Raw genomic sequence first — 112,077 nt, forward strand, 5'->3', positions numbered from 1 at the left:
TCGCATCCTGGTCAAATTTTCTTGGCATATTCCAGATTTCCCATCTACTCAAACGGAACAAAACCTGGGACACTTCAGAAAAAGGCAGCATCCACGGTAGCCAACTAGACAAATTCTTTCCTGACTTTATGCCTGGGGCAGGACTCGAACAAGATGCACCTACCCTACAAGGCAGTGGAATCGCTGGAGGCAATGATTATACCGATCAGGTGATGATGGCTACGCATGACCGATGTGGGGTTCCTGTTGTGCTACGACGGGGATGGTATGAACCTGATGCCAAAACACGTCCATATGGCCCTTGGGGTTACGACAAGATTCGGCACAAACATGGAATTTGGAACCTTTACTCGATTAGGCAATACATTCAAGGTCTGTGCGAAGCCAGGATGGAAAACGCGGACCGCATTTATGAAGCTCCTATTTATGAAGCTGTCCGCACTAATGATGGAAAAAAGGTTGGATCTGGAAGATCATTTGAACTTCGGGGAATAGTAGAAACTACTATTCACATTGAAGGTGCGCAAGAGACCCGTGGGTTGAAGACACTTTTCCCGCTGCGTGGTTCCAATGGTGGTAGTGACGTAGCTCCTCGGTGGTTTAACTTGGAACACAATATCGACTAAAAGACGAAGGGGCTAGTCTGTCTGACTAGTTGTGAGTGGCTAGGGGTAGATAAATATCTGCCCCTTCGCTTTTCATTTTTTTTAGTTCCGTAAAATGCTTCGGATCGTAGTCTCTCTCGCCACCAATCCATTCAATCTTATCGTCGGAACCGTAATCTAAATACGGGGCAACAGCATTTCCTGCCAACTGATCTCCCCACCCCGTAACAGCGGTTCTCCCCTCTGATGAGTAGCTTTCACCCGATTCAAGAGTGTGTCGTGGAATCAGCGCAAATTCCATGCCAACATATGCAAGTCCTTGCGCGGATTTAACTGAAAATACGCAATATGCGTACTTGGACGTTTTCCAGGTAGCTCGTACTTCGACATCATCGGGAGACACACAATTTTCTGAGGGAAAATACCTCTTTAGTAAATGGCGTATCTCCTGGTAAAAAATTTCTGAACTCCACGTTTCCGCCATAATTCACACTCCGTATTTCACTAGGCTGCATAACTTTAGTTAAATTGCATGAGTCTTCACTATGGCTAAAACGGTACACCCTATTGTTACGCGTGTCCGTGGCGGAATGTTGCCTGTAAAATAGGGCCGTTCCTAGCATTGTTTTACACGTGTCTAGTGGGGTCTAGGACTCATGTTTACAGAAAGTGGTGAGTGCGGTGTTATCGTCTGACGGTTTCCATATTGAAAGTCATATTGACGAAGTGCCCGCGTTGGCGCGCGTGAAAGATCTGCATGGTGGGTTGTCGTCGGGGCAGCAGGCGTTGGGCAGGATTGTGCAATCCTTGCTTGCTGACGCTGATGGTCTCGACGGGGCACAGTTGTCTGACTTGGCGCGGGTGGTTGAGTCGTATCGTGATGCGGTCATCGCCCAGGAGAATGCTGCCTTTACACCCTCGCGGGGCGAAGACTAATGGCCAATGGTTCTGATTCGCGTGGGCAGCGGGTGGGCTATATCCGTGTTTCCACGGTGGAGCAGAATAATCAGCGTCAGAAAGAACTACTCAATGCTTCCGGCAGGATTGACCGGTTCTTTGAAGATAAGATTTCCGGCCGCACTAAGACTGCCCGCCCTGGGCTAGTGGAGTGTATGGCGTATGTGCGCGACGGTGACGAACTCGTCGTCTCGTCGATTGACCGCCTCGCCCGATCGCTGACCGATCTGCGCGGCATTGTTGATGAACTCATCGGCAAGGGCGTGACTGTTACTTTCCTGCATGAGAATCTCGCGTTTGCGAAAGACACCACGGACCCGCGCGCAGATTTAATGCTCGGAATTCTAGGTTCTTTTGAGGAGTTTGAGCGGGCCATTATCCGCGAGCGCCAGGCGGAGGGGATTGCGTTGGCCAAAAAGGCCGGCAAGTACAAAGGCCGCAAACCCGCTCTTAGTCCGCAGCAGGTGGCGGAGATTAAGCAGCGTACATTGGCGGGGGAGTCGAAAGCAGCCTTGGCGCGGGAATTCGGAGTCACCCGGCCTACGGTGTATCGGGCGCTGAAAACGCCTAAAGCAGCGTGGGATAAGAGTAAATAGCGTGGCCTGAACTAGGGGAGGATTGTCTTTTAACGACTCTGCGTTATCTACCACACGCGGTAAACGCACGCCAAAGTGTAAGTGACATTTATACCTGTCGTGTAGTCAGAGCGCTTGAACCATCCCTGATGGGGCACGGTATTTTGCTACAATTCCCACTGTAAACGTTTTATAGGAAAAATTTGTTTCTTAGATTGGCGTTTGGGGAATAACTTCACTTTATCCCCGCGCCTACTAGGATTTTTGAGCGGGAAAGGTAGAAACTTGTGAAACTGTCGTGGGCTCTGTGGTGGACGGTTACCCTCATTGAGGTATTGAGCTTTATAGCGCTTTCCGCCTTCCTGTTGGTGCGATCAGAGGATGCAGCGGGAGTTCAGCAAACCATTGAGCTGAGGTTGTTAAATGTCGCTATCCCAATATTTACCTACCTCATCCCCTTTGTCCTTCAGGTCGTGTGGTTCATTTTGAACAAGCGTGCAGAGAAGAAAGTTACACACCGCCCTTAATGTTTGCGCCTTAAACTGGGAAAGTAAGCTCCGCTTTTCGGAAAATCTGCACCCTATCGCGCCTGCCATATGGCACGGCATATGCTTTAGCATATGTCCGGAGTTATGTATTACTACCAGAGTTTTCGTACTTCTAGTTAGAGTGTTGGCCAGAAAACTCGATGGACTTGAGGGCAGCTACAAGTAGCCCTTTGCACGTATCCCTACATGGACGGGTTTTGCAAAAGGAGGAGAGGAATTACTCCACTAGGCCTAGGCGGCGTGCCTACGCACTATGCGGTTGGGCCTACAGAGCATGTGCGATGTTTATGCAAAGTAGACGATAATTATCGTTCCTACACTGCCTTGGCTACCAAGGCCGTTGCCCGCAATGGATTATCAATTCACCGCAGATTAAATAGCAAATGTACAAAACGATGCCTCAATCGTGGGCCACGGAGCTCGCTGGGAAAGACATTTCCGGGAAAGATATGTCCAACTATGACCTGACGGATATCAATCTCGAAGGAAGCATATGCAAAGGATGCTCGTTTCGCGGCTCCATGGTGGCATGGGCTAACTTGAAATCGGCAGATTTCACCGACGCAGATTTTACGAACGCAATTCTTAGCGAGTCAGACCTTCGTGGAGCGACATTAACGCGCGCGAATTTTACGAACGCATATCTGGTACCTGTTACCGCCAGTCCAAGGCAATTCTCTGAATGTACAGGTTTGGATGCAAGTAATGCGATACTTTATAGCCCCTGATTGCGCCTACACGAATTCCGTTCAAGACCTACGGTGTATCGGGCGTTGAAAAACGCATAGCTACCGCGATGGGGCGAGTGAATATATGCCCCACAGCGCTTGCCATATGTTTAACCATATGGTTAAACATATGGCACAACATACGCTAAAGCATATGCTTTAGCGTATGTTCGCCGGAACGTGGTTTTACCTGTTTATTCTTTCAGATAGACCGGCGGCAAACATGAGGGTGTTGTTGCAAAGTTGGGGCAGTAGGAAGAGTGACGTGAAATAGTCACAGCCATGGGTATCTTCTCCGGTTGTCATTTCCCCCGTGACATCATTCTATGGGCAGTGCGGTGGTACTGCCGCTACGGGGTGAGTTACCGCGATTTGGAGGAAATGATGACTTCAGCGGGGCGTGCCGGTCGATCACACCACGATCTACCGCTGGGTCCAGAAATACGCCCCTGAGCTGGACAAGCAAACACGGTGGTACCGGCAGGTACCTGACTGGCAAGCTAGTTCCTAGCGGGTGGATGAGACCTATATCCGGGTCGGCGGCAGGTGGTGCTACCTCTATATGGCGATTACCGCCGGTGGCCAGACCCTGGACTTTTACCTCTCTCCGAAGCGAAACGTGGCTGCAGCGAAGCGTTTCCTGGCCAATGCCGTCAGATCCAATGCGTCAGCCGGGTATCCCAGAGTGATCAACGCCGAGAAAGCACCCTGCCTTGCCAGGGCAATCGCCGAGTTGAAGTCAGAGGGAATCTGCCCGCCAACAGTGGAACACCGGTAGGTGAAATACCTCAACAACATCCTGGAAGGCGACCATGGTCGGCTGAAGCGGATCTTCGGGCCGAAAGGCGCGTTTAAGAACCGGACATCTGCATATCGGATGTTGAAAGGGATGGAGGCGATGCACTCATTGCGGAAAGGGCAAGGCGCGATGTTTGCCTACGGGCAACCGAACCCGGACGCGGTGATCGTCAACCGGGTCTTCGAGACGGCCTAACAACGCCCACACGCAGCGGCCGTCAGGGAATGAGAAACTGAGTCTTCGCTGCTCTCCGCCCAACTTTGCAACAACACCATTTCATATCCGCAGCTCGGGAGACACTTTCTGAAAAGCCATGCTGAGCTGCCATCGTGAACATCACACCATCGAAATCCGGAGTTGGAAACATTTTCCACTCCGGTTCTTTTTATGTCTTAGTCGCTATTCTTTTCCTTCGTCCGCAGCATATCCATGCTCATCACGGCGCCGATGATGGCAGCGTGCTGTTGCTCGTTGAGGCCTGGGGTGATGGCTAGGCAGTAGGTATTTTTACCCATGAAGTAGTTGCCTACGCCGGTCCACTCGTTGGTGACGTTGGCAAGCCGGCGGCCCCGGGAGGTAATGGAGAGGTTCCAATCCCAGAAATCGCCGCGAATTTCGACGTCAGGAAACCCCTTCATGGTTAGCTCTAATTTTGTTTTGAGCATGGAGAAACGCTTGGTAATGACGGCCATGGGCGCTTCGATTCCCGGCAAGTGCACCTCATAGGTATCCCGCAGAAAATTCGGCGGATCCGAAATCGTCATGACCGTCTGTAGGGGGTTTCCTTCAGCATCCGTGAGTGCGACCTCCAAGCTGCGAGAGGATTTAAACACCATATCTTTAAGACTGGTGGATTGCAGGATCGTGCCCACAGGGGTGTTGTCGATATCGGTGATCATGAACTGATCATTGAGGAAGGACTTGGTCTGGGTAATTACGAGCTCATCCAGTGTGAATAAATTTTGCGTCATGCCAGCCACTGTAGGGCAGCTGGTGGAATTATTCCTCCTCCCTAGGGGTGGTTTTCTGCTGGCGCATGAGTTCTTGGGCCTCTTCATATGCTCGGGCGCGGTGAGCGGTCATGGTTTGCGCAAAGGTCTGTACCCAATTCTTGTTCTTAGGTGCTAGTGGTCCGGAGGGCTCCGTGGCGGTCCAGGTTCCATCCTCGAAAAGCCAGATGATGTCGCGCGTATGTGGGTCCATGACGTAGAAAGCACGACCATCGGTCTTCACATTGTGATGGTGCTGGCAGAGGCAGGCTAAGTTAGCCGGAGTAGTCGGACCGCCATCCGCATGATTGATGCGGTGATCCTTCTGGCAGGCGGTGGCCGGGCGATTGCAGCCGGGATAACGGCAGGTGCCGTCAAATCCTTCTAAGTACGCAGCCATGGCCGCCGGGGTGACGTAGCCCTTGACCTCCTGGTTAGGATCCAACTCTCGGATTTTGGTGTAGGGCAGCGCATTCGAGCGCGCCGGGTCGAGCCAGCCCACGGATTCAATAAAGGCCGGGGAATTGGGTACGTCGGTGGCTTTATAGGCGTTGAGGATGATTTCGGGGGCTTGGGTGCGGCCGGTGAGGAGCGCAACGGCGGCGTCGGCAAGCGAGCAATTTAGCTCTAGCGCGGTCTGCCGGATGCACTTATCGACGCTCGCGATAACCGCCGGGTCCGCACTCAAAGTCACCGCCGAGGTGTTATCGCCCCAGTTTTCCATGGTGTAGCGCGGCTGGGTAGGGCCCTGGGTGACGGCCAATGTGTCATCGGCGAGGTTGATGAGCTCGTTGAGTTTGCGCTTGATCTGTGCCTGCGTACGCATGGTCTGGTTCGGCCGGGTAGGGGTGAGGTAGGCGGTGAGCTGCTCATCGATGCGGGCGACTACCTCTGGAGTCGGGTTGCCCAAACGGTTGAGGGACTTGTTGATGGCAATAATCCGGTCGAGGTCTAAGTGATAGAGGCGGTGCTGTAAGGCCTGCAGCTCAGGCAGCTCCTCCAAGCGGTGCAGTGCCATGAGGATATGGCCAATCCGGCCTTCATTGACGCCGGTGGTGCGGTAGAGGGATTGGGTGACTAATTCGAAATCAGAATCGAGCTCTGGGACTTGGTTCACCCAGAACTCGTATTCCGTCTTTCGCATCTCAAAGGCTAAGCGTGTGGTGGGGTCGGTGGTGTTGGTCGTGGAAAAGTAGGGTTCTTCCATGGGGAATCGTACCTAAATTGTCGTGTGAACCTGTGTACGATTCACACCTTATAACACCCCTCGGACACGAGCCTTTGTCTTCGTATTTTTGCAGCTCAAGAGCTATATTCTAGATCCTTAGTGGGGAGAGTAATTTCGCTTCTTTGTGCCGCATATTTCCTATCTTGCTTGCGTATGAAACGCAGGCCCCAGATAATCAGTGTCCACGTAATGAGAGCGGTAAGGAAAAAGGTCACCGGCCAATCACCCGTAATGATCAGCGAGGCATTGAACAGGGTATGCAGGGCGATAGCGGCCAGCCAGAATCCGGCCACCTGCCAGTATCCGTGGCGTGCCCCCGCGTAGAGCTTGCCGATGCCCCACGCCGCAACCCCCGTATACAGTGCATGGCTAAAGGCACCAGTGAGGATTCGCCCGGTACCGGTAATAATGGCGCCCCAGAGATCGCCATCCAGGTTAGTGATGGTCGCGCTCAGGAGGAATGGAATATTTTCCATGGCGTCAAACCCAAGGCCTACCGCCATTCCGATCGCGGCGGCTTGGTAAGGGTGCCGCACGTTCCCAAAGGCTGCAATAATAATGACAACGCCGAGGAGCTTGATGGTTTCTTCCGGAAGCGGCGAGTATAAGGCTGCGTCGAGGTGGGTGATCCACAGCTTGTCCGAGATCCCCACCATTTGGTTGTTGAGGCTAAACACCACCGGCTGGGCGAGCGCACCCCATAGGATGCCCTGCCACATCGGCCGCGGCTTAAACCACCACAATCCCAGTCCAAGCGTCAGGCCAGCGCAGATGAGCGCACCGATGAGCCCAACCTCGGTAAACCGGCGATCGGCCAAGAAGAAGCCGGCGACTACAAGGCCGAAAGCGATAGATAGCCAGTACAGATTCTTCATGCCTTTTCTACCTCCTGGGCAAGTTCTGCAGCGCGCGGTCCGCGCAGGGAGAGGAACGTGGTGGGGCCATCGCCCTCGATGCTGATGGCTACGAGGTCGCCATCGCTAAGTGTGCGCTTATCCCCGTCGCGGTCGATGTCTCCTTCCGGCATGGCCGTACCTTCACCCATTGCCCGGAGGTACCGGCGGGTGGCTTGGTCTTTGTCCTGTACGCCGACTTCTTTAGCGCGGATCTGGGTGCCGTCACAGTCCCAGCGTGGTTCACTGCTGGTGGAGCCATCTTCTTCCGTGCAGGATAATCCGGGGATGCGCGCCTGGCCGGCCTGCACCTCAGAGGTGGGGTTGTCGTATATATCTGGCAGGAGTGCATTGGTGCCGTAGATGGCACCAAATATCACGCCCGCCGCGAGGATGAGTGGTGTGCTTTTCATGTACTCAACGCTAGGTATGTCCTGCTCAGCGCGGTATCCTCCGCGGGGAGGATTAAGCCGGACATAGGGAGGATTTCTCTCCCATAAGTTCTGTCAAGTCCTGTGATAGGTTGGGTGCGTGTTTGAGGAATTAGAGGAAGAAGCGGAAACGAAAGACGAGCCCAGCCGCGTCTGGTGGCAATGGTGGGCACCCATCGCCATGGTCACCGTTTTCATCGTTGTTCCGCCCGCTGTCTACCACCTTGTCTCCGGCCTTATCCTGCTCATCCTCATGGCCGTGCTGACGGTGATCATTGCTCTTGTCGACGGCGCCACTTTCCGCGCCTCCTGGACCATCTTCAGTGTGGCAGGGCTGGCCTATTTTGCCGCCATGTCCCTGTATTTCAATGAGGGAACGTGGATTTACCTCCCAGTGTTTGTTTTCCTGGCATGGGCCGCGAGCAGGCTGGGCGCCGTGGTGGGCTCTAAGAAAGGGAAGAGCTAATGGAGACCTGGCGCCTAGAGCACCCCGAGGTGGGCACCATCGAGGTGCAGCGTGGGTACGATGCCGAATTCGCTGGGCTAGGTGAGTGGCCGAAGAAGGCGAAGGACTATACCCCGGTTCCAGGCGATGCCACCCTGCAGGAACGCCTCCGGCTCTGGCGGAAGAACCCCAGCCCGCGCCTGCAGATTGTGGTCAACGGCCAGGTACGCAGCCGCCACGATCGGCCGCGTGCGGGCCGCTATTCGCTTAAGAAGAAGATCGAAAAAGACCTCACCCTGCTCGAGAACTCTGCCCCGCGAACCAAGCCTTACCTAGATATCCAAGCCTCCCCCTTTGGCGAGCTCTTAGACGTCTACTACCGCAATGGTGAGGAGGCAGTTGCCCTCGATCCACCGGCCGACTCACTAGGAGAAAAGCGCCGCACGGCCATGGAGGAAAGCTCCTTTAAGCGGGTGTTGTATCCGCTCCTGGGCGGCTTGGGAAAGTCCGGCTGGGCCATAGGCGTGATCGTGCTTGGCCCGATAATCAGCCGCATCTTGTCTCGGTTATTGCCGGATTGGGAGCTGCCGGATATCGACCTGCCGGATATCGCGCTCCCAGTGCCGGAGTTGCCGCAGATTGAGCTGCCCGTGCCGAATATTGACTTCAATATTGACATCGATCCGCCCGATTGGCTCGTATTCTTGATGGATTACAGCAAGGTGTGGGTGCCGATCATCATTGCCATTGTGGTGGGTATTCAGGCAGTGCGCAATGCCAAGAAGTCTGAAGAAAAGAAGCAGCAGTGGCAGCAGGGTGGCGCGTATGCTGACGGCCATGAAGATTCACGGCGCGATTGATGCGGAAGGCCGGTGCGGGCATTGGCATTCCCCGCTGGACGTGGTGGCAAATAAGTGCGCCACCTGCGGGGAGTATTTTGCTTGCGCGCTGTGCCACGCCGAACTCACTGACCATGAGTTTGGGCCCATGCTTGCCGACGCCCCCTCAGTCCTCTGCGGCGCCTGCCGCACCGAGATGAACTACCACGCTTATTCCGCCGCGCCTGCGTGTCCCCACTGCGGGCATAAATTTAATCCCGGCTGCAGCGCGCATGCCGGGATCTATTTTCAGCTAGACCGCTAGAAAGAAGACAGCTGCTGTAGCTGCTGGATTTGCGGAATCTGCGGCAGCTGGAACTGGGATATAGCGTTCTGGGCAATCTTGGCCGCGTCCGGGATGCGGAAGGTCTGGCCCAAGAACGGGACGTCGACAGTCGGCTGGCCAGGGATGGTGCCCAGCTCGATGACCTTGGTGTTCTTGGCTGCCGCTGGGGACGGAGCCGGAGCCGGCTTTGGTGCGGGAGCATTGCCGCGCTGGCCGCCAGTGTTGACCGGCTTGCCCTGGCCAGTAGTGCCGTTTAGGCCGCAGCGGGCAATAGCCTCGTCCATGCGGCCGATGGCGTCGCGAACCTCGTTGCCGCGTGGGTGCACGGTGGCAACGGCGAGGGCCTGGGACTTCTTCTGGTTGTAGTCAGCGGAGTTGGTCCAGTATTGCTTCGCCTGGGAGCAGGAAATCTGGCCGGCAGGCATCTTGGCTAGGAGGTTGTCAACGGCGTCGGCATGGGCAGCGGCAGGGGCGGCGAGGGTTACGGTCAGGGCGGTAGCTGCAGATAGCAGCGCGGACTTACGTGCAAAGCTCATGCCAGACATCTTGCCACACTTGTTAAGCCTGTGACAGGCCTAGGAAGCGATTGACCAGGCTGCGGTAAGCGCGCACAGTGAGCTCGAGGTCCTCCAAGTAGAGGTGCTCGTCGTGGCTGTGCAGCTGCGAATTGGCGCTAGCCATATCGCGGCCCTCGGCGTGCATGGCAAAGCCATAGGCGTTGCCACCCTTGCGCCGAGCAAAGCGCAGATCCGAGCCGCCGGTGGCGTGAACTGGGACGACGTCTTTATCGGGGAAGAATTCCTTGGAGGTGGCCTCAATGGCGCGCCACAGCTCGGTATCGGTGGAAGATTGCGTGGCATCTTCAGTAATGAGGTGTTCGATTTCTACCTCATCGGCCATGTCTCCAAGCGCGCTGCGCAGGAAGTCATCCAGATCCTCCTGGGTCTGGCCGGGGAAGGGGCGCACGTCCATTTCCAGGTAGGCATGTGAAGGCAGCACGTTGATGGCGCCGCCGGCGCGCAGGACGGTCTCGGCGATGGTGGTATGGCTAAAGGCATGCGCGTAGGCGTCGAGGTTGCCGAACTTGGAGTAGTCACCGGTGCCGTCGATAAGCTCCTGCTCGGTCTGGGGGTCAAACTTGAAGGTGCGCACAAAGCCCTCCCAGATTTCATTGGAGGCCGTGGGCGGTTCGGCGGCGGCGATGCGGCGGGCCACCTCACCGATCTTTACGATGGCAAAGTCCTTGCCATAAGGGGTAGAGCCATGGCCGGCATCGCCGTGCACATGCAGGCGGCGCTGGCCGGCGCCCTTTTCGCCCACGTTGAAGCCCACCGCGCCGGGCAGGTGGCTACCGCCAGTTTCAGATAAGCAGTTCTTCCAGGAAAAGGCATCGGGGTGGTTTTCGGACATAAAGCGCACGCCGAGACCGCCGCGGGCCTCTTCATCGGCCATGCCGACGAAGGCAAGGGTGCCGCCCGTATTGCCGGTGCGGGCGACCTCGCGCGTGACGGCGGCCATGGTGGCGGTAATAAATAGCATGTCTACGGAACCGCGGCCGTAGAGCTTGCCGTCCTCGATGAGCGCCTCGAAGGGAGGCTTGGTCCATTTAGGTTCGTCGACGGGGACGACGTCTGTATGCCCCATGAGGGTGAGCGGTTCTTTGTCCGGATCGCCGGGGACGGTCACGACGATGGAAACGCGGCCTGGGTGGGACTCGAAGCGCTCAATCTGCACGTCTTCGCCCGCGAAGAATTTTTCTAAACTATCCGCATTGCGTACCTCGTGACCGGAGTCCGGCGTGAGGTCGTTTACGCAGGCATTGCGGATAAGTTCTTGGAGGAGGGAGAGGGTGTCATCATAAAGCGTCATGCTATCGAGCCTAACGCTGGGAAAAATTTTATGTGATTTTAACCAAAGCTGAACGCTGTTCAAGTATGGTTCACACTATGAGCATTATTGACATCGCCCGCGAAAAAGCACTGGAGCAAGGCAAAGGCCTCAACCAGGAAGAACTGCTGCAAGTACTACAGGTTCCGGATTCCCAATTGGAGGAAATCGCCGATATCGCCCACCAGACCCGCCTGAAGTGGTGTGGTCCAGACGTATCGGTGGAAGGCATTATCTCCATTAAAACTGGCGGCTGCCCAGAAGATTGCCACTTCTGTTCTCAGTCCGGCCTCTTCGAGTCCCCAGTGCGCGCCGTGCGCCTCAACATCCCGGAGTTGGTGGAGGCAGCGCAGAAGACCGCCAAGACCGGTGCTACTGAGTTCTGCATCGTCGCTGCGGTGAAGTCCCCGGATGATCGCTTGCTGGACCAGGTAGGCGAGGCGATTGCAGCGATTAATGACGCCGTCGATATCGAGATTTCCTGCTCCCTGGGCACCCTGACCCGCGAGCAGGCGCAGCGCCTAAAGGACATGGGCGCGCAGCGTTATAACCACAACCTGGAGACATCCCGTTCCTTCTTCCCCAATGTGGTCACCACCCACACTTGGGAGGAGCGCAAGCAGACCCTCGACTATGTGCGCGAGGTAGGCATGGAGGTTTGCTGCGGCGGCATCATCGGCATGGGCGAGTCTTTGGAACAGCGCGCCGAGTTCGCCGCGCAGCTGGCAGAAATTGATCCCTGCGAGGTGCCGATGAACTTCCTGGATCCGCGCCCGGGCACCCCATTTGCGGATCGCCCGCTGGTTCCACTGGGTGAGGGCCTGCGCGCCGTGGCGGCATTCCGCTTGGCTATGCCGTCTACCACTTTGCGCTTTGCTGGCGGCCGCGAGCTTTCGCTTGGCGACGACGGCACGGAGCGCGGCCTGCTCGGCGGCATCAACGCCATCATTGCCGGCAACTACCTGACCACCCTGGGCCAGCAGATTGAAAAGGATGTGGACATGTTGAACCGCATCGATCTGCCGATTAAGGCCCTGTAGTGGCTGGTTTATCCGAGCCGACTTCCGAATTGGCTGCTGCCGTCCTGGCTGGGGACGAGCCGATTTTCCATCCGAATACCGGTAAGCCGATCGAGGAGGTCTTTACGCTGCACCCCGCTGCCGCCGCGGGCCTCGATGTGCCGCGCTACTGCCAAATCTGTGGTCGCCGCATGGTGGCCCAGGTGCGCCCCGATGGCTGGCACACCAAGTGCTCGCGCCACGGGGAGTTGGATTCGGAGTGGCTATACGTAGAGCACTTGCCCGAAAGCTAGCATCGGGAGCATGGATCCAGCCGTCTCCCTTGCGCACCAGTCCGCGCTGCGCTCGATCGCCCGAGTGGTAGAGGAATCGGCGCCGCATACGGAGCCAGGGAGGGCTTTAGGGGACGTCGTCAAGCAGCTGCGCGAGGGCCCAGTGATGGTGCTAACGGGGGCTGGGGTGTCGACGGAGTCGGGCGTGCCGGATTATCGAGGGCCGCGCGGCTCGCTGAGTAGGCACCGGCCGATGACCTATCAGGAATTTCGCCACGACCCGGCCGCGAGCCATAGGTATTGGGCCCGCAGCTTTGTGGGGTGGCGGGTCATGGATTCTGCGGCGCCGAATCGCACGCACTACGCGCTCGTGGAACTGGAGCGCGCCGGGCTGATTAATGGCGTGGTTACCCAAAACGTTGATGGACTGCATAAACAGGCAGGGACCGCGAACTTGGTGACGCTGCATGGCGATATGGAAACCGTCGTGTGCCTGATGTGCGGATATCGGGAGGCGCGGACGCATTTCGATGCGCGTTTGGCCGCAGCAAATCCGGGGTACTTGGAGCGCCTAGTGGTGGAGGCAGACCAAGTGAATCCGGATGGTGACGTGACCCTGGATGAATCCGACGTGGCGGCGTTTCGCATGGCCGGATGCGAGCGGTGTGGATCGGAATTATTGAAACCAGACGTCGTCTACTTTGGCGAGCCCGTGCCGGCTGAGCGCCGCGATGCCGCCTTTGCCATGCTGGGACAGGCGCGCTCGCTGCTGGTTGCTGGATCCTCTCTTGGGGTGATGAGTGGGTATCGCTTTGTGCTGGAGGCAAAGAAGCAGGGCAAGCGCGTGGCCGTCATCAATGGCGGGCCCGGCCGGGGTGATCAGAAGGTGGATACGCTGTGGCGTACACAGGTGGGCCCAGCCTTTGACGCGGTTCTTGATGAGCTGGAGCTCTAACTAGCGGGGGATAGTCTCTACTAATTCCAAGATGGTGCGCACGATGGCGTGGACGCGCTTATCCATGGGCATATCCTCGTGCATGACCACTGCTCGGCGGTCGAAGTCTTGGACATAAATATTTCGCACGGTGCCCTCTGCGACGCCGCGGGGGTCGAGGAAGCAGGTTTCGGGTGGGACCACGACGGCATCAGACCGCGTGGCAATGCAGGTATAGCTCACCCCTGCTTCCAAGTCGCCATCGCGATTGGCCTCGCGTAACGCTTCGCTGCCGACAATTTGGTCCATTCCCGCCGGCCCAAACCAACCATCGATGACGGAGCGCATAACCGCCTCTTGGCGCGGGGTGCGAATGAGGCGGCTGACGATGCCTCCGTAAGTAGTTCCGTGGTTTGGCGCGCTGATGCACATCAGGTGGAGGACATGCTCGGCGCCGCCAATCATGCGCATCCAATAGCGGGCGAGGAGCCCGCCCTGCGAGTGGCCGATGAGGATGACCTTGTTCGCGCCGGTGACCATGCGCACGGTGCGGATATAGGCATCGAGTTGCTCGGCGGATTCTGCAAGGGGTTGGGTGGCGCGGCGGCCGTAGTCAGGGGCGAAGACCGCCCAGCCGTCTTGGCGCAGCTCATTGCCGAGGATTTGCCATACGCCCTTGGTATCGCAGGTGCCGTGGATGAGGATGACCGGCCAGGGGCGCTGTGCGGTAGGACGTGCGCCCCAGTCGTCTTCGAAGATCCCACGTGGCTTCATGCGTGCACCTAGCGGGAGGGTAGCGGCCGCATCGGCGTCGAGGGCGGTATCGCCGGGGCTGGTCTTTATCTTCTGCGCTTTGATGAGGTCCGCAATCTCGGCCGCGACCTCCTCGCGCAGTGCCGTGGCTTCGGCAGGGGAGGCGACACCGCGACGCGGGGAATCGGTCAATTCCTTCTCATTGGCACGCCAGAATTTGCGGAGTTGTTCGGAAATAGTGGATTTCAACTCAGCCATGGTTCCGGATTGTACTCGTTATTGCAGGTTAACTGTGTTTTTGTCAGGAGTTAAGAAATTTATGGGCAAACCCTTGACCATCCTACGAAAGGTTTATAAACTTAGGCTTGCCTAATCACGGGCGGTGCTTGCAGGAGGGTGGCTCCATTCCCTCCTTGGGTACCGAGAGATTAGTCATGGGGAGAAGGCCCGCCGATGCGCAGTCGGTGGGCCTTCGTTGTGGATAAAGGGCGGTTCCCGGCCTGAAGAAAAGGTGGCGCACAAGGGGTGTAAAGGAAATATAAAAATTGCGAGCGGGAGGCGTAAAGATAGCGCAAAGATTGCCTAGGGCAGCGGGGGTGTGGTCCTAACGTTTGTGCGTAGCAGGTGCTGCCTTGGTACCGGCACCTGGCAGGCATACCTGTCAGGCACAGGAAAGTTTCACTCGCACAAGGGGGTTTCCCACATGTTAGACATCGTGGCAATCCTGATAGCCATCCTGACGGTTGGCTGTCCCTCCGTCCTCAACGAGCTTCTGGACGGTGATGCATAACCATGAACACCATTACAGCGGTCATTGGCCTCGTCATTGTTGTGGCGTTGGTGACCTACCTCATCATTTCCTTAGTTGATCCGGAGCGTTTCGCATGATCGCCGGCGTTGGGGCGGTGTTACCGCAGTTCCTCGCCCTCGTCGTCTTGCTCGCGGCGGCATATGTTCCTTTGGGCAACTGGATCGCACGCAGCTACACCTCTGACAAGGACTGGGCGATAGAGCGTGCGGTGTATAAGGTCCTGCGCGTTGACCCAAACCGCGGGCATAACAGCAAGAATTACAGCCGTGCATTGCTTGGTTTCAGCTTGGCATCCGTACTCGTTCTTTACGCGGTGCAGCGCCTACAAACCGTTTTGCCTAGCTTTGGCAATTCCCGCTCCGCAGCGGTGGAACCGTGGATGGCGTTCAATACGGCGGCGTCATTCGTGTCCAATACCAACTGGCAGTCCTATTCGGGCGAAGAAACCCTGAGCAATGGTGCGCAGATGCTTGGCCTGACCGTCCAGAACTTTGCCTCCGCGGCTGTCGGCATGTGTGTGGCGGTTGCGCTCATTCGCGGTATCGGTCACTTGGGATATGGTCGTGACAAGCTGGGCTCTGAGAGCGGACAGCACCTCATCGGAAATTTCTGGGTTGACCTCACCCGCGGTTTGGTGCGCATTCTTTTGCCGCTTTCTCTATTGATTTCCTTCGTCCTCATCTTGGGCGGAACCATGCAAACCTTCGGGTCCAACCTGGTGAGCTCCGCGGGCGTGGATATTCCGCGCGCTCCGGTAGCTAGCCAGGGGGCAATTAAATTGCTGGGAACCAATGGTGGTGGCATCTTCGGCGCCAACTCGGCGCACCCTTTTGAGAACCCCACTGGTTTTACCAACCTCGTGGAAATCTTTTCTTTGCTGGTTATCTCTTTCTGCTTTATCCGTGCCTATGGGGTAATGCTGAAATCGCAGAAGCATGCCTGGACCCTGCTTGGCGTCATCGGCGGCATTTGGACCGTTATGGTTGCCTTGGTGGTATGGGCGCAGCACACTACCACCGGTGCGGCAGCCCAGGCTGCGGGCGGCAACTTGGAGGGCATCGAACAGCGCCTAGGTATTGACGCTTCCGCACTCTTTGCGGTGTCTACTACGGGCACTTCTACCGGTGCGGTCGATTCGATGCACGATAGCTATTCACCATTGGGTGGCGGCTTGTTGATCCTCAATATGCTCCTGGGCGAAATTGCACCAGGCGGCGTGGGCACTGGCCTCTACGGTCTGCTGATGGTGGCAATCCTCGCCGTATTTATCGGCGGCCTGCTCGTTGGGCGCACACCGGAGTTTATGGGCAATAAGGTCGGCCGCAAGGAAATCTCCGCGGTGAGCCTGTACATCCTCACCATGCCGGTCCTCGTCCTAGTAGGCGTGGGGGCATCGGTGGCTCAGCGCAAGCTGGTAGAGCTTTCCGCGACCAACTACGGCGCGCCGGGAACCCCGGATAACGCGCACGGTCTCTCCGAGGTACTTTATGCCTTTACCTCGGCGTCAAATAATAACGGCTCGGCCTTCGCGGGCCTGACGGTAACCGAGCCCTGGTGGCAAGTCACCCTCGGTATCGCCATGCTGCTGGGCCGCTTCCTCCCCATCGTCTTCACCCTGTATTTGGCGGGCAGCCTAGCCGGTCAACGCCGGCAGGCCACTACCGCCGGCAGCTTGCCGACGTCCGGCGTGACCTTCGCGCTGCTTACCATCGGCGTCATTGTGTTGGTCGCCGCCCTTACCTTCTTCCCCGTTCTTACCTTGGGTCCCATTTCGGAGGCACTCTCATGACAACACCAACTATGACCACTGAGCAACCCACTCCCCAGCGCTCTGCCACCAAAAACAGTGGGTTGGCTGCGGCAGCGTTTAAATCGTTGCCGCACAAGATGTCCCCGCTCGCCCAAGCCCGTAACCCCGTCATGTTCGTGGTGTGGGTAGGCGCCGCGCTGACTACCCTGTGGTCCATCTTTAGCCCCAGCGTTTATGGCTGGGTGGTGACCGTATGGTTATGGTTTACCATTGCGTTCGCCGCGTTCGCTGAGGCATATGCCGAAGGCCGCGGTAAAGCCCAAGCGGATAGCTTGCGCGCCGTGCGCGATGACGCCACCGCGAACCTAGTTACCGATGGCGGCATCGAGGTCATTGCCGCTTCTGAGCTCACCAAGGGCGCTATCGTGCGCGTGGAGGCCGGAGAGACTATCCCGGGCGACGGCGACGTCATTGAAGGCGCGGCAACCGTCGATGAATCTGCCATTACCGGCGAGTCTGCTCCCGTGGTTCGCGAGGCCGGTGGCGATCGCTGTGCTGTGACCGGCGGTACCGTGGTCTTGTCTGATTCCATCCTGGTACAGATCACCTCGGAGCCGGGATCTACCTTCGTCGATACGATGATTGCCTTGGTGGAGGGAGCGGAGCGCCGCAAGACCCCGAATGAAATCGCGCTGAGCATCCTCCTGTCTACCCTGACTATCCTCTTCCTCATTGCGGTTACCGCACTGGCCCCAATGGGGTTGTTTACCGGCGCGGAGCTCTCCCCGCTCTCGCTGGTGGCCCTGTTGGTCTGCCTCATCCCAACCACCATCGCTGCCCTGCTATCCGCAGTGGGAATCGCGGGAATGAACCGCCTCGTGCACCACAATGTTCTGGCTACGTCCGGACGCGCGGTGGAGGCGGCGGGAGACGTAGCGACCCTACTCATGGATAAAACCGGCACCATCACCTATGGCAACCGGCAGGCTACCGGGCTTATCGTTGCGCGCGGTGTCGATGAGCAGGAAGCTGCGGAGATAGCCCGCGTTGCTTCGGTTGCCGATGAGACCCCGGAGGGTCGCTCCATCGTGTCGTGGTTGACCGAAAACTATCACCTTTCTACCGAAGCAGGAGAGGAAGAAAAGACCGCCGAGGTCATTCCATTTAGCGCTTCTACCCGCATGTCTGGGCTTGACCTGAGAGACCGAAAGCTGCGTAAGGGTGCCGGCGACGCCGTGCGCCGGTGGGTAACTGAAGCAGGTGGCGACTGGCCACAAGAAATTGAAGACTCCGTGACCCAGATTGCTGAAGGCGGTGGAACCCCGCTGCCCGTTGCTGTGGAAGAATCCGACGGCACCCGCAGGGTTATTGCGGTGGTACAGCTCAGTGACGTCGTCAAGCCGGGCATGGCGGAGCGCTTCGCCGAACTGCGCCAGATGGGCATCAAAACCATCATGGTGACCGGCGATAACCCATTGACGGCAGCGGCCATTGCGAAAGAGGCAGGCGTCGATGATTACATCGCGGAGGCCACCCCAGAAGACAAGCTGGCCAGGATCCGCGAGGAACAGGCGCACGGCCGCATGGTCGCTATGACCGGTGACGGTACTAATGATGCACCAGCGCTGGCGCAGGCGGACGTGGGCGTGGCCATGAACACGGGCACCTCTGCAGCGAAGGAAGCCGCCAATATGGTGGACTTGGATTCTGATCCGACCAAGCTTATCGATGTCGTGCGCATTGGCAAGCAGTTGCTCATCACCCGTGGGGCGCTTACCACCTTCTCTTTGGCCAATGACTTAGCGAAGTACTTCGCCATCTTGCCGGCCCTGTTTTCTACCCAGCTTCCGCACCTCGAGCGCCTCAACGTGATGCACCTGCACTCGCCGCAATCCGCCATTGTGTCTGCAGTGGTATTCAATGCGCTCATCATCGTTGCTCTTATCCCATTGGCGCTCAAGGGCGTGGCCTATAAGCCGGCCTCCGCCTCGTCCCTGCTACGCCGTAACCTGGGCATTTGGGGACTGGGCGGCGTGATCACCCCATTCCTAGGCATCTGGCTCATTGACCAGGTAGTCAACCTGCTTCCAGGTATGTAGAAAAAGAAGGACCAAAAATGCGTGTCTATTTTCGTAACCTCGCCGCTGGATTCGTAGCCGTACTATTGTGCGTTATCGCACTGGGAATGATTTATCCCGCTGCCGTGTGGGGAATCTCCCGCATCAAGCCGGACTCCGCCGAGGGCAACCTCATTTACCAAGGTGATTGCCTAGCTGGCTCGACCCAGCTGCAAGATGGTCAGACCGAAGGCCCGTACTTTTTCCCCCGTTCCGAAGGCATGAGCAATTACGGCGCTAGTAGCTCCGAGCTAGAAAAAGCCGTGCAGGAGCGGCGCGGGGACATCGCCAAGCGTGAAGGCGCCGCTCCAGAAGATGTTCCCACCGATGCGGTAACCGGTTCCGGCTCTGGTGTCGACTCTGGCATTAGCCCTGCGTACGCTGAACTACAGGCTCCACGTGTCGCACGAGAGCAGGGGATGAGCACCGAAGAGGTGCGAAGCCTCATCGAGGACAACACGGAGCATGCCAGCCTCGGGTTCCTGGGCGAAGACGCAGTTAACGTCACTACTCTCAACCGAGCACTGCCCCTTCCACCGTCCTGCTCATAAGATGAGTGCCATATGAACGACAAGAAAGTTCCGGCGCGCACCAAGCGTGGCGCTTTGAAGATCTACCTCGGCGCGGCGCCTGGGTCTGGTAAGACCTGTGCAATGCTCAACGAGGCGCACGGCCTTGTGCTGGCCGGCCGCGATGTGGTCATTGGCATCGTGGAAGATCATGGGCGCGAATTCACTCGGGCGCTGTGTGATGGCCTTGAGACCATCCCGCGGCGCCACGCTGCCGGGCTATCCACCGGAGAACTCGATACTGCAGCCATCATCTCGCGCCAGCCGGAAACCGTTCTGGTCGATGAATTTGCCCATTCCAATCCGCGCGGTGAGGAACACGCTAAGCGCTGGGAGGACGTAGAGGAACTCCTAGCCGCAGGAATCGATGTGATTTCTACCCTGAACATCCAGCACCTCGAAAGCCTCAATGACGTAATAAAGCAGATCACCGGTATTTCCCCGCAGGAGACGGTGCCAGACGAGGTGGTGCGTGCGGCGAATGAGATCGAGTTGGTGGATGTATCCCCGCAGCTCTTGCGCACCCGCTTGAGTGATGGCCAAATCTATAAAGAAGCACGCATTGCCCCAGCGTTGAATAATTATTTTCGGGTGGGCAATCTGACTGCACTGCGGGAGCTTGCCCTGTTGTGGTTGGCGGACCAGGTTGATGAGGCTCTCGCGTCCTACCGTTCTGAACAAGACATTACTGATACCTGGGAAGCGCGGGAACGGGTGGTTGTGGCCATTCAGAACGTCGCGCATGCAGAACTGCTCATTCGCCGCGGGCGCCGCATCGCGTCCAAATCCTCAGCCGAGCTACATGTGGTCCACGTAATTTTTGGGGATTCCTTTTCTTCCGGTGAATCTTCTGTTGCAGGTTCCGCTCAACAACTGGCCAAATTACAATCCTTGGCTCAGGACGTGGGTGCCCGTTTGCATCAGGTCACCGGTGACTCGGTGCCAGAAGCGCTGCTTAATTTTGCCCGCAGCGTCAACGCCACCCAGCTGGTCCTGGGGGTTTCACCACGGCGTCGCTTAGGCCTGCACTGGCGCGGCACCGTTGCTGAGGCCGTGTTGCGGGATTCAGGCAAGATCGATTGTCACATTGTTAATCTTCCGTCCGATAAACCCTCGCCTCTTTCACCACTGCTGCGACCATTGCATTCCCTTCCGCGCCGGGCGGTGTCTTGGGTGGGCGCGGCTGTCGCTTTCATCGCCTTGACCGCACTGTTGCAAGGCATCGACGGCTCGGCATTGGGAACAGGCACGTGTTCTGCTTTTTACTTTGCGCTGATCCTCCTCGTGAGCATGCTCGCTGGCCTGTGGCCGGCGGTAATTATTGCGTTTGCCTCGGGCTTGGCGGTCAATTGGTTCTTTACCGAGCCCCTGTACACGTTCGATATTGCTGAGCCGGCTAACGCTGTCATCCTCGTGGTCATGGTAGCCATTGCCCTGGCCGTGGGCCTACAAGTGCGGCGCACCAAAATAGAGCACCATAATGCGGCCATTGCCACGCGCGATGCTGAGCTCTTGACGGTCTTTTCCCGCGCAGCCCTCAACCGCCGTGCGGACGTATCTCCCATCGACGCAGTGCTTCGCAAGGTAGGAGAGACCTTCGGCTGCCATAAGGCCGTGCTTCTTGACGCCTCCGGGGACATACTCTCTACCTGGCACGCTTCGGCGGCCTCGCCCCGGCAAAGTAGACACCTGCATATCCCCGCAAAGACTCATAAACGTGAGGTAGAAACGTTGGTCTCCAGCGAGGACACTACGGTCCAGATTGTGATGGAAGGCCCAGCGTTATCCGCCCGCGACCGTGCTTTGGTGGCGGTTGTGGCAGGCTATTTAGCCGGCATAGTGCGCCGCGACAAGCTTTCGGCTGAAGCCGCACGTGCCGATGCCATTGCTGCCGCTGATGAATTGCGTCGTGCGCTGCTATCGAGCGTGAGCCACGATCTGCGCACGCCCCTAGCAACGGCCAAGCTGGCTGTGTCCTCTTTGCGGAATTCCGAAATCGAATTCACCCCAGAGGATCAAGAAGTACTACTGGCGGAAACCGCGGCTAGCATCGATCAACTCACGCTGCTCGTGACCAACCTATTGGATCACTCGCGTTTGAGTGCAGGAGCGGTAACTGCACGCCGGGATACTGTGGAGTTATACGAGGTAGCCAATCGGGCTATTGCTTCCTGTGCCTTTGGACATAGCAAGGACCAACTTGGTCGCATTCATATTGGTTCTGGACTCCGTGGCCGCACCTGTTGCGCGGATAGCGTTTTGCTGGAACGCGTGCTGGCGAACCTATTCGATAACGCTTTGCGCTATGCGCCGAGCGGACCAGTCAACGTTGATGCGCAGGTTACAGATGAGCGCGTGGAGCTGAGTGTGAGCGATGAAGGGCCGGGAATTTCACCAGAAAAGCAGCAGGAGCTTTTCCAAGCTTTTCAACGCTTGGGCGATACCAGCAATGACAACGGGGTGGGTTTAGGCCTCTCCGTCGTACGCGGATTTGTGGAGGCTATGGACGGTACTATCACCGTAGAGGCCACTCCAGGAGCGACCTTTATCCTGAGTTTCCCGCTGCGGGAGGAGAAAAGCCATTACTGATAAGAAGGCCACGATTGTCATCGTGGATGATGATCCGCGTTTGCTTACCACCTTGAGCATTAACTTCAAGGCGCGTGGATATGAGGTGTATTCAGCCAGCACCGGGGCGGAGGGTCTGCAGGTGGTCTCCCAGCATCAGCCCGATGTGGTGATTTTGGATATGGGTCTGCCGGATATGGATGGGCGGGAGGTCCTCGATGGGATTCGAGGGTGGTCAGCAATTCCCGTTCTGATTCTTACGGCCCGGTCCGATCCCCTATTTAGTGCCTCGGCCCTAGATCGCGGTGCTGATGATTATGTGACCAAACCCTTTTCTATGGAAGAGCTCTTGGCCCGCGTGCGCGTGGCTTTGCGGCATGGCAGCCCGCAGCAGCCATCTGCCCAGCGGGAAGCCACGATGGTGCGGGCGGGCGATGTGCTGATCGACGTCCCTCGACACTCCATCACCAAGGCAGGAAAGCCCCTTCACCTGACCCCTACTGAGTGGGGCGTGCTTACGACGCTGCTGCGTGCCCACGGCGGTTTGGTGCGCAAAGAAGACCTCCTCGCAGAGATTTGGGGCCCGGGATTCGAAGGGCAAAGCCACTACCTGCGCATCTATACCTCGCAGCTGCGCCGCAAACTGGAAACCGATCCCTCTGATCCCCAATATCTCCTTACTGAACCCGGGTTGGGATACCGCTTTGTTACCTCCCCAGAAGTCTAGGAGTAGCTGACGCCATTTTCTGCAGGGAACTACTCTTGCAGTGGCAATTCTGTGCAGTGGAGGGGTGCGAGTTGGTATCCATAACGCTTATGCGTCGAGGGCTTCGGTGTGCCCTGCGCATTTAACCAACTGCAAGCGCGTAAGAACTAAACATTTCAACTGGTCACCAGCGATTGTTCGTTCTCTAAATCATTTCTGGTGCTGCAGATTAGTTGCTTTTCCCTGAAGGGGTGACGGTGTCTGTCATGCTTTCCTGACCAAAGAACCTTCGAGCATATTTTTGGGTAGAAGGGTCTATTAAATCAAGCTACGTTGTACGCACCGTTAGAAGAAGGAATAGGGCTCTCTACTTTCATAAACTTGGCTCGATTTATTGTGCCAACGTTGAAGGTTATGAATTAGAGACGTCTGGGGTTGAAAGCTTGGTATCTAAAAATAGAGCTCCTCAAGACTCCGGTGTTCATTTATCGCTGTCTGGGTGGGGCTTTATCTGCGCACCTGCATTCGTGCAAGAAATCTTGCACGAATCTCTCGGGTAGCTTACTGTGGTCGATCGTTCAGGAATTCTTGCACGATTGGAGTTGTAATGAGCCCACGAAAGTATGAGCATCCGGCCACCGAGGACCTTGAATTCGTCCGTGTTCTGGCTGCGGTAAGTGATCCCTTCCGGTTAGAGATGGTTAGGCGCCTGGCAGACGGTCAGGAGCACGATAGTTTGACGCTCGCTGATGACCTGCCTCGATCTACCCTGACCTACCACACTCGGCAGCTGCGTGAAGCCGGTGTGACGTGGACAAGAAGCCAGGGACGAACTTGTGTTATCTCTTTGCGCAGAGGCGATCTAGACGAACGGTTCCCTGGTTTGCTCGATATGGTGATTTCGAATGCTTAAACAGCTGTGGCCGTTAGTTTTGGGCAGTGTAGCGCTCGGATTGGACGCATATGTTATCGCTGGGCTGCTATCACAGATTGCAAACGACTTGGGTACAAGTGGCAGTGTGATCGGCTTGGGCGTTACCGCCTTTACCGGCGCGTACGCAATATCTGGTCCGCTGTTCTCGGGTAGGGCAGGCAAAGATCCGCGGAGTGGTCTGCTTGGAGCTGTTGCTGTGTTTTCTTTGGCGAATGTCGTGACTGCAGTTTCGCCTACAGTGAGCGTTTTTCTCGTGTCGCGCTTAATCGCAGGTGCAGCAGCGGGAATTTATTCGCCGCTGTCCTCAGCCGTAGCGGGGATGTCTGTCCCAGCAAAGTATCGCGGGCGCGCACTGTCAATGGTGCTGGCTGGCTTAGCGGTGGGAACTGTCGTGGGCGTACCGGTGGGATTGGGGGTAGCTAAACAGCTAGGCTGGAGGGCTACCATCGGTTTGGTCTCGGCCATTGGAATAGTGGCGTTAGCGGGTCTAGCGTTGCGCAAAGCGAGTGTGGTACCAGCTGTGCCCTCCTCCTCGTTGGGGCAGCGACTCCGAGTCATCGGCCGAGTGGATAACTTCCTGACGACCTTAGTTACTTTCTTTGTGGGAGTGGGTTCGCTGGGCTTGTACACCTATATTCCTGTAGTGCTTGATCGTGTGCAGGTAGACACCATTGCTGGCATGTGGGTCTGGGGTATCGGCGGGGCAGTGGGTGCTTTTGGGATTGGGAGGGTGCTTGACAAGGTTAATAGTTCACGCAAACTAACGGTCACTATCATTGCATTACTCGCGACTGATTTCGCTCTACTGCTGCTCTTCCCTTCGAGCCACGTGGTGGCAGTGGTGTGTCTTTTTGCTTGGGGGCTTTTGGGGTGGTCGTCTATGGCGCCGCAGCAGCATTCGATGCTCAGTGCAAACCCTGATGAAGGGGCGACTGCTGTTGCTGCTAATGCATCTGCGAACTACCTTGGCTCGGCAGTCGGCTCCGCAGTGGGTGGATTACTGTTGCCCTCCTCCACGGGAATCCTGTTAGGAGCATTAGGTGCAGTCCTAGTAGGAATCGTCTGCAGTATTGGGGCCGGTGCCTCTTCTCGCTCTCATACTGGGGAAAATGTGAATTAGGAATACCTCGGATTGATGGGACGATGCCCGAATTGACATAGTCGAGCTCTTCGTCGCATTCCCTTTGAGACCTTTGCTTTGACACTCTTAGCAGCTAAAAGGACTGATCCTAGGTCTTCGATTTTCTCGCAGTAAATCATGTCAGTAGTGGTATCACTGAAGCTACCGCGGAAAAGAATAATGAAATGCGCGGACCGCTGCCGCGCTGCGAAGTCCCCGCTACACTCGCGCTTATGACCGATCTGCAGCATGTCCACTCCGTTGATGAGGCGGTAAACCGCCTGATCAAGATTTACGAGAATTCCTGCGAGCTTGCGCGCAAGACTTTGGAATCAGGAAACCTTGATGACTATCGCTATGTGGTTTATCCCAAGGTCACGGTGGATATCCGCAAATGGCAGCCGATCGATCGTTCCGAGCCCTTCGGCTACGTTAACGAGGCCGGCAAGTACTCGGCGGTAATCTCCAAGCCGCACATCATTCGGGACTACCTGCACGAGCAGCTGACTCGCCTGGCGGGGAATTATCCGTGCGATATCTTTGTTGGCCAATCCGACCAGCGCATTCCACCGGAGTACATCAAGGACACAAGGAAAGCCCCGCAGGAACGCGGGCCTATTCCGCGTCCGACGCTGGATGAGGTCAATGATGCAATCATTGATGGCGAATGGGATGCCTTCCACGGTGCGGAAAAGCCGCTTTTTCATTTTGGCGCCCAGCGCTTTGATATCGCGTGTGCACGCATTGAGCACTATACCGGCATCGAGGTCGATACGGTGCAAAAATACATTTTGTTTACTAACTACGCGATGCACACCACCGAGTTTGTGAAATTCGGTTTGCGCGAGTTGACCAGGGAAGACTCGCGTTATACCGCCTTGGTGCTGCCCAATGGAGAGACCATCCACCCCAACGATGCGGTGGACCTCGATGTGGATGGTCTGACCTTGACCTCTCGCTTCCAAATGCCGCGCTTTGATCTGATTACTGCCGGTGGTGATGGCATCACAATGATCAATATCGGCGTAGGCCCCTCGAATGCCAAAACCATTACGGATTGCTTGGCGGTGCTGCGGCCGGAGGCCTGGATCATGATCGGCCACTGCGCTGGCATGGATGGGCGCATGCGCATCGGGGATTTGATTTTGGGCAATGCCTACCAGCGCAATGACCACATCTTGGACCAAAAGGTTGCGGCGACCTCTCCCATCCCGGCGATTCCGGAGGTACAGCGCATGCTCGAGTCTGCGGTGAAGGCGGTGTACGGCGACGATAATTCGCTCATGCGAACAGGCACGGTGCTCTCCACCGATGATCGCAATTGGGAGTGGCGCACTAACCGGGATTTGTGGGAGTGGCTGCGTACCTCCACCGCGGTGGCTGTCGATATGGAATCGTGCACGCTCGCGGCCAATGGCTATCGCTACCGCGTTCCCTACGGCACACTCCTTTCGGTCTCTGACCTGCCATTGCATGCGGTGCCGAAGCTGCCGGCCCAGGCGCAGGCCTTCTACTCCAACTCGAAGGAAGCTCACGTGATGTGCGCGGTGCGCGCGATGGAGCATCTAGCCGAAAATCCGGAGCGCCTGCGCACGCGCAAGCTGCGCCGGACTTTGGGCGAGGTTCCATTCCGGTAGGTGCCTTTTCTTTGGCAGGCAGTGCTCGTTAAACTACAAAGAAATCCCATGACGCAAAAGGAGCCACACAATCGTGACTGAAAATTGGATCCACCCGGACCGGGAAAACCTCACCTGGGAGGTCTTCGGCGAGGCGAGCCGTAACCTGTCGGAACAGATTGTGGAATCTGGTTGGTTCCCTGACCTCATCGTGGGCGTCGCCCGCGGCGGCCTCATTCCAGCTGGTGCTATCGGTTATGCCATCGGTGTGAAGGCCATGGGCGCTATCAATGTGGAGTTCTACACCGATATCGGACAGACCTTGGAAGAGCCGATCATCTTGTCCCCGCAGCTGGACACGGATTCGCTAAAGGGCAAGAAGGTACTGGTCGTAGATGACGTCGCAGACTCCGGCAAGACCCTGGATCTGGTGGTTAATCTGCTTAAGGAAACCGCAGACGAGGTGCGCTCGGCCGTCATTTATACCAAGCCGAAGACCATTTTTGAACCGGACTTCTCGTGGAAGAAGACCGATCAGTGGATCAACTTCGCCTGGTCTGTGCTGCCAGTTATTACTGCAGATGGCTCCTTTAAGGAAGGCTCCTAAAGTCCACTAGGATGTGCAGGCGTGATTAAAGAACAGCCTGCCCCAACCGGCGTCATCGCCAGTTTCCGTTATGCATTTTCTTCGCCCGCTCGTCTGCGCAAGGAAGTCTTTGGCGGACTCGCGGTGGCGCTTGCTTTGATCCCGGAGGTCTTAAGCTTTTCCATCCTTGCGGGCTTGGACCCGCGGGTGGGATTGTTTTCTTCCGTCGTCATGGCAATGTCCATTGCCTTTACCGGTGGCCGGCCGGCGATGATTTCCGCAGCGGCCGGCGCGGTGGCGCTCGTTGTCTCTCCGCTCGCGCATGAACATGGGCATGACTACGTGGTCGCCGCGGTGCTCTTGGCGGGAATCATGCAGGTGGTGCTGGCCGCGGTGGGCGTCGCCAAGCTTATGCGTTTTATTCCGCGCTCGGTGATGACGGGGTTTGTGAATGCCCTGGGAATCATGATGTTTACCACGCAGCTGCCGCACCTTACCGATGTGCCGTGGATGGTCTATGTGCTAGTGGCCATTGGCCTAGCCATCATGCTGGGACTACCGCGGCTGACCACGGTGATTCCCGCCCCGCTCGTTACCATTGTGGTGGTCAGCATTATTGCGGTCGCGGCCGGGTGGAAGGTCCCCGATGTGGCGGACCAAGGCGAGCTGCCTACCTCGCTGCCGGGGCTTTTCGTGCCGGGTATTCCGTGGAACCTGGATACCGTGCGGCTTATTGCGCCCTATGCCTTTGGCATGGCGTTGGTGGGGCTCATGGAGTCGTTGCTGACGGCGAAGCTGGTGGATGATATTACGGATACCCACTCCGATAAAACGCGCGAGTCCTTTGGCCAGGGCGTGGGTAATATCCTCGCCGCGGCCATTGGCGGTATGGGCGTGTGCGCCATGATTGGCCAGACCATGATCGGCGTGAAGGCATCCCAGGCGCGCACGCGCTTGTCGACGTTCCTCGCGGGCGCCTTCCTCCTCATCCTTTGCCTTCTTCTGGGCGAGACCGTCGGCCGCATTCCGATGGCTGCCCTGGTGGCGGTGATGATCATCGTGGCCGCAACTACGGTGGATTGGCACTCGGTTCACCCGCGCACGCTTAAGCTCATGCCGCTATCAGAAACGCTGGTGATGCTGGTGACGGTCGTAGGCACGCTGGCTACGCATAACTTGGCGGTCGGTGTGGTGCTCGGCGTGGTGACCGCATCCATTGGCTTTGCTCGCCGCGTGGCGCATCTGGTGGAGGTAAAACAAGTAGGCGATGCCGAGTATACGGTGCGTGGCCAGCTGTTCTTCGCCTCCTCCAATGACTTGGTCTATGCCTTTGACTACACGCTGGACACCCAGCGCGTGGTGGTAGATATGACGGAGGCCGAGGTATGGGATGCCTCTACGGTGGCGACGCTGGATGCGGTGCAGAAGAAATACGCCGAGCGGGGCATCGAGGTAGAGTTTCGCGGCCTGGAGGGAGCTAGTGCGCAGCGCCTTAATCGCCTTAGCGGCCGCCTAGGTGACTAACATCACATTTGTGGACTGGGGTGCGGGGGCTTAAGTAGTAGGCGCCGAACTGACCTTGAGTTCGCGTTGGTGTAAATGCAAAGGATCCGCGATGACCTCGCGTTCTTAGGGGAACTTTGCCTGCGTGTGGTGGCAAGCTTTGTCTTGGCTAACTTAGGTTATCCAATCTAAAAAAGCGTAATGACGTGCAAGTTTACTTAAGTAGGCCTTGCTGGATCGCAGGGGAATCTTCGGTAGTGTGGTGTTTAGCACTTATTGATTTCCCTGCACAGAAAGGTTTTTACAATGGACGAGAAACTGCAAACCCTCCTGAACAACCAGGTCATTAGCGAGTACGGCGCTTCCATGGTCTATACCCAGTTGGCCTTCGAGATGGACAACCTCTCCTTCCCGGGCATGCGCGATTGGTTCATGGGCCAGGCCGCTGAAGAGCGCGTGCATGCCGAAAAGATTGCGGACCATTTGCTCTCCCGCGGTTATCGCGTAGAGCTCAATGACATTCCGGTTGGTTCGGTGAAGGCCGCTAACCCGCAGGATGCTTTCCAGGCTTCCCTGGAGCACGAGCAGAAGGTCTCCGAGGAAATCCGCACCATCGCTCGCGCGGCGCTGGACGCACAGGACCTGGAATCCCGCCAGCTCGTTGACTGGTTCCTGAGCGAGCAGGTGGAAGAAGAAGCTACCGTTTCTGAGATTCTGGATCAGATCAAGCTGGTAGGAAATGACGGCTCTGGCCTGCTACGCATCGATGAGCGCTTGGCTGGTCGCACCGAAGGTGGCACTGCCTAAGCGCGCCTGGGTGAATAACAAACCCATCAAGATTTAGAGCAATCCTCCCACGGCACTGCAGTGCCGTGGGAGGATTGCTTCTATGTCAACACAACGCAAGGCTTTCTGTGCCATGACGCTTTTGATCCTGGCGCTTTTTCTCATCGTGGGAGCGGCGATTATGTCCACCCACGTGGCCTTGGGGGTATTCCTGACCACTGCGGCGCTCATGCTCGGTCCATTCGCCGGGCTCGCGCTGCTGGTGTACGGTGCCGCGGGAAAGCGCGGCTTGGTTACTCGCTCGCTGTATAGCCTTGGTGGCATGCTGCTCATCGGTGCGATCGGCGGCATTTTCGCCTTGTCTATGGAACAGGTCTCCGCGATGCTGCCCGTTTTTGTGGCCGGCGCCGGTGTGGGAATCGTAGCCGTGCTGACCCAGGCGCCGAAACGCGCATAAACTGGCTCTCGTTATGCCCAAACTCCTTTTTGATATGTATGGCGTGCTCATGCGCCCGGCTACCCCAGAAAGTCATGCAGCCTTGGAGCGCCTCCTCGCGCCATCCGATGCCGAGGCGATGTGGGAGGCCTACGGGTTTTATCGCCCGGACTATGATGCCGGCATCTTTAGTGATAGCCACTTTTGGAATGAGGTAGCGGCCCGCGCAGGGTTGGGGGAGATACCCGTCGCGGAGGCGGTAGCGTGTGAAAACCGCGGTTTGCTGGAGGCCGACCAGGGGATGGTCGCTTTGGTCAAGGGGCTTATCGGGGAAGGCTATAGTGTAGGCATTTTGTCCAATATTCCCACCACGCTGGCGGGGCAGGTGCGCGAGAAGCATACCTGGCTGGAGGACTGTGCGGCGGTGACCTTCAGCTGCGATATTGGGCTGGCAAAGCCGCACCCAGAGGCCTATCGCGTAGCCGTGGATGCGCTGTCCGCGCAGCCGAAAGATACCTATTTTTTTGATGACCGCATCGACTACGTGGAGGGCGCTAGCTACTGCGGGCTCAATGCCCACCTCTTTCGCGGCATCGACTCGGTACGTGAGGTGCTAAGCACACTGGAGTGAGCGGCCTAGCTCCAGCGGTTGGCGCAGGAGCTGGTCGGCGGCCACGGTGCGGGCTACCGCGCGGACAATCTCCTTATGGCTGGGGATCATGCGCAGCTGCAACTCATCGCCTGCGGAGGCGCGGACGGTGGCGGCGAATTGCTTGGGGGCCTTCGGGTCGTCGGTAAACGCGCCGCCGGCGATGACCACGGTGGCCGGGGAGTGGGCTTTGACCAGTTCCGCGGTGATGGTGCCCAATTGGCGGGCGCGCTCGTCCAGAATGGTGCGGACGGTGGGATTGGATTCGGCGATTTGGGCGGCCTCGGTAAGCGAGGCAGCCTTCACCCCCTCCTGCCGTATTGCCTCGAGGATGTGCCGGGTGGCCAGTAGGTGCTCGGAGGCGCCGTGGCCAAGGAGTTCAGAGTGCGTTTGCGGCACGGGAATAATGGGGCTGACCTCGTCCTCGACGGAGAGTGCCGAGCCGATGGAATCATCCGCGAAGAGCACCAGAACGCGCTCGCTGGTGCCAATCTCGGCCGCCTGGGTTTCGGACCCCAAAATAGCTGGGATCGCGGAGGAGACTACTACGGGTACGCCGAACTGGAAGCGCAGGCGTTCGGCGATGTCCACGCCGTGCCAGTTGAGGTTTTCTGCGGTGACCAAGCCGTTGTCATCCACGGTGCCGGAGGTGGTCACGCCGAGGGAGACCAAGCGGTGGTTCAGGTTGGTCATCATGCGATTGATGCCGGCCATGATGTGCTCGAGGAAGTCATCCTCGCTGAGGTTTGCTACCGGCGTGGCCAACTCTTCTTCGCTTAAGGTGCGGCCCTTGATGTCATAGAGGCCGATGTAGGTCTGCTTAGTGCCCACGGAGATGCCGCCGAGCGCCCAGTCATTATCGGCCGCCTCAAGCGGTACAGTTGGCCGGCCGCGCCCACGGGACTGGGTGAGGTCGGTGCGTTCCTGGATGAGGCCCGCGTTGAGTAGGGAAGTAGTAGCGCGCGTGATGGTGGGCTGGGAAAGTCCGGTGGCTTCCACCAACTCGCTCCGGGTGATGATCGGGTTCAGGCGCACCAAATGGAGGCACTTTGCGGCCGGCGTGCGGGGCCGCGTGAACACTGGGCCAGATTTGATCATAAAAAGGAGTATAAGCATCCCAGACTGCTTTGTCTAACCTGATAAAAGTTTCATGTACCGAATAGTCTAAAGGTGGTGGTGGGAGCGCAGATATCTATGCTGGAGAGCATGCAGTCAGTAGCGGTTTATTGTGGTTCAGCAACAGGAAACTCCCCGGCCTATACTCAGGCGGCACAGGAATTGGGCACCGAACTGGCCCGACGCGGCCTGAACCTGGTGTATGGCGGCGGCAATATCGGCTTGATGCGCGAGGTGGCGCAAGCCTGCTTAGCCGCCGGCGGCACCGTCACCGGCGTGATGCCGCAGTCACTGGTGGATCTAGAGATTTCCCACCCCGGCCTGACCACCCTAGAGGTCGTGGGCTCCATGGCTGAGCGCAAGACCCGCATGGAGCAGCTTGCCGATGCCTATATTTGCCTCCCCGGCGGCGTTGGCACCCTTGAAGAACTTACTGAGGTACTCACCTTGCAGCAGCTGGGCCACATCCGCGGCCCAGTAGGCCTAGTTAATACCGCGGACTTTTGGCGCCCCTTCTACGCCATGTACGCCGCCATGGCCGAATCCGGTTTCATCCTGCCGCGCTTTGTAGACGCGCTGGTAATGAAAGAGAAACCGCAGGACATCCTGGATGAATTCAGCCACTGGAGCTATCCCGGCACAAAGTGGGACAACGATTAGTTAACAAGTTCACAACTTCATCCTCCCCGGGTGGCCTATAGCTGATACTTAGGGATAGACTTCCTCGTTATGAGTTCTGAGCAGACCGCTAAGCGCCAGCCCTCTCTACTGGACGCTTCGTGCGATAACTTCGTTCACGACCTAGCCGAGCTTTCCCCCACCGATGCCACCGCGTGGGGCATTGACGGCTACGAGGGCGAATTGCAGGATTTCTCCCCCGAATACTTCACCGCCATCGCAGACCGCACCCGCGAGATGGTGGCGGACTTGGATGCCCTGGATGACACCACCGATGAGTCCGATGATGAGGATGACTTTGATGAGGTGGACTACGTCACCGCGGCCGTCCTACGCGATCGACTTTGCCTCGATCTAGATCTGCACCACCACAGCGAGGATGTGCGCTGCCTAAATAATATCGCCTCACCGGTGCAGACCATTCGCGATACCCTGCTGCTCATGCCGCAGGATACGGACGAGGACCGCGATGCTATTCGCTCCCGCCTGTCCAAGGTGAAGACCTCCTTGGCCGGACACCGCAGCTCCTTGGAGGAAGCGGCCTCCCACGGCATGGTGGCACCACACCGCCAGATTTCAGAGGTCATTGTGCAGTGCGAGCGGCTTGCCGACGCCGACTCGATGCTCGAGTCCCTCGGCCTCGACGCCGACTCCGCTGAGGTGGAGCAGGCCAAGGAAGCCTTTGGCGAGTTCTCCGATTGGCTCTCCAATGACCTGCAGCCCCAGGCGCCTAACAAGGACGCAGTGGGCCGCGAGCGCTACGAGCGTTTTTCCAAGCTTTTTGTGGGCGATGCCGTCAACCTCGATGAGGCCTATGAATGGGGCCTTGATCAGGTGCGCACCCTGCGCGCGGAGCAGGAAAAGATAGCTCACGAGCTCTACGGTTCCGATTGCTCGGTACGCGCGGCGATGCGCAAGCTCAACCACGAGGAGCGCTATACCCTGCGCGGCACCGATGCCTTGGTGGAGTGGATGCAATCTACCGCCGATGGCGTCATTACAGAGCTCAACGGCAAAGAATTTGATATTCCGGAAGAAGTAGAAGAGATCGAGTGCTGCATCGATCCGGCCGGTACCGGCGGCATCTTCTATACCCCGCCGAGCGATGACTTCTCCCGCCCGGGCCGCATGTGGTGGTCCGTGCCAGAAGGCCAAGACACCTTCCACACCTGGCAAGAGCTGACCACCGTTCACCACGAGGGCGTGCCAGGCCACCACCTGCAGCTAGGTTCCGCGCTGGTACAGGAGGATCTCAACCTGTGGCGCCGCGCGGTGACGTGGAATTCCGGCCACGGCGAGGGTTGGGCGCTCTACGCCGAGCAGCTCATGGCCGAGCTGGGCTATATGGATGATCCGGGATTCCGCATGGGCCTGCTGGATGCGCAGCGCCTGCGAGCTGCCCGCGTGGTCGTGGACATCGGATTGCACTTGGGCAAGCAGTTGCCGGATTGCTCGACGTCCGGCATGTGGGACAAGGCGCACGTGAAGACCTTCATGCGTGAGAACACCGCTATGGATGATGCAAACCTCAATTTTGAGGTCAACCGCTACCTCGGTTGGCCGGGCCAGGCGCCGTCCTATGCTTTGGGCCAGCGCTTGTGGCAGGAGACCCGCGCCGCGGCCGAGAAGCAGGGGATGAGTGCGCGCGAGTTCCACTCCGAGGCCCTCGCCCTTGGTTCCGTGCCGATGTCCGTGCTGCGCGAGGCCGTTCTGGATAACTAGCGGCGCAGCAGTCGCTGGGCCAGGCGTAGCAGCTGTGGCAAGTAGCCCGCTACGACCAGTACCGCGATGAGGCGGGTGAGCTGGACTGCGATGACCGCGGGGCCAGCCCCGCCCTCGGCCGAGAGTGCGAGCACCGTCTCTAGCGCGCCGGGGCTGGTGGCCAGGTAGGCCTCAAAGTAGGTGATGTGCAGCCACTTGGTCAGCGGCCAAGCGGTGGCGGCGCAGATGCCGATAATGACCACGATGAAAAGAACCGTGGCGGGCAATTGCTTGGCAAAGGCCTTGAGCGCCGGCAGCGAAAGCCCCCCGCCGCAGACCCAACCAATGGACAAAAAGGCCATCACCTTAAAAGCATAGAGCGGCTCGAGCGTGTGGCCCTCCGGCAACACGAAAGAGGCTAGAACCGTCAGCAGCAAGGGGCCGAGTACCGCGGCGGCGGGGAGATGGAGGAACTTGCCTACCTTTTCTCCTATGCAGGCAATGGCAATCACTAGGGCAACTATCCACCAGGTAGTTTCGCCGTCGACCGAAAGATCCGCTCCTTCGCCGGCAGGCGTGTCCAATAAGGCGACCACGGCCGGTAGCGATACCGAGACTACTAACAGGCGCAGGTATTGGGTGAGGGCGACGTAGCGGAAGTCGGCCCCGAGTTCGTCGGCAAGCGCGGGCATGAGGGACGCACCGCCCGGCAGCATGGATAAAATGCCGGTTTCGGAGGAGACATCGTGCGGCTGTGCGCGGTGTAAGAGGTGGCCACCGATAACGCCTACCATCAGTGTGACAAAGGAGATCGTCAGGGCGGCAGGCAGGAAGCCAAGCAATTGGCTCACCGGCACAACGGTCAGCGGGATGGCAGCCATCATGCCGATAAAACCACGCGACATGCTATAAAAACTCCGATTCACGCGCAGATCTTCCCCAGTACAAAGCGCCATGGCGCCGGAGGAGAGGATCGCTGCCAAGATCCAGGCCGCAGGTACGTGCCACATGCTAAACAGCCAGCCCAATACGACCGATGCCGGAACGACAATGGACCACCGTGCCACGGTGTGGGCACTTAGCCCGGCGCCTTCCTGCTGTGCGGCCATGCGAGCCTCCTCGTTCTGCTGCGACAAAAGTATAATGCCTTCTTTTACTCCACTATGGGGAGGCCGGTAGGCGGGTTATCACCTTACATCATTCAAGATTTATGATCGGGGGCATGGAAATCGATGTGGTGCAGTGGGTAATTCTCTTCTTTGGTACCGCGGCCGCGGGGTGGGTCGATGCGGTCATCGGCGGTGGCGGATTGATCCTGATCCCGATGCTGCTGGCGGTCCTGCCGGGCCTTGCTCCGGCCGCCGCTTTGGGCACTAGCAAGCTTGCTGCGGTGACTGGCACCGGATCCGCTGCTGTGACCCTTGCGCGCAAGGTGAAGCTGGACAAGGCAGAAATGGCGCGGTTCATCCTCATCGCACTGGTCTGCTCCGGGTTGGGGGCCAGCGTGGCCTCGAGCCTCGATAAAGACGTTATGCGGCCCATCATCATCGTGCTCATGGTGGCTGTGGGTATCTTCGTTGCCTTCAAGCCAGATTTTGGCAGTAGCGATTCGGCCGGTACCCGTGGCGGTTGGCGGACCGTCGTGGTCCTGTTACTCTCCGGCATCATTTCTTTTTATGATGGCATCTTCGGTCCGGGTACCGGAATGTTTTTGATCATGGCCTTTACCTCTATTTTTGCGCAGAACTTCTTGACCTCTGCGGCCATGGCCAAGGTGGTCAATACCGCTACCAATTTCGGCGCGCTCATCGTGTTCATTATTGGCGGGCACGTGTGGTGGACGCTCGGCATCGTGCTCGGCGTAGCCAATATCGCCGGCGCACTTCTCGGTGCTCGTACCGTACTTGGCGGCGGTGCCAAATTCATCCGCTACGCGTTGCTTACCCTGGTGGTGGTCATGAGCTGCTACCTGGGCTGGCAGCAATGGGGTTAATTACATCCGATTCTTGGTGCGCGCGGTAGCAATCGCATTCCACGGGTCCTCCGGCCAGGGGTGCTTGGGGTAGCGGCCGCGCATATCGGCGCGCACGCCGGCATAAGGTCCGGACCAGAAGCTGGCGAGATCATCGGTCACCGCGAGCGGCCGGCCGGCGGGGGAGAGCAGGTGGAATTGCACGCGGTGGCCGCAGTATTCGGGGGATTCGGCTAGGCCGAAGCATTCTTGCAACTTGATATGAACCACGGGGCGATCGCCGGACCAGTCGATTATGGCATCGCGGCCGGAGGGCACCGGAAGGCGCTCAGGGGCGAGCTCGTCCAGGTGGGTGGCTTCCGGCCAGGGAAGGAGGCGTTGCAGCGCGGGGTACATGTCTAGCTTGGCGGCGGGAGTGCCCTCGGCGATGCGATGTAATTCGGGCCCGAGCCACTCGGCGGGATCCGCGGAATCGACATCGGGCCACGGATCGCCAAAGTGGGAGTGCAGGTGGCGCAGGCGGTCTTTTAACCTTTGGGCCTTCTCGCTGAAGGTAAAAAGTCCTAGGCCTTCTTCACGGATGCCGGCGGCAAGCGCCTCCTCGGCTGCGGGGCCCGTGACTTTAACCGGGGTCTCAGAAAGGGTGATGGCGCCCGCGGCCTTGACCTTCACACCGCGCACGCGGCCATCGCGCAAGAAAGCGCGGGTTTCCTCGGTGACGCCGATGGCCGCCAGGGCTGCCGATTCCTCGATGCGGGCGGCCAAGCGAATGATGGCATTGCCCGCATTGGATAGGGATACCTCCGCGATGGCGAGCCACGGCGCTCCGGCCAAGCCCGAGTTATCGAGCAGGCGCGCGCGGGTGCCGCTGGCCAGCAGATAATCCTCGCCCATGCACTTGGCCACCTGCTCGGGAAAGGCGGTGGCTACGACCTCTCCGGGATCAGCCGGGCCGAGATCCTCTACGAGACGGGCAAGCCGCTTGACCTCCCTCTGCGGTGGGCGGTGACGGGTGAGATCGGGGGTTAAGGGGGCGTCGGCAAGCGAGGCGATAATGGGCGCGGCTTGGCTGCCGTGGCGGAGCAAGGAGGCGCCGAGGCGCGGATCGGTGGGCAGGAGGGCGAGTTCTTGCGTCGCGCCAATGCGCTTGAGCGTTGCCTGCGCGGAGGCGAGGGCCTGGGCCGGCGGCGGATCGAGCAGCGGGAAATCCGGGCCCGCGCCCCAGCAGTCCAGAAACAGCGCGGCCTGGGTGAGGTCCGCGGAGAGGATCTCCGGGGTGGTGTGTGGGGAAAAGTGCTGGTAATCGTCCTGCGAATAGCAGCGAATCACGGTGCCTGGTGCCTCACGGCCGGCACGACCAGCGCGCTGATCGGCACTCGACTTTGAGGTAGAAACCGTCACCAACCCGGACATGCCGCGTTGGGCATCGCGTCGGGGAACGCGGGAAAGCCCGGCATCTACCACTACGCGCACACCCGGCACGGTCAGCGAGGACTCCGCGATAGAGGTAGCCACGACGATGCGCTGTTCCTCGGTATATAGCGCGGCGTCTTGCTCCGCGGTGGTTTGCTTGCCATGCAGGGGGAAGACATTATGGCCTGCTAAGGCATCGCACACGAGGTTGACCTCGCGCACACCGGGCACAAAGACCAGCGTTGATTCCTGCTGGCGGGCTGCTTGCTTGGCGACGTCCCCGTAAAACTCCCTCGTTCCCGCCGCCCTGCCCGGCATGGGGGCGTACTGGATGTCGAGCGGATGGGTGACTGCCTCGGTCACGTGGACGGGCGCATCCATAAGCTGGGAAAAACGCTGCGCATCCACGGTTGCAGACATGGCGATGACGCGAAAATCCTCACGCAATTCGGCTAGCTCCAGGCACATGCCTAGCACCAAATCCGTATCGAGCTGACGCTCGTGGACCTCATCGATGGCAACGGCGGCCACGCCCTCGAGTTCCGGATCCTTCAGCAGGCGGCGCAGCAGCACGCCCGGCGTGACGAACTCGACCTCGCTGCCCTTGCTGGACTCGCCCCGGATGGCGAAGCCGACCTTGTCCGGCGTGCCGTTAAGTGTGCTCAAGCGCTGCGCGGCCGCGCGCACGGCCACACGTCGCGGGGCGGTGACGATGACCTTGCCACGTCCTGCCGCATGATTGGCCAGCGCCGGAGGCACGAGTGTGGTCTTACCCGTGCCGGGCGGGGCCTGGATGACGACGTTTCCGGTGCTAGGTAGCGAATCGATGGTCTCGGCTACGGGAAGTCCCGCGCCGATGCGAGCGAGATCAAACATTTAGTTGGCGGCTCCAAAACCCTCGACAGGGCCTTTGAGATCCTGGCGCTCCCAGGCTTCCTCATTGTCTTCCAGTTTGCGCACCACGCGGCCGGGTGATCCCAGGACCAGCGAATTATCCGGGATATCGGTGGTAATAAGCGTGCCCGCGCCTAAGACGCAGTTCTTTCCAATCGTGATGCCCGGCAGCACGGTGACATGAGCACCGAGCCACGTATTATCACCAATGGTGATGGGCTTGGCTATCTCCCAGCCGCCGGCGCGCATCTCATGATCGTTTACCGGATGCCCCACCGTAATCAGGGAGCAATTGGGACCCACCATGACACCATTGCCGAGCGTTACCTGGGCCTGAGCCAAGATCGTAGCGCCGAAGTTAATGAAGACGCGCTCGCCGCATACTAGGTTGCAGCCGTACTCCAAGTTGAACGGCACGTGCAGGCCCGGCACCGCTGATTCTTCCGGCAGTATCTCGCGCAGGATGCCTTTGGCACGCTCTTGGTCCGTATTCTGTAGTTCGTTGAGCTGCTTAAGCAAGCGGAAAGTGCGCTGGTGCTCTTCCTTCGCCTCCGGCATGCTCGGCAAGAACCACTCCCCACTGGTCATCCGCTCCCATGAGCCGTAGCGTTCCAAGTCCTGCCGCACCTGTTCGTTCATGGGTGTCATTGTAGAGGGTGAGTGGTGCTTAATAAGTATCTGCGGAAATCACTTAGGTTCCGGTAAATCACAAACTCACAGGCCGCTTTTGTTGGCTCGATAAAATTTGTAGACGACATTGGCAAAGCGGTTGCTAATTCTCAGAGTTAAGGTTGAGCGTAAGTAGAAGGCCAAGCACAATGAGTGAGCATATGGAAACAGATTCAAGAAAAATCGTCGATAATATTTTGAGCGATATGGCGGAACTCAATGACTGGATCTGTATTGCTGATGCAACTGGGGCGAATGGGAAAAACTCGTTTTATGCTACGTATGACGATGTCGTTACCATCCTTAGCGCAGTCAAAAACTCCTCAGCAGTGACACTTGGAAAGCTCGGCGCAGGATTTCAAGACCTTCCGGATACTTGGTCTCCTAGGGAAATAGCGAGCGAAGTGTTTTCCTCCTCGGATCCTATCGTTGAGATGATGAACTTCTGGATAAGGGAAATAGAAGACCCCCAGCGGTAGCTCCCGCAATCTTCACCCCGCAAGAATGACGTTATCGATGAGGTGAATTCTGCACGTGGGGAGGAGGGCTATTCCACCTTTCGGTCTGAATGGATTATCGCAGTTTGAACTCGACGACGTCTACTTCATCATCGGCAGCTAATCCGGGATAGTGAGCATCTAGCGCTTCCTGAAGCTCGGTGAGAGAGCCAAAGCCGTCATTTCGAGCTTGCTTTTCCGACAATTTACTTCGCTGGATAGAGGAAACGGCCGTGACCTGTGCAGGAATGGTGACGACCTCTCCGGATTCTTTCTCGAAGACTATTTGGGCATTTCCTTCATGGAAAGGATCATCTACCCGAATTGTCTGTTGCTTTTCTCCGCTACGAATTGATTCCTCGTAGCCTTCCCACATGTAGATGCGCTGCTCTTGTTCTATATCTCGCCAGTTGAATGCGAATGGCAAGAGTTCTTCTACGGTAGGTGCTTCAAGTCCATTGCTTCCGCGCACGATGCACCGAATGGACGGATCAACATCAAAAAGCACCTGGCGGCATTTACCGCAGGGAGGAATAACTTGACCAGTAGGTCCGTATACGGCGACTACTGCTTGGATTGGGTCCTCTGGATAACTAGCAGCATGGTTAGCTAAAGCCGAGACTTCCCCGCAAGGACCACCGAGGAAGTGGTGCGCGTTCAAACCGAGTACGTGTTTGCCTGATTTGGTGAGGAGTGCTGCGGCTACAGTGTGATTTCCTCCGTCCTGAAAGCGCCGTGCGTGAGTAGTTGCTTTGGCTAGCAAATTTCGAAGTTCGTTCGTAATCACTCTTTAAGGGTAATGATTGCCGACGCGCTTCATCTAGGTGAAGACAGAGATCGGGAACATCGGGGTTTCTGGGATGCATAAAAAATTGCTGGGCTTAACAGACGTCCTCATGAATGCTATGACTACCGCTTTTGTGGGAGCGCGCGTGTGGGCAGAGAATGCAGGACGGCAGTCGGAATAAGCAATGTGCCGCAGCAATGACAGAAGCAGTCCTCTTTCTTTGCGCTTTAATAGGTGGGTGGATCCGCCGAAAACCGCGTTAGTGCGTAAGTTGAGCGTTTACCACCCTTCTGCGTACTGGGTGTGCAGATTGTGATCGATTTGCTTGTGTACACACAAATCAAAATTCTGTAAACGATGCCTGTTGCTGCTTTTGAGTCTTTAAAGCGTTGGAGTTCAGCCCCTCACTCCATGGCGGATATACTCTAAATCCTCTCTTTCCTGGGGTTGCTCCGGAGGTAATACCGAGACGTTGTAAATCTTGATTGCTAAATTGAAACACACCTCGGTGATCTCCTTGAATCACAAAGACTAGGAGACCGTCGCCGCAGGAAGAATCTTCAAAAGGCACGGATTCCCCTTCATGGTCGCGTTGCCAGAATGCTACGAAGGCTCCCGGCTTAGAAGGCGTGGTGCGTGCTGTGCGAACATGCCAGGTTTTAGCTCCCAACTTGGCTATTCCCGATTCATAATTCGCATTATCACTTGTTTCATTTATGCTGCCTTCTAAATTAAAGGCCGCCACAAATTGGTAAAAGGAATCAAACTTCATCTTCAAGGCGATATCCGCATCTTTTTCGTCCAGCATTGAAGCTTAAGGAAAGCGGCGGAGGGCAACAAATTCCCACGTTATTTGAAGTGTCCAGGGTTGGGGCCGATTTGTCTTGAAACGATTCTTACCCTTGTTGAAGGAAATTTCTGGATCGATTTATTGGGGTGCTGGGATTAGGGTGAGGTCATGCTTTTTGATTCGCTGCCGCGGCCGAGTGTGCGTGTGGCTCCGGGGGTGGGGCATGTGCCGGGATGGGTGGGCGTCGATAAGCAGAAGGCTTTGGTAGAAGAGATGCGCGGCATTGCGCGCGAGTATGCGGCTACGCCGATGGCGATGGTGCGGCCGCGGTTGAAATCCGGCGGGCAAATGAGCGTTTTTCAGCTGCATTTGGGCAGGTATTGGCATTATCCCAGCTATCGGTATGTGGACAATATGGACGGCACGCGGGTTCCGCCGGTGCCGGAGAGCCTGCGGCGGATTGCTCCGGGGGCGCTGCGCGCTGCGGCTGAGGTAGCACCTGAGCTAGAGCCGTGGGTGGAGAACTTCGTGCCGGAAATGGCGCTAGTTAATTACTATCCGCCGGGCTCGGCCATGGGCATGCACGTGGATGATTCGGAGGAGTCACCCGCCCCGGTGATTTCGCTATCCATTGGGGATGAGGCGCTTTTCCGCATGGGCCATACCGAATCGCGCACGCGGCCGTGGGATGATATCACGCTGTGTTCTGGGGATTTGGTGGTCTTTGGTGGGCCAAAGCGCTTTGCCTACCACGGCGTGGTGCGCGTTAATGATGGAACGTTGCCGCAGGGGTGCGGGCTGAGTGAAGGACGTATCAACATCACTATCAGACAAGTATCTGCACGGGCGGTAAGCTAGGGATGTTACATAAAGCTTGAAGGAAAGAAGGTTCTCTTATGTCTCGTATCGGCATCATCATCGGCACTACCCGCGATAACTCGGCCGGCAAGGTAGTAGGTGAGTGGATTTATGATCTTGCCCAGGGGCGCCAGGATGGGGTGGAGTATACCCTGCTGGACCTCAAGGAGTTTGATGTTCCACTGCTGACCACTGACGTCATTCCTGCCACCGCCAATAAGCAGTATGCGGATGAAAAGGTGCAGGCGTGGTCTGATGCAGTGGATGCCTGCGATGGTTTCGTATTTGTTACCCCGGAGTACAACCGCTCCGTGCCGGGTCCATTCAAGAATGCCTTCGACTGCTTGGCTGGGGAGTGGACCGGTAAGCCGGTTGCGTTCGCCGGTTACGGTCCAGCGGGCGCAATCCGCGGCGTGGAAGCATGGCGCACCGTCGTGGTCAACTTCTCCATGCCGCAGCTGCGCAATCAGCTCGACTTCGGTTTCTTTACTGACTGGATCGAAGGCGAATTCCGCCCTGTAGATGCCAAGGTGGAACGCACCAATTCCTTGCTGGCCGAGCTGGAAGATGCCGTTTCCGCATAATCAGTTCGCACAGCGGCCACGTTCTGGCCCCGCAATAGGCGAACGAGAACGATAACGTGGCCGCATGTTGGCCTCATTTAAAAATCCAGCCCCCGCTGCTCACGAAGAGCGCGGGGGCTGAATGCTATGTGGCCGGTTTAGTTACTGCAGGCCAAACTGATCCCACGCGGCAGGGGAGAGGTTCTGGTACACGTGCTTGTGTTCCTGGTACTCGGCCAAGCCGGTGGGGCCAAGCTCGCGGCCGTTGCCGGACTGCTTGAAGCCGCCCCACTCTGCCTGCGGCAGGTAGGGGTGGAAGTCGTTGATCCAGATGGTGCCGTGGCGAAGGGCGCGGGCGACGCGCTCGGCGCGGCCGGCGTCGGAAGTGTAGACGGCGCCTGCCAGGCCGTACTCGGTGTCGTTGGCGATCTCGATGGCCTCCTCCTCAGTGGTGAAGGTCTCGATGGTCACGGTAGGGCCGAAGGCCTCGTCATGGACACAGTCCATCTCGCGGGTAGCTCCATCAATGATGGTCGGCAGGTAGTACACACCAGCGCCTAGGTCGGTGGTGCCGGTGCCGTGCTGGCCATTGGAGTCCTCGCTGGTAGCGGCGCGGCCGCCGGTGAGGATCTTGGCTCCCTGTTCGTGGGCCTTGTCCACGTAGGCGGCGACCTTCTCGCGGTGCTCGGCGGAGATGAGCGGGCCGGTCTCTGCCTTGTCATCGGTCGGGCCGCCGATCTTGATCTTATTGGCGCGCTCCACCAGGGCGTCGACGAACTTATCGTGCAGGGACTCTTCCACGACGATGCGGGAGCCTGCGGAGCAGACCTGGCCGGAGTGGAAGAAGGCGCCATTGAGGGCGTTGTCCACGGCAACGTCGAAGTCGGCATCGGCGAAGATGACGTTCGGGTTCTTGCCGCCGAGCTCGAGCGCAGTGCGCTTGACGGTCTCCGCCGCATTCTTGGCGATGATCTTGCCGGTGACCAGGCCACCGGTAAAGGAGACCATGTCTACATCTGGGTGCTGGGAGAGCGGGTTGCCGCAGTTAGCGCCAGCGCCGGTGATGAGGTTGCCTACGCCGTCCGGCAGGCCGCACTCCTTGAGGGCGGCCATGAGCAGCATCGCGGTGTGTGGGGTGAGCTCCGCCTGTTTGAGGACGAAGGTATTGCCGGCGGCCAGGGCCGGGCCGACCTTCCAGGAGACCTGCAGCAGCGGGTAGTTCCACGGAGTAATCAGGCCGCAGACGCCGACGGGCTCGGCATCGATGCGGGAGCGCAGGTTGGGATCCTGCGGGTCGACTACGCGACCGGCCTGGTGCTGGGCCAGGGTGCCGAAGTACTCGAAGGCGTTGGCGATATCATCCATATCGCCCAAAGACTCCTCATAGCGCTTGCCGGTATCAGCGGACTCGGCCTGAGCGAAAAGCTCCTTGTGTTCACGGATGAAATCGGCAACGCGGATAACGAGCTTGCCGCGCTCGGCGGACGGGGTATTGGCCCACTCGCCGTTATCGAAGGTTTCACGGGCAACCTTGATGGCGCGCTCGGTGTCCTCGTCGGATGCCTCGGAGACTAGACCGACGGTGGAACCATCGGCCGGGCAGATGATGGTGCGGGTTTCGCCGCTCTGGGCGGCTTCCCACTTACCGTTGATGAACAGGGACTTCGGGGCGCCATCGGCATGCACGCCCTTCAGCAGCTCGGTCTGGGTGGGGTCGAACAAAGTGTTCTGGGTGCTCAAGTGAAAAGCAACCTTTCTCTCATAGAGGTAGTTGTAGTGGCCAGCTTAGCTATCTTCGCGCCAGGTGCGCTCGGGCTCGGCGCCATCGGAGACGTCGGAGTCACCCGGCTGGGTCTGCTGCATGTAAAGGAAGGCCAAGTGGCGCTCATAAAGATCCAGCACGTTATTGATGATTTGGTTCTCGGAATAGCCGTAGACGTCATAGCCCAGCGAACCGGTCATATCGTAGACCTCGAGGCGGTAGTACTCGTCGCCCTCGCCCGCGCTGAAATCGGGGCGCTCGGCCGCGACTGGGAAGAGCTGGTAGCGGAACATGCGCTCATTGTGCAGCTTTACTTCTAGGTCGAGCTGGGGCAATTCGACGTCGGGAAGCTCGCTGGTGAGCAAGATGGCGTCGTAGCCGCGGGTACGCATGTGAGTAGCAACCTGCTCCAAGGCGTAGGTGGCGGTATCGCGCAGGTAGGTATCCATCTCCTGCTTGGAGGGGAAGGTATTGGCGCGGTCGAGGCGGTTCTTCCACAGGTTGGAATCCGAAGGATCGCGCTCAGTACGGGAGGAAATCACACCATGCATAGCGGTGGTGCGGGCCTCGCGTTGCACGTTTTCTAGGCGCAGGGACTTCCACAGGGAGAACATGATGAGGTAGACCACGAAGGCGAAGGGCAGGCCCATTACGACGGTGGCGGACTGCACGGTGGCGATGCCATCGATCTGAAGCAGTGCCAGGGTCAGCGCGCCTACGGTCACGGACCAGAAGATGCGCAGCCAGCGTGCGCCATCCTGGCGGTTATCGGTGATGCGAGAGGTGAAGTTGGACATCACCAGCGCGCCGGAGTCGGCCGAGGTGATATAGAGCAGTAGGCCAATAAAGGTGGTCAAGAAGATGACGATGCCAGAGCCTGGGAACTCGTGCAGCATGTCGTAGAAGCCTTGCTCTGGCACGTTAATAGCGTTCTCGGCGAATTCGGGGTAGTCACCGGAGCGGACCATGTCCAAGGCAGTGTTACCAAAGAAGGACATCCACATCAGGATGAACAGGAATGGGAAGGTCAGGGTGCCGAAGATGAACTGGCGCAGGGTGCGGCCGCGGGAGATGCGGGCCAGGAAGAGGCCGACGAAGGTCGCCCAGGCGATCCACCATGCCCAGAAGAAGAGGGTCCAGGACTGCATCCAGGTATCTACGTTGGCTTGGTCTTCGGCAAAGGCGAAGGTCTCCATGGTCCAAGATGGGAATTTTGCGACGTAGTCACCGATATTGGTCACGATGGCATCGAAGAGGTAGGCGGTCTTGCCAAAGACCACGACGTAGACCATCAGCGCGATGGCCAAATAGACGTTCAGCTCGGAGAGGAAGCGAATGCCCTTATCGACGCCGGATACGGCCGACAGCGTGGCAATGGCCACCGCAATAATGATGAGGGCGGACTGCAGGCCAAGGCCCTGCTCGATGCCGAAGATGAGGTGGAAGCCATAGGACAGCTGCACCACGCCGATGCCCAGGGAGGCGGTCACACCGAAGACGGTGCCCAGCATCGCCGCGATGTCCACCGCGGAGCCGATAGGGCCGTGAACGCGCTTGCCGATGAGCGGGTAGAGCGCGGAGCGGATAGCCAGCGGCATGTTCAGGCGGTAGGCAAAGTAGCCAAAGGCCATGCCCATAAGTGCATAAAGCGCCCAGCCGGTGAGGCCATAGTGGAACATGGCATAGACCACGGCTTCCTTGGCGGCCTCCATGGTTTCGCCGTCACCGACCGGTGGCTGCATGTACATGGTGACCGGCTCGGCCACGGCGAAGAACATGAGGTCCACGCCGATGCCAGCGGCAAAGAGCATGGACGCCCAGGAGAAGGTATTAAATTTCGGCCGCGAGTGGTCCGGTCCTAGGCGGATATTGCCGGCATTGGAAAAGGCAATATAGAGCACGAAGACCACGGCGATGGTGGCGGTGAGAACGTAGAACCAGCCAAGGTTGTGGCCGATCCAGCCGGTCACACTGGCGAGGGTTTCTGCCGCGGAATCGCGGCCGAGCCCGGCATAGAGCGCCATGGCAATAATGAGGACGCCAGAGATGATAAATACCGGCCAGTTTGTCTTGGGAGCAGGGACCTGATCCGCGCCTACGGCATCGCCGGTTTCGGCCTTGTAGCTGCCGACGAGGGCGCGGACTTGGTAGCGCGGGCTGCGCTTCTTGGGCTCTCCAGAGGGGGTTGCGAGAGAGGTGTTTTTACCCCCTTCTTGGGGGTCTTTATGTGAAGTGAGAGACTCCTCAGGATTGTGAGGATCAAAGTTAGCCATCTACTTCTCCTATTGCTGGTTGTTTTGGGCCGAATCTTTCGCACGAGTGCCCCAAAATGCTCACAAGATCGCAGGGAGAGATAGGTGAGTGAAATGAATCATATTCGGGCGAACTATGCGCAAAGACTGCGGATTTCATCTCCAGAGAAATCCATCCGGACAAGGTAAATATACATTAAGATGGGCAAACTTCTAGCGGGATGTGTACTCTGGAGGCGGTGCCCGCACATAAGGCGATGTGAATAATTACAGACTTTTGTATAAATTACAATATTTTCACTTCCGGTGGGCAATCTTGACGTGTGAAATATTTCACAGAAAGAAGGGGATTTATGGGTTTTATGGACAAGCTGACCAAGAAGCGTTCCGCTAAAAAGGTCACCGATGAAGTAAGCGACGTAGTCGTCGTTGGCGGTGGCTCCGCAGGCTCCGTCATCGCCGCACGCCTGACCGAAGACAAGAACACCCGCGTGCTGGTCCTTGAGGCTGGCCGCCCAGATTCCCTGTGGGATCTGTTCATCCACATGCCATCCGGCTTCTCTTTCCCAATCGGCGCAAAGAACTATGACTGGATGTATGAGTCCGATCCGGAGCCAGAGATGAACGGCCGCCGTGTCTACCATGCTCGCGGCAAGGTCCTTGGCGGATCTTCCTCCATCAACGGCATGATCTACCAGCGCGGTAACCCGATGGACTACGAGAAGTGGGGCCAGAACCCGGGCATGGAGAACTGGGACTTCGCCCACTGCCTGCCGTACTTCAACCGCATGGAAACAGCCGCTGCGGCTGAGCCGAATGACCCGCGCCGTGGCCACGATGGTCCGCTGTACCTCTCCCGCGGTCCGGCTACCTCCGAGCTCTTCCAGGCCCTGTTCAAGTCTGTGCAGGAAGCCGGCTACAACCTGACCAATGACGTCAATGGTTACCGCCAGGAAGGCTTCGCTCCGTTCGATCGCAATATTAAGAACGGCAAGCGTTGGTCCGCTGCCCGCGCCTACCTCTACCCCAATATGGATCGCGAGAACCTCGAGATCCGCACCCGTGCTTTCACCACCAAGATCCTCTTCGAGGGCCAGAAGGCCGTCGGCGTCGAGTACGAGTGGCAGGGCGGCGTTCACCGCGTCTATGCCGAGAAGATCGTGCTGTCCGCCGGTGCCATTAACACCCCGCAGCTGTTGGAGATCTCCGGCATTGGTGACCGCGAGATTCTGGAGAAGCACGGCATCGACGTCGTCAAGCACCTGCCAGGTGTGGGCGAGAACCTGCAGGACCACCTCGAGGTCTACATCCAGTATGAGACCACCAAGTCCACCGCGTCCTCCCAGCCTTACCTGGATAAGTGGCGCTGGCCGTTCATGGGTCTGCAGTGGCTGCTGACCCACAAGGGCCCGGTTGCTACCTCCCACTTTGAGGGCGGCGGCTTTGTGCGCTCCAATGAGAACGAGGACTACCCGAACCTCATGTTCCACTTCCTGCCGATGGCTGTGCGTTATGACGGCCAGAAGGCGGACGTCAAGCACGGCTTCCAGTGGCACGTCGGCCCGATGTTCTCCGACACCAAGGGCCACGTTCATATCAAGAGCGCCGATATCCACGACAAGCCGTCCATCCTCTTCAACTACCTGAAGACCGACCAGGACCGCCGCGAGTGGGTGGAGGCCGTACGCGTTGCCCGCTCCCTGCTGGATACCAAGGCCATGGAAGAGGTAGGTGCCCGCGAGTTCAGCCCGGGCCCGGATGTCCAGACCGACGAGGAAATCCTGGAGTGGGTCCGCAACGATGGCGAGACCGCGCTGCACCCATCCTGTACCGCCAAGATGGGCGCGGAGTCCGATCCTATGGCCGTGGTTAACCCGGACACCATGGGTGTATGGGGCGTTGAGGGCCTCTACATTGCGGATGCCTCCGTCTTCCCATCCGTGACCAACGGCAATATCTACTCCCCAACCATGATGGTGGGCGAGAAGGCCGCCGACCTCATCGCCGGCCGCACCCCGCTGGAGCCAAACTACGCCGAGTGGTACAAGGCTAAGCACGATATGCCGCTCTACGCTGAGGGCGAAGCAGTCCGCGATCACAAGCACTCCATCCAGGGCGCTGACCACTAAGCAACCTCCTACCGGATTGCTCTAGCGCCGCGTTTCCCTTCCTTGGGGCGCGGCGCTTTTGCTTGCCGACGTCCCCGTGTTCCCACCGTCTCCCTAACGTCTAGGTAAGAGCCATGGTTTAATACCCTGGCAAGCGATTGCCCCAGTGAATCGAAGCGTCAGAGAAAAGGAGCCTGTGGATGCTAATTCTTATCGCGATGGTCATTGCTGCCTTGGCCGTTATTAAAAAACTCGACGACATAGATAAGCACCTAAAGGAGCTGCTCTCGTCGCGCGAAGATGGCGAAACACCGCGTTAATCGTGCGGGTGGCTAAGGAGATGGTGGACGAATTTCGAATTAACCAACTGCAAAAGGCCTATACCGACCGTGAAATGGAATTCTCCTGCGATGTAGCTTGAAGGGCTATGGCTTCGTAGACCAAAGTGGTTTCCAAGCAGCAGTTCCAGTACTTCGTATGCGGGGTAGACAACACTGCCGACTTCAAGGAAGTATCATTCCCGGATACTAGCGAAAAGAGATAGTCATTTGGATATTAGAAAGCTTCGCTACGTGTGGTTTGACCCGTACGTAATGTCCGTGAGTGTCTAGCCCTTGATGGAGAACCTGGTGTCGGTGTCGCTGGCCGCACCTACGCCGCCGTCATGTCCGCCGACACCCTGTTCATCACCATCCCCACAGGGGTGGGTGTGGACATCCACGTGAAGATTCTGGAGAACTTCGCCGCCCACGTCGCCCCCGCGTTGGGTTGGCAGCCGAACCGCGAAGGACCAGTCATCGGCTATCCCATCGACTAATTCTTGCAGGTGGCAGGACTTTCGCGTGACTGTTAGTTCAGCCCATTTTAAATAGTTCATCGCATACTGTATAATTCAGCGCATGCTGACTATTGCTTCGCGCCTCGACGTCATGAACCGGCTCGGCCGGGCCATGGCTGATCCGACGCGCTCCCGAATCCTGCTAACCCTACTAGACGGTCCGAGCTACCCGGCCGTGCTCGCGCAAAGCTTGGATCTGACCCGCTCGAACGTCTCGAACCACCTGTCCTGCCTGCGCGATTGTGGCATTGTCGTCGCTGAGCCGGAGGGCCGCAAGACCCGCTACGAAATCGCCGATCCCCACCTCGCGGCAGCGCTCGAAGCGCTGGTCCACGCGACGCTGGCCGTCGACGAGAATGCCCCCTGCATCGACACTGAGTGCTCGGTGCCCGACTGCGGCGAGAAAGGAACGGACGCATGAGTTCAGCATGTGGATGCGAACACGAACCCGTCACGGAGATTGACGAGCTCGATCGGCCATGGTGGAAGGACCCTGAGCTACTGCTGCCGATCTTCTCCGGGGTAGCCCTCATAACAGGACTGGCGCTGGACTGGTCCGACTTGGAGACGCCCGCGACGGTACTGTATTGGGTTGGCCTGCTGTTGGGCGCTTACACGTTCGCGCCTGGAGCGATCCGGAACCTTGTCACGAAGCGCAAGCTCGGCATTGGCTTGCTAATGACGATCAGCGCGGTCGGCGCGGTGATCCTCGGATTCGTCGGAGAGGCCGCGGCGCTAGCATTCCTGTACTCGATCGCCGAGGCACTGGAAGACAAGGCGATGGACCGGGCTCAAGGCGGACTGCGGGCACTGTTGAAGCTGGTACCGCAGACCGCGACGGTGCTGCGCGACGGCACAGCGGCCGAGGTCGCAGCGAAGGACCTCGAGGTTGGCGAGCTAATGCTCGTGCGCCCCGGGGAGCGGATCGCCACGGACGGCATCATTCGATCCGGGCGCTCCAGCCTTGACACCTCAGCGATCACCGGAGAATCCATTCCGGAGGAGGTTGCGCCCGGCGACGAAGTGCCTGCGGGAGCGATCAACTCCGCCGGGGTGCTGGAGGTCGAGACGACCGCAGCTGGGACGGACAACTCGCTGACCACACTCGTGGACCTAGTCGAGCAAGCGCAGGCGGAAAAGGGCGACCGCGCCCGGATCGCCGACCGGATTGCCCAACCCCTAGTGCCCGGGGTGATGATCCTGGCGGTGCTGGTCGGCGTTATCGGCTCGCTGCTGGGCGACCCTGAGACGTGGATCACCCGTGCGCTGGTAGTCCTGGTCGCAGCGTCGCCGTGCGCGCTGGCAATCTCCGTGCCGCTGACGGTCGTGGCCGCGATCGGCGCGGCCAGCCAGTTCGGAGTGGTCATCAAGTCCGGCGCGGCGTTCGAGCGACTCGGCAGTATCCGTCACCTGGCAGTGGACAAAACCGGAACCCTTACCCGCAACCAGCCTGAGGTTACCGGAGTGGTCCCGGCAGACGGATTCGATCGGACGCAGGTGCTTTCCTTCGCGGCAGCAGTTGAGCAGCAATCGACACACCCCCTCGCTGCGGCGATCGCGGCAGCGGGGCCCGAAGCGCCCACCGCCTCGGACATCAGCGAGGAAGCTGGGCATGGCATCGGCGGCACCGTCGAAGGCCGACGGGTGCTGGTGGGCAGCCCCCGATGGATCGACGCCGGACCACTGAAAGCAGACGTTGAGCGCATGGAGTCCGAGGGCCAGACCTGCGTCCTGGTCACCGTCGATGACGCTCTCGCCGGGGCGATCGGGGTCCGTGACGAGTTGCGGCCCGAGGTGCCCGAAGCCGTGCAGGCCCTGCACGCCAACGACGTGGAAGTAAGCATGCTCACCGGCGACAATACTCGCACCGCCCGGGCGCTGGCTGGAATCGCCGGAATCGACGACGTGCGCGCCGAGCTGCGCCCTGAGGACAAGGCAAGCATCGTCGCCGATTTCTCCTCCAAGACGCCGACGGCGATGATCGGCGACGGCATCAATGACGCGCCGGCACTGGCGGGCGCGACGGTGGGCATAGCGATGGGAGCGACCGGCTCTGACGCCGCGATCGAGTCCGCTGACGTCGCCTTCACCGGCCACGACCTCCGGCTAATCCCGAAGGCGCTGCAGCACGCCCGCCGAGGAAGCAGGATCATCAACCAGAACATCGTGCTGTCTCTGGCCATCATCATCGTGTTGATGCCACTGGCGATCAGCGGCGTGCTGGGCCTGGCTGCCGTCGTGCTGGTTCACGAGGTCGCCGAAGTGATCGTGATCTTGAACGGCCTGCGGGCTGCGCAAGCGAAGCGCTGAGGCTGTGACCGGCAAGTCTCATAAGGGTTAAACCACACGCCGAGCGGACACACCTTGGGCCAGGCACGTCATTCGAGTTCACGGTCCGTCTCCGTGGAATCGGGATCGTACTCGGTGACCTGTCCCTTCTCGGTGCGTGTGGGCATGGGGGCTGTGGGCGAGCCACCACCCGGCACGTGCCCCAGCCGGTCAAGGGCCCCCGAGCGCTCGGCGTCTCCAGCGCAGATCGTGGAAGGATCGAACTTGCTCAGGGACCAAGCGTCACTGCGAGACTCTTTTCGTCCCGCAACTTGAATAGTTCAGCGGCCTTGATACCGCGGACATCCATTCGGAGTGCTGCCGAGTCTCATCGACACAGCCCGTGACTACCTGGGCAGTGTGTTTGATAAAGGACCCCACCCTCATCAGCATTGCCGAGCCCTCGCCGTTCCAGTTGCCGTAACCGACTAGATGCAGATTCTTCACCGCGGTTTCGCGGCCGCGCATGAGGTGGCGGAATAGACCGAGAGCCGAACGAAAACCAGCGCACCAGATCAGATGGTCGTGGTCGTGCTCACTAAAGCTATCGAAGATGGGGGGATGTCCCCGAGGTTCGGGCCGGAATCGCCGCCGAGCATCTGGCGGCGGCCGCGTCGGCGAACGAACAGACCGCGCTTCAACCTACCCCCCCAATAACGCGAAGCGCCATCAACGCCCCGCGTTACACGTTTAATTTGAACTCCACAGAGTGTCGGCGCAGCTTAACGTGTGCGAGATTCATTCTTGGACCCAGCCCAGTCGCTGGCGTTAACCTTGCACAAAACTACGGCGATGGTCCTGGACGGCCTTGCTGACTGAGCACCCGGCACCTCCATTACAGGCGTTCGTGCTCCCCACATCCTTCGCTCAAGCGAACTGCTATCCCGTAAACCGATGTTGTCACCCCTCCAGGACGGTAGCCTTATCAACCCAGCGAGCCAATAGACTGAAAGCCGCGAGCTGCTCCAACGCGACTTGCTCCTCACCACCGTCGTGTGGAACATGCATCCCGGGATTGCGGATAGCCGCGTACAAGCCCTCTGCAAAGGCGCGGGCGCCCCGATGCAGGTTCTCAAACGTCTTACTGCCATCATTTTCCATAAGCCGAAGGCGCGGCGCATTACGCTTCGGATCATGGAGTGAAAACGCCTCGTTGAAAAGTGCTGTTTCAGATACGTCTAGGCGGTTCAGTTTCGCTTGGGTCTCTGCATTGACGCGGATGGCAGCCTGCATCACGGCTTGATGGTAGTGTCCGTGATTCCAGTAACCCTTGCCATTTTCCCACGCCCACGGATGCAGATTGGCTGCATCTAAGTCTGGCGTATTCTCTCCGAGCTTTTCAGCGAGTTCAGACCGACGTTCAAGCGCTGTCTTGGCCCGGGCCGCTTGACCCCTCAGCCAGCTATACTCCTTGTCCTGGACTGGGAGTCCTTGTTTCCACCCGGGAAGCACTCGGTCAAGGATCATTTCAACGACATGGGCGCGTGCCGCAGCCTCAGTCGGCGATCCACTCATAACGGTTCCAAGGTAGGCGATGCCCGGGCCCATGTCGGGGACTACCTTCGCTGTGACTTGCAGGAACGCGTCTATCTCATTGATCGCCCACTCGGGGTCCAGCTCGGTCATGCCTCCGTTATGACGTATGGGGCTGACATGGCCGGAGAGAACTGGTCTGATACCCCCACCAGAAACACCCCGCATTGTTGCAGGCGCGCTGACGCGCGCCCATCATGGAAACCATGAGCGATCCCAACTTCACGATCCGCCAGATCACCTTCGACTGCCACGATCCCTCAAAGCTCGCCAAGTTTTGGTCTGCCGCAACCGCCTGCGAAATCGCCGCGGATTACGGCGATTTCGTGATGGTTGATTCCACCCCGGCGCTGGGATTTCAGCGCGTTGAGGAGCCGACACCTGGGAAAAACCGCATGCACGTCGACGTTGGCGGGGCGGAGCGCGAAACTTTAATAGAACGCCTCAAAGACCTAGGCGCCACCGAACTCACCACCCACGAAGCGCCGGGATTGGTGTGGACCGTCATGCAGGACCCGGAAGGCAACGAGTTCTGCGTGGGTAACCCCGGGGCCTAGCTACACGTTGAACTTGAACTCGAATTGGTTCAAGTCATCCGTGTGACCCCGCGGGCGACCCGCGCCGGGTTGATGTGTGCGTTGGGGTGTGCAGCGGCACAGAGTTTTGGGTGACAGCATCCTTGGCTGGCGCTCCGCGGTGATCACTGCACGGCCTAGTGTGTTGGGTGCGCTGCAACTCATTGGCGGGCTTTTGTCCATATGAGCGTGTCTTCGATTCGTTCCGGTTTTAAGTCCGCCGCGTACCTACCGTGGTGGCGGGCACCGAGGATTACACCGAACAGGCCATCGCAGCCGGCAGCATTAATGACATGACTGGGTGGCGCGCCTATAAGCTCGGGGTGGTCACGAACCTGTCCAATCCGAAAGCACTCGTGTTCTTCGGCGCGGTTTTCGCGCAGTTTATTCGCCCCGATATGTCGCCCACTTGGACCGTTGCGGTGGCGGTAATCCTCTTGGCGATGTCCTTGACGTGGTTTTCTACCTTTGCTCTCATTGTGCGCGCGGCATCGCGTTGGATTGCGCATCATTCCGCGGCCATCGATATCGTTTCCGGTCTTATCTTTGCGGTGCTGGGACTCGTTATGGCCGTGGAGGGCATCATCGAGCTCTTTGGTTAGTGCAGGTGGCGGATTTCTATAAAAGAGTTGATATAGGAGCTACCTAAATCACAGAACTTACCTGTTTCGCTGCAGGTGAGAGCGTCCTTATAGTGGCATGCGTTGATCCAATGGCATGCGAGTATGGAGGTGTTAGGTGGCTATTAGCGCCCTCGTGACCCTGATGGGCGTGTGGTTCGCGGCGATGGCCTCGCCGGGCCCAGACGTAGTGCAAATCATTCGCTTAGGTGCGCGTTCTACGCGCGCAGCCGTATGGGCGGCGCTGGGTAGTACCACCGGCCTTACCATTTGGACCGTGGCCTCCTTGGCAGGGCTCTCCGCGCTGATTTCTGCGCACCCTGGGATCCTCGTGGTGCTGCAGGTTCTCGGTGGCTGTTACCTGCTGTGGATGGCCTATACCGCCATTACCGGTGGCATCAAGGAGCGTCGCGCGCCCGCAACCGTCGTGGGCACCGAAACCCGCGCCCCGCAGCCGCGCGGGTTTACACCGGACGGCATCATCAAGGCGGGCACTGCCTATCGCATGGGATTTATCTGCGATCTTTCGAACCCCAAGGTGGTCATCTTCTTTGGCGCCATCTTTGCCAATTTCATCGATCCCGGCATGGGCATCGGCGCCAATCTCATGGTGGGTGCCGTATTGATTCTGGAAAGCCTCGTGCTGTTTGTCGGCGTGGCTTTGAGTACCCGCGCGGTCTCAAAGTGGATGGCTAAGAACTCCGCCTGGGTGGATATTGTCAGCGGCGTGGTCTTCCTCTTGCTGGGTGTCATCATCCTTTTCGAGGGAGTGCGTGGTCTTATAGCCATGTAATCTGGGGCCATGATTTTTACCACTACTAATACCGTTGATGGTTATGAGATTACGGACTATATCCGCATTATCGCCGGGAAACCGTCATCGGTATTAATATGCTGAAGGATTTCGGGGCATCCATCCGCAATATCACCGGTGGGCGCTCCGCCGGGTACGAAAGCGAGGCCATCAAGGCGCGTGAGGCGGCACTCGATGAATTGTGGCGGCGCGGGCAGGAGCTCGGGGCCGATGGTGTGGTGGGCATCACCTTCGATTATTCGCCCATGGGAACGTCGAATGACATGCTGATGGTTACGGCTACCGGCACGGCGGTGAAGCTGCGCGCTCGTGATTAAGGCAAGCAAGAATACACTGGCCCTGTGCGCTGGGTTATGCGCGGCCGCCGGACTCATGGCGGGGTGCGAGGAAGAACCGCCGCAGCCGGGCAGCGTGCCAAATGAATCGCAAGGCGCGGCCGATGGCTATATCACCACGCTGCCGGACCAGGGCACAACGGCCAATGGCCGCTACCAGATCATTAACCTACAAAATCATCGCAGTTTTGTAGTCCACGTGCCGTTTAATGCGGATAAGAACCACCGCTTGCCCGTAGTCGTGGCCATGCACGGCTATGAGATGGACGCCGGAAATATGTTTAAAGGCACCGACCTATCCCAGGGCGATGCCATTACCGTCTTTGTTCAAGGCGCGGGCAAGGCGTGGGCACCGGCACCCTATGCGGTAACCAGTTTGGAAGATGACCTCAAGTACGTGGATGACACGATCGATTTCGTCCGCCGCCACTATCCCGCCACGGACACCACCTATGGCGTGGGCTTTTCCAATGGCGGCGGATTCGCCCGCGCGGTGACGTGCAAGCGGCCGGGCCTATTCGATGCGGTGGCCACGGTCTCGGCGGCAAAATATGACCGCGTGGAAAAAGACTGCGCCAGCGAGCCCACCGATTACCTGGATATCCACGGCACTAAGGACGCGCTGATGAAATATGGCGGTGGGCGCCAACACGGAGCGCACTACCACTCGGTCAAACAATCGCTGCGCGGGATTGCGAAAGAAAATGGGTGCAATCCGTTTCCAAAGAGGCGTCGGAAAGAAGCAGTGGAGCACTTTACCTGGCGGGTATGTGATGCGCGCACCGAGCAGTACACCATCCACGGCGGCACGCACACGTGGAACGGTGGGGCCACGGACCATTCCGGCCTAGTCAAGGCAGAATGGACCACCGATACGGTGCTGGATTTCTTCCATATTGCCCACCCGTAGTCAGCGCAGCGCGCGGGCTGGGTAAGCTGGGCGGCATGCTAGACATTCCTATCAACGGCGATTCCATCAAATTGGGGCAGTTCATCAAGCTGGCCAGCTTGGTGGCTACCGGCGGCGAGGCCAAGGAACTCATCGCGGAAGGCGTGGTTACGGTCAATGGCGAGCCCGAAACGCGCCGGGGCGCCACGCTCCACCCGGGTGACGAAGTGTGCATCGAGGATGCCTGCGCACGGGTGGGCGAGCCGGACGATGACGATGATTACTTTGACGAGGCCACGGCCGACGATGACTTTGATCCGGAAAAGTGGAGGAATATGTAGATGCCAGCATTCGAAGCTGAAGTGGGCATGCCCTACTGGATTGACCTGACCACCTCGGATCCGCGCAAGTCCGCGCGCTTCTACGAGGAAGTCCTGGGGTGGGAGATTTCTGCCGAGTCCGCGGAGGAAAAGCCCTATCAGATGGCGCGCTTACAGGGCCTGCCCATCGCCGGGCTTATCCCGCAACCGGAAGAGGCACCCATGCCGGATTCTTGGGTGACCTACTTCCTCTCCAAGGACATCGTTGGTGATTGCCAGCGCGTCGAGAGCCTAGGCGGGCGCATCCTGGTGGATCCGCAGCAAGTGCAGCTAGGGCACATGACTTTGCTTGCCGACGCCGCCGGTGGCATGTTCGGCCTCATCCAGCCCGCCGGCCCAGAGCACTTCGTCGCCGCCGGCGAACCCGGCACCCCGGTATGGCACGAGCTCACCGCAACCTCGGGTTTCCAGCGCGCAATGGACTTTTATGGAGAGCTTTTCAATTGGGAAATTCGCGCCATGCAGTCCGAGGATGAGAACTTTATCTATGCCACGGCGGAAGAAGACGGTGCGCCGTTTGCTGGCCTGTGGAACGCCGAGGGCCAGTTCCCGCCCCAGGTGCCGAGCTTCTGGCAGACCTACTTGGGCGTGCGCGATATCGACGCCGCTGCGAAGAAGGCCGTGGAACTAAGCGGCGAGGTCATCCGCGAACCATGGGATTCGCCCTTTGGACGCATGTGCCTCTTGGCCGATTCCACCGGTGCGACCATCACCCTCACCGAGGTCGAAGACGCCCCTGAAGAGGAGCCAACCGAAGCGGATGACGTGCTGGGGCTCGACCCGCAGTAATCGCGATGAGTGAGTCGCCATTGGTCAAGCGCGTATTGGCGGTCGTGGCCGTTATTCCACCCGGCAACGTCACCTCCTATGGTGAGGTGGCAAAGGTCGCTGGCTGCGGCGCGCGCAACGTCGGTACCGTGTTAAAGCGCCACGGTGCCGGTACTGCCTGGTGGCGGGTGGTCCGCGCCGATGGCACCTCTCATGATCCCGTCCGTGCAGAGGACTACTGGGACCGGGAGGCAATCGCCCACGCTGGCGGCCGCGTTAAAATGCACGAGCACGGAATCGACGCCCGCGAATTACAGGAGTTGATGGAGTGAGGGCCTGGGTCATCCTTTTTCTCGCGATTGCTAGCGAAGTCGTGGGTACCATCGCGCTGAAATACGCCGTGGACAATTTCTGGATCTACGGTGTAGCAGCCCTCTGCTTCATTCTTGCCTTCGTGCTCCTGCACCGCGTCATGCAAGAAGGCGTCAACGTGGGTGTAGCCTACGGCCTCTGGGCATCCGGCGGAGTAATTTCCACCGCGCTGCTTTCCGCCGCGCTCTTTGGCGAGCCGCTCGGAGCAGTAAAACTCGCTGGCATCGCGCTCATTATGGCCGGCGTATTCTGCGTGGAAATGGGCGCTAAACCAGACGAGGATGAAGACCGCACGGTGGAGGTGGCACCGGAATGATCTGGTTTCTGCTTTTCCTCGCCACCGCCATTGAGGTCACCGGCACGCTGTGCCTGCGCATGTCCGCGGTGACCGGCCGTCGCTTCTGGGTTGTGCTCGTCGCCCTGTGTTATGTCAGCGCCTATGGTTTCTTGGCGCTCGTGCTCAAAGCCGGCATGGACTTGGGCGTGGCTTATGGCATCTGGGCTGCCACTGGCGTCGCGCTTACCGCCGTCGCCTCATATCTCCTCTTCAAGGAGCCATTCACCTGGTTAAAATCCCTCGGAGTGGTTCTGATCGCCGGAGGAGTGCTGCTGGTAGAAGCTGGTGCGTAGCACCTGCAGGGGCGCTATTATATTTTCATGATGAAAAAGCTGGCGGTAGGTTCCCTGGTTACCGCACTCTCCCTCGCAATCGCCCCTGCCGCCCAGGCTGTCACCCTCGATCCGCACGCCGTGCCCGCGCGCACCCAGATCACCGTCCAGCATGATTCTGGCGCGACTGTGTCCACCGCTAATGCCCATGAGTCTCGCCCCGCACTGTCTTTGAGCAAGCTCTACTTGGGCTATTGGGTCCTAAAATACGGTGCGCCGGCCGACAAAGCCCGCGTGGAGCACATGATCCGCGTCAGCGATGACAACGTGGCTACCGACTTGGATCGCCGCTACCCGCAAGCCATCCCCAGCACCATCCACGAGTTTGGACTGCGCGAAACGCACTACACCGGGTATTGGGGAACGACCACGACCTCCACTGAAGATGTAGCGCGTTTTACCTCGCGTATTCAGCACGATCCCATTGCCGCACCCATCATGACCGGCATGGCTAACGCCGCCCCTGTGGCTGCCGATGGCTACCGCCAAGATTTTGGTACCTCACGAATTCCGGGCGTTATCGGTACCAAGTTTGGCTGGTCCGATAATCGCCGCATCCATGCCTCGGTATCCACCGCCCCTGGATTTACCGTAGCCGCCAATACCTACGGTGACGCGGGCACTCATACCGCAGATGTCACCCGGGCCGTACATAATGACCCAGGCGCACTACCCGCAGCGGGCGGTTCTAGCCAAGCTATTGGCGCGCGCATCGAACGCGATTTGAATCTACAAGGCCCCGCGCGTCAGGCCGTTCGCGATGCCACCCGCACGGCAGCGAGCTACGAGCGTCAAGCCTGCGCGAGCGCGAACCAGGCATTGGCGCAGGTAACGCCGATGCGTGTGTGCAACTAGGACTTGCAGAGCTCGACAGAACTACAAAGCGTGCTGGGGTTGGATGGCGCAGGCGGCTTTAACGGATGAAGGCGAGGGCGTCTTCGGCGGTGCTGTGGCTGTAGCTCTCGTCGGTTTTGGCAAGCTTATTACCGCGCAGCACCAGCCAGATGCTCAGCGGGTAAAGAATAAGCGCCACGACAACGGCTTGGATGATCGAGGCCACCTCGGAATCGTGCAGGTAATTCCAGCAGAAGTGCAGTGTAAAGGAGGCGGCTAGGGCGCCGAGGAAGACTCCGATGCGCCACCACCAGGGTTTGGCGGCGGCATAGAGTGCCCAGCCGATGCCCCAGCCGGCCAGCGCGGTGAGCAATACGTGTAGGCCAGGACCGGCGATAAGGCGCAGGCCCCACATTTCAAAAAGCCCCTGGATATCGCTATCAGGATGCATGGTGGCGCCCATGGCGCCGTAGAGGATATTTTCGCAGGCCTCGAAGCCAAGGCCCACCACTGCGCCCACCATCCAGCCGTGCCACGGGCGGTTGAGCTGGCGGAAGGACATGAGCACGAAGATTACGCCGGTGGCCTTAGAAATTTCTTCCGGATAGGCACCGCTCCACGACATCATGGCGTCGACCCAGCCGGAGCCAATGGCGAGCTGCATGACCGGCCCAGCGCTGATAAGCGCCAAGGCAACGGCTACTCCGCCGCCCCAAAGGAAAGCCAGCGTGGCCCATAGGCGCGCCGGGCGGGCCCACATGGGGCTGCGTTGCAGCAGGTAGATGACCAGCGCCACGAGTATGGCGGCGATGAGCAGGCTGAGCAGGCCCATCAGGGGAGAAATCAAAAATGTGCTTAGCGTCTGGAAAAAGAAGGCGATGAGTCCAATGGCGGATAAGATCCACAGCGTGGTGCGAAAGAGCTTAGACATCTAGAACATCAACTCCCCGGAGAAATCAGCGAATTCTGAATCGGCATCGGCGGGTAGATCCTTTTGGCCGAAGGCATGCCAAATGCGGGAGGCGGTGGCGCGGGCCTGCTCACCCTTGCCGGTCACGGTGACCACCCAATCCTTGTTTTCGTCCTCGCCGGTGCCGTCGAGGGAGAGGGCGGCGGTGGAGGAGGGGGCGTCGGCAAGCAGGAGTGCCCCGTTAGTGCCGTCGAAGGTAGGGGCATCGGCCGGCAAGGGCGCCATGGCTAGGGCGCGGACCATGCGGCGCAAGGTGGTGGCATCGTCTTTGGCATCTTCGGTAAGGGTGGCTTGTACGCTGACATCGCCGCAGTTCCAGCCGATGCTGGCGAGGGATTCATAGTCGCGCTCGCAATAAAGATCGGGAACGTCAATCTCCCAGTCCTGGCTGGGCTCGGCTAGGGTGACCTGCTCGACGTCTGCGGAAGAATCCCCCAGCGCCGCCTGCACGATCATGGGCAGGGCAAGAACCACCGCCACGAACGCAATGACGGCGCAGAAAAGGCGCCGCGGATGCGCTGGAGGAAAGCGATAAAAATTCATGGACCACACCTTATCTTGTCGCTTTGCCCTAGAGTGGCAAGCATGAAAGATCTTTATCAACTAGTCAATGGACCCTGGCTGGAAAGCCACGTTATTCCCGATGATCGCGGCGTGGACGGCACCTTTCACGCGCTGCGCGACGAAGCCGAAGAACTCGTCCACGATATCGTGCAAAAGGACACCGGCCGACCGGGCAAGCTCTATGCCTCCTTTATGGATATCGAAGGGGTTAATGCGGCCGGCATGGCTCCATTGGATGCGGATCTGGACCGCCTGAGCGCGGCCGACCCGGAGGAATTAGCGCAACGCCTGGGTGAACTCGAGCGCACCGGTGTCGGCTCCCCGGTGACCTTTTGGGTATCCAAAGACTCTGGTTCCGAGGACGCCATTGCCTATGTCATTCAATCCGGCCTGGGCCTGCCGGATGAAGCCTATTACCGCGAGGAAGCCCACGCCGAAACGCTGGCCGCCTATGAAAAGCATGTGGCAGAGATGCTGGAGTTCCTCGACCCAGCCCGCCTCTTTGGCCTAGGCGCCGAGGTAGCCGCCCAGCGCATCGTGGGTTTGGAAAAGGAACTTGCCGCTGGCCATTGGGATGTGGTCTCCACCCGCGATGCGGTCAAGACCTATAACCCGTGTGAGTTTGGCGAGCTGCCCGCCATGGCGCGGGCCGTGCTCTCCGGCGGCAACCTGCCGGAGCACCGCGTAGTCAATATGATGCCGTCCTACCTCGAGCACTTCGAGAGCCTTTTTACCTCCGAGCGCATGGCCGATTGGCAGCTGTGGGCCACCTGGCACATCCTGCGCTCCCGCGCGGCCATGCTGCCGGAGGAAGTAGGCGCGAAGAACTTTGAGTTCTACGGCACCAAGCTCTCCGGCGCCACCCAGCAGCGCGACCGGTGGAAGCGCGCGGTAGGTCTGGCTGAGTCCCTCGTGGGCGAAGAGATTGGCCAGGTATTCGTGGATAAGCACTTCCCGGACTCCTCCAAGCGCGAGATGGATGAGCTGGTGGCCTACCTCATTGCTGCCTACCGCGAGCGCATCTCTCAGCTGGAGTGGATGACCCCGACCACACGCGAACGTGCCTTGGAGAAGCTTTCCCAGTTCAAGGCCAAGATTGGCTTCCCAGATTCCTGGCGCGATTACTCCGCCCTCGAGGTTTCCGGCAAGGGCGCGGACCTGTTGGCTAATGCGCGTGCCGGCTCTGCCTTTTCTCACGACTTCGAGCTGGCCAAGATTGGCAAGCCGGCCGATCGCGATGAATGGGTGACTACCCCGCAAACGGTCAACGCCTTTTATAACCCAGTGGTCAATGACATCACCTTCCCGGCCGCCATCCTGCGCCCGCCGTTCTATAACCCGGAGGCCGATGCCGCAGAAAACTTCGGCGCCATCGGTGCTGTCATCGGCCACGAAATTGGCCACGGCTTTGATGACCAGGGTTCGCAGTTTGATGGTCAGGGCAACCTGAACTCCTGGTGGTCCGATGAGGACCGTGCCGCCTTTGAAAAGCTCACCGCCAAGCTGGTGGAGCAGTTCAATGGCCAGGTACCGACGGTGCTCAAGGAGGCCGGCATCGAATCTACTGGGGTGAACGGCAGCTTCACCCTGGGCGAGAATATCGGTGACCTAGGCGGCCTGGGTATCGCCGTGGTGGCTTTTAAGAACTACTGTGCCGATAAGGGCATCGACCTGCAGGGCAAGGAGGAAAAGTTCGAGGTAGACGGTGCCGAGCCAGAGCTGGCTGAGCACACCTACAATGGCCTGCAGCGCTTCTTCCTGTCCTGGGCCCGCGTATGGCGTACCGCCATCCGTCCGGAGATGGCCACGCAGTACCTAGCCATTGACCCGCACTCGCCGGCGGAGTTCCGCTGCAACCTCATTGCGGCCAATATTGCGGAGTTCTACGAGGCCTTTGACGTGGCAGAGGATTCTGCCATGTACATTGCGCCGGAGGATCGCGTCACCATTTGGTAGACCTTTCTGCCGGTAGGCGGTGCGCGTAGGCTCGGTGGCATGACTAACGCAGATGCTAACCAGGATCCGCACCGCCCGCTGGAGCCGGGACAGGAGTGGCACATCGGCGGCCAGGACCGTCAGATGGACGACAAGGAGCAGCTTGAGCAGCTCGTTGCCTATATCGATGCCCACTATGACACCCCGGATTTCCGCCCGCCGTGGGCTGGGGGCGGCTCTCCTGAGGCGGATCAATATTGTGCGCTCTTGCCGGACCGGATTACACACGTGGCAATGATGGTGCTCGGCACTGCGGTGGATCATGCGTTGCCGGGCACCGCCTATACGGAGGGCATCAGCGTGGAAGAATCCGAGATGGGAACCATTTTTCGGCCCACAAAGTCCACCGGCCGCTGGGCGGTCTCGCTCCACTCGGGCGGCTGGTGGCGCGGTGCTGGCCAGGCACTAGAGATGCAATGGCGCCCTGAGGTAGCCGCCGCCGCGCAACTATCTGGCACCACCATCATCGATGTGGACTATCCGCTTGCACCCGCGCACACCGTGGCGGAGATGGTCACTGCCGTGCATCACGCCATCGACTATGCCCGCAAGCAGGGTGCTTCCAACGTCACCACCTGGGGGTATTCCTCCGGCGGGGCTCTGGCGGCGCTTGCGCCTGCCGACGCCCTCCTGCTCACCTTCCCCGATTTCGGTGCCTTGGCGAATCTGCCTGAGGACCTCCGTGCCGGCTATGCAATTCCGGCGGACCTTTCTAAGCTCTGCCCGGATATTTTCGTCCAGACCGCGACCGAGGATGAGATTGCTGCGCGTGTTTCTGTGCCCGGCGCCGTGGCGCGCGATTATGTTTCCACCCACCGCGTGTCTACCCCGGCGGTTGCCCGTCAGCGCGTGCGGGATGCGGCCGCGTTCCTGGCAGGAGAGCTAGAAAAATAACAATTCCCTGGCGGTTCCATGCTAAAAGGGAACTAGTTTCAATAGACTCGCGACTAGTTCCGCATGACCATATCCACTCATGGCGCGCTATCGCGCCTGCATAAATTCGCCGGCGTAATCATTGCGCCCTTTCTCATCGTCGCAGCGTTAAGTGGGTTTCTCTACGCCTTGGCGCCCACCTTTGAACCGTGGATTTACCACGATGAGGTGACAGCCACCGCGCAAGGCAGCCCGCGCAGCCTCGATGAACAGATTGCCGTCGCCCAGCGCCAGCACCCGGATGGGACGGTGGTTCGGGTTGAGCCTTCCGAAGATCCGCAGGAGACCACCCGCGTGCTTTTCGACGACCCCACCGCCCCCAATTCCAGCTATACCCACGCTGTCTTTGTAGACCCGGTGGATCTGCACATCACTGGGGAACTACAACAATATGGCGGCTCGCGGGCGCTGCCTTTCCGCACGTGGGCCTCTAATGGCCACCGCACCCTATGGTTGGGCGAGCCTGGCCGTCTCTATGCCGAACTTGCGGCCTCGTGGCTCGGCGCGCTGAGCATCCTCGGTCTCTACCTGTGGCTCAAGCGTAAACAAAGGAATAAGAAGCAGCCCTCTAAAGTACTGGCGCTGCACGCCCGCGTGGGTGCCTGGTTGTTGCCGGGCTTCCTCTTTCTTACGGTTACTGGCCTGACATGGTCGCTGGTAGCGGGCACAAGTATTGGCAAGGTGCGGGAGGAACTTAATTGGAAGGAACCGTCCGTGGCCACCTCCGTTGCAGAAGCGGGGGCTAGCACTGGGACAGGGGAGCATGCCAACCACGCCGGGCACGCGGGTCACGCCGGGCATACGGGACACCACGATGCTGCAGAACTCGCCGGAGCCCAAACTGCAGAATCGACCGCCCGTAGCCAGGGTTTGACCGGGGTGCTGGAAATGACTCCGCCGGAAAAGCCCGGCGATGCGTGGGGCGTGCGGGAGGCTCGTGCGGCCTTCAAGTTACGCAGCGACGCCGTAGCGGTTACTCCGAACGGCGAGGTCATCGACCGCATCAATTCCGCCGATTGGCCGCTTGCCGCGCAGCTTACTTCGTGGCTCATCCAGCTGCACATGGGGACGCTTTTTGGAATCTATAGCCAGGTTGCATTGGCGGTACTCGCCCTCGGCCTGCTCGTGGTGAGCATTGCGGGCCTGTGGATGTGGTGGAAGAAACCGCGCCGCAGCCTGCCCGAGCTAAAAATTACCCCCGCCGTGCTGGCGGGGGTGGTGGCCTACTCAATCATTGCGCCGCTCTTTGGCGCTTCGCTATTGCTCTTTTTCGTAGGTGATTGGATCGTGCGGCGCCTGCGCGCCCCGAAGCGGGATCGGGGCGCGGCCGCTGGGGAGGTTACTCCTCGCCCTCGGGGCGAATCTTCATCTCGGAGTCTTTCCACAGTCCGGAACGGGTAATGTCCTCATAATCAATCTCGGCTGGGACTGGGGCATTGCCCTGTGAATCGGTACGCAGTTCGTACTTTTCGATGGCACCCCAGTCGCGGGCCCAGTCATTATTGAGGTAGCTCGGGATCTCGTAGGAGTAGTTGACCGCCTCCGCGGTGGACATGGCACCACCACCAGAGAAGGACTGGAAGTCCGTCAGCGAGGTCTGGGCCGAGGAGTCTGGCAGGATGCGGTACTGCGGGATTTCGGTAACGCCGGCGAAGTGGTCAAAGGTGCGCTGGCACGGGAACTGTAGGGCTACGGCCCAGTCCAATAGTGCCGGGGTGTCCTTGGAGAACTGGTTATTGATGGTGTCTAGCTCTGGGACGCGCGGCGGAGTAAAGGCCAGCCAGTCATCCTCATCGGTGGAGTCATCCGTTGCTACCAGGCGCACCACGTTGGCATCCTTTGGCAACTGATCCAGCGGCAGGCGCAGGTTGCGCCACTTTGGCGTGGCACCGACGGCGGAGAGTTCTTCCTCGCCAGTATTGGTGACCTTTCCGGAGCCATCGATGGTGCCGTATTCGAGGCTAAGCTTCATGCCTTCCTGCTCTACCCCGTTGACGTCGTGGTGGTAGATATTGCCGGCTGCAGATACGGCGAGCACGGGAGTATTGTCCTTGGCCTCTGGCAGGTTGTACCACTTGGTGGTCACCTCAGAGGTGGAGTCTTGCGCCTCGGAATAGGAGCCGAGCACCGGGACCTTGGTGTAATCCAGGTTGAACGGCAGGTGCATGGTAGAGCCATTGACACCCTCAGTGCCGCGTACTCCACCCTCCGAGGTATTGGTAGTTTCCTTGGACTTTTTGTCCTTTTTGTCTTGCTTATTCTTTGTCTCCTGGGAATCAGCCGAATCGCTGCTACCGCCGGATTCGGTATCCGCACCCGAGGTAGCGGTCTCCGCGCTATCGGAGGAGGAGTCGCTGGAGCCATCCGCGATGGCACCTACGGAGGCGGAATTCTGGTTTTCCGGCTCGATGGATTCAGGGATGAAGTTTGGATCGAAGCCCTTGTGGGTCTCGTCCTGGTCCACCAGGGAATCGCCCAAGTCGCCTTCAACCGGGGTCAGGAAGGAATCATTGGTGTTGGTCTCCACCATGGTCTGATCCGCCAGAGCGCAGGTATTGCCGCGCAGGGAGGCTACGTTGCCCTTGCCCACGGAGTAGGAATCCGCCTGCGAGACGGTGGCCTTGGCAAAGGAAGCACACGATAGCGCTACCACGATGGCACAGGCCAAGGCGATGGGCGCGGACATGATACCGGCGGAGCGCGAAACCTTAGCGGCGGCATTTTTCTCAAATTCCGCCAGGGTGCCGGCCTCTTCTGCTTGGGACTTGCGGTAGCTATGGCGCAGGGACTGCACTATGCCGATGGCGAAGATGACCAGCGCGATGGCGAGGAGCACCTTATTGGCCTCGATGGCCTTGAATTGCACCGTGCGATCCCACCACGGGATGCCAAAGGAGGAAACGTACCACCAGGCGTTCCAGCCGGCGAAGGAAATGGCTAGCAAGAAGACCACCGCGGCGATAGCGAAGGTGCGAGCGCGCGGCGAGCGCAGCGCGAATTGGGAGAGCACCACGGCACCGAGGGCGGCGATAACACCGGCCACGCCGGCGTAGATGCCAAAGTGGTGGGTCCACTTGGTGGGGGTGAACATGAGGAAGAACATGGACAGCGCCACGATAATGAGCAGGCGCTGGGTCGGGCCAACGGCAGCACCGACGACACGGCGGTCCTTGATGAAGGCCGCCACGATGAGCACTAGGCAGAAGAGCATGGTGAAGACCGCGAAGCGGCGGGTGAGCGAGCCATCCACCGATTCCTGGAAGAGGGTGGAGTAGCGCGCGTACTCCGCGTACCACGGCAGGGAGGGGCCAACCTCGGAGCGCACGCGGGTGGACTCCAGCACGGTCGATAGCGTCTGGTCACCAAAGGCGGCAACCATGATGGCGGTGCCAGCGCTAAGGAATGGCGCAATGAGCGCGAGCCAGCCCAAGGTGCCACCGCCCATGGACGGCACGCGCTCGGCCATGGCGCGGAAGAGGTGCGGCAGGCTGACCAGGAAAACGCCCACGGCAAAGAGGCCGGTGGGGCCGGCGGCCAGGGTGATGGTTGCGGCGATGGTGCCCACGGCCGCCGGAAGCAGGCGGTGGGTGGAAATGGCACGCTCAAAGGAGGCCCAAGTAAACATCACGCCAAGCGCCACGATGGGCTCGGGGCGGGTGCCGTTGTTATAGGGCAGCCAGAAGGCCAAGAACATAAGCGCCGCGGTCCAGTGAGCGACCCGGCGGCCGTCGACAAGCTGGCCAAAGCGCGGAAGTATCTCGCGGGAGAGGATAAACCAGATGATGAGCCCAGAAATCAGGCCGGGCAAGCGCACGAAGACCGAGGCGGTGGAAATCTGGGAGAGAACGGCAACCAGGTCATAATAGGGGGCGCCGAAGGGCGCCTCTGGCACGCCGTACCAGCGGTAGTAGTTGGCCATGTAGGTCGCGTGATCGAAGACGCGGCTCATGGAGAAGATGAAGCCATCATCGGAGGTATTGGCGCCGAAGATATACCAAAATCCCAAGACGGCGGCCACCACGCCATCGAGCGGGCGCACCTTCTTCCACGTCTTAGGCATGAAGCCAAAGCGGCGGCCATCGAGGCGGTCGATGCGCCATAGGCAGAACAGGGATACGACCACCATGGCGGTGCCCAGCCACATGGCGATGGTCTTGAGCACCGTCGGGGAGGAGGTGAAGCGGGAGTTGATATCGACGTGCACATTGAGGCCGTCGTCAAGCAGGGCCTGCACGTCCGCTTTATCGTCTATTTCGGTATAGACACCGGTGACCTGCGGGCGCAGATCCTCCTCGGTGGTCTTTTCATGATCCCCCACGCGCACGCTGGTGCCATCGCCCGTAGCGGAAATCTCAATCTTGGCGTCCTTAGGGAGCTTGGCTACCTCTTTGGAGTTGAGGGTAAGCAGAACCTCATCCAAGGAGACAACGGAAAGGCCCTCTTCATTCGCGCGGACGAAAAGACCGCGGTTGGAGGCTTTCTTGGACTCCGGCGGGACGGTGCCGTAGACCATGGACTGTCCCTCACGCAGCTCATCGACTGCGGAGATAGGGATGGTGGCCTGAAGATCCTCCGGCGCCACGGAAATGAGTGGCGCGTTGATGGACTGCACGGAATCATGCTGCGGCCAGTCATAAGAGGACTGAGTTTGGGTCACCGGCAGTAGCGGGGTGGCTACAAAACACAGGAAACCAATCAGTCCGGCAATGATCGCGGTCCACCGCAGGCCCGCGGGGGCGGCGGTGAAGCGGGAGCTAGCAGGTCGCGCTTGGGTGGAATTCGTAGTGAGGCTATCTGACACGGCGATTAGTCTACGTCAGATAACCCTCTCCGCCCGCGGGCACACCCTGCCACGGGCGGGAAGTGTGGGTGAACTTACTTGGTGCGAACGGCTGTTACGAAGGGGCCGGTCTGCTTTAGCTTCCAGCCCTTGTCAAAGACATCGGCGTTGAAGAAGACCGCGCGATAGCGAATATTCGGCTGATTGGGGTAGATATCTTCTGCCAAATGCAGCTTGAAACCATCGTCCTTATTTTCTAAATCACCGCGGAAGATCATGACATCTGGGCTGCGCCACGCAGCGGAATCCAGGGTCTTGCGGAACTCATCCGGCTTCATGTCCCAGGAATCGTTGGCCCAGGTTTCAATCTGCTCATTGCGGGTGCTGAACTCACCCAATGGATTGGCATAGTGGCTGGTAAAGGCGTTGAAACCCCAATAAGGATAGTAAGACATGAAGATCTTTTCATCAGTAAGCACCACCGTGTCATCCGGCGTATAGCCCTGGTCCTGGATGAAGTTGTGGATATCCAGGTAGTAATGAGCAGAATCGCTAGTGAAGCGGTCGGCGCGCTCACCATAGCCATCGGTATCGCTATAGGCATGGTCGATAGCGTCCTCGTTGGCCTCCGGAATCTGCTGCGCATAGAAGACGCCGGCCAGGGCGAGGATAATGCCCAAGACCGCGGTGATTTGCTTATTGGTGGTGTGGGAGAAGCGCGCCGGGTAGAGGCGGTGTACGCCCAAGAGGCGAACCTCGGCTAAGGCTAGGACACCGGCGGTAGCAAAAAGGAGTACCACGATGATTTCGAGGCGGAAGCTCAGCAGCGTGGTGCCGGCCAGCGTTGCCACCATAGACCCAACGATCCATAGATAGCTGCCGATGAGGGAGATTCCCAGCGCGCGCACCTCTTGGTCATTGAGACGAATGACCATGTAGATAAGTCCCATAAGGCAGAGGAAGCCCACAATGCTAAAGGACAAAAATGGCACTGGAATCTGGGTGCCTTCCTCCGGCAGGTAGTGCTGCGCGGTGGTCTGCAGCGGTACTGGCGAGTGCATGACCGCCCATACATAGGGTCCCCAGGCGATGAGCGCGATGGCAATGGAGCCTGCCGCCATTACCGCCAGTCGCACGATGGGTCGCCACGTATGCTCATATAGCGCGGTAAAGAGCGCGATGAGGCTGACCACGGTGAGCGCGGCCGCACCGGTGAAAAGCGTGTAGAAGGTGGCGGAAATGCCCAGGTAGAGTGTCACACCCAGGGTGGAGAGCCAAGAGCCACGGAAGGCGCGGGCGCTGAGCACCGCGATGGTGGGCAGGCCCATGGCGATGACCGCGGAGTAGGGCTCCTCGGCCGCGATGGTGAGCGTAATCGCGGTGGTGACTAGGGCGATGGCGGTGGCGACCGGTAGGGAGCTGGTGAGGCGCTGCCAGAGGGGCACCAAAATGCAGCCGGCTACAGCGATGGAGATAAGCGCCCAGGGCTGGTAGACCTCCCATCCCGGAATACCCAATAGCGCTCCCAAGCGGCCGCCCAGCCAGAACCAGCCAATGGGGTAAAAGGACGGCATGTCCTGATAGTTCATATCCGCATAGCCCATCTCATCCACTGAGCGGGTGAGGAACTGGGTGCGGAAAGCCTGATCCACCTGCACGCCGTCGAGCCACAAACGGGAGGCGGACAGCGGCAGACCCACGGCAGCCAAGGTCAGCAGCGCGGGGGAGAGATAGGTGACCGCGTAGGTCAGCCAGACCCGCCAGCGCGGCCGAGTAAAGGAATCCTTGTAGTGGTCATAAAGCCACCACACGCACAGTCCGCCGGCTAGAGCCAGCGTGACCACCACGCCCACTGTGCTCAGCGCGCGGGTGACCATGGAGGTATTAAAAGAAGGCAGAGATACCGTCTTGAAGGCAAACCAGCCCAGCAGCGTGACCACACCACTGGCTAGGGCGGTCAACACAATACCCAGCAGGGTCGCGCGATGAGTCAGCGCATCGGCGCGGTAGGCCTCGGTGCGCGGATTTTCGCTCACGGGCGTTGACTGGGTGGGTATAGCTGTGCTTGTCATGCCCATTAGTTTCGCATACCCAAGCGCCACAACCCAGATTTGGCGCGGGCAGGAAAACACTTGCTTTCCGACGCCCCCTTATACACCACCGCCCCTGCCCCTCCCCGCCGCGGGCGCGCGGCGAGAAGGAGGAGCGGGGGCGAGGCGGCTGGCAGGCGCCAGTGCAGAAACCGCGGTGATTTAGAACGGCAGCTTGCGGAAAATGGCCTGCGGGATGAACTTGAATGCCAAAGAAACGTATTCAAACAGCGGGTGCACGAAGATGGACTGCTTGCCATCGAGCACGGCCTTCACGGTGGCTTCGGCAACATCGGAGACGTTGACGGTCAACGGGGCGTCGCCAGCCTCGGCGGACATCTTGGTGCGAACCTGGCCCGGGCGGACAACCAGCACGTTGGCGCCGGTGCCGCGCAGAGCCTCTCCCAGGTTGATGTAGAAGCCGTCCACGCCTGCCTTGGAAGCACCGTAGACAAAGTTGGAACGGCGCACGCGCATGCCAGCCACGGAGGACATGGCGACGATGGTGCCGTGGCCCTGGTGCTTGAACTTCTCGCCCAGAAGCACGCCCACGGAAACCGGGGCGGTGTAGTTGGTCTGCGCGGAGGCGACGGCCTTGTCGTGGTTTTGCCACAGCTCCTCCTGGTCACCCAGGGTGCCGAAGGCAACGATGGCCACGTCTACGTCGCCACGTGCCCAGGCTTTATTGATTACCTCTGGGTGGGAGTCAAAGTCAGTGGCGTCGAAGTCTAGAACCTCTACGTCAGCGCCGCGAGATTCCAGGTCTGCCTTGGCCTGGGCGATCCGCGGGGACTCCGGGCGGGCAGCCAGGGTGACCTTGGCGGGGCCGCGCTGCAGGAATTCGGAGACGACGCCGAGGCCGATCTCAGAGGTGCCGCCCAGAAGCAGGATGTGTTGTGCTTGGCCTACTGCATTAAGCATGGTCAGTAAATCTCCTTAAAGGTGTTATTTCCAGTGATTAGTGCAGCTCGAGGCGGCGGGACATATCGGAGGCGAAGACGCCGGTCGGGTCGATTTCATTGCGGGTCTTCAGCCAGCCCTCCATGCCCGGGTACATCTTGTGGAAGTTCTCCGCGGAAGTGCGGGACTCCTTGGCCAAATAGAGGCGGCCGCCGAATTCCATCACGCGGCGGTCCAAGTCATCCAGGAACTTGCCCAGGCCCGGACGGATGGGGAAGTCCACGCAGACGTTCCAACCCGGCATTGGATAGGACAGCGGCGCGCGGTTGCCTTCACCGAAGAGCTTGAACACGTTGAGGGCCGAGTAGTGGCCGGAGCGTTGCATATCGCGGATGATCTCCTTGAACGGCTCCACGGCCTCGGTCGGTACCACGAACTGGTACTGCAAGAAGCCCTTGGAACCGTAGCCGCGGTTCCACTCACCGATGAGATCCAACGGCTGGTAGAACTGCGTCAGGTTCTTGACCTGGTTCTTGGCCGGTGCACCCATGGTGTAGTAGGCCAATCCCACAGCGGAGAGGGAAAGCTTATTCATGGTCCAGGACGGGAAGATATCCGGCACCGTCATCAGCTGCGGCGCATTGAACTTCAACGGATCCTTAGCCAGCTTCGGGGCTAGCTCTTCCAGCTGTGCCAAGGTGGCCAGCGAACCGCGGGAAATGGTGGAGCGACCCAGCTTTGGTTCTGGGGAAATGACATCGAACCAGGCGGAAGAATAAGTGTAGTTGTGCTCGGAACCATCGGAGTGGAAGGCGATGGTTTCATCCAAGTTATCGGTGCGGTCCGTATCCGCGATGAAATAAGCGGTTTCCGTCTTGGTCATGCGGATGGTGGCGCGCAGGATGATGCCGGTTAGGCCCATGCCGCCAACGGTGGCCCAGAAGAGGTCGCCGCTGGGGTCATCCGCGGAGCCTTCCGGGGTCAGGTGCAGCACGCGGCCATCGGCCACGAGCAGCTCCATGGAGACCACGTGGTCACCAAAGGAGCCGGCGGAGTGGTGGTTCTTACCGTGAATATCCGGGCCGATCGCGCCACCGATGGTGACCTGGCGGGTACCCGGCAGAACCGGAACCCACAGGCCATAAGGCAGGGCAGCCTTCATCAGCTGGTCTAGGGTGACACCACCATCGACGTCCACCAGAGCGGACTCCGGGTCGATGGAGTGGATCTTATTGAGCTTTTGCATGTCGATGACCAGGCCGCCGCCATTTTGGGCGGGGTCACCGTAGGAGCGGCCCATACCGCGGGCAATGACGCCACGGCGCAGGTGGGCGGGCTTATCCGAGTTATCTTCTGCAACCTGGGCCACGGCCTTCTTGATCACGTCCACGTCTTCGGTGGCGAGAACATGGGCGGTCGTCGGGGCGGTGCGGCCCCAGCCGTGCAGGGACTTTTCAGTGGTATGTAATTCCATCTCTTACTCTTTGCTCGACGGATTTGTGTCGCCTCCCTAGCCTACCTAGCTCACACGAGGGTAGACGGAGTGGCGCGAGTGATATTCAGAACAAAACGGACGCTTGTACTGCCCGAATGTGTCCGTTTATAGATCCATAAGCGCGCGGATTTCCTCCGGCAGTTCTTCCTGAGATTCAATAATCGGGCCATCGTACTCCCGCAAAAGGTCATAGACACGAGCGCGCGAGGAGGAATCCAGCATGGGCAATTCCTCTGCCATCAGGCGAGTCATGAAAGGACTCAACGGCACATCGGTGTGTTCCGTGGCCTCGAAGTGGCCGTTGCGCTTATCGTCTTCCGCACGCACATCCTGAGCCGCCTGCTGCGCTGGCGTCATGTGCTCTGTCTTATCCGAGTACATGCGCATTAGCTTACCGCCGCTTAAAGTGGTCGCTATGACCAACAACCACGAGACGCAAGATCAGCGCCAAGACAACTACGCCCTCGATGACACCCTGGCGGGCCGCATTACCCAAGCCGCTGCCGTGGGTATCGCGACCTCTTATCCGGATTGGATCACATCCAAAGGCGGTTTGATTACTGCCTATACCTTGTCTTTCTTTGGTTTTGGTGCCCTGGTGGCCTATACCAACGCGCACGCGGAACAGGATGGTGATGAGCCGCGCTCCCCGCAAGATGCATCCGATCAGGGCCTCAAACCCTGGGCCATTTTTGCCGCGGTGGTACTGCTGCTCATCCTAGGCGGCTGGATGAACGTTGCAATTTCCCGCCGAATGGTAAAGTTCCTGCGCAAGCGCGGTGCCAAGCGGCCCTGGACTCTGTTGGGCGCCGTTGGTGCGGCACTGACGTTCCTAATTAGTGAGTTGGAAGCGCGCGATATCGCAAAACTAGCAGCCTAAAACTTGCGTATGGTGGGGCTCATGAACGCAGGGGTCACCGATATCGCACAGGCGCGGGCCAAACGCGCCAATAGCGTGGTATCCCTCAAACGCGAGCCCCTAACAATCATTTGCCAAGCCGCGAATATCCGCGCCGATGGCGAGGTGCACCGCCAGATTGGCTTTAGCGATGCCCTGACCTTCACCGAGTTGCACCGTGTGCTGCGCATTTGCTTTGGCCTGCCGGAGGAGGAATCCCCCTGGCACTTTTATGAACACACCGAGGCGCGTGGCCCGCGCATCGATCCGGAACGTCAGGCCTCCGAATTCCTGTGGCGCGAAGGCGATCAAATCGACTTCGCCTGGGGGCTATGGGACTTCGAGCTGGTGGTAGCTGAAATTTATCCGCGCGATAATGGCACCCCGGAAGCGCTATGCGTAGGCGGTTCGGGCTCGCTCTTTGCACCCTTTGAATTAACCAGCGTCAACCGGGAATTGACCGGGCAAGAAGTCACCGATGAGGTCCTTTCCGCGGTAGCGTCCCCTGTGCGTGATTTGATTGAGCGCACCAAGCTCTATGACTTTGTTCCGCTGCTGCAGGCGATGGACCTAAGCAGGGGTACCGAATTGTCACCGCAAACTGCCCGCGTGCTCGCCAGCCTGCCGCGCGAGGTTACCCATGAAGGCAAAGACGCCTTTTGGTCCATGGCGCTAGCCCTATCGTGCATGGGTGGCGCGGAGCTGACCGATTCCGTCGTGGAGACCACCATGGATGCGCTCGGCTGGGTTAATGACGATGGCTCGGCGCTGACCGGGGCTGAAGTGCGGGAGTTATGTGCGGCATCGTTGCAGCAATTGGCGGGGATAGGCGCCTATGGTGCCGAATCCGCCGCGCCGGTGGATCGGTTGGACATGTACCGAGCGCTCTTGCGCGGGTAGGCTACTCACTCGTGACTAACTCCGCTGATGACGCCGTAGAAGTAAAACCTTCGTCCACCTCGCTGCACACCCAACTGGTGCGATTTATTTCCGTGGGTGTAGGTGCCGCCGCCATTGATTATGGCCTGACGCTTTTATTGACGTACTTGGGACTGCACCGTTCCGCCGCCAAGGCCATCGGTTGGGTCTTTGGCACCATTGCCGCCTACCTGGCTAATGCGCGGTGGACCTTTGGGGCCAAGGTCTCTGGCCGTACAGCCGTCACCGTGGGGATCTTGTACGCCTCCACTTTCGCGGTTCAGAACTTCCTATACTGGGTGCTCAATGAGCCGCTTTTATCCCTTGGCTTAGAAGGCGTGCTTAAAGACACCATCGCCTTTGTCATCGCCCAGGGCGTGGCCACAGTGACCAATTTTGCCATTCAGAGGGCCTTCATTTTTAAAGAAAAATAACCTCACCACGGGAATCGAGCCCGACCAATCTGCGCGCGGGGTGTCAAGCTCTCGGTGGTGGCGGGTATGTGCCGCGCTTATCGATGCCCCCCTTGCCCAGCCCCTGCAGTTCGGCATCGGCCTAGCTAGGGCGCCGGAAATCTTCCCTGCGCCCGCGGTTGTGAAGCTTGAGCCATTCGATAAAGCCGGCCGGATCGTGGCGCTGGATCAGGAAGAACCAGCCAAAGCGGGCGAATTCCTGTGGCAGTAGCTTGCGCATGCCGCGCTGCCACAATAAATAGCCGCGATTGCGGTAAGTGAAAAACCGCTTGAACTCACCCTCTGGGAACTGGGTGTGCATCTTGCCGCCCAAAATGGGCTTGAACTCATCCGATCCATCTGGGTGCAGGTAGCTCGTGGTCAGAGCCGTGCCGAAAGAGAGCCCGGAATTGACCAGCCGGCGGTGGTATTCCACCTCATCACCGCGGATGAAGAGCCGATAGTCCGGTACACCAATGATCTCCATGGCCGCTGCGGAAATCAGCGCGCCGTTAAATAGCGATGCAATGCCAGGCAGGAAATCGCCCTCCAGCTCATCCATTCGCCGGCGCCACACCAGACCTTGGCGCAGGGGGAAGGCGAGCTGGTCGGGATCGTTGATATTGCATACCGCTGGCGAGACCTCATGCAAACGGTTGGCCTCGGCCACCCGATACAGCTCCGCAAGTACCGTGTGATCGGCGGGGCGGCCATCGTCATCGGCACACCACACGGCATCCGCGCCCAAAGAAAGGGCGGTGAGAAAGCCCAGCGCAAAGCCGCCAGCTCCGCCTAGATTGGTCTCCGAAGGCACGTAGACGCCGCGGTCTCCCGCCATGGACTCGACAAGTTCACGCACTGCATTTTCCGCACCATTATCCACCACGATCACCCACTGCACGGGGTGGGTTTGGTGTACCACCTGTTCGAGCGATGCCCGCAGCAGTTCGGCGCGCTGATGGGTAACAATGACGGCGGCGGTAGAACCGGTAGAAGTCAGGGTGGCAGTCATGGGTTCCATCTTGCCACCGGGGTGGGGGACCAGCGCAGAAACACTCCGCATTGGTGGAGCGAAAAGTGGATATAGGCGCAGCTTTGCGGATACTGTGAAGCCTATGGAAAACTTCTGGCCGCCTTTTGCGGTGACCATTCGGGCCTGCGATGATACGGGCCGCGGAGTTGACCTGCGTGTCATGCGCGATGAGGACATCGCACAGGTAGCGCAGGTGTGTGCGGAAGATATCTATGGCGACGACATTCCAGAACATGCATTTCCCTGGCTTTTTGATGAGAAGACGAATACCCCCGCCGCCATGGCCCAGCACCGATGGGAGCACCGAGCGAAGCTGTGCCCCCAGAAGTGGACCTTGGATTTCATCGCTCGCCAGGTAGAAACCCAAGAATTAGTAGGCGTGGTGGACCTGGCGGCAGAAAATTTTGCGGCCGCACGGGAAATAGAAACTGCATCATGGGTGCTGCACCGCTTTCAAGGCCAAGGCTATGGCACGCTTGTCCGCCAGGCGATGGCGGCGTTTTCCTTCTTGCACCTCGATGCGGGTTCGCTGTGCACCAGTTGGATAAAAACCAACCGCGCCTCAGCCCGGGTGAGTGAAAAGTTGGGCTACCGCGTTAGCACCGAGGAAAAGGAAGAGCCTGCGGGCCCAGGAAAAATTAACCGGCCGGTGGTCAGCGCGCGCCTAAGCGCTGCGGACTATCACCGGCCGGAAGGGGTGCAGGTGGACGTGACGGGTGTGGGGGACCCGCTGCTGCATATGCTCAGCTAGTTGCCGCTGGTGTCCTCATTTTCAAAACGCTCGCGCAGGTCGCGGACGTAGTCGCCCACCTCAGGTCCTTCGTACTCACCGACGACCTCGGAAACCTCGCCTACCGAGCGGATCTCACCGTGGTCGATCCACAAGGCGGTATTGCATAGCTGGGCCAAAAAGTCATTGGAGTGGGAGGCAAAGACCAGGATGCCGGAGCGCTTCACCAGCTCCTGCAGGCGTACGCGTGCCTTGGCCATGAAGGCGGCGTCGACCGCACCAATGCCCTCATCCAACAACAGGATTTCCGGCTCAATGGAGGTCACCACGCCGAGTGCCAAGCGCACTCGCATACCGGTGGAATAGGTGCGCAGCGGCATAGAGAGATAATCGCCGAGCTCAGAAAACTCCGCAATCTCATCCATCTTCTTTTTCATCTGCTTGATGGACTGGCCCAAAAACAGGCCGCGGATAATGATGTTGTCGTAGCCAGAAACTTCCGGGTCCATGCCTACGCCCAAATCAAAAACGGGGGCCACCCGGCCGCGCACATCGGCAGAACCGCGGGTGGGCTCATAAATCCCAGACAAGAGGCGCAGCAAGGTGGATTTGCCGGCGCCGTTATGGCCCACCAAACCCACGCGATCGCCCTCGCGCAGGTGCAGGTTAACGTCCTTCAGGGCTTCCACCACGACGGTGTTTTGGGCATTTTTGCCAATGGCGCCACCGGCAGAAGAGAGCATGGCCTTCTTCAGTGAGCGAGATTTGGCATCAAAGATGGGAAAGTCCACGCACGCGTTATACGTATCAATCGAGACCATCAGTCAGTATCCTTTCGAGGAATCTCCACAAGTACAGGGCGTGGGCTTAGACCCAGTAGCTGACGCGGAAGCGCCACTTGCGCATGACCAAGCCGGCGATGAGCAGGCCGAGCACGGTGCAGCCGATAACGATCCACCAGTGGTAGGCGGCTACCGGCTCACCGATCATGGGTGCGCGGACGATTTCTAGGTAGTGATAGAGCGGGTTGATCTCCGCGATGCGGGCTCGCCCGGCCACGGCACCGCCCTGATCCTTCAGGGTATTGGTCATCCACACAATCGGGGTGACGTAGAACAAGAGCTGGGTTAAAGCCTCCAGCAGCGGGGCTACGTCACGGAAGCGGGTGGCAATGATGCCAAAGAACATCGTGACCCACACGCCGTTGACCAACAACAACGCCAAGCCTGGGATAAAGAGGAAGAACTCCCAACCCAGGCTGCGCGGGAAGATGAGGATAAGCAACAGCCAGATGATGAGGTTATGGCCCAAAAATAATGTTTGGCGCCACACCAAGCGGTAGACGTGCACCGAAAGAGGGGCGGGAAGCTGTTTAATCAAGCCCTCATTATCAATGAAGACGGTGGAGCCTTCCTTGATACAGCCCGAAATGAAGGTCCACATAATAAGGCCCACGGTGACGTGGGGGAGGAACTCCGCGACGGGAATCTGGAAGAGCATGGAGTACAAAAGGCCCAAGGCGAGGGCCATCACGCCGGTGGCGATGGTGATCCAAAACGGGCCCAGGACAGAGCGGCGGTAGCGCTGCTTAATATCTTGAATACCCAGTTTGAACCACAGCTCGCGCTGCTGTGCACCCTGCGCAAGGTCCGCGAAGGCGGCCTTGAGGGTCTCGGACTGGGACGCTGGGGTGGCCTCGCCGTCTGGCTGGGAGGTCATGCGGGCGATATCAGCGCGCAGTTGATTGTTATCTTGCACGCTCAACACCCTAGCGCGCGGGCTGCGCAAACGGGAACTACACGCCGCTAGCCTGCGAAAACGGCCATATTCAGCGAAAATCCAGATTTGGGAAACTTGCGGCAAACGCGTATACAGTAGGGAATCGACCGCCACTGAGTGGCGATGCCTAGCGCGAAAAAGAAGGGACCGAAATGCCAGCAGGAGCTTCGGCGCACTATGACGTATTCAGTGTGCGCGGTTTATACACCGGGCTATCTGATGGTTGGACCTACCTCAACGCGCACGCGGTTCCCCAGATTTCTGAGAGAGTAGCCTCCGGCGTGGCCCGCTCTTTCCGTATGTCTACCGCGGTGGCGCCCCAGGAAGGGCCGGGCGGCGCCCACTCTGCCACACCCGCCCCGGGGCGATTGGAAGGAGATGGGAATTACACCGCTGCGCGCATGGCCGTAGCAGATCTGACCGGTTCCAAAGCAGACCGCGTGGTGCTCGGCCCCTCCCTGCCGGTTCTTTACCAGTCCTTGGCGCATGCGGCGCGCCCGCTTTTACGCAGCAATTCCTCACTAGTGCTCTCAAAGCTGGACCCGCCTTCCCTGTATTCAGCATTTTCTGAGGTCAAAGCAGAAACCCGCTGGGCCCAGCCGGACTTAGGCACGGGTGAGTTGCCGGGGTTCCAATTCGCCGAGCTTGTCGACGGCTCCACGCGACTTGTCGCTTTCTCTGCCGCCCACGAGCTTTTGGGTACGATCTCCCCGACGGCTGAGATCATAGACACCGTGCATGAACGCTCTCGCGCCTGGACGCTTCTCGACGTCTCTGCGATCGCCCCCTACCGCCCCATCAACTTCGATGAGCTCGGTGCCGATATCTTGGGTCTCGACCTTGGTCTGCTGGGCGGCCCGCAGCTAGCGGCCTTGGTATTCCGCGATACCCGTATGTTCCGCCGCCTCGATGCCCTCGATCCGGTGCATGCCAGCAAGGGCGCTCGCAAGCTGGAAACGCCAATTTCCTCTGGCCTGGCCGGCGGTGTCGGACCACTCGTGGACCATCTTGCCGCCCTCGCCGGTGGGGAGAATGGCTCCCGTCGCAAGCGCCTGCGCACCTCTATGGATGCGCTTAGCGCCTACCTCGAGGACCTGCGCGGGGACCTTTATTCCTTCTTGAGCACCCTGCCCGCCGTGCATATCCTTGGCGTGACCGGGGAAGCGGCCGCGGGTGCCTCCGACGATCGCCTGCCGCGCCTCACCTTCGCAGTAAAGGGTGTTCCGGCCGAGACGGTTTATAAGCGCCTCTTTGATAACGGCCTTGTTACCACGCTTGCCCCGCAGACCCCGTTGCTTACGGAGATGGGTGTGGAAGAAATCGGTGGTGCCGTGACGGTTGCGCTTGGCCCCTTCAATACCTATCACGACGTCGAGCATCTCATCCGCGTCGTAGCCTCGCTGGCTTAAACGGCAAGCACCAAGGTGCCGGTGACCTCGCCGCTGTCTAGGGCGGCGTGGGCCTGGGCGGCGTCGGCAAGCGGGTAAGTGGCGTGCAACGCATGCTTTACCCGGCCATCCTCCAACATGGGCCAGACATTTTCTACTGTGCCCGCCACAATCTGCGCTTTGTCTTCTAGATCGCGGGCCCGCAGCGTCGTCCCCTGGATGGTCAGGCGCTTGGGCAGCATGGCTCCCAAATTAATTTCTGCTTTGGTGCCGCCCTGCATGCCAATAATGATGAGCTTGCCGTCCTTAGCTAGGCACTTCATATTCTTTTCAAGGTATTTTGCGCCGATGATATCCAAAATGACATCGCAGCTTCCCTTTAACTCATCTAAGAAGTCCTGCTCCTTGTAGTTGATGAGAATGTCGGCGCCCAGCTCGCGGCAACGCTCCAACTTCTCCTGGGAACCGGCCGTGACCGCCACTTCTGCCCCCAGCGCCTTAGCCACCTGAATGGCGAAAGTGCCAATGCCGCCTCCTCCGCCATGGATGAGTACACGCTGGCCTTCGCGCAGCCCCGCCTCAATGCCTAGGTTGGACCACACGGTGCATCCAACCTCGACTACCGCCGCGGTTTCCTCAACGCTATACCCCTGGGGTAGAGGAAGTAGCTGGCCCTGTGGGACCGCAACGTATTCGGCGTAGCCACCACCAGCGAGCAAACAGCCCACTTCGGTGCCCACCTCCCAGTCGGTATCCCCGGCGTCCGTGATGATGCCCGCTGCTTCCAAGCCCAGGATTTCTGACGCCCCCGGTGGCGGCGGATAAGCTCCCATCGTTTGCAGGATATCGCCGCGGTTAACGCCTGCTGCCTGCACCTTGACGAGCACCTCGCCCGGCTGGAGCTGGGGAACCTCGACCTCGTGGAGCTCTAGGGACCGGCGCTCCTGAGGATCGGTCTGGACAATTGCCTTCATTTTTCCTGTAGTCATAGGCCCAATTTAACGAACCTGGTGTGTCCTGCGCCACGAAAGGGGCTGCATTTCAGAACTACAGGTGGATTTTTGGGAAACCAGGCCATCTATTTAGTACACTGACCAAGTTGCTTCGTGGGCAAGAAAAGTGCCTTCGATATACAACGTGGAGACGTGGCAGAGCGGCCGAATGCACCGGTCTTGAAAACCGGCGAGGTTTATTCCTCCGCGGGTTCAAATCCCGCCGTCTCCGCCAACGTCATAATTTATGACTCGGCGATACCTCGGTAGCTTCTGGCTCACGCTAGGAGTTACCGTTTTCTCGTTTTACTTATGTGCGGCTATCCCGGGAGGCCTCACCCTGGATGGTGTTAACCCGAACTTGGTCATGGCGGGGCACCGGAAAACGGCTTGGGGTTAAAACCTGCTTCTTGTGGTGCTGCGGCATTTCATACCGGGGGATGATGTGCCTGGTGCGGCGCAGACTTAATCTTGGAAATGTACAGGGCAAGTGAGATGTGATTGTGGTCAAGCTCTGTAGCGAAGATAAAAATCACTCGGCGAAAGGACACTATGAGCACTTCGGAGTTTTACCTAGCAGCAGCGGAATCTACTAACCCTAACGATACGTGGTGGTTCCTCGGGTTCCTTCCCATCCTTTTGCTCGTCGCGTTCTGGATAGCGGCCTTAATTTCTATCATTTTTTCTGGGTACACGCTTGCGGCGAAGGTGCTCTTTATCGTCGCTACCTTCACACTGCCCTTCTTAGGACCGCTGATCTGGTTCCTCTTTGTTCGCGGAAAAGAAGACAAGAATAGAAGGGTCTAGACGACTCGCCGGGGGCGCGTTAAGACGCTCCTTGTTGTTCCAACCACGCGTTAATACCGCCACGCAGGGAAACCACCTGTGAGTATCCGCGCTCGCGCAGAGCGTGGACGGCTTGGGCGGAGCGGATGCCGCTGGCGCAATATATAACGGCTACCTCGTCCCGTGCGATATCGGGGTTTTCACCGGCGAGGATGCGGTTGAGGGGAAGATGCGCTGAATTAGGAATGGTAGACTGGGCGCGCTCGGGGTCTGTGCGGACATCGATAAGCATGGCGTGAGCAGGGATCTCGCGGACCTCGGGGGCATCGTCCGGCTGGGTAGGCTCCGCCCCGGTGGAACGGATGGGGATATACTCCCACGTCCCAGAAAGGGCCTCGTAGTAGCCGAGCGTGCCCATAAGCGGGGTGCCGACGCCGGTAATGATTTTTAAGGCTTCCAAGGCCATCGCGGATCCCACCACGCCGACGATCGGCCCCAGAACGCCGGCCTGGGAGCACGAAGGAACCTCGCCTGGGGCAGGGGCAGTGGGAAAGACATCCTCGTACACGGGGCCCTTGCCCGACCAAAAGACGCTCATTTGCGCATCGAATCCCAAGATAGAGGCCCAAATGTGCGGAATGCCCAAGCTATGGGCGGCCCAAGAGCACAGGTAGCGGGCGTCGAAATTATCCGTGCCATCGAGGAGCACGTCGCAGCCGCGCAATTGCTCGAGGGCGGTGGCCGTTTCGAGGCGACCATGGCAGGTGATGTCCACCTCCGGATTGAGCGCGCGGACGGCGGCCGCGGCGGAATCAGTCTTCGGCGTGCCAATGGCCGCGGTGGTGTGGATGACTTGGCGGTGCAGGTTGGAAGGGGAGACCACGTCGTCGTCGAAAAGCGAAATGTGGCCTACGCCCGCACCGGCCAGGTAGAGCAAGGCGGGGGAGCCTAGGCCGCCGGCGCCGATAACAGCCACGTGGGCTGCGCTGAGCTTGCGCTGTCCCTCCTCGCCCCAGAGCGCTTCTTGGCGGGCATAGCGGATGCTCATTCCAGCCCCACCCAGTGAGTGGAGCCATCGCCGTGGCTTTGTTCTTTCCAGATAGGGACCTCGGCTTTGACGCGATCGGCGCATTCTTCGGCCGCACGAAAGGCATCGCCGCGGTGCGCGGCGGCCGCAACTACGGCAAAGGCTAGGTCACCAACCTTGAGATCCCCCGTGCGGTGGGCGGCCCAGAGGCGCACTGGGTGGTTAGCCGCGACAGAATCGGTGACTTCCTGCAGCTTTTCCGGTGCGGTTGGATGCGCGCTATAGGAAAGAAGGGTGACATTCGGCCGGCCGCCATCATGATCGCGGACGACGCCTTCAAAGGTGACAACGGCACCCATGGCGGCCGTGGCGGTCTCTTCCTTGGCAGCGGCAAGGTGGGATTCAAGGGGCTGATCGCCCAAAAGCGTGCCAATGGTGCAGCCGGTCTGTTCGGCCACATAGGAGGGATCAGTGCTCATGTACTCCTTCTAACATATCGACGATCGGAACAATTAATTTATCCAAAACCGCACAGCCGTCTTTTACCCCGCCGGTGGAACCAGGCAGCGTCATAGCAAAGGTGGAGTCATTAACACCGGCAATCGCGCGGGAAGCCACCGCGGTGGGCACGCTTTCCAAGCCTTTCTGCCAGAAGGCCACTGCGATGCCAGGCAGCTCGCGGGTGATATGCGGCGCGACAGCTTCTACCGTCTTGTCATCTTGAGTCAGGCCGGTGCCACCAGAGGTCAAGATGACCGAGGGCTCTTCGGCGAAGGCGGCAGCAACGGCGGCGGCAATATCGGCATCGGGGACGATGCGTGCATCGGGGCAGTCAAAGCCCTTGCGTCGCAAGAATTCCACCGCGATGGGGCCGGATCGATCCTCGTAGATTCCTGCGGCGGCGCGGGTAGAAGCGACGATGACGATGGCGGTGCGCTGTGGGCTCATAGTGGGTAGACCTCAACTTCCTGGCCTTCCGCAAGGCGTTGGCCGGCTGGGATGCGGATGAGATGGGTGGCATCGGCCGCTTGGGCGAGCAGATGGGAGCTGGCACCACCGAGGATATGGGCGTGGGAATCGACGCGCCCACGGCGAAATTGCTCTTTGTGCGCGAGGCCTTCAATGCCTGCCGCGAGCGGAACGCGGAAAGACTCCGGTGCCCAACCCAGCGCCGGAGCAACGAAGAGGCGGAAACTTACCAACGTGGAGAGGGGATTTCCCGGCAGACAGATTACCGGCGTGCCGTGGAAAGTAGCGATACCCTGTGGCCCGCCGGGCTGCTGGTCCACATGGCCGAACCAGCCATCGAGCACTTGGCGTACTACTTCAAACTTCCCAGCAGAGATTCCGCCCGAGGTAATGATGGCGTCCGGGTGATGTTGCGCAATGGCGTCTGCGAAAGCGTGGGTTAGGGCCTCCGGGTCATCATCGGTGGTGGTATAGCCCGCGACGTCGATGCCGGCGCGGCGGGCCAATGCCGTCAATAACGGCGCATTGGCGTCAGGAATGGCGGCGCTACCACTGCCGATTTCTGCTCCGCCGGTGCAAATCAGGATGCGGGCGGGGCGGTAGACCTCCACCTCGGCGATGCCTTGGGAAGCAAGGGCGGCCAAGCGGACCGGCGTGAGTTTATCGCCCTGGGCCGCCAGGAGGGCGCCTTCTTCTAAGTCCGAGCCGGCGCGGCGGATGAATTGCCCAGGTGAGGTCTCCGGCACGGTGACACGGTCACCCGGGGCGAGGAATTCTTGTGGTTCGCAGTGCTCAATGGGCACGATGGCTGCAGTTCCTTCCGGCACCTTGGCGCCGGTCATGATGGGGCAGGCCGCGTTGAGTGAACCGTGGAGCACTTGGGCGGGCTCTGTACCGGCGGCGATGGTGGGGCCTACCTGGTAAGTCCCGGCCGCACACTGGGGGAGGGCGTAGCCATCCATTTGTGAATTATCAAAGCGCGGGGAAGGGAAATCAGCGCGGATATCCGCAGCTAAGACCATTTCCTGTGCCTGATTGAGGGCCACGGTGGTTACGTGACGTACGGGCAGGGCCGCGGCGACTTCACGCGCGTGGGCTTCAGGTGTGCGCATGACGGCTAGTTTACCCACGGTCTCGACACGGCAGGGGTGCGTAGGCATAGTAGAAGGCATGTTGACCGTTCACTATTTCGCTGCCGCACGCGCCGCCGCGGGGGTGGCTTCTGAGCAGGTAGACGCCCCCGCTACCTTGGGTGATTTGGTAGTGCAGCTGGGCAAGGACCATACCGGCACCACTGCGGCCGGCATGAGCCTGAAAGAAGTGCTGGGGCGCTGTAGCTTTCTTATCGACGGCGCTGGGAACACCGCCATGGATTCTCCCCTGGCCGGCGTGACCCGCGTGGACGTTCTGCCACCTTTTGCGGGCGGCTAATCGCGCTGGCGCAGCGGACTAGTAAAGAAATTGATGACGCTGCTGACGATGGACAGCACGATGGCGCCGATAATCGCGGCGCCCCAAGAGTCGATGACAAGGTGGCCAATCCCGAGGTCAAGCGTATTGAGCGCCCACTCCACGATGATGAGCGCTGCGCCGTTTATGACGAGGGAGAACAGCCCGAGTGTCAGGCACGTCAGCGGTGCGCCAAGGACGCGCAGCACCGGCGTGACTACGGCATTAATGATGATGAAGACGATGGCAATGGCGATGAAATTTCCGGTTTCGGCCGGAGTGATGGAGATTCCGGGAATGACAGTGACCACGGCCCACAGCGCCACCGCAATGGCAAAGACATTCAGGGCGAAGTTAATAAGCGATCGCATTTAGCCTCCTACGGTTGCATTCCATGCCTTAAGCAAAGTGTCGGTTTCTTCCTCGGTAGTAACGGTAATACGAATTCCCTCGCTAAAGGCGCGAACGAGCACGCCGCGTTCGGCGAGGCGGGCGGCTATCTCCTGCGGAGTGCCAAGACTGGCAAGATTCTGAGCCGGCAGCCACACGTGATTCGCCTCGGAATGCGGCACGCCCCAGTCCTGCAGGGCTGCTTCTAAGCGCTCGCGCTGGACGACGGTCTCCTCGGTACGCTCCCGCAGCGAATCCTGCGCCGCCAGTGCCGCGCGGGCGCCAACCTGTGCCACGGTGCTGGCGGAGAAGGGGATAGCCACCTTATTGAGGGCTTCAATGATATTTTCCGGGCCGAAGGCATAACCGATGCGGACCCCGGCCAGGCCATAAGCCTTAGAGAAGGTGCGCAGGCACACCAGGTTGGGAAAGGTACCCACCAGCTCCGTGCCCAGCGGAGTGTCGGTGGCGCGGTTGTATTCGATATAGGCCTCGTCGAGGGCTACGAGGACGTCGGCAGGCACGGCATCCATGAATGCGGCGAACTCGGCCTTGGTAATCGTGGTACCCGATGGGTTATTGGGATTGCACACGAAGATGAGCCTGGTTTTATCCGTGATTTTCTTCGCCATGGCAGGAAGGTCCACGCGCTGGTCTGTACTGAGCGGAACCGGAATGGGGTGGGCGCCCACCACTTGGGCGAAGATGGGGTAGGCCTCGAAGGAGCGCCATGGGAAGAGGATTTCTTCGCCAGGGGTGGCGGCAATTTCAGCCAACTGTTGGCACAGTGCGGATGAGCCGGTGCCCACCGCCACCTGCTCCTGATCCACGCCCAGGTGCGCGGCTAGGTCCTCGCGCAGTGCGGTGGCCGCAATATCCGGGTAGCGATTAGCCTGTGCGGCTGCCTCTGCCATGGCCGCGGCCGCTTCTGGCAAGGGCGGGTGAGCCGTCTCGTTAGAGGAAAGCTTGAGTGCGTCATCGTTGCGCGCACCAGCGACATAGGCAGGGATGGCTTTCAGATCGGGGCGAATCATGCCTACCACTGTAGGGCCTGCGCCTTTGCTACGGAAGCGAAAGCAGGGGGCTAGTTTGGCAGCGACGGGGTAGGCAGGTATTCTCAAACGAGGTTCCTTGTGAACCGTGGAGATGTGCCAGAGCGGCCGAATGGGGCTCCCTGCTAAGGAGTTGACCCTTCTGGGGTCCGGAGGTTCGAATCCTCTCATCTCCGCCAATTAATCCCGAGCGAGTGTGCTCGGGATTTTTTATTCGGGTTTTATTCTCGCCGGCGCCGTGAAGCGGAGAAATCTGCTATTTGCGCTGGTACTTGGCGCAGCGGCGGAAGAGCGTGAGCATGCCGGTGCCGAAGATGAAGCTTCCGGTAAAAGCCGCAGCGCGCAGGGAAGTGACCTCGTGGAAGAGGGCAGGCACCATGAGAATGGCGATAACAGAGCTAATGACTCCTAGGACGAGGAAAGTAATCGTCACGATAGGTCCCAGTGTGGATTGCTGCGGCATGGGGGTCAGTCCTTTCATCACTCAATTCTGATGAAAATAACTCTAGGTTGCCCTCCCAGGAGCTGCAATAGGAAATTCTTAAGGGATCAAGCAGGGCCTTAGGATTCTAGGGCAGGAAAGACCTCGTCGCGCAGTAGGTGGGCGAGCTCGCGATTTGGGTTGGTGGGGTCTACCCATGCGACTTCCGCAATCTCTGCGGCTGCGCGGGCAAGGATTGGGCGAGGATAGGTAAAGATGTGGCCGCGCACGGTTTCGCCGGGTTCGTTGGCGGCCGGCGCGTCGAAGGTGCCGAGCGGGGAAAGCTCCGGGAGGCGGACCTCCACACCGATTTCCTCTGCGACCTCGCGGGCTGCGGCCTGTGCGGGGGTTTCGCCAGCCTCAAGCTTGCCGCCAGGTAACTGGAACTTGGTGGACGAATCCTTGCGCACGGTGAGGACATGGCCAAAGGAATTACGGAAAACTACGGCGGCAACTTCAATCATGGGCCCGACTATAACTCGCTGCGGCGGGTTAGTTCAGAATGCCGGGTGCCCACTCGCGCTCCACTTGGGCAAGCGCTGCTTCTATTTGTTGCTCTTTCAAGCCGATGTCGGGAGTACCGGCGGATACCGGGTCACCGGCGAGCACGGCAAGTAGTGTCCAGCCATTATTAACGCTGGGGCTCACACGCAGATCGTCGGGGTTTTCCGCAATGGCAGTGCCATCTGACCTCATCAATTCAGGCGGATAGTCGACAGCTTTCACGGTTGCGAGCTCTGGTAGTACTTCCGTGGAGCCATCAGGAAAGAACACCATGATGCGCGCCCGGTGGAAGTAATAGTGGTCATCGCCTACAGGGTTCTTTTCTTCCTTGGTATCACAGTGGTAGAAGTTTCCCACCAGCACGGGATAAAACTCGAGCCAGTTATTGGCCCACGCTGTGCGGAGCAGAGTGCGCTCATTGTGGGTCGAGGCCAGCCAGCGAACGGGCTTGGAAATGCCGAATGCGATGATGGACAGGCTGATGAGCAAGGCGATGCGGAAATCGAGCCCGGTAAGAGCAAAGGGGAAGAATCCCAGAATTACGATGCTACCCATATGGAAGAGCTGGAAGAGGAAGTCGAATTTCGTATGGTTCTTGGAGGGGCACGGGCCGTTGTTAAAAACGGTCTCGCGCAAGCCGGTGGCATCGGGGCGGGTATTTGGGGTGCTGACGCGCTTGATGTTCTCTTTGCTGAAAAACTCGTCCTCGTGCGGGGAGGATGGCACGTAGTTGCACAAGCGCAGGTTCATAGGGGATGGATGCTCCTTGGCTCAGGGGGCTGGCCTGTGCCTATGAGGCTACGGTAAGGCGAAGCGTTGCGTGGGCCTGTCGCGACGCAAGAGACAAATGAATATAAAGTGGTGCCCATGAGTGACTCGAGGTTTCCCCGTTCGGTGTTTGCAGTTGGCACCGACCCTGATCCGCGTTTCACGCTCGCTAATGAGCGCACGTTCCTGGCGTGGATTCGCACTTCCCTGGCGTTGATTGCTGGCGGAGTAGCACTTGAGGCCTTTGACGTTCCGCTGCCAGGCACCCTGCGTGCCGCGGTATCGGTCTTCATGTTGATAGTCGCCATTATCTTGCCCGTGGTGGCGTGGGGGCATTGGAAGCAATCAGAGCGCGCAATGCGAGAGAATCGATCGCTACCGTTTAGTTTCGGCCTTCCGGTCCTTGTTGCTGTAATCGTGGTGGTGGCTGGTGCGCTTTTGGTAGGCGAGTTCCTTGTCTAACCAGCCCTTTGATCCTGGTCTGCAACCAGAGCGCACGCGCCTGTCTTGGCAGCGCACCCTTTTGGCGCTTTCCTTAGTGTTGCTAGGCGTGATGCGGGCGGTGAGTGTGCACGTCTTTTTGCCGCTCGTCCTCCTTGCCGCCGGGGTGCTGGCGCTGGTCTTGGCGGTGTGGCAACGTGCCTCGCTTGTCGACGTCGCCCTGTCTTCCCAGGCTCCCCTTCCGCATGCAATCATTTTGGCCAGTACTGCCGGTCTGGTGTCTTTGCTGGCAGCCTTCGCCCTGTGGGGTCTATTCCTGTAGTTATCTCGGTGTCGTCATTGAGGTGGCTTCTGGGCGTCGTCATGCGGCCAGGGAGGATCTCTGGCGGATTTTCTGGGCAAATGGCGTAGTCTAAGAAGGCTGAAGTCAATAACCTGGGGCTGGAAAGGCGGGTAGGCCATGGCGGAGACCACCGAGCGGGCTAGCGATATTGTCGAGGCATGGCTCAAGCAAGAAGACGCCATTGACCCCACCAAGGCCCCGCGCCTCCAGGAACTCCTGGAGAGGGTGCCCCTGCAGGAACTCATCGCCGTCGTCGAGCGGCAAAATGCCGTCCGGTCGGCCTTGGCCCTGCGCTTGCTGCCGCGCCAGAAATCAATCGTCGTCTTTGATGCCCTCGATGCAAAGCACCAGGCCGATATCATCGATGAGCTGGGCAATGCTGATGTCTATGAGTTCTTCGACGAGCTTGATCCGGAAGACCGCGTGGCTTTGCTGGATGAGCTGCCCGCGGAGATTGCGGACCGGCTGCTGCGCTCACTGACTCAATCCAAGCGCGATGTCACGGGCGTGGTGTTGGGCTATGTCAAGGGATCGGTGGGGCGCCGAATGTCGCCCGAGGTGCCTGGAATCCACCCGGACATGAGCGTTAGGGACGCGCTGTTTAAACTGCGGGAGACCGCACATGAGCTGGAAACCATCTACACCGTGCCCATTACCCGCGAGGATAGGCGTCTTGTGGGAGTGGTGAGCCTGCGCGAAATCTTCACCGCTGATTCCGCGCTGACCATGGCCGATATTATGCACGATCCCATTTTTGCCCGTGCTAGTGCTGACGCGGAAGAAACCGCGCGTTGGTTCCTCCCATTGGACATTCTTGCACTGCCAATCGTGGATGATTCGCACCGCTTGGTTGGTCTGCTGACGTGGGACGATGCTACGGACATTGTGGAGGAAGAAGATAGCGAGGACTCCGCTCGTGCTGGCGGTACCGAGGCCCTTCAACAGCCGTACCTATCCACGCCTTTGCTCAAGCTGGTGCGCTCGCGCATCGTATGGCTGCTCGTGCTAGCAGTTTCTGCGCTGTTGACTGTGCAAGTATTGGACTCCTTTGAAGGCACGCTGGCCAAGGCCGTGGTTCTCTCACTATTTATCCCGCTGCTGACCGGCACCGGTGGCAATACCGGCAATCAGGCTGCCACCACTGTGACCCGTGCTTTGGCGCTGGGCGATGTCCGCACCCGCGACCTCGTTGCCGTTTTGTGGCGCGAGCTACGCGTCGGCATGTTGCTAGGTGCCGTGCTCGGCTTGGCGGGACTGGGCCTGGCTACGCTGGTTTATGGCATGAGCATCGGCCTAGTCATCGGTTCGACGCTGTTTTTGATTTGCTCGATTTCTGCGACCGTAGGCGGGCTGATGCCCATCGTGGCTAAGACCATCGGTGCCGATCCGGCGGTCTTTTCTAACCCGTTTATCTCTACCTTCTGTGATGCTACGGGCCTCATTATTTACTTCCTGATTGCCAAGACCGTGCTGGGAATTTAACCCATCCTTCATCGATCGGGGGTGGAGGAGTGGTGGAGCCATTTCTGGTTTTAGGCAGGTGTGGTGTGTGCTATTCGGGGGTGCGGGGGTGGTTTATTGTGACGGGATATGGTTTCTGCGTCACATGTTTTGTATGGTCAGTGCATGCTTCGCAGTGAATTAGATAACTTTCTATTTGCTGTCTAGGCCAGCTAATAACCTGGGAAGTACGGAGCATATCCCTCAGCACAGTCCTCTCTTAGTGAAGGAGCGCGCGGTATGACCACCCCGCATACTCACGAATCCACCGCCCACACCGAAGGTGACGAAGCCCCTAAAGTCCCACGCGGCGAATGGCGCCGGCAGTTTATTGGCCTCTTCGTGGGCTTGGCATTGGCGGTACTTGTCTTCTTTATCTTCCCCTCCAATGCCATCGAGACAGTCCAAGGCTCCTCTGGCGCAGATCCGGAAGCCGAGTACACGCTTGGTGCCATCCGCGCTGTTGCAGCGGTGACGATCCTTATGGGCGTGTGGTGGATGACTGAAGCTATTCCGCTCGCTGCCACCGCGCTGCTTCCGTTGGTTGTTTTCCCTCTAGCTGGCGTCGGATCAATCAAGGAAGTAGGCGCCCCGTATGCCTCCGCCACCATTTTCTTGTTCATGGGTGGCTTCCTCATCGCGCTGTCCCTGCAGCGCTGGAACCTGCACCGCCGCTTGGCCCTCTATGTGGTGAAGGTGATTGGTACCTCTCCCAAGCGCCTCATCTTGGGCTTTATGCTGGCCACCGGATTTTTGTCCATGTGGGTTTCTAATACGGCTACGGCCGTGGTCATGTTGCCTATTGGTACCTCGGTGCTCGCGCTGACCGCAGAGACCGTAGGCGGCTGGGAGAAGCAAAAGAAATTTGCCACGGCCCTCATGCTGGGCATTGCTTATTCCGCGTCCATTGGTTCGCTGGGCACGCTCATCGGCACCCCGCCGAATGCCTTCCTGAACGCGTATATGGCCGATACCTGGGGCGTTACCCTTGGCTTTGGTCGATGGATGGCGGTCGGTGTACCGCTCGCCGTGATCTTCTTGCTGATTGCTTGGGCACTACTTATCACCATTTTCAAGCCAGAGATGAAGGATATTCCGGGCGGCCGCGAGCTTATCGACGATGAAATTAAGGCCCTCGGCCCTTGGACCCGCCCTCAGATTATGACCGGCATCATCTTTGTTCTGGCCGCCGCAGCGTGGGTAATCCTGCCGCTGGTGCTTAAGGAATTTGAGAACTATGACGATGCCATCGTGGGTATCGCTGCCGGCATCGTGCTCTTTATTCTCCCGGCGGATAATCAGCGTCGCACTCGACTGCTCGACTGGAAGACTGCCAATGAGATGCCGTGGGACGTTCTCTTGCTCTTCGGTGGTGGCCTATCGCTGTCCTCGGTCTTTAATTCTTCCGGACTGTCCCTGTGGATTGGTGAGATGGCCAAGGGGCTGAGCGTCCTCCCAGTTGTCCTTATCGTCGCCGCCGTAGCCGCACTAGTGCTCTTCCTGACTGAGATCACCTCTAATACCGCAACGGCTGCCACCTTCATTCCAATCATGGGCGGCGTTGCCGTGGGTGTTGGCCTGACCGCGGAGGGAGATATCAACGTCCTTCTGCTCACCATTCCGGTGGCGCTCGCGGCAACCTGTGCATTTATGCTCCCCGTGGCTACCCCGCCGAACGCCATTGCCTATGGCTCTGGCTACGTCAAGATTGGCGAGATGATCAAGGGCGGTCTCGGACTCAATATCATCGGCATCTTCCTCATTACCCTTACAGTGTATCTGCTGGCAGTGCCTATCTTCGGCCTCTCCATCTAGGGACGTAGCCATTCCCTAATGAAAAACGTTATCATTAGGGAATGGCTACACCCGTTACCGTGCTGTCCGGATTTTTAGGCAGCGGAAAAACCACGCTTTTAAACCACCTGCTTGCTAACCGCGAGGGGCGCAAGCTGGCCGTCATTGTCAATGACTTCTCCGAGGTCAATATTGACGCCGCCCTCGTTGCCGGCGAGGGCCACCTTGAGCGCGGCGAGGATCGCTTTGTCGAGCTATCCAATGGCTGCATCTGCTGCACCTTGCGCGAGGATCTCATCGAATCCGTGGGCAAACTCGCCCGCTCCGGCTGCTTCGATCAGATTGTCATCGAATCCACTGGCATTTCCGAACCCATGCCCGTTGCGGCCACCTTTGAGTGGGAGTTTGAGGATGGCACGACGCTTGCCGAAGCCGCGTCTATCGACACCATGGTTTCCCTCGTTGACGCCTCGACCTTCCTGACGCACTTACGCCGCGGCAAGAGTCTCGCATCCCAGAACATCGAAGCCACGCCTGACGACGACCGCACCGTGGCTGACCTCCTAGTGGACCAAGTTGAGTTTGCTGACCTTATCCTCATCACCAAGACTGATTTGGTTGATGCTGCCGAAACCGAACGGGTCATCGCTACCGTGCGCGCCATGAACCCCCGTGCCCGCGTCGTGATTGTTACCAACGGTGTCATCGACCCGCGACTCGTCCTCGGTGCCCACTTGTATGACACAGCTACCGCTGCCGCCTATCACGGCTACGCCGAAGAACTGGCCAACCCACATACTCCCGAGACCGAGGAATATGGCATCTCCTCGGTGGTCTTTCGTGCGGATCGGCCCTTTAATCGCGAGCGCTTACTTGCCGCCCTGCGGGCCAGTACCGGTCTGGTGCGTTCCAAGGGTTATTGCTGGATCGATACCGATCTGCGCGTCGCGCACGCCTGGCAGCAAGCCGGCCCGAACCTCCAGATCATGCCCGCGTCCCTCTGGGCGGCCAATGGCGTGACCCCTGGTGCTGAAATTGTTCTCATCGGCATTGACTTCGACCACGAGGCCACCCTGCAAGCTTTCCGGGACGCCCTGCTTTCCGACGCCGAAGTTGCCGCCCTCATTCCTTCCTAAAGCCTTCCTGCTTCTCGTGGGTAAACACTAAGTGAACTGGGGATTTGGTAGTTTCCCAGACCGTGGGTATAGTTATTTCTCGTTGCACAGCAGAGCACACGCACTGCTTACCAACGGTCTGCGCCCGTAGCTCAACGGATAGAGCATCTGACTACGGATCAGAAGGTTGGGGGTTCGAATCCCTCCGGGCGCACAAAATGAGCCGCCTTCGGGCGGCTTTTCTTGTATCTAATCTATTTCACAGGTGCCCATCTATGAAGTCTTCCTCATTGCTGCCGGGGCTCATTGCTGGCATTGTTCTTGGCCTCGCACTATGGCTCGGTTCTGGGAGCCTGTGGCTCCTTCTGGGCGGAGTTGTGCTTAGTCTAATATGCGCCCCGCTTCTCAAGCTTGTTGCTGATCCCTCTCGGTCGCGCAAATATCGCGATGATAACTTCCGCGATTAGGCGGATTTTCGCTGCAGTAAAAAGTCTTAAGTAACCCCTTTATAAAATGCAGGACACGTATAAAACGTTCACAGCAACCTTCCAAACAGGTTTAGTAGAAAAAGAAAGTCTTTATTAATAAGGGGACTGCGGCAACGCGCTCCCCTCTGTCTTGAAGGAGAACGCTCGGTGTCCGCATCTTCGCGCATCGTTGGGCTTGATATAGCCCGTTCACTTGCCATTATTGGCATGGTAGTCCTGCACATGGCCTCCCTCGTGTGGCATACCAAAGTCATTCTCAACGGCCTGCCCGCTGCGCTTTTTGCCATTTTGGCGGGCATCACATTGATGATTATTGCCCGCAATTTCACGGTGACGACGCTTCTGCGCATCCTCGCCCGCGGCTGCATAATTACACTCATCGGCCTCGCTCTACTGCCCCTTGGAGGTGAGATTCAGGTCGTCCTAGTAGTAATTGGCATCACCATGATGTTGCTGTGCTGGGTTCCCCCGTTGCACTGGGCCTGGAAGCTAATCCTATTCGCTGCCGCCACCGTAGCCGCGACCGTGAAATACGCTCCGCTGACCCTACCGCAGGTCTACCCACTGCTGGCCTATATCGCATATTTCCTCGCCGGCATGCTGCTCTATGAAATCTATATTCGCAAGCAACGCGCAGCTGCGCAGTGGGTTTCCACTGCGATAGCCGGCATCGTTGCCGCTATCGGTTTTTACTTCCGCTTTACTACGGACATTCCTGGCTGGCTACGTTTTACCGGCCACACCGGCGTCGTGGGTGAGATCGTGCTGTCCATTGCCGTCGCTGCAGTCGTCCTACATCTCTGCCTGCTTGCTGGTCGAGCTGCGTCCAAGCTGGTCTATCCCTTTGCTGCGCTGGGTGCGATGTCGCTGAGCATCTACATCTTGCACGTGCTCACCGCCTACTACTGGCAAAGCCACATCGCCCTGCACAACACCGCCTGGGCCTGTGCCTTCATTGCCCTCTTCCTCGTTATCGCAACCCTGTGGCGCCGCCTGATAGGGAAGGGGCCGGCCGAATGGGCCGTCGCCAAAGCCATTGCCATCGCCGTTCCTGCCGGAAAGAAGGACTAATCATGCAGCACAAAATTTTCCCCGCCTTGCTCGCCGCCAGCATCGTGGCACTGACTGCCGCCCCAGCCACTGCACTCGAACACGGTGATCCAGCAACGGACTCCCCGGAGGCCCGCACCGTCGCCCAACTCAAGATAGGACGCGTGGGTAGTTTCGGTGATTGTACCGGTACTCTCGTGGCCGCCCAATGGGTGCTCTCCGCACGTCACTGCCTCGAGTCCGTGAATAACACGGGCACCCAGGCCCGCATTAACGGAACCACCTACGACACTGATTCCTGGGCACTGTCCCCGCTTTCCGACGCCGCCCTTCTCCACCTCACCGCCCCTGTCACCGATACAAAGCCCGCAGAGATTTCCACCCAAGTTCCGGAACCGGGCAAACGCGGCACACTCTACGGCTGGAGCAGTAGTTCTTCTATGGCGCGCCGCGGTCAGCTGCCCCAAGCGGAAATGGAGGTGGCCGAGCTCCTCGGCGGTAGCCCCGCCGGACCTGCCGGCGCGGACGCTGCCGCGAGCGCCGGTGAGGATACCGATGGCGGAGAAAGCGTTCCCGCGGCCGAGGCTATGCCGGGGCTTAAAGCACCGGAGGGTACAGAAAGCGTGCCAGCCGGCGAGGCGATGCCGGGTGGGGCGATGCCGAGCGGGGCGCCCGATGGCCCGATGCCGCTTATCGAAAGCGCCATCCTTGATGTTCACTCCACCGGCCGAGCCGGTATGCAAGGCGGTGACTCCGGCGGCCCCTTCTTTGTCGACGGTAAACTCGCCGGACTCGCCACGGCGGGCACCGCGAACGGGGACCCAGACCTGCCTTCACCTAGCGCGGCTATTACCACGCTGGCCGGCACCAAGGACTGGATCGAGGGAGTGGTAAGCGGACGCGATAAGGAAGCGATTCTCACCGCGGAAACCACTCCCGAACCGCCGAAAACCCCGCAGACCAGCGCCGACCACGCTTGGCTTTATGCCGAAATAGCAGTGCTAGGTCTTATTGCCGCCGCGGTAGTATCCCGCATTCCCGGCCTACGGGGTCGCAAGCGCTAGAAAATCTCGATGCGCCCACCCAGGGACTCGGACTGGCGCAGCTGCGCCACCCAATTCGGGCCGCCTGGGTGTAGGCGCAGCACCGGGCGGGAAGAAATCTTGACCGGGGAGACCGATTCCTTGCGCGCGCCAGAACGGGCATCGATACGGGTGCGGGCGCGATAACCGGCGTCGGAAAGCTCGGCGATGGAAGGCTCGGGGGAGTCGAGCTTCTCGCGGGCGTCGCGAAGCAGATCCAAGGCCTCGTCCAAAGCCTCCACCAACGCCGGGGCATTGGTTTCGCACATCTGCTGCACTAGCTCCGGCTGCGTACCGGCCACGCGCGTCGCGTCCTTGAAAGAACCGGCAGACAGGGACTGCGCCAAGATTCCGCCGTTATCGCCCACCACGGCGAGAATTTCGGCGAAGACATGCGGCAGGTGGGAAATGCGCGCCACCGCAGCATCGTGGTTAGCTACGCGGATAGGAACCGCCTCCGCGTGCACCATCTGCGTCATGCGTACAACCTCGGTAAAGGTCTCAATCCACTGCTTAGGAATCTTTTCCCCACGCGCCTCGCACTCGGCGGCATAGTCATAAGTAATGCCCCACGCCGCACGGCGGAAGAGGTCCCGCTGGGAGTTATCCCAACCGGACTTGGAGGTGCCCGCCATCGGGTGCCCGCCCACGTAGCGCGATTCCATGCCGCGTTCGAGGACCTGCTGGCGCACCGCGGTCTTTACGGAAACCACATCTGTAATGCCGCAGCTAGGCGCGTGCTCCTGGATGGCATCGAGGACCTCGCCCACTGCGGTCATGGGAACAGCGATGACGATGAGCGCATCTTCGGCTTCCGCGCGGGTCAAAATAGCGGGAAGATCATCGGTGACGTCAAAGCCCTGCTTTACTGCAGTGCGGGCGCCAGAAGTGGAGTGGTTATATCCAAAAACGGGGTGTTTATATCCGGCTAGATCGCGCAGCAAAGAGCCGCCGATGAGGCCGAGGCCAATAATGCAGATAGGGCGTTGAACATCTTGAGAACTCACGGTGACAATTGTGGCACAACACGACTAATCTCACGAGGTATGAGCAACGAAAATTACTCCTTCGCAGTAACCGTCGCCCGTAATACGGGCCAGTGGCTGGTGCGCAGCTTCAACGATGACTTCGAGGATCCGCAGACCTCCATCAATGCGGTGCGCAGCCTGCGCTCTGAGGGCGCTGCGTTCGCGCTGCTGTGCGTGGAGGATGCCTATTTCATCGCCGTGCGCCCCGTGCCGGGCGGGGTGAAGATGCTCATTTCGGATGCCACCTATGGCGTTGATGATGACTTTGCGGCCGATTTCATGGATATCAACGACCATGAAATCCCGGATGTGGACCCTGAAGAGGCCGACCCGTATGGCGAGGGCGATTTCGATATCTTCGCCGATCTCGGCCTATCCGAGGATCAGGTGGGCTACATCATCGACAATGACGAAGACTGGCCTTCTGATATGTTGCTGCGCATCGCCGGCGAGCTCGGCTTCGGCGATGAACTGGAAGACGTCATTGATAACGCCTGAGCCCCTCCAGCGCGCAGAGGCCCGCATGCGCCGCGCCCTGGACGTCGCCAAGTGCACCCCGGCAGGCGATGTACCGGTGGGTGCGGTGCTTTTTGACGCCACCGGAGCCGAACTCGCCACCGGAGTAAACCGCCGCGAGCAACGCGCCGATCCCACTGCCCACGCCGAGGTAGAGGCCATCCGCCAAGCAGTGCGCGTCTATGGAGACGGCTGGCGCCTTTCCGGCTGCGAACTTGTCGTCACCCTAGAGCCCTGCGCCATGTGCGCCGGTGCTTTGCAGGCTGCGCGCGTTTCTTCCGTAGTCTTCGGCGCTTTTGAACCCAAGACCGGCGCGTGCGGCTCGCTTATCGATGTCCTGCGTGCCCCCACCGCCCCCTTTGCCCCGCAGGTTCGCGGCGGCGTTCTGGAAGAGGAATGCGCGATGTTGCTCAGAAACTTCTTCGGCGACCTGCGCTGAAAGTGCGTACACTGGTGCTCATACATTATCCGTCTACTCAAAGGAGTGATTATGGGCGATTTGGAAAACAAGAAGGATGGCCTCGTAGGCAAGGCAAAGGAAGCCTACGGCGAAGCTACCGATAACAAGGACGTAGCTAACGAGGGCAAGGCCGACCAGGTCACCTCCGAGGCTAAGGACAAGCTGTCCGACGCTGCCGAGGGTATCAAGGACAAGGCTAACGAGGTTATCGGCGGCCTGAAGGACGACTAATCCTCATCCGTATTTCTGCATATCGCTGCGCTGGCACCCCGCTGGCGCAGCGATTTTGTCGCTCGGGCGCACTCCCGTAATCTGGAACGCGGTGGCGTGTCCGAGCGGCCGAAGGTGATCGCCTCGAAAGCGATTGTTGGGTAACCCCCAACCGCGGGTTCAAATCCCGCCGCCACCGCACCGAGATCCCGGTCTGTTTGCGCAGGCCGGGATTTTCTTTTTCCCGGCTAGGCCGCGGGGCACGGGGGGAGGGGCCCGGCTGGCCGCCAGCTGTGAAAACTGGGACGCAGGTGGCTTCGCGATAGGGGATTATAGGGTGCGGCCACTACACTAGGGCGAAGTTCACCCCGTCCCCCACGTGAATGCGAAGGTACATCTACCCGTGGCTACATTGCTTTATCGTCTTGGGCGCTGGTCTTTCCTCCATAAGTGGAAGGTCATCGTGGCATGGCTGCTGCTGCTCGCCGCCGTTGGCGGTGCCGCCGCCTTGCTGATGAAACCGATGACGAGCGAGTTCTCCATTAAGGGAACCCCGTCTATCGATGCCACCTATAAGACCATGGACCTCTTCCCAGAGGGCGGCAACCCTGCCAATTCACCCTCGGTCAACGTGGTCTTCAAGGCCCCAGATGGCCAGAAGCTTTCTGATCCAGCAAACCGCGAGGCCATCGACGCCACCATCTCCTACCTCGAGGACAACCTGAAGATGGGCGATACCACGCGCTTTGGCAACCCACTTGAGGTCTCGCCCCGTCTGCAAGATCAGGTCATCCACCAATTCACGGATATGGGGCTGCCGGAAGCATCCGCCCGCGCTGACGCGGATAACCTCGCCATGGTCAACGATGACGAGACCATTGCGTATACCACCTTCAATTTTGACGCCGAGTCGCCTTATAGCGTGGAGCAAGCAGATAAAGACACCGTCACCGAGGCGATGAATATCGCCCGCGACCGCGGCCTTACCGTCGAAGGCAATGGCGCCGGCTTTGGCGATGAGATCGCGGTCAACTCCACCTCCGAGATCATCGGGCTGGGCGTCGCTTTCCTCGTGCTCATTTTTACCTTCGGCTCGCTGGTGGCCTCGGGGATGCCATTGGTTTCCGCCGTCATTGGCGTGGGACTCGGCGCGCTGGGCATGTTTATTGCCACCCACTGGATTGAGCTCAATAATATGACCCCGGTTCTGGCCATCATGATCGGCCTGGCTGTGGGCATCGACTATGCGCTGTTTATTCTTTCGCGCTACCGCGCCGAGCGCCGCCGCATGGATGGGCCCGATGCCGCAGGCATGGCGGTGGGTACGGCCGGCTCCTCCGTGGTCTTTGCCGGCGCGACGGTCTTTACCGCGCTCTTCGCGCTCATCATTGCGCGCATTGGCTTCCTCACGGCCATGGGCTTGGCCGCCGCCGGCACCGTCGCGATCGCCGTCTTGGTCTCGCTCACGCTCATCCCTGCGATGCTGGGCTTGCTGGGCGATAAGGCCTTCCATGGCCGAATCCCCGGCGTGGCCGGCAACCCGACCCGCAAGGGCAAGCGCCGCCGCGGGCCCACCATGGGCAACCGGTGGGTGCGTTTAGTCCAGAAGGTGCCCGGCCTGGCTATGGCGCTGGTCGTGCTCTCCTTGGGGGCTATGACCGCGCCGGTACTCCAGATGGAGCTTGCCCTTCCGGCCGATACCACGTCGAACCCCGATACCACCCAGCGCAAGGCCGCCGACATCATGTCCGAGGGCTTTGGCCCCGGCGTCAACGGTCCTTTCCTCGCCGTGGTCGATGCCCACACGGTCAACGCGGAATCCGGCGCCTTGGCCCCGCTTGTCGACGCCCAGTCCCAACCCGAACCAGCCCCAGCCCCCGCACCCGCTCCCGCGCCGGAGCAGGACGCGGCCGAGAATGCTGCCCCCGAAGAGGAGATGCCTGAGCAGCCGCTGGGGGACCAGCCCTCAGCCGAGCCGGAGATCGCCCCGGCCGCTGAGGTGGTAGACACCTCCGCAGAGGATAAGGCCGCGCTCGCGTCCTTCCTCTACACCGCGGACCAGCTCAAGGGCTTGGGCGGGGTGAAGCACGCGCAGATTGTCGGCCTGAGCCAGGACAAGCGCGCCGCACAGATAATGGTTACCCCTGAAACCGCGCCCACGGACGCCGCAACGGTGAACGTTGCGCACGCGCTGCGCTCGGCCACCGGCGAGATCGAGGACGCCACCGGTACCGACATCGGCCTGACCGGCCTGACGGCCGTGCAGCTCGATATCACCGAGCGCCTCGAGGAAGCCATGGTGCCGTACCTGGCCATCGTCGTGGGCCTGGCCATTGTGCTGCTGCTGTTGGTCTTCCGCTCCATCTTGGTGCCGCTGGTTGCGGGCTTGGGCTTCCTGCTGTCCGTCGGCGGCGCCTTCGGCCTGACCGTCCTGGTCTGGCAGGAAGGCCTGTGGAACCTGGTGCCCGCGCCGGGCCCGCTGATTTCCTTCATGCCCATCTTCCTCATCGGCGTGACCTTTGGCCTCGCGATGGACTACCAGGTCTTCCTGGTCACCCGCATGCGCGAGCACATTTCTCGCCACCCGGAGGGCACCGGCGGGCGTTATAGCGCCGTCGACGAGGCCACCATCACCGGCTTTACCCAAGGCGCCCGCGTGGTAACGGCCGCAGCCATCATTATGATTTCAGTCTTCGTGGCGTTTATTAACCAGCCGCTGCCATTTATCCAGATCTTCGGCTTTGCCTTGGCCGCTGGCGTGCTTTTCGACGCCTTCTTTATCCGCATGACCCTCGTCCCCGCCACCATGTTCCTTATGGGCCGCGCGACGTGGTGGATGCCAAAGTGGCTGGCCAAGATTCTGCCCACCCTGGACATCGAAGGCACCGCCCTGGAAGAAGAATGGGAAGCTAAACACGCCACCCCAGCCCCTATCCCTGCAGACAAGGAAGAAGAATAGAAATGGACTTGAGCTTCGACATCGGCAAGCGCCTGCCCGAAGGTCCCGGCAAGCACGGCCGCAGCGGTGTCATCCACACCCCACACGGCGATATTCAGACCCCGGCCTTCATCCCGGTGGCCACTAAAGCCACGGTAAAGACCCTGACTCCGGAGCAGATTCGCTCCACCGGCGCGCAAGCCATTTTGTCGAATGCGTACCACCTTTACCTGCAGCCAGGCCACGACATCGTGGACGAGGCCGGCGGAGTGGCCGAGTTTGAAAACTGGCACGGCCCGACCTATACCGACTCCGGCGGCTTCCAGGTGATGTCGCTGGGCGTAGGTTTCAAGAAGGTCCTTGCGATGGATATCGCGGAACTTAGCGATAAGGACATCCGCGCGGCAAAGAAAGAGCGCATGGCGCAGGTGGACGAGGACGGCGTGGATTTCAAATCCGTTATCGACGGCTCCAAGCACCGTTTCACCCCCGAGAAGTCCATGCAGATCCAACACGGGCTGGGGGCAGACATCATGTTCGCCTTCGACGAGCTGACCACGCTCGTTGATACGCGTACCTACCAGGAAGAATCCGTCGCGCGCACGCACCGCTGGGCTAAGCGCTGCCTGGATGAGCACGACCGCCTCACTCGCGAGCGCACCCATAGGCCGAAGCAGTCCCTGTGGGGCGTCGTTCAGGGCGCGCAGTATGAGGACCTGCGCCGCCAGGCCACCCGCGGCCTGCTCGACCTCGACTACGCCGCCCGCGAGGAAGGCAAACGCGGCTTTGGCGGTTTTGGCATCGGCGGCGCGCTGGAGAAAGAAAACCTGGGCACCATTGTCGGCTGGGTCTGCGATGAGCTACCCGAGGATAAGCCGCGCCACCTGCTCGGCATCTCCGAGCCGGACGATATTTTCACCGCCGTCGAGGCCGGTGCCGATACCTTCGACTGCGTGGCGCCGACCCGCTTGGCGCGTCGCGGCGGCGTTTACACCCTCGACGGCCGCATGAACCTCACCAATGCGCGCTTTAAGCGCGATTTCGCTGGGGTCGACGAGGAATTCGGCGGCTACGTATCTGAGAATTACTCCCGCGCCTACCTGCACCACTTGCTCAAGGCGAAGGAATTCCTCGCAGGCACGCTGTGCACCATCCACAACGTGGAGTTCATGATTCGCCTGGTGGATAATATCCGCGCCGCCATCGACGGCGGCTACTACGAGGCCTACCGCGATGGATTCCTCGGCCGCTACTACGCCGGCAAGTAGTCCTCGCGCTTTTTAACCCACGAGATAACCATGGCCGTCACCGGCAGCATGACGGCCTCCATCAGGGTCTTCCACACGAATCCCACGATGACGTAGTTGATGAAACCACCCACCGTATCCACGCCGATTACCGGCGCGGCGATGGCGCAAAACAGCAGCGTATCGCCGAATTCGCCCACCACGGTAGAGGCGATAAGGCGCGCGAAAAGCCCCTTTTCGCCCGAGCGCTTCTTCATCGCAGTCAGCGTCCAGGCATTGAGTAGCTGGCCCACGAGATAGCCGGCTAGCGAGGCGGCCAGAATCTGCGGCATCAGGCCAAGCGTGGCCGCGAAGGCCTCCTGGCCCTCATAGAAATCGGCCGCCGGCAGCCAAATGGCGATATAGAAGCACACGGCCGCCAAGATGGCCATCGCGAAGCCGATGTAGACCGCGCGCCGGGTGGATTTAAAGCCATAGCACTCGGAGAGCACGTCGCCGACGATATAGGCCAGCGGGAATAGAAAGAAGGCACCGTCGGTCACCAGCGGGCCGAGCTGGACGCCCTTGGTGGCGTTGATATTGGAAATCAGGAAGGTCACCACAAACACGGTGACCAGCCAAGGGTAGAGAGTAGAGCGGACGGGAATGAAGCGCACTTCAGCGCCGTTCGTTTTTTCCATGCCCGCCATTGTGCCAGCCCGTAGACTGTGGGCATGAATTCTGCGACCACCGGCGCCGGCCGCTACGCGCCGAGCCCCTCGGGGGATCTGCACTTCGGCAACCTCCGCACGGCGCTTCTGGCGTGGCTTTTTGCCCACTCGACGGGGCGGCGCTTTGTGGTGCGCGTGGAGGACATCGATAAGCAGCGCTCCTCCCAGGAATCGGCCGAGCGCCAGCTGGCGGACCTGCGCGCGCTCGGACTGGACTGGGACGGCGAGGTCATCTACCAGCACGATCGCGACGCTGCCTATGAGCAAGCCTTGGACCAGCTGCCCACCTACGAGTGCTATTGCTCGCGTAAGGACATCCGCGAAGCCTCCCGGGCCCCGCACGCCATCCCCGGCCAGTACCCGGGCACCTGCCGCAACCTCACCGAAGACCAGCGCGCGGCCAAGCGTGCCGAGCTTGCGGCCCAGAATCGCCAGCCCGCCCTTCGCCTGCTTGCCGACGTCCCCACTTTCACCATCCACGACGCCCTCCACGGCACCTATACCGGCGACGTGGATGACTTCATCCTGCGCCGCGGCGGCCAAGACACCGGCTGGGCGTATAACTTGGCCGTCGTCGTCGACGATGCGTTCCAAGGTATCGACCAAGTCGTCCGCGGTGATGATCTGCTCTCCTCCGCGCCGCGCCAGGCCTACCTGGCCTCGCTGCTCGGCATCGCAGCGCCGGAGTATATCCACGTCCCGCTCGTGCTCAATGAATCTGGCGATCGCCTAGCCAAGCGCGACGGTGCGGTGACCATGCGGGAAATGGGGGAGGTGGGGGACGTCGTCAAACAGCTGGCGGCCTCCCTGGGATATGAAGCCGACAGCGCCGCAGAGCTGCTCGCGCAATTCGAACCCGATCGCTTGCCTCCTGATCCCTATACCTGGCACGGGTAAAATCTGGGCCCATGGACGTTCTTTTGGTGCTCATTGGGCTCATGCTGCTGACCGTGTTCGTCGTCGCCATTGGCGACAAAATTGGGCTGCCGTGGCCGGCGTTGCTGACGATCATCACCGCCTGCGCCGTCTTCGTGCCGGGGCTACCCAGGTTTGAACCGCCCACCGAGCTCATCCTGCCGATTTTCCTGCCGCCGCTGTTGTGGGCGCTGGCCCGGCGCACCTCGTGGGGCGTTATCCGTGAACAATGGGTGACTATCTTGAGCCTGTCCGTGCTGTTGGTTGTCGCCACCACGCTGGCCGTCGGTGCCACGGCCTACGCCTTCTTGCCCGGCATTAGCCTGGCCGCCGCCATCCTCATCGGTGCGGCCATCGCCCCACCGGACCCCGTCGCAGTCGATGCCGTGGCCGAGCCCGCCGGCATCCCGCGGCGCATCATCACCACCTTGCAGACCGAAGGCCTGTTTAACGATGCCGCCTCTATCGTCGCCTTCAATCTTGCCTTGACGGCCGTAACCCAAGGCGATGAGCTCTCCTTTGGCGGCGGCGTGCTGAACTTCTTCTACTCTGCATTCGTCGCGGGCGGCCTGGGGTGGATCGTCGGCCGGCTGGTGGCACTGTTTATCACCCACGTCCACGACGTCACCGCGCGCAACGCGCTGACCTGGGTGACGCCGTTTGCCGTCTACCTCATCGCGGAGGAACTCGGTGCCTCCGGCGTTATCGCCGTGGTTATCGCGGCCGTAGAACTTAATTCCCGGGCCGATATCCAGGCCGAGGACCGCCTATCCGGTCAGTCCTTCTGGGAGACCATCGAACTGCTCTTTACTGGCGTGGCCTTCGGACTCATTGGCCTGACGGTCAATACCGCCATCGGCGAAGTGGGCTCGGACCTGTGGCATTCGGTGGTCGTGGGCGTCATCTTGTCCCTCGTGGCCTTTGTTGTCCGTTTGGTGTGGATGTATGCCTATTACCGCATCAACGTCTCCCGCGGCCGCCCACGGGTTGCGCCGCTGCGCCTGCAAGAGGTACTGCTGATGACGTGGTCCGGCATGCGTGGACTTGTCACTTTGGCGCTGGTTTTGTCCATCCCGGCGGGCGTGTTTAGTTTCCACCATGAGCTCGCCGTCATCGCGTTGACGGTCTTGCTGGCCACGATGGTGGTGCCCGGCCTGCTCTTGCCGTGGTTGATGGAGCGACTCGACCTCACGGAAGCCTCCCAGATTGCCAGCGATAAGATGCGCGCTGCCGTGGTTGGCCGTGCGCGTGCGGCCAGCATCGAGGCACTGTCGAACTTCCGGCCGGATGGGCATATCGCGCCCGACGCCGAAAAGGTGGATCCGGAAATTTCCGCCAACGTTATCCAATGGCTGGAAGACCGGATTGGTGATGGCGAGGATGTTTCCGAAGACTCCCGCAAGCAACGCGCCTGGCAGTTCCGCCACGTAGCTCTGGAGGCCCGCCGGACCGCTCTGACGGCGGCACAGGAGGAGCTGCTGCGCATGCGCGGCTACCGCGCCTATAACCCGGCCATCGTGGACGAGGTGCTGGAAGAAATCGACCGCATGGTCCTAGGCACCAAGCGCCACTAGGCTGGGCGGCATGAATGCCTTCGATTATGCGCAGCTAGAGGACGCGCTGGATTATCTCTATGACTTCCTCGACCAGGATCTGGCGGATCGCGTGCGTGCCGAGCGTGAATACGTTCCAGAGGGGATGGAAGGCTTGCTTGCCGACGACTCCCTCGACGACTACGTCTGGCTGTGGATCAAAGACTCAGGCCCGAACGGCTTCCGGCAGTACCTGCGCGACGGAGGCTATCCCGAGGCCGAGGTCGCCCAGGCCTTCCTCTGGGCGCGCACTGAGTGGGGCATGAACACCCCGCCGCATATTGCGTGGCTAAAAGAAGACGGCTACGAACCGCCGGTCATCGATTAGCGGCTAGCGCGGCGTCGGCTAGCGCGGCCGAGCGCAGGTATAACAAAAATCCCGGCTCCGTTGCTATGCAGCACGAGCCGGGATTTCCTGTGGCGGAGGATGTGGGATTTGAACCCACGAGGGGCGTGAACCCCGCACGCGTTCCAGGCGTGTGACATAGGCCGCTAGTCGAATCCTCCGAGAAGAAACATTAGCAGCCGTGGCAATTATTTTACCAATCGCCAGGTCAGGGCGTGTTTTCGGGGAATTTTAACCGTTGTGTGGTGGCTAGGTATCGAGAGCGATACCCGCGAGCGGCGGAGGGCTGCGCCGCCGGAGTCCCATTTGGCTAAACCGGCGCTCGGGCGTTAAAGTATGGGACAGGATTCCGCGTGGCGTCCATCCTCTGAACTCCCCCAGGGCAGGAATGCAGCAAGGGTCAGGAGGCTCTGACGGGTGCGCGGGGTCCCCTTTTTGTATGGCGTGCGTTACTATTGGGGGCTAAAAGTCGCCCTATACATGGAAGGTAGACATACGCATGTCGCTTCTTACTTTGGAATCGTCCGAACTAACTGAGCTCGCCGCTCAGGTCCGTAAGGACTACGAGGACCTTAAAGCTAAGGGCCTGAAACTGGATCTGACCCGCGGCAAGCCAGCGAAGGCGCAGCTAGACCTCTCCAATGATCTCCTCGCCCTGCCAGGCCTGGGCCATTACACCGACGCTGCCGGAAACGACCTGCGTAACTACGGTAACCAAAAGGGCATCAAGGAACTGCGCGATATCTGGGGCAAGCTGACCAACATGGATCCCGAGCTGCTCGTGGCCGCAGACTCCTCCTCGCTGAACATCATGTTCGACCTGATTTCGTGGGCGTTTCTCTTCGGTACCAATGACTCCGCGCAGCCGTGGAGCAAGGAAGAAAAACTCAAGTGGATCTGCCCAGTGCCGGGCTATGACCGCCACTTTGCCATCACGGAGCAATTTGGCTTCGAGCTGGTGACGGTACCGATGGAGGAAGACGGGCCGGATGTAGAGGCCGTCGAAAAGCTGGTGGCGGACCCGACAGTCAAGGGCATGTGGGTGGTGCCGATGTTCGCCAACCCCACCGGCGCTGTGATTTCTGAGGATAAGGCTCGTCGCCTCGCCCGTATGCAGGCCGGCGCACCGGATTTCCGCATCGTGTGGGATAACGCCTACGCCGTGCATACCTTGACTGAAGAATTCCCGGAAATCCTGCCGATTCTGGATATCGCCGCGGAAGAAGGCCACCCGAACCGCTTCTGGGCCATGTCGTCCACTTCGAAGATCACCTTCGCGGGCGCGGGAGTGGGTTTCTTCGGCACCTCGGAGGATAACCTCGAGTGGTACCTAGAGCATGCCGGCATTCGCGGCATCGGCCCGAATAAGATCAACCAGCTCGCGCACCACGAGTTCTTCGGCTCCGCAGAAGGGGTGCGCGCGGTGATGCGCCGCCAAGCCGCGCTGATTAAGCCGAAGTTCGATGCGGTGCTGCGCATCCTGGAAAAACGCCTGGGCGAGTACGAGGTGGCGCAGTGGACCAACCCGAAGGGTGGCTACTTCATCTCCCTCGACGTTGTCGACGGCACCGCCAACCGCGTCTGGGAGCTTGCGCGCGACGCCGGCATCCTGCTTACCCAGGCGGGCTCAGCCTTCCCTTATGGCCAGGACGACAATGACCGCAATATCCGCCTCGCCCCAACCCTGCCGCCGCAGGAAGAGGTCGAGACCGCGATGGACGGCGTCGCTACCTGTGTGCTGCTTGCCGCCGTGGAGAAGCTGGGGGCCTAAAATCAACGCCGACGAGTCTGCCCTGTGGCTGAGCGAGATTATCCCGGCGCCGCTGGAGTTCCGCTACGTCGATGAGCGCCGGCTAGGCCTCGCCGCGCTTGCCGACGCCCAATCGCTCGCCCTCACCACCACCTTCAACAACACCGACACCGGCCTGCAGAGCCAGGACGACGGCACCGATGTGCGCTGCGAGCTGTTGACGGTGGCGCGTACCGGGCAGCCCGAGGTGGCTGCCGCCGTAAACGCCGCGGCCGATACTTTCGAGAAGGCCGACGGTCTGCTTCCGGCGCAGCCGGGCGTGATGCTGCCGTCCATCCTCGACGCGCCGGGAATTACCGTGCACCACGGACTCTTCATCGCGCCGTACCTGTGGGGCGGGCAGACCCCGCAATTTCGCGAAGAGGGCCGCCTGACCCTCATCCTGCAGCTGGTCATGCTGACGGATTCGGAATATGCGTTTGGGGTAGAAGAGGGCGTCGGCAAGCTGCAGGGGGCAGTGGCCGAGCAGGGCATTGACCTGCTGGACTGGTCGCGCGAGGGTTAGCCGGTAAACTGGCTAACCGTGGCTTTATACCGGAAATACCGTCCAGCAACGTTTGCGGAGGTCGTGGGCCAAGAGCAGGTCACCACGCCGCTATCCGCCGCCCTCGATGCGGGGCGCATCAACCACGCCTATCTCTTTTCCGGCCCGCGCGGCTGCGGCAAGACCTCCTCGGCGCGAATTATGGCCCGTTCGCTCAACTGCGAGCACGGGCCGACCTCGATGCCGTGTGGCAAGTGCGATTCCTGCGTCTCCCTGGCCCCCGGCGGCCCCGGAAACTTGGACGTGACGGAGCTTGACGCCGCCTCGCATAATGGCGTGGAAGACATGCGGGAGCTGCGCGATCGCGCCTACTACGCGCCGGCCGAATCGCGCTACCGCATCTTCATCATCGACGAGGCGCATATGATTTCGCCCTCCGGCGCTAACGCGCTGCTCAAGGTAGTGGAGGAGCCGCCGGAGCACGTCATTTTCATCTTCGCGACCACGGAGCCGGAGAAAATTATCGGCACCATTCGCTCGCGTACCCACCACTATCCCTTCCGCTTGCTGACCCCGCCGGCCATGAAGGGCTTGCTGCAGCGCACCGTCGCGGCCGAGGGCGTGCATGTCGAGGACGCCGTATACCCCATGGTCATTGAGGCGGGCGGTGGTTCCCCGCGCGATACGTTGTCCTTGCTGGACCAGCTGCTGGCCGGCGCCGGGCCCGATGGCCTGACCTATGACCTCGCCCGGCCGCTTCTGGGTGTCACCGATGTTTCGCTGCTTGACGACGCCATCGACACCCTCGCCAACCAAGACAAACCCGGCCTCTTTGCGATGGTGGACCATGTCATCGAGGCCGGCCACGACCCGCGTCGCTTCGCTATCGATTTGCTCGACCGCCTGCGCGATCTGATGATCCTGCAGGCCGTGCCCGGCGCCATCGAGGCCGGCCTCGTCTCCGCGCCCACCGACCGCGCTTCTGTGCTTACCGCCCAGGCGCAGCGTTTTTCCGGCCCGCAGCTGACCTACTTGGCATCCACGGTCAACGACCGCATCAGCGATCTCACCGGTGCGACCTCGCCGCGCCTGCTGCTGGAAATCATGTGCGCGCACCTGCTTATCGGGTCCACCGGCCCCGCAGCCACCGGCGCCGCTGTCCCCGCGGCCGCGCCCGGAGCGCCCGTGCCTGCCGGCCCTGCGACCCCGGGCGGTGCCGCCGCGGCAACCTCAGCTGTCGCAGGTGCCCAAGACCCCCAGTCCGCTGCGGCCGCCATTATTGCGCGCCGTCGCGCCAAGTCCCAGGAGCAGCACTCCGCTGGCTCTGAGCCCGCCCCTCAGCCGCAAACGCAAACCCAGCCCCCGGCTAAGACCGCGCAATCGTCCGCCGAGCAGCAAACCCCGCAGCAACAACAGCAGCCGCAGGTAGAGCCGCAGCCGAAGTCGGAGCCGGAGCCGCAAGAGTCCCAGGATCCGTGGCAGCGCGAACGGCGCATACCGCAGTCGGCGCCGGCCCAGCAGGAGCGGCAGGAGCAGCGCGAGCCATTGGAGAAACCCGTACCGGCCCGCGCGGAGGAATCCGCCCAGGAAGCAACGGCGCGATCTGGGGGCCAGCCCGCTGCGGAGACGGCGTCGGAAAGAGTGTCGGAAACGGCGCAACCGCAGGCAACGCAAGAGCCGGAAGGCGACTTTGCGGAAGCCGTGAGGGAGAAATGGGTGGCGTTGAGGGGGAGAGTCGGAAAGCGGAATAAGGTAGCGGAAATTATGCTTGCCGAAGCCCGCGTGCTTGGCTTCCGCGATGGCACGCTAACGCTGGGACACACCACCGGTGCCCTTGCCGAGCGAATCAATGCGCCCGCCAATAACGCCGTTATCGTGGAGGTACTCAAGGAGGAGTTCCAGCGCGATGTGGCCGTGACCTGCGTGGTAGGCACTGACCCGAAGACCGCCGGTTTCAATGCCCCACGGCCGGCGCAGCGCAAGGAGGCGTGGACACCGAATCAGCCCGCGCGCGAGCCTGCCGACGACCAGGAGGCGGAGAGTAAGCAGGAAAACACGCCGGGCTGGCGCTCGCGCATCGCACGGGCGACGCAGGCCGCCAAGCAGCGCGATGAATCGCAGTTCAGCAACGGCGTGCCGCTGCCGCCCGAACCCGAGCCGGAGCCCGATGAGGTACCGCCCGAGGAACCGCCGGCCTATACCCGCGATGACGAAGAACGCGACATGATGGAGGCCGCGCAGTCCACCGGTGAAATGGATCATCGCAGCGCTACCGAGGTAGCTATGGAATTGCTGGAGCGGGAACTAGGCGCGCGGCGTGCCTAGGCGGCGAGCACGGTACACTCGGGCGGTAGCGAAATTTAAAGTTGATTTAGAAAGGAAACACCATGGCTGACCAAGACCCAATGCAGCAGGCAAATGACATGAACGACCTCATCGCGCAGGCCGCGCAGGTGCAGGCGGATTTGCAGAAGGCGCAGGAAGAAATCCTCGCTACCAACGTCGAGGGCCAGGCAGGCAATGGCCTGGTCAAGGTGACCATGACTGGCGGCGCCGAGCTCGTGGACTTGCAGATTGATAAGTCCATCGTGGATCCAGAGGACGTCGATACGCTGCAGGACCTGGTTATGGGTGCGTTCAAGGAGGCCCACGCTGCGGCCGGACGCCTGGCACAGGAAAAGATTGGCCCGCTGTCCCAGGGCATGGGTGGCCAGGGCGGCCCGTCTTTTGAGGATGTCTTCGGCGGCAACCAGTAGTCCGCGCGATACGATATAAGGCCGTTGCCCCGGGGTGGGGCGGCGGCTTTTGCCGATTTTGGGAGTAATTGATGTTTGAAGGACCTCTGCAAGACCTCATCGACGAGTTTTCGCGCCTGCCGGGAATCGGCCCGAAGTCGGCGCAGCGCATCGCGTTTCACGTTTTGCACATGGAACCCGAGGACATCGAGCGGCTGCAAAACGCGCTGGGCGCGGTGCGCGACGGCGTGACCTTCTGCCGCATTTGCTGCAATATTTCGCGTGAGGATGTCTGCCGCATCTGCATTAACTCGCAGCGCGACGCCTCTACTATCTGCGTGGTCGAGGAGCCTAAGGATATCCAGGTCATTGAGCGCACCGGCGAGTATGAGGGCCGCTATCACGTTTTGGGCGGCGCGCTGGACCCGCTGGCGAATGTGGGTCCGCGTGATTTGAATATCTCCACACTGCTGCAGCGCCTAGGCGGCGTGTTGCCGGACCGAGAGCTTGCAGACTCCACCCCCGAAACCCCGCTTT

The 112,077-nt window shown here is 59.7% G+C and carries 114 protein-coding genes, 5 tRNA genes, 1 other RNA gene and 3 pseudogenes (1 of these 123 only partly in view); 83 read left to right on the top strand and 40 right to left on the bottom strand.

Annotated features, from left to right (window positions below):
- A pseudogene (locus tag QP904_RS09770) lies at positions 1 to 626 on the top strand (hypothetical protein); the annotation flags it as partial.
- A gap of 25 nt (positions 627 to 651) precedes the next feature.
- On the opposite strand, the gene QP904_RS09775 reads toward QP904_RS09770, so the two are convergent.
- Positions 652 to 1,089 (bottom strand): hypothetical protein, encoded by a 438-nt coding sequence (locus tag QP904_RS09775; protein WP_034657654.1) that lies wholly within the window; start codon positions 1,087 to 1,089, stop codon positions 652 to 654.
- A gap of 314 nt (positions 1,090 to 1,403) precedes the next feature.
- Between QP904_RS09775 and QP904_RS09780 the strand changes: the two genes are divergently transcribed.
- From QP904_RS09780 to QP904_RS09795, 5 genes and pseudogenes are all read left to right on the top strand, one after another.
- On the top strand, positions 1,404 to 1,541 hold the full coding sequence (locus QP904_RS09780; protein ID WP_162488989.1) for a hypothetical protein: 138 nt from the start codon (positions 1,404 to 1,406) through the stop codon (positions 1,539 to 1,541).
- Positions 1,541 to 2,158 (top strand): recombinase family protein, encoded by a 618-nt coding sequence (locus QP904_RS09785; RefSeq protein WP_284835986.1) that lies wholly within the window; start codon positions 1,541 to 1,543, stop codon positions 2,156 to 2,158. Before QP904_RS09780 ends, QP904_RS09785 begins: the two co-directional genes overlap by 1 nt.
- A 266-nt stretch (positions 2,159 to 2,424) precedes the next feature.
- Positions 2,425 to 2,664 (top strand): DUF3923 family protein, encoded by a 240-nt coding sequence (locus QP904_RS09790; protein ID WP_086589188.1) that lies wholly within the window; start codon positions 2,425 to 2,427, stop codon positions 2,662 to 2,664.
- 470 nt (positions 2,665 to 3,134) lie between these two features.
- Positions 3,135 to 3,413, top strand: a complete 279-nt coding sequence (locus tag QP904_RS11850) for a pentapeptide repeat-containing protein (RefSeq protein ID WP_158093103.1) — start codon at positions 3,135 to 3,137, stop codon at positions 3,411 to 3,413.
- A gap of 282 nt (positions 3,414 to 3,695) precedes the next feature.
- Positions 3,696 to 4,407 (top strand): annotated as a pseudogene (locus QP904_RS09795) (IS6 family transposase).
- Between the two features lie 197 nt (positions 4,408 to 4,604).
- Here QP904_RS09795 and QP904_RS09800 read toward each other — a convergent pair.
- From QP904_RS09800 to QP904_RS09815, 4 genes are all read right to left on the bottom strand, one after another.
- Positions 4,605 to 5,183: an LURP-one-related/scramblase family protein gene (locus QP904_RS09800; RefSeq protein WP_086589021.1), complete on the bottom strand. Its 579-nt coding sequence runs from the start codon at positions 5,181 to 5,183 to the stop codon at positions 4,605 to 4,607.
- A gap of 28 nt (positions 5,184 to 5,211) precedes the next feature.
- Positions 5,212 to 6,408, bottom strand: coding sequence for an HNH endonuclease signature motif containing protein (locus tag QP904_RS09805; RefSeq protein ID WP_086589020.1), 1,197 nt, complete (start codon positions 6,406 to 6,408; stop codon positions 5,212 to 5,214).
- A gap of 95 nt (positions 6,409 to 6,503) precedes the next feature.
- Positions 6,504 to 7,304 (bottom strand): PrsW family intramembrane metalloprotease, encoded by an 801-nt coding sequence (locus tag QP904_RS09810; protein ID WP_086589019.1) that lies wholly within the window; start codon positions 7,302 to 7,304, stop codon positions 6,504 to 6,506.
- Positions 7,301 to 7,735 carry a hypothetical protein gene (locus QP904_RS09815; protein ID WP_086589018.1) on the bottom strand — a complete coding sequence of 145 codons (435 nt, stop codon included), beginning with the start codon at positions 7,733 to 7,735 and terminating at the stop codon, positions 7,301 to 7,303. Before QP904_RS09815 ends, QP904_RS09810 begins: the two co-directional genes overlap by 4 nt.
- 118 nt (positions 7,736 to 7,853) lie before the next feature.
- On the opposite strand from QP904_RS09815, the gene QP904_RS09820 reads away from it, so the two are divergent.
- The 3 genes from QP904_RS09820 to QP904_RS09830 are packed head-to-tail and all read left to right on the top strand — an operon-like array spanning position 7,854 to position 9,341.
- Entirely contained in the window at positions 7,854 to 8,219 is a 366-nt protein-coding gene (locus QP904_RS09820; protein ID WP_086589017.1) for a heme transporter, read from the top strand.
- Positions 8,219 to 9,058, top strand: coding sequence for a hypothetical protein (locus tag QP904_RS09825; protein WP_284835987.1), 840 nt, complete (start codon positions 8,219 to 8,221; stop codon positions 9,056 to 9,058). The genes QP904_RS09820 and QP904_RS09825 overlap by 1 nt, the downstream gene beginning before the upstream one ends.
- Positions 9,036 to 9,341, top strand: a complete 306-nt coding sequence (locus QP904_RS09830; protein ID WP_284835988.1) for a CHY zinc finger protein — start codon at positions 9,036 to 9,038, stop codon at positions 9,339 to 9,341. The genes QP904_RS09825 and QP904_RS09830 overlap by 23 nt, the downstream gene beginning before the upstream one ends.
- On the opposite strand, the gene QP904_RS09835 is transcribed toward QP904_RS09830, so the two are convergent.
- On the bottom strand, positions 9,338 to 9,898 hold the full coding sequence (locus tag QP904_RS09835) for a hypothetical protein (protein ID WP_239207763.1): 561 nt from the start codon (positions 9,896 to 9,898) through the stop codon (positions 9,338 to 9,340). The two genes, QP904_RS09830 and QP904_RS09835, sit on opposite strands and share 4 nt — an antisense overlap.
- Before the next feature lie 22 nt (positions 9,899 to 9,920).
- Complete coding sequence (locus QP904_RS09840; RefSeq protein WP_086589014.1) at positions 9,921 to 11,231, bottom strand: M20/M25/M40 family metallo-hydrolase; 1,311 nt, start codon at positions 11,229 to 11,231, stop codon at positions 9,921 to 9,923.
- A 77-nt stretch (positions 11,232 to 11,308) separates the two neighbouring features.
- Here QP904_RS09840 and bioB point away from each other — a divergent pair, with 77 nt between their 5' ends.
- The 3 genes from bioB to QP904_RS09855 are packed head-to-tail and all read left to right on the top strand — an operon-like array spanning position 11,309 to position 13,495.
- The gene (bioB, locus tag QP904_RS09845; RefSeq protein WP_034655643.1) at positions 11,309 to 12,289 is read left to right on the top strand and encodes a biotin synthase BioB; all 981 of its coding nucleotides are present in this window, start codon (positions 11,309 to 11,311) and stop codon (positions 12,287 to 12,289) included.
- Positions 12,289 to 12,561, top strand: coding sequence for a biotin synthase auxiliary protein BsaP (bsaP, locus tag QP904_RS09850; protein ID WP_023020278.1), 273 nt, complete (start codon positions 12,289 to 12,291; stop codon positions 12,559 to 12,561). The genes bioB and bsaP overlap by 1 nt, the downstream gene beginning before the upstream one ends.
- Positions 12,562 to 12,571: 10 nt before the next feature.
- Positions 12,572 to 13,495, top strand: coding sequence for a Sir2 family NAD-dependent protein deacetylase (locus QP904_RS09855; protein WP_284835989.1), 924 nt, complete (start codon positions 12,572 to 12,574; stop codon positions 13,493 to 13,495).
- On the opposite strand, the gene QP904_RS09860 is transcribed toward QP904_RS09855, so the two are convergent.
- Entirely contained in the window at positions 13,496 to 14,485 is a 990-nt protein-coding gene (locus QP904_RS09860) for a lipase family alpha/beta hydrolase (protein ID WP_284835990.1), read from the bottom strand.
- A gap of 534 nt (positions 14,486 to 15,019) precedes the next feature.
- Between QP904_RS09860 and kdpF the strand changes: the two genes are divergently transcribed.
- The 13 genes from kdpF (at position 15,020) to QP904_RS09925 (ending at position 30,360) form a co-directional block, all read left to right on the top strand.
- Positions 15,020 to 15,115 (top strand): K(+)-transporting ATPase subunit F, encoded by a 96-nt coding sequence (gene kdpF / locus QP904_RS09865; RefSeq protein WP_005328272.1) that lies wholly within the window; start codon positions 15,020 to 15,022, stop codon positions 15,113 to 15,115.
- Positions 15,112 to 16,827, top strand: a complete 1,716-nt coding sequence (gene kdpA / locus QP904_RS09870; RefSeq protein WP_284835991.1) for a potassium-transporting ATPase subunit KdpA — start codon at positions 15,112 to 15,114, stop codon at positions 16,825 to 16,827. The genes kdpF and kdpA overlap by 4 nt, the downstream gene beginning before the upstream one ends.
- A gap of 11 nt (positions 16,828 to 16,838) precedes the next feature.
- Positions 16,839 to 18,887: a potassium-transporting ATPase subunit KdpB gene (gene kdpB, locus QP904_RS09875; protein ID WP_284835992.1), complete on the top strand. Its 2,049-nt coding sequence runs from the start codon at positions 16,839 to 16,841 to the stop codon at positions 18,885 to 18,887.
- 17 nt (positions 18,888 to 18,904) lie between these two features.
- Positions 18,905 to 19,456, top strand: coding sequence for a potassium-transporting ATPase subunit C (locus QP904_RS09880; protein ID WP_284798804.1), 552 nt, complete (start codon positions 18,905 to 18,907; stop codon positions 19,454 to 19,456).
- Between the two features lie 12 nt (positions 19,457 to 19,468).
- Entirely contained in the window at positions 19,469 to 22,063 is a 2,595-nt protein-coding gene (locus tag QP904_RS09885) for an ATP-binding protein (protein ID WP_200288424.1), read from the top strand.
- Entirely contained in the window at positions 22,056 to 22,769 is a 714-nt protein-coding gene (locus tag QP904_RS09890; RefSeq protein WP_200288998.1) for a response regulator, read from the top strand. The genes QP904_RS09885 and QP904_RS09890 overlap by 8 nt, the downstream gene beginning before the upstream one ends.
- A gap of 884 nt (positions 22,770 to 23,653) precedes the next feature.
- Positions 23,654 to 24,802, top strand: a complete 1,149-nt coding sequence (locus tag QP904_RS09895; RefSeq protein ID WP_284835993.1) for an MFS transporter — start codon at positions 23,654 to 23,656, stop codon at positions 24,800 to 24,802.
- 233 nt (positions 24,803 to 25,035) lie between these two features.
- Complete coding sequence (gene amn, locus QP904_RS09900) at positions 25,036 to 26,439, top strand: AMP nucleosidase (RefSeq protein WP_284835994.1); 1,404 nt, start codon at positions 25,036 to 25,038, stop codon at positions 26,437 to 26,439.
- Positions 26,440 to 26,512: 73 nt separating this feature from the next.
- Positions 26,513 to 27,025, top strand: a complete 513-nt coding sequence (locus QP904_RS09905) for a phosphoribosyltransferase (protein ID WP_005326355.1) — start codon at positions 26,513 to 26,515, stop codon at positions 27,023 to 27,025.
- 21 nt (positions 27,026 to 27,046) lie between these two features.
- On the top strand, positions 27,047 to 28,528 hold the full coding sequence (locus tag QP904_RS09910; protein ID WP_284835995.1) for a SulP family inorganic anion transporter: 1,482 nt from the start codon (positions 27,047 to 27,049) through the stop codon (positions 28,526 to 28,528).
- Positions 28,529 to 28,813: 285 nt separating this feature from the next.
- Complete coding sequence (locus tag QP904_RS09915) at positions 28,814 to 29,314, top strand: ferritin (RefSeq protein ID WP_284835996.1); 501 nt, start codon at positions 28,814 to 28,816, stop codon at positions 29,312 to 29,314.
- An 82-nt stretch (positions 29,315 to 29,396) separates the two neighbouring features.
- Entirely contained in the window at positions 29,397 to 29,750 is a 354-nt protein-coding gene (locus QP904_RS09920; protein ID WP_200288422.1) for a hypothetical protein, read from the top strand.
- A gap of 13 nt (positions 29,751 to 29,763) precedes the next feature.
- On the top strand, positions 29,764 to 30,360 hold the full coding sequence (locus QP904_RS09925; protein WP_200288421.1) for an HAD-IA family hydrolase: 597 nt from the start codon (positions 29,764 to 29,766) through the stop codon (positions 30,358 to 30,360).
- Here the strand turns inward: QP904_RS09925 and QP904_RS09930 are convergent.
- The gene (locus QP904_RS09930) at positions 30,343 to 31,476 is read right to left on the bottom strand and encodes an ROK family transcriptional regulator (RefSeq protein ID WP_200288420.1); all 1,134 of its coding nucleotides are present in this window, start codon (positions 31,474 to 31,476) and stop codon (positions 30,343 to 30,345) included. The genes QP904_RS09925 and QP904_RS09930 overlap by 18 nt on opposite strands.
- 108 nt (positions 31,477 to 31,584) lie before the next feature.
- Here QP904_RS09930 and QP904_RS09935 point away from each other — a divergent pair, with 108 nt between their 5' ends.
- Positions 31,585 to 32,154 carry an LOG family protein gene (locus QP904_RS09935; protein ID WP_034656137.1) on the top strand — a complete coding sequence of 190 codons (570 nt, stop codon included), beginning with the start codon at positions 31,585 to 31,587 and terminating at the stop codon, positions 32,152 to 32,154.
- A gap of 69 nt (positions 32,155 to 32,223) precedes the next feature.
- The gene (locus QP904_RS09940; protein WP_284835997.1) at positions 32,224 to 33,894 is read left to right on the top strand and encodes a DUF885 domain-containing protein; all 1,671 of its coding nucleotides are present in this window, start codon (positions 32,224 to 32,226) and stop codon (positions 33,892 to 33,894) included.
- Here QP904_RS09940 and QP904_RS09945 read toward each other — a convergent pair.
- Positions 33,891 to 34,982 carry an AbrB family protein gene (locus tag QP904_RS09945; protein ID WP_200288418.1) on the bottom strand — a complete coding sequence of 364 codons (1,092 nt, stop codon included), beginning with the start codon at positions 34,980 to 34,982 and terminating at the stop codon, positions 33,891 to 33,893. The two genes, QP904_RS09940 and QP904_RS09945, sit on opposite strands and share 4 nt — an antisense overlap.
- A gap of 113 nt (positions 34,983 to 35,095) precedes the next feature.
- Here QP904_RS09945 and QP904_RS09950 point away from each other — a divergent pair, with 113 nt between their 5' ends.
- The gene (locus QP904_RS09950; protein ID WP_200288417.1) at positions 35,096 to 35,866 is read left to right on the top strand and encodes a TSUP family transporter; all 771 of its coding nucleotides are present in this window, start codon (positions 35,096 to 35,098) and stop codon (positions 35,864 to 35,866) included.
- Here the strand turns inward: QP904_RS09950 and QP904_RS09955 are convergent, their stop codons facing one another.
- On the bottom strand, positions 35,867 to 38,134 hold the full coding sequence (locus QP904_RS09955) for an ATP-dependent RNA helicase (protein ID WP_284835998.1): 2,268 nt from the start codon (positions 38,132 to 38,134) through the stop codon (positions 35,867 to 35,869).
- On the bottom strand, positions 38,135 to 38,800 hold the full coding sequence (locus QP904_RS09960; RefSeq protein ID WP_200288415.1) for a sugar O-acetyltransferase: 666 nt from the start codon (positions 38,798 to 38,800) through the stop codon (positions 38,135 to 38,137). It abuts the gene before it with no gap.
- Positions 38,801 to 38,970: 170 nt separating this feature from the next.
- Here QP904_RS09960 and QP904_RS09965 point away from each other — a divergent pair, with 170 nt between their 5' ends.
- Positions 38,971 to 39,300 (top strand): hypothetical protein, encoded by a 330-nt coding sequence (locus QP904_RS09965; protein WP_234288138.1) that lies wholly within the window; start codon positions 38,971 to 38,973, stop codon positions 39,298 to 39,300.
- Positions 39,301 to 39,394: 94 nt separating this feature from the next.
- Here the strand turns inward: QP904_RS09965 and QP904_RS09970 are convergent, their stop codons facing one another.
- Together QP904_RS09970 and QP904_RS09975 are read right to left on the bottom strand one after the other, a co-directional pair.
- Positions 39,395 to 40,105, bottom strand: a complete 711-nt coding sequence (locus QP904_RS09970; protein WP_284835999.1) for an ASCH domain-containing protein — start codon at positions 40,103 to 40,105, stop codon at positions 39,395 to 39,397.
- Positions 40,106 to 40,445: 340 nt separating this feature from the next.
- Positions 40,446 to 40,913 (bottom strand): MepB family protein, encoded by a 468-nt coding sequence (locus tag QP904_RS09975; RefSeq protein WP_284836000.1) that lies wholly within the window; start codon positions 40,911 to 40,913, stop codon positions 40,446 to 40,448.
- Positions 40,914 to 41,063: 150 nt separating this feature from the next.
- Between QP904_RS09975 and QP904_RS09980 the strand changes: the two genes are divergently transcribed.
- Positions 41,064 to 41,753 (top strand): alpha-ketoglutarate-dependent dioxygenase AlkB family protein, encoded by a 690-nt coding sequence (locus QP904_RS09980; protein ID WP_200288413.1) that lies wholly within the window; start codon positions 41,064 to 41,066, stop codon positions 41,751 to 41,753.
- Between the two features lie 38 nt (positions 41,754 to 41,791).
- On the top strand, positions 41,792 to 42,337 hold the full coding sequence (locus QP904_RS09985) for an NADPH-dependent FMN reductase (RefSeq protein WP_200288412.1): 546 nt from the start codon (positions 41,792 to 41,794) through the stop codon (positions 42,335 to 42,337).
- Positions 42,338 to 42,478: 141 nt separating this feature from the next.
- On the opposite strand, the gene QP904_RS09990 is transcribed toward QP904_RS09985, so the two are convergent.
- Complete coding sequence (locus tag QP904_RS09990; protein WP_200288411.1) at positions 42,479 to 44,056, bottom strand: aldehyde dehydrogenase family protein; 1,578 nt, start codon at positions 44,054 to 44,056, stop codon at positions 42,479 to 42,481.
- Positions 44,057 to 44,101: 45 nt separating this feature from the next.
- Positions 44,102 to 46,351: a choline BCCT transporter BetT gene (locus QP904_RS09995; protein WP_284798796.1), complete on the bottom strand. Its 2,250-nt coding sequence runs from the start codon at positions 46,349 to 46,351 to the stop codon at positions 44,102 to 44,104.
- A gap of 332 nt (positions 46,352 to 46,683) precedes the next feature.
- Between QP904_RS09995 and betA the strand changes: the two genes are divergently transcribed.
- The 5 genes from betA (at position 46,684) to QP904_RS10020 (ending at position 51,586) form a co-directional block, all read left to right on the top strand.
- Complete coding sequence (gene betA, locus QP904_RS10000) at positions 46,684 to 48,459, top strand: choline dehydrogenase (RefSeq protein ID WP_259824800.1); 1,776 nt, start codon at positions 46,684 to 46,686, stop codon at positions 48,457 to 48,459.
- A gap of 179 nt (positions 48,460 to 48,638) precedes the next feature.
- A complete protein-coding gene (locus QP904_RS10005; RefSeq protein ID WP_200288408.1) occupies positions 48,639 to 48,758 on the top strand; it encodes a chemotaxis protein in 120 nt (39 codons plus the stop codon).
- A 344-nt stretch (positions 48,759 to 49,102) separates the two neighbouring features.
- Positions 49,103 to 49,255: an alkane 1-monooxygenase gene (locus QP904_RS10010; protein WP_200288407.1), complete on the top strand. Its 153-nt coding sequence runs from the start codon at positions 49,103 to 49,105 to the stop codon at positions 49,253 to 49,255.
- 82 nt (positions 49,256 to 49,337) lie between these two features.
- A complete protein-coding gene (cmtR, locus tag QP904_RS10015) occupies positions 49,338 to 49,697 on the top strand; it encodes a Cd(II)/Pb(II)-sensing metalloregulatory transcriptional regulator CmtR (protein ID WP_150851294.1) in 360 nt (119 codons plus the stop codon).
- Positions 49,694 to 51,586: a heavy metal translocating P-type ATPase gene (locus QP904_RS10020; protein ID WP_200288406.1), complete on the top strand. Its 1,893-nt coding sequence runs from the start codon at positions 49,694 to 49,696 to the stop codon at positions 51,584 to 51,586. Before cmtR ends, QP904_RS10020 begins: the two co-directional genes overlap by 4 nt.
- Positions 51,587 to 52,504: 918 nt before the next feature.
- Here the strand turns inward: QP904_RS10020 and QP904_RS10025 are convergent.
- On the bottom strand, positions 52,505 to 53,230 hold the full coding sequence (locus QP904_RS10025) for a TIGR02391 family protein (protein ID WP_284798794.1): 726 nt from the start codon (positions 53,228 to 53,230) through the stop codon (positions 52,505 to 52,507).
- Positions 53,231 to 53,343: 113 nt separating this feature from the next.
- Here QP904_RS10025 and QP904_RS10030 point away from each other — a divergent pair, with 113 nt between their 5' ends.
- The 11 genes and pseudogenes from QP904_RS10030 (at position 53,344) to QP904_RS10080 (ending at position 59,414) form a co-directional block, all read left to right on the top strand.
- Positions 53,344 to 53,694, top strand: a complete 351-nt coding sequence (locus QP904_RS10030) for a VOC family protein (protein WP_316986310.1) — start codon at positions 53,344 to 53,346, stop codon at positions 53,692 to 53,694.
- 311 nt (positions 53,695 to 54,005) lie between these two features.
- A complete protein-coding gene (locus tag QP904_RS10035) occupies positions 54,006 to 54,314 on the top strand; it encodes a LysE family translocator (protein ID WP_284836002.1) in 309 nt (102 codons plus the stop codon).
- 136 nt (positions 54,315 to 54,450) lie between these two features.
- Positions 54,451 to 55,125 (top strand): LysE family translocator, encoded by a 675-nt coding sequence (locus QP904_RS10040; RefSeq protein WP_023020320.1) that lies wholly within the window; start codon positions 54,451 to 54,453, stop codon positions 55,123 to 55,125.
- 9 nt (positions 55,126 to 55,134) lie between these two features.
- Positions 55,135 to 55,463 (top strand): annotated as a pseudogene (locus QP904_RS10045) (YbjQ family protein).
- On the top strand, positions 55,456 to 56,391 hold the full coding sequence (locus QP904_RS10050) for a CE1 family esterase (protein WP_284836003.1): 936 nt from the start codon (positions 55,456 to 55,458) through the stop codon (positions 56,389 to 56,391). The pseudogene QP904_RS10045 and the gene QP904_RS10050 overlap by 8 nt, the downstream one beginning before the upstream one ends.
- A 35-nt stretch (positions 56,392 to 56,426) precedes the next feature.
- The gene (locus QP904_RS10055) at positions 56,427 to 56,711 is read left to right on the top strand and encodes an RNA-binding S4 domain-containing protein (protein ID WP_150851437.1); all 285 of its coding nucleotides are present in this window, start codon (positions 56,427 to 56,429) and stop codon (positions 56,709 to 56,711) included.
- Positions 56,712 to 57,539 (top strand): VOC family protein, encoded by an 828-nt coding sequence (locus tag QP904_RS10060; protein WP_239207790.1) that lies wholly within the window; start codon positions 56,712 to 56,714, stop codon positions 57,537 to 57,539.
- A 5-nt stretch (positions 57,540 to 57,544) separates the two neighbouring features.
- Positions 57,545 to 57,850, top strand: coding sequence for an MGMT family protein (locus QP904_RS10065; RefSeq protein ID WP_239207791.1), 306 nt, complete (start codon positions 57,545 to 57,547; stop codon positions 57,848 to 57,850).
- Positions 57,847 to 58,206 carry a DMT family transporter gene (locus QP904_RS10070; protein ID WP_239207792.1) on the top strand — a complete coding sequence of 120 codons (360 nt, stop codon included), beginning with the start codon at positions 57,847 to 57,849 and terminating at the stop codon, positions 58,204 to 58,206. The genes QP904_RS10065 and QP904_RS10070 overlap by 4 nt, the downstream gene beginning before the upstream one ends.
- Positions 58,203 to 58,520, top strand: coding sequence for a DMT family transporter (locus QP904_RS10075; RefSeq protein ID WP_239207793.1), 318 nt, complete (start codon positions 58,203 to 58,205; stop codon positions 58,518 to 58,520). The genes QP904_RS10070 and QP904_RS10075 overlap by 4 nt, the downstream gene beginning before the upstream one ends.
- Before the next feature lie 27 nt (positions 58,521 to 58,547).
- Positions 58,548 to 59,414: a hypothetical protein gene (locus QP904_RS10080; RefSeq protein ID WP_239207794.1), complete on the top strand. Its 867-nt coding sequence runs from the start codon at positions 58,548 to 58,550 to the stop codon at positions 59,412 to 59,414.
- A 58-nt stretch (positions 59,415 to 59,472) separates the two neighbouring features.
- On the opposite strand, the gene QP904_RS10085 is transcribed toward QP904_RS10080, so the two are convergent.
- Positions 59,473 to 60,324 carry a PrsW family intramembrane metalloprotease gene (locus QP904_RS10085; RefSeq protein ID WP_023020336.1) on the bottom strand — a complete coding sequence of 284 codons (852 nt, stop codon included), beginning with the start codon at positions 60,322 to 60,324 and terminating at the stop codon, positions 59,473 to 59,475.
- A complete protein-coding gene (locus QP904_RS10090; protein WP_023020337.1) occupies positions 60,325 to 60,906 on the bottom strand; it encodes a hypothetical protein in 582 nt (193 codons plus the stop codon).
- 42 nt (positions 60,907 to 60,948) lie between these two features.
- Here QP904_RS10090 and QP904_RS10095 point away from each other — a divergent pair, with 42 nt between their 5' ends.
- From QP904_RS10095 to QP904_RS10105, 3 genes are all read left to right on the top strand, one after another.
- Positions 60,949 to 62,883, top strand: coding sequence for a M13 family metallopeptidase (locus QP904_RS10095; RefSeq protein ID WP_284836004.1), 1,935 nt, complete (start codon positions 60,949 to 60,951; stop codon positions 62,881 to 62,883).
- 39 nt (positions 62,884 to 62,922) lie between these two features.
- Positions 62,923 to 63,816 carry an alpha/beta hydrolase gene (locus QP904_RS10100; protein ID WP_284836005.1) on the top strand — a complete coding sequence of 298 codons (894 nt, stop codon included), beginning with the start codon at positions 62,923 to 62,925 and terminating at the stop codon, positions 63,814 to 63,816.
- A 63-nt stretch (positions 63,817 to 63,879) separates the two neighbouring features.
- Complete coding sequence (locus QP904_RS10105) at positions 63,880 to 65,256, top strand: PepSY-associated TM helix domain-containing protein (RefSeq protein WP_284836006.1); 1,377 nt, start codon at positions 63,880 to 63,882, stop codon at positions 65,254 to 65,256.
- On the opposite strand, the gene QP904_RS10110 is transcribed toward QP904_RS10105, so the two are convergent.
- From QP904_RS10110 to QP904_RS10130, 5 genes are all read right to left on the bottom strand, one after another.
- Positions 65,195 to 68,656, bottom strand: a complete 3,462-nt coding sequence (locus QP904_RS10110) for an arabinosyltransferase domain-containing protein (RefSeq protein WP_284836007.1) — start codon at positions 68,654 to 68,656, stop codon at positions 65,195 to 65,197. The two genes, QP904_RS10105 and QP904_RS10110, sit on opposite strands and share 62 nt — an antisense overlap.
- 74 nt (positions 68,657 to 68,730) lie before the next feature.
- A complete protein-coding gene (locus QP904_RS10115; RefSeq protein ID WP_284836008.1) occupies positions 68,731 to 70,707 on the bottom strand; it encodes a galactan 5-O-arabinofuranosyltransferase in 1,977 nt (658 codons plus the stop codon).
- 180 nt (positions 70,708 to 70,887) lie between these two features.
- Positions 70,888 to 71,646, bottom strand: a complete 759-nt coding sequence (gene dprE2 / locus QP904_RS10120; RefSeq protein WP_023020343.1) for a decaprenylphospho-beta-D-erythro-pentofuranosid-2-ulose 2-reductase — start codon at positions 71,644 to 71,646, stop codon at positions 70,888 to 70,890.
- A gap of 37 nt (positions 71,647 to 71,683) precedes the next feature.
- The gene (gene dprE1 / locus QP904_RS10125; protein ID WP_284836009.1) at positions 71,684 to 73,099 is read right to left on the bottom strand and encodes a decaprenylphosphoryl-beta-D-ribose oxidase; all 1,416 of its coding nucleotides are present in this window, start codon (positions 73,097 to 73,099) and stop codon (positions 71,684 to 71,686) included.
- A gap of 126 nt (positions 73,100 to 73,225) precedes the next feature.
- Positions 73,226 to 73,501, bottom strand: a complete 276-nt coding sequence (locus QP904_RS10130) for a hypothetical protein (RefSeq protein WP_034656156.1) — start codon at positions 73,499 to 73,501, stop codon at positions 73,226 to 73,228.
- 34 nt (positions 73,502 to 73,535) lie between these two features.
- Between QP904_RS10130 and QP904_RS10135 the strand changes: the two genes are divergently transcribed.
- The 3 genes from QP904_RS10135 to QP904_RS10145 are packed head-to-tail and all read left to right on the top strand — an operon-like array spanning position 73,536 to position 75,370.
- Complete coding sequence (locus QP904_RS10135) at positions 73,536 to 74,000, top strand: hypothetical protein (RefSeq protein WP_248099291.1); 465 nt, start codon at positions 73,536 to 73,538, stop codon at positions 73,998 to 74,000.
- Between the two features lie 9 nt (positions 74,001 to 74,009).
- Positions 74,010 to 74,918, top strand: a complete 909-nt coding sequence (locus tag QP904_RS10140; protein ID WP_239206303.1) for a plasmid pRiA4b ORF-3 family protein — start codon at positions 74,010 to 74,012, stop codon at positions 74,916 to 74,918.
- Positions 74,919 to 74,929: 11 nt separating this feature from the next.
- Positions 74,930 to 75,370 (top strand): GtrA family protein, encoded by a 441-nt coding sequence (locus QP904_RS10145; RefSeq protein ID WP_208612471.1) that lies wholly within the window; start codon positions 74,930 to 74,932, stop codon positions 75,368 to 75,370.
- 121 nt (positions 75,371 to 75,491) lie between these two features.
- On the opposite strand, the gene glfT1 is transcribed toward QP904_RS10145, so the two are convergent.
- Positions 75,492 to 76,409 carry a galactofuranosyltransferase GlfT1 gene (gene glfT1 / locus QP904_RS10150; protein ID WP_200288995.1) on the bottom strand — a complete coding sequence of 306 codons (918 nt, stop codon included), beginning with the start codon at positions 76,407 to 76,409 and terminating at the stop codon, positions 75,492 to 75,494.
- A gap of 94 nt (positions 76,410 to 76,503) precedes the next feature.
- On the opposite strand from glfT1, the gene QP904_RS10155 reads away from it, so the two are divergent.
- On the top strand, positions 76,504 to 77,172 hold the full coding sequence (locus QP904_RS10155; protein WP_200288396.1) for a GNAT family N-acetyltransferase: 669 nt from the start codon (positions 76,504 to 76,506) through the stop codon (positions 77,170 to 77,172).
- Here QP904_RS10155 and wzt read toward each other — a convergent pair.
- Both wzt and wzm read right to left on the bottom strand, forming a co-directional pair.
- On the bottom strand, positions 77,169 to 77,972 hold the full coding sequence (gene wzt, locus QP904_RS10160) for a galactan export ABC transporter ATP-binding subunit Wzt/RfbE (protein ID WP_023020351.1): 804 nt from the start codon (positions 77,970 to 77,972) through the stop codon (positions 77,169 to 77,171). The two genes, QP904_RS10155 and wzt, sit on opposite strands and share 4 nt — an antisense overlap.
- Before the next feature lie 46 nt (positions 77,973 to 78,018).
- Complete coding sequence (gene wzm, locus QP904_RS10165) at positions 78,019 to 78,870, bottom strand: galactan export ABC transporter permease subunit Wzm/RfbD (RefSeq protein ID WP_051138321.1); 852 nt, start codon at positions 78,868 to 78,870, stop codon at positions 78,019 to 78,021.
- Between the two features lie 212 nt (positions 78,871 to 79,082).
- On the opposite strand from wzm, the gene QP904_RS10170 reads away from it, so the two are divergent.
- Positions 79,083 to 80,339 (top strand): aminotransferase class V-fold PLP-dependent enzyme, encoded by a 1,257-nt coding sequence (locus QP904_RS10170; protein ID WP_259824790.1) that lies wholly within the window; start codon positions 79,083 to 79,085, stop codon positions 80,337 to 80,339.
- Here the strand turns inward: QP904_RS10170 and QP904_RS10175 are convergent.
- Complete coding sequence (locus QP904_RS10175; protein WP_259824844.1) at positions 80,336 to 81,292, bottom strand: NAD(P)H-quinone oxidoreductase; 957 nt, start codon at positions 81,290 to 81,292, stop codon at positions 80,336 to 80,338. The two genes, QP904_RS10170 and QP904_RS10175, sit on opposite strands and share 4 nt — an antisense overlap.
- A 165-nt stretch (positions 81,293 to 81,457) precedes the next feature.
- On the opposite strand from QP904_RS10175, the gene QP904_RS10180 reads away from it, so the two are divergent.
- Positions 81,458 to 81,545, top strand: a tRNA-Ser gene (locus QP904_RS10180).
- Positions 81,546 to 81,862: 317 nt separating this feature from the next.
- Positions 81,863 to 82,117, top strand: a complete 255-nt coding sequence (locus QP904_RS10185; protein ID WP_023020355.1) for a PLD nuclease N-terminal domain-containing protein — start codon at positions 81,863 to 81,865, stop codon at positions 82,115 to 82,117.
- Positions 82,118 to 82,136: 19 nt separating this feature from the next.
- Here the strand turns inward: QP904_RS10185 and QP904_RS10190 are convergent, their stop codons facing one another.
- Genes QP904_RS10190 through QP904_RS10205 form a run of 4 tightly spaced genes read right to left on the bottom strand, consistent with a single transcriptional unit; the run spans position 82,137 to position 85,204 of the window.
- Positions 82,137 to 83,144 carry a ThiF family adenylyltransferase gene (locus tag QP904_RS10190; protein WP_239207810.1) on the bottom strand — a complete coding sequence of 336 codons (1,008 nt, stop codon included), beginning with the start codon at positions 83,142 to 83,144 and terminating at the stop codon, positions 82,137 to 82,139.
- Entirely contained in the window at positions 83,141 to 83,602 is a 462-nt protein-coding gene (locus QP904_RS10195) for a molybdenum cofactor biosynthesis protein MoaE (protein WP_239207811.1), read from the bottom strand. Before QP904_RS10195 ends, QP904_RS10190 begins: the two co-directional genes overlap by 4 nt.
- Entirely contained in the window at positions 83,592 to 84,071 is a 480-nt protein-coding gene (locus QP904_RS10200) for a MogA/MoaB family molybdenum cofactor biosynthesis protein (protein WP_239207812.1), read from the bottom strand. Before QP904_RS10200 ends, QP904_RS10195 begins: the two co-directional genes overlap by 11 nt.
- Positions 84,068 to 85,204, bottom strand: a complete 1,137-nt coding sequence (locus tag QP904_RS10205; RefSeq protein WP_239207813.1) for a molybdopterin molybdotransferase MoeA — start codon at positions 85,202 to 85,204, stop codon at positions 84,068 to 84,070. Before QP904_RS10205 ends, QP904_RS10200 begins: the two co-directional genes overlap by 4 nt.
- 58 nt (positions 85,205 to 85,262) lie before the next feature.
- Here QP904_RS10205 and QP904_RS10210 point away from each other — a divergent pair, with 58 nt between their 5' ends.
- Positions 85,263 to 85,523, top strand: coding sequence for a MoaD/ThiS family protein (locus tag QP904_RS10210; RefSeq protein WP_049358915.1), 261 nt, complete (start codon positions 85,263 to 85,265; stop codon positions 85,521 to 85,523).
- Here the strand turns inward: QP904_RS10210 and QP904_RS10215 are convergent.
- Positions 85,520 to 85,912 carry a phage holin family protein gene (locus QP904_RS10215; RefSeq protein ID WP_049358913.1) on the bottom strand — a complete coding sequence of 131 codons (393 nt, stop codon included), beginning with the start codon at positions 85,910 to 85,912 and terminating at the stop codon, positions 85,520 to 85,522. The two genes, QP904_RS10210 and QP904_RS10215, sit on opposite strands and share 4 nt — an antisense overlap.
- Entirely contained in the window at positions 85,913 to 86,965 is a 1,053-nt protein-coding gene (gene hisC, locus QP904_RS10220; RefSeq protein WP_248099283.1) for a histidinol-phosphate transaminase, read from the bottom strand.
- Between the two features lie 108 nt (positions 86,966 to 87,073).
- Between hisC and QP904_RS10225 the strand changes: the two genes are divergently transcribed.
- Positions 87,074 to 87,162 (top strand) — tRNA-Ser (locus tag QP904_RS10225).
- A gap of 77 nt (positions 87,163 to 87,239) precedes the next feature.
- Here QP904_RS10225 and QP904_RS10230 read toward each other — a convergent pair.
- The 3 genes from QP904_RS10230 to QP904_RS10240 form a co-directional block, all read right to left on the bottom strand.
- Entirely contained in the window at positions 87,240 to 87,464 is a 225-nt protein-coding gene (locus tag QP904_RS10230; protein WP_239207815.1) for a hemolysin III family channel protein, read from the bottom strand.
- 80 nt (positions 87,465 to 87,544) lie between these two features.
- A complete protein-coding gene (locus QP904_RS10235; RefSeq protein ID WP_239207816.1) occupies positions 87,545 to 87,928 on the bottom strand; it encodes an NUDIX hydrolase in 384 nt (127 codons plus the stop codon).
- Between the two features lie 28 nt (positions 87,929 to 87,956).
- Positions 87,957 to 88,718: a hypothetical protein gene (locus tag QP904_RS10240; RefSeq protein WP_248099281.1), complete on the bottom strand. Its 762-nt coding sequence runs from the start codon at positions 88,716 to 88,718 to the stop codon at positions 87,957 to 87,959.
- A gap of 117 nt (positions 88,719 to 88,835) precedes the next feature.
- Here QP904_RS10240 and QP904_RS10245 point away from each other — a divergent pair, with 117 nt between their 5' ends.
- The 9 genes from QP904_RS10245 (at position 88,836) to QP904_RS10285 (ending at position 96,531) form a co-directional block, all read left to right on the top strand.
- Positions 88,836 to 89,198, top strand: a complete 363-nt coding sequence (locus tag QP904_RS10245) for a YidH family protein (RefSeq protein ID WP_049359000.1) — start codon at positions 88,836 to 88,838, stop codon at positions 89,196 to 89,198.
- Positions 89,191 to 89,499 (top strand): DUF202 domain-containing protein, encoded by a 309-nt coding sequence (locus QP904_RS10250; RefSeq protein ID WP_200288386.1) that lies wholly within the window; start codon positions 89,191 to 89,193, stop codon positions 89,497 to 89,499. The genes QP904_RS10245 and QP904_RS10250 overlap by 8 nt, the downstream gene beginning before the upstream one ends.
- Positions 89,500 to 89,637: 138 nt before the next feature.
- Positions 89,638 to 91,002, top strand: a complete 1,365-nt coding sequence (gene mgtE / locus QP904_RS10255) for a magnesium transporter (protein ID WP_239207818.1) — start codon at positions 89,638 to 89,640, stop codon at positions 91,000 to 91,002.
- A gap of 258 nt (positions 91,003 to 91,260) precedes the next feature.
- A complete protein-coding gene (locus QP904_RS10260) occupies positions 91,261 to 92,835 on the top strand; it encodes an SLC13 family permease (protein ID WP_259824789.1) in 1,575 nt (524 codons plus the stop codon).
- Between the two features lie 41 nt (positions 92,836 to 92,876).
- Positions 92,877 to 93,950: a GTP-binding protein gene (locus QP904_RS10265; RefSeq protein WP_284836010.1), complete on the top strand. Its 1,074-nt coding sequence runs from the start codon at positions 92,877 to 92,879 to the stop codon at positions 93,948 to 93,950.
- 120 nt (positions 93,951 to 94,070) lie between these two features.
- Positions 94,071 to 94,143, top strand: a tRNA-Arg gene (locus QP904_RS10270).
- 61 nt (positions 94,144 to 94,204) lie between these two features.
- Positions 94,205 to 94,396 carry a hypothetical protein gene (locus QP904_RS10275; RefSeq protein ID WP_259824788.1) on the top strand — a complete coding sequence of 64 codons (192 nt, stop codon included), beginning with the start codon at positions 94,205 to 94,207 and terminating at the stop codon, positions 94,394 to 94,396.
- A 168-nt stretch (positions 94,397 to 94,564) separates the two neighbouring features.
- Entirely contained in the window at positions 94,565 to 95,488 is a 924-nt protein-coding gene (locus tag QP904_RS10280) for a DUF418 domain-containing protein (protein ID WP_259824787.1), read from the top strand.
- A 2-nt stretch (positions 95,489 to 95,490) separates the two neighbouring features.
- Positions 95,491 to 96,531, top strand: coding sequence for a trypsin-like serine protease (locus QP904_RS10285; RefSeq protein ID WP_284836011.1), 1,041 nt, complete (start codon positions 95,491 to 95,493; stop codon positions 96,529 to 96,531).
- Here QP904_RS10285 and QP904_RS10290 read toward each other — a convergent pair.
- Positions 96,528 to 97,556, bottom strand: coding sequence for a prephenate dehydrogenase (locus QP904_RS10290; RefSeq protein ID WP_248099271.1), 1,029 nt, complete (start codon positions 97,554 to 97,556; stop codon positions 96,528 to 96,530). The two genes, QP904_RS10285 and QP904_RS10290, sit on opposite strands and share 4 nt — an antisense overlap.
- Before the next feature lie 39 nt (positions 97,557 to 97,595).
- Here QP904_RS10290 and QP904_RS10295 point away from each other — a divergent pair, with 39 nt between their 5' ends.
- From QP904_RS10295 to tgt, 6 genes are all read left to right on the top strand, one after another.
- Positions 97,596 to 98,075: a tRNA adenosine deaminase-associated protein gene (locus tag QP904_RS10295; RefSeq protein WP_239207824.1), complete on the top strand. Its 480-nt coding sequence runs from the start codon at positions 97,596 to 97,598 to the stop codon at positions 98,073 to 98,075.
- A 25-nt stretch (positions 98,076 to 98,100) separates the two neighbouring features.
- Complete coding sequence (locus QP904_RS10300; RefSeq protein WP_200289076.1) at positions 98,101 to 98,532, top strand: nucleoside deaminase; 432 nt, start codon at positions 98,101 to 98,103, stop codon at positions 98,530 to 98,532.
- Between the two features lie 51 nt (positions 98,533 to 98,583).
- Entirely contained in the window at positions 98,584 to 98,784 is a 201-nt protein-coding gene (locus QP904_RS10305; protein ID WP_005323174.1) for a CsbD family protein, read from the top strand.
- A 90-nt stretch (positions 98,785 to 98,874) separates the two neighbouring features.
- Positions 98,875 to 98,962 (top strand) — tRNA-Ser (locus tag QP904_RS10310).
- A gap of 204 nt (positions 98,963 to 99,166) precedes the next feature.
- A complete protein-coding gene (locus tag QP904_RS10315; protein ID WP_239207825.1) occupies positions 99,167 to 101,722 on the top strand; it encodes an MMPL family transporter in 2,556 nt (851 codons plus the stop codon).
- 2 nt (positions 101,723 to 101,724) lie between these two features.
- Entirely contained in the window at positions 101,725 to 102,969 is a 1,245-nt protein-coding gene (gene tgt, locus QP904_RS10320; protein WP_284836012.1) for a tRNA guanosine(34) transglycosylase Tgt, read from the top strand.
- Here the strand turns inward: tgt and QP904_RS10325 are convergent.
- On the bottom strand, positions 102,954 to 103,628 hold the full coding sequence (locus QP904_RS10325) for a queuosine precursor transporter (protein WP_369707467.1): 675 nt from the start codon (positions 103,626 to 103,628) through the stop codon (positions 102,954 to 102,956). The two genes, tgt and QP904_RS10325, sit on opposite strands and share 16 nt — an antisense overlap.
- A gap of 33 nt (positions 103,629 to 103,661) precedes the next feature.
- Between QP904_RS10325 and gluQRS the strand changes: the two genes are divergently transcribed.
- From gluQRS to QP904_RS10340, 3 genes are read left to right on the top strand one after another with little or no spacing between them, the layout of a single operon-like run.
- Positions 103,662 to 104,555: a tRNA glutamyl-Q(34) synthetase GluQRS gene (gluQRS, locus tag QP904_RS10330; protein WP_239207827.1), complete on the top strand. Its 894-nt coding sequence runs from the start codon at positions 103,662 to 103,664 to the stop codon at positions 104,553 to 104,555.
- 11 nt (positions 104,556 to 104,566) lie between these two features.
- Positions 104,567 to 106,147, top strand: coding sequence for a cation:proton antiporter (locus tag QP904_RS10335; protein ID WP_284836013.1), 1,581 nt, complete (start codon positions 104,567 to 104,569; stop codon positions 106,145 to 106,147).
- A 10-nt stretch (positions 106,148 to 106,157) separates the two neighbouring features.
- On the top strand, positions 106,158 to 106,493 hold the full coding sequence (locus QP904_RS10340) for a hypothetical protein (RefSeq protein WP_284799289.1): 336 nt from the start codon (positions 106,158 to 106,160) through the stop codon (positions 106,491 to 106,493).
- 90 nt (positions 106,494 to 106,583) lie between these two features.
- On the opposite strand, the gene QP904_RS10345 is transcribed toward QP904_RS10340, so the two are convergent.
- Positions 106,584 to 106,672, bottom strand: a tRNA-Ser gene (locus tag QP904_RS10345).
- A 179-nt stretch (positions 106,673 to 106,851) separates the two neighbouring features.
- Here QP904_RS10345 and ffs point away from each other — a divergent pair.
- The 6 genes from ffs to recR all read left to right on the top strand — a co-directional run.
- Positions 106,852 to 106,950, top strand: an RNA gene (ffs, locus tag QP904_RS10350) — signal recognition particle sRNA small type.
- A 60-nt stretch (positions 106,951 to 107,010) separates the two neighbouring features.
- Positions 107,011 to 108,282: an aspartate aminotransferase type Ic gene (locus QP904_RS10355; protein WP_284836014.1), complete on the top strand. Its 1,272-nt coding sequence runs from the start codon at positions 107,011 to 107,013 to the stop codon at positions 108,280 to 108,282.
- On the top strand, positions 108,245 to 108,826 hold the full coding sequence (locus tag QP904_RS10360) for a hypothetical protein (RefSeq protein WP_239207830.1): 582 nt from the start codon (positions 108,245 to 108,247) through the stop codon (positions 108,824 to 108,826). Before QP904_RS10355 ends, QP904_RS10360 begins: the two co-directional genes overlap by 38 nt.
- A gap of 18 nt (positions 108,827 to 108,844) precedes the next feature.
- On the top strand, positions 108,845 to 111,130 hold the full coding sequence (locus tag QP904_RS10365; protein ID WP_284836015.1) for a DNA polymerase III subunit gamma and tau: 2,286 nt from the start codon (positions 108,845 to 108,847) through the stop codon (positions 111,128 to 111,130).
- A 62-nt stretch (positions 111,131 to 111,192) separates the two neighbouring features.
- Positions 111,193 to 111,561, top strand: coding sequence for a YbaB/EbfC family nucleoid-associated protein (locus QP904_RS10370; protein ID WP_023020386.1), 369 nt, complete (start codon positions 111,193 to 111,195; stop codon positions 111,559 to 111,561).
- 71 nt (positions 111,562 to 111,632) lie between these two features.
- Positions 111,633 to 112,077, top strand: the 5' portion of a protein-coding gene (recR, locus tag QP904_RS10375; RefSeq protein WP_023020387.1) for a recombination mediator RecR. It continues 212 nt past the right edge of the window; the window shows 445 of its 657 coding nt (coding positions 1-445); its start codon is at positions 111,633 to 111,635; its stop codon lies beyond the right edge, outside the window.

Origin of the sequence: Corynebacterium nasorum, assembly GCF_030229765.1 — a bacterium.
GTDB classification, from domain to species: Bacteria; Actinomycetota; Actinomycetes; order Mycobacteriales; family Mycobacteriaceae; genus Corynebacterium; species Corynebacterium kefirresidentii.

Bases quoted from the DNA above. Each gene is read 5' to 3' on its own strand.
- QP904_RS09775 (WP_034657654.1), bottom strand. From the start codon at position 1,089: ATGGCGGAAACGTGGAGTTCAGAAATTTTTTACCAGGAGATACGCCAT.
- QP904_RS09785 (WP_284835986.1), top strand. From the start codon at position 1,541: ATGGCCAATGGTTCTGATTCGCGTGGGCAGCGGGTGGGCTATATCCGT.
- QP904_RS11850 (WP_158093103.1), top strand. From the start codon at position 3,135: ATGTCCAACTATGACCTGACGGATATCAATCTCGAAGGAAGCATATGC.
- QP904_RS09800 (WP_086589021.1), bottom strand. From the start codon at position 5,183: ATGACGCAAAATTTATTCACACTGGATGAGCTCGTAATTACCCAGACC.
- QP904_RS09805 (WP_086589020.1), bottom strand. From the start codon at position 6,408: ATGGAAGAACCCTACTTTTCCACGACCAACACCACCGACCCCACCACA.
- QP904_RS09810 (WP_086589019.1), bottom strand. From the start codon at position 7,304: ATGAAGAATCTGTACTGGCTATCTATCGCTTTCGGCCTTGTAGTCGCC.
- QP904_RS09815 (WP_086589018.1), bottom strand. From the start codon at position 7,735: ATGAAAAGCACACCACTCATCCTCGCGGCGGGCGTGATATTTGGTGCC.
- QP904_RS09825 (WP_284835987.1), top strand. From the start codon at position 8,219: ATGGAGACCTGGCGCCTAGAGCACCCCGAGGTGGGCACCATCGAGGTG.
- QP904_RS09830 (WP_284835988.1), top strand. From the start codon at position 9,036: ATGAAGATTCACGGCGCGATTGATGCGGAAGGCCGGTGCGGGCATTGG.
- QP904_RS09835 (WP_239207763.1), bottom strand. From the start codon at position 9,898: ATGAGCTTTGCACGTAAGTCCGCGCTGCTATCTGCAGCTACCGCCCTG.
- QP904_RS09840 (WP_086589014.1), bottom strand. From the start codon at position 11,231: ATGACGCTTTATGATGACACCCTCTCCCTCCTCCAAGAACTTATCCGC.
- bioB (WP_034655643.1), top strand. From the start codon at position 11,309: ATGAGCATTATTGACATCGCCCGCGAAAAAGCACTGGAGCAAGGCAAA.
- QP904_RS09855 (WP_284835989.1), top strand. From the start codon at position 12,572: ATGGATCCAGCCGTCTCCCTTGCGCACCAGTCCGCGCTGCGCTCGATC.
- QP904_RS09860 (WP_284835990.1), bottom strand. From the start codon at position 14,485: ATGGCTGAGTTGAAATCCACTATTTCCGAACAACTCCGCAAATTCTGG.
- kdpF (WP_005328272.1), top strand. From the start codon at position 15,020: ATGAACACCATTACAGCGGTCATTGGCCTCGTCATTGTTGTGGCGTTG.
- kdpA (WP_284835991.1), top strand. From the start codon at position 15,112: ATGATCGCCGGCGTTGGGGCGGTGTTACCGCAGTTCCTCGCCCTCGTC.
- kdpB (WP_284835992.1), top strand. From the start codon at position 16,839: ATGACCACTGAGCAACCCACTCCCCAGCGCTCTGCCACCAAAAACAGT.
- QP904_RS09880 (WP_284798804.1), top strand. From the start codon at position 18,905: ATGCGTGTCTATTTTCGTAACCTCGCCGCTGGATTCGTAGCCGTACTA.
- QP904_RS09885 (WP_200288424.1), top strand. From the start codon at position 19,469: ATGAACGACAAGAAAGTTCCGGCGCGCACCAAGCGTGGCGCTTTGAAG.
- QP904_RS09895 (WP_284835993.1), top strand. From the start codon at position 23,654: ATGCTTAAACAGCTGTGGCCGTTAGTTTTGGGCAGTGTAGCGCTCGGA.
- amn (WP_284835994.1), top strand. From the start codon at position 25,036: ATGACCGATCTGCAGCATGTCCACTCCGTTGATGAGGCGGTAAACCGC.
- QP904_RS09915 (WP_284835996.1), top strand. From the start codon at position 28,814: ATGGACGAGAAACTGCAAACCCTCCTGAACAACCAGGTCATTAGCGAG.
- QP904_RS09920 (WP_200288422.1), top strand. From the start codon at position 29,397: ATGTCAACACAACGCAAGGCTTTCTGTGCCATGACGCTTTTGATCCTG.
- QP904_RS09925 (WP_200288421.1), top strand. From the start codon at position 29,764: ATGCCCAAACTCCTTTTTGATATGTATGGCGTGCTCATGCGCCCGGCT.
- QP904_RS09930 (WP_200288420.1), bottom strand. From the start codon at position 31,476: ATGATCAAATCTGGCCCAGTGTTCACGCGGCCCCGCACGCCGGCCGCA.
- QP904_RS09935 (WP_034656137.1), top strand. From the start codon at position 31,585: ATGCAGTCAGTAGCGGTTTATTGTGGTTCAGCAACAGGAAACTCCCCG.
- QP904_RS09940 (WP_284835997.1), top strand. From the start codon at position 32,224: ATGAGTTCTGAGCAGACCGCTAAGCGCCAGCCCTCTCTACTGGACGCT.
- QP904_RS09945 (WP_200288418.1), bottom strand. From the start codon at position 34,982: ATGGCCGCACAGCAGGAAGGCGCCGGGCTAAGTGCCCACACCGTGGCA.
- QP904_RS09950 (WP_200288417.1), top strand. From the start codon at position 35,096: ATGGAAATCGATGTGGTGCAGTGGGTAATTCTCTTCTTTGGTACCGCG.
- QP904_RS09955 (WP_284835998.1), bottom strand. From the start codon at position 38,134: ATGTTTGATCTCGCTCGCATCGGCGCGGGACTTCCCGTAGCCGAGACC.
- QP904_RS09960 (WP_200288415.1), bottom strand. From the start codon at position 38,800: ATGACACCCATGAACGAACAGGTGCGGCAGGACTTGGAACGCTACGGC.
- QP904_RS09965 (WP_234288138.1), top strand. From the start codon at position 38,971: ATGAGTGAGCATATGGAAACAGATTCAAGAAAAATCGTCGATAATATT.
- QP904_RS09975 (WP_284836000.1), bottom strand. From the start codon at position 40,913: ATGCTGGACGAAAAAGATGCGGATATCGCCTTGAAGATGAAGTTTGAT.
- QP904_RS09980 (WP_200288413.1), top strand. From the start codon at position 41,064: ATGCTTTTTGATTCGCTGCCGCGGCCGAGTGTGCGTGTGGCTCCGGGG.
- QP904_RS09985 (WP_200288412.1), top strand. From the start codon at position 41,792: ATGTCTCGTATCGGCATCATCATCGGCACTACCCGCGATAACTCGGCC.
- QP904_RS09995 (WP_284798796.1), bottom strand. From the start codon at position 46,351: ATGGCTAACTTTGATCCTCACAATCCTGAGGAGTCTCTCACTTCACAT.
- betA (WP_259824800.1), top strand. From the start codon at position 46,684: ATGGGTTTTATGGACAAGCTGACCAAGAAGCGTTCCGCTAAAAAGGTC.
- QP904_RS10005 (WP_200288408.1), top strand. From the start codon at position 48,639: ATGCTAATTCTTATCGCGATGGTCATTGCTGCCTTGGCCGTTATTAAA.
- QP904_RS10010 (WP_200288407.1), top strand. From the start codon at position 49,103: ATGTCCGCCGACACCCTGTTCATCACCATCCCCACAGGGGTGGGTGTG.
- cmtR (WP_150851294.1), top strand. From the start codon at position 49,338: ATGCTGACTATTGCTTCGCGCCTCGACGTCATGAACCGGCTCGGCCGG.
- QP904_RS10020 (WP_200288406.1), top strand. From the start codon at position 49,694: ATGAGTTCAGCATGTGGATGCGAACACGAACCCGTCACGGAGATTGAC.
- QP904_RS10025 (WP_284798794.1), bottom strand. From the start codon at position 53,230: ATGACCGAGCTGGACCCCGAGTGGGCGATCAATGAGATAGACGCGTTC.
- QP904_RS10030 (WP_316986310.1), top strand. From the start codon at position 53,344: ATGAGCGATCCCAACTTCACGATCCGCCAGATCACCTTCGACTGCCAC.
- QP904_RS10035 (WP_284836002.1), top strand. From the start codon at position 54,006: ATGACTGGGTGGCGCGCCTATAAGCTCGGGGTGGTCACGAACCTGTCC.
- QP904_RS10055 (WP_150851437.1), top strand. From the start codon at position 56,427: ATGCTAGACATTCCTATCAACGGCGATTCCATCAAATTGGGGCAGTTC.
- QP904_RS10060 (WP_239207790.1), top strand. From the start codon at position 56,712: ATGCCAGCATTCGAAGCTGAAGTGGGCATGCCCTACTGGATTGACCTG.
- QP904_RS10065 (WP_239207791.1), top strand. From the start codon at position 57,545: ATGAGTGAGTCGCCATTGGTCAAGCGCGTATTGGCGGTCGTGGCCGTT.
- QP904_RS10075 (WP_239207793.1), top strand. From the start codon at position 58,203: ATGATCTGGTTTCTGCTTTTCCTCGCCACCGCCATTGAGGTCACCGGC.
- QP904_RS10080 (WP_239207794.1), top strand. From the start codon at position 58,548: ATGATGAAAAAGCTGGCGGTAGGTTCCCTGGTTACCGCACTCTCCCTC.
- QP904_RS10085 (WP_023020336.1), bottom strand. From the start codon at position 60,324: ATGTCTAAGCTCTTTCGCACCACGCTGTGGATCTTATCCGCCATTGGA.
- QP904_RS10090 (WP_023020337.1), bottom strand. From the start codon at position 60,906: ATGAATTTTTATCGCTTTCCTCCAGCGCATCCGCGGCGCCTTTTCTGC.
- QP904_RS10095 (WP_284836004.1), top strand. From the start codon at position 60,949: ATGAAAGATCTTTATCAACTAGTCAATGGACCCTGGCTGGAAAGCCAC.
- QP904_RS10100 (WP_284836005.1), top strand. From the start codon at position 62,923: ATGACTAACGCAGATGCTAACCAGGATCCGCACCGCCCGCTGGAGCCG.
- QP904_RS10105 (WP_284836006.1), top strand. From the start codon at position 63,880: ATGACCATATCCACTCATGGCGCGCTATCGCGCCTGCATAAATTCGCC.
- QP904_RS10115 (WP_284836008.1), bottom strand. From the start codon at position 70,707: ATGACAAGCACAGCTATACCCACCCAGTCAACGCCCGTGAGCGAAAAT.
- dprE2 (WP_023020343.1), bottom strand. From the start codon at position 71,646: ATGCTTAATGCAGTAGGCCAAGCACAACACATCCTGCTTCTGGGCGGC.
- dprE1 (WP_284836009.1), bottom strand. From the start codon at position 73,099: ATGGAATTACATACCACTGAAAAGTCCCTGCACGGCTGGGGCCGCACC.
- QP904_RS10130 (WP_034656156.1), bottom strand. From the start codon at position 73,501: ATGTACTCGGATAAGACAGAGCACATGACGCCAGCGCAGCAGGCGGCT.
- QP904_RS10135 (WP_248099291.1), top strand. From the start codon at position 73,536: ATGACCAACAACCACGAGACGCAAGATCAGCGCCAAGACAACTACGCC.
- QP904_RS10140 (WP_239206303.1), top strand. From the start codon at position 74,010: ATGGTGGGGCTCATGAACGCAGGGGTCACCGATATCGCACAGGCGCGG.
- glfT1 (WP_200288995.1), bottom strand. From the start codon at position 76,409: ATGGAACCCATGACTGCCACCCTGACTTCTACCGGTTCTACCGCCGCC.
- QP904_RS10155 (WP_200288396.1), top strand. From the start codon at position 76,504: ATGGAAAACTTCTGGCCGCCTTTTGCGGTGACCATTCGGGCCTGCGAT.
- wzt (WP_023020351.1), bottom strand. From the start codon at position 77,972: ATGGTCTCGATTGATACGTATAACGCGTGCGTGGACTTTCCCATCTTT.
- wzm (WP_051138321.1), bottom strand. From the start codon at position 78,870: ATGACCTCCCAGCCAGACGGCGAGGCCACCCCAGCGTCCCAGTCCGAG.
- QP904_RS10170 (WP_259824790.1), top strand. From the start codon at position 79,083: ATGCCAGCAGGAGCTTCGGCGCACTATGACGTATTCAGTGTGCGCGGT.
- QP904_RS10175 (WP_259824844.1), bottom strand. From the start codon at position 81,292: ATGAAGGCAATTGTCCAGACCGATCCTCAGGAGCGCCGGTCCCTAGAG.
- QP904_RS10185 (WP_023020355.1), top strand. From the start codon at position 81,863: ATGAGCACTTCGGAGTTTTACCTAGCAGCAGCGGAATCTACTAACCCT.
- QP904_RS10190 (WP_239207810.1), bottom strand. From the start codon at position 83,144: ATGAGCATCCGCTATGCCCGCCAAGAAGCGCTCTGGGGCGAGGAGGGA.
- QP904_RS10195 (WP_239207811.1), bottom strand. From the start codon at position 83,602: ATGAGCACTGATCCCTCCTATGTGGCCGAACAGACCGGCTGCACCATT.
- QP904_RS10200 (WP_239207812.1), bottom strand. From the start codon at position 84,071: ATGAGCCCACAGCGCACCGCCATCGTCATCGTCGCTTCTACCCGCGCC.
- QP904_RS10205 (WP_239207813.1), bottom strand. From the start codon at position 85,204: ATGCGCACACCTGAAGCCCACGCGCGTGAAGTCGCCGCGGCCCTGCCC.
- QP904_RS10210 (WP_049358915.1), top strand. From the start codon at position 85,263: ATGTTGACCGTTCACTATTTCGCTGCCGCACGCGCCGCCGCGGGGGTG.
- QP904_RS10215 (WP_049358913.1), bottom strand. From the start codon at position 85,912: ATGCGATCGCTTATTAACTTCGCCCTGAATGTCTTTGCCATTGCGGTG.
- hisC (WP_248099283.1), bottom strand. From the start codon at position 86,965: ATGATTCGCCCCGATCTGAAAGCCATCCCTGCCTATGTCGCTGGTGCG.
- QP904_RS10230 (WP_239207815.1), bottom strand. From the start codon at position 87,464: ATGAAAGGACTGACCCCCATGCCGCAGCAATCCACACTGGGACCTATC.
- QP904_RS10235 (WP_239207816.1), bottom strand. From the start codon at position 87,928: ATGATTGAAGTTGCCGCCGTAGTTTTCCGTAATTCCTTTGGCCATGTC.
- QP904_RS10240 (WP_248099281.1), bottom strand. From the start codon at position 88,718: ATGAACCTGCGCTTGTGCAACTACGTGCCATCCTCCCCGCACGAGGAC.
- QP904_RS10245 (WP_049359000.1), top strand. From the start codon at position 88,836: ATGAGTGACTCGAGGTTTCCCCGTTCGGTGTTTGCAGTTGGCACCGAC.
- mgtE (WP_239207818.1), top strand. From the start codon at position 89,638: ATGGCGGAGACCACCGAGCGGGCTAGCGATATTGTCGAGGCATGGCTC.
- QP904_RS10260 (WP_259824789.1), top strand. From the start codon at position 91,261: ATGACCACCCCGCATACTCACGAATCCACCGCCCACACCGAAGGTGAC.
- QP904_RS10265 (WP_284836010.1), top strand. From the start codon at position 92,877: ATGGCTACACCCGTTACCGTGCTGTCCGGATTTTTAGGCAGCGGAAAA.
- QP904_RS10275 (WP_259824788.1), top strand. From the start codon at position 94,205: ATGAAGTCTTCCTCATTGCTGCCGGGGCTCATTGCTGGCATTGTTCTT.
- QP904_RS10285 (WP_284836011.1), top strand. From the start codon at position 95,491: ATGCAGCACAAAATTTTCCCCGCCTTGCTCGCCGCCAGCATCGTGGCA.
- QP904_RS10295 (WP_239207824.1), top strand. From the start codon at position 97,596: ATGAGCAACGAAAATTACTCCTTCGCAGTAACCGTCGCCCGTAATACG.
- QP904_RS10300 (WP_200289076.1), top strand. From the start codon at position 98,101: ATGCGCCGCGCCCTGGACGTCGCCAAGTGCACCCCGGCAGGCGATGTA.
- QP904_RS10305 (WP_005323174.1), top strand. From the start codon at position 98,584: ATGGGCGATTTGGAAAACAAGAAGGATGGCCTCGTAGGCAAGGCAAAG.
- tgt (WP_284836012.1), top strand. From the start codon at position 101,725: ATGGACTTGAGCTTCGACATCGGCAAGCGCCTGCCCGAAGGTCCCGGC.
- QP904_RS10325 (WP_369707467.1), bottom strand. From the start codon at position 103,628: ATGGAAAAAACGAACGGCGCTGAAGTGCGCTTCATTCCCGTCCGCTCT.
- gluQRS (WP_239207827.1), top strand. From the start codon at position 103,662: ATGAATTCTGCGACCACCGGCGCCGGCCGCTACGCGCCGAGCCCCTCG.
- QP904_RS10335 (WP_284836013.1), top strand. From the start codon at position 104,567: ATGGACGTTCTTTTGGTGCTCATTGGGCTCATGCTGCTGACCGTGTTC.
- QP904_RS10340 (WP_284799289.1), top strand. From the start codon at position 106,158: ATGAATGCCTTCGATTATGCGCAGCTAGAGGACGCGCTGGATTATCTC.
- QP904_RS10355 (WP_284836014.1), top strand. From the start codon at position 107,011: ATGTCGCTTCTTACTTTGGAATCGTCCGAACTAACTGAGCTCGCCGCT.
- QP904_RS10370 (WP_023020386.1), top strand. From the start codon at position 111,193: ATGGCTGACCAAGACCCAATGCAGCAGGCAAATGACATGAACGACCTC.